98 protein-coding genes, 1 other RNA gene and 5 pseudogenes (2 of these 104 only partly in view) are annotated in these 115,343 nt (G+C 49.6%); 43 read left to right on the top strand and 61 right to left on the bottom strand.

All coding sequences use genetic code 11. The features are described from left to right. Nucleotides 1-294, bottom strand: the 5' portion of a protein-coding gene (locus ACJJID_RS14270) for a host attachment protein (RefSeq protein ID WP_444920048.1). The gene continues 144 nt to the left of window position 1, outside the view; 294 of the gene's 438 nt are visible here — the first part of the coding sequence; it begins with the start codon at nucleotides 292-294; its stop codon lies beyond the left edge, outside the window. Nucleotides 295-677: 383 nt separating this feature from the next. Between ACJJID_RS14270 and ACJJID_RS14265 the strand changes: the two genes are divergently transcribed. The 8 genes from ACJJID_RS14265 to ACJJID_RS14230 all read left to right on the top strand — a co-directional run bounded on the left by ACJJID_RS14265 (nucleotide 678) and on the right by ACJJID_RS14230 (nucleotide 7,789). After that, nucleotides 678-1,106, top strand: coding sequence for an Hsp20/alpha crystallin family protein (locus ACJJID_RS14265; RefSeq protein ID WP_152454880.1), 429 nt, complete (start codon nucleotides 678-680; stop codon nucleotides 1,104-1,106). 69 nt (nucleotides 1,107-1,175) lie between these two features. Continuing rightward, the gene (locus ACJJID_RS14260; RefSeq protein WP_299579694.1) at nucleotides 1,176-1,592 is read left to right on the top strand and encodes a CBS domain-containing protein; all 417 of its coding nucleotides are present in this window, start codon (nucleotides 1,176-1,178) and stop codon (nucleotides 1,590-1,592) included. Nucleotides 1,593-1,774: 182 nt separating this feature from the next. After that, nucleotides 1,775-2,350 carry a PhnA domain-containing protein gene (locus ACJJID_RS14255; RefSeq protein ID WP_444920047.1) on the top strand — a complete coding sequence of 192 codons (576 nt, stop codon included), beginning with the start codon at nucleotides 1,775-1,777 and terminating at the stop codon, nucleotides 2,348-2,350. Nucleotides 2,351-2,537: 187 nt separating this feature from the next. Beyond that, entirely contained in the window at nucleotides 2,538-3,584 is a 1,047-nt protein-coding gene (locus ACJJID_RS14250) for an AraC family transcriptional regulator (protein WP_444920046.1), read from the top strand. Between the two features lie 153 nt (nucleotides 3,585-3,737). Beyond that, a complete protein-coding gene (locus ACJJID_RS14245) occupies nucleotides 3,738-4,871 on the top strand; it encodes an S-(hydroxymethyl)glutathione dehydrogenase/class III alcohol dehydrogenase (RefSeq protein ID WP_152454876.1) in 1,134 nt (377 codons plus the stop codon). 12 nt (nucleotides 4,872-4,883) lie between these two features. Further along, nucleotides 4,884-5,738, top strand: a complete 855-nt coding sequence (fghA, locus tag ACJJID_RS14240) for an S-formylglutathione hydrolase (RefSeq protein ID WP_444920045.1) — start codon at nucleotides 4,884-4,886, stop codon at nucleotides 5,736-5,738. Between the two features lie 436 nt (nucleotides 5,739-6,174). Next, entirely contained in the window at nucleotides 6,175-7,071 is an 897-nt protein-coding gene (locus ACJJID_RS14235; RefSeq protein ID WP_444920044.1) for an IS630 family transposase, read from the top strand. Between the two features lie 442 nt (nucleotides 7,072-7,513). Beyond that, the gene (locus ACJJID_RS14230; RefSeq protein ID WP_444920043.1) at nucleotides 7,514-7,789 is read left to right on the top strand and encodes a hypothetical protein; all 276 of its coding nucleotides are present in this window, start codon (nucleotides 7,514-7,516) and stop codon (nucleotides 7,787-7,789) included. A 131-nt stretch (nucleotides 7,790-7,920) separates the two neighbouring features. Here ACJJID_RS14230 and ACJJID_RS14225 read toward each other — a convergent pair. After that, nucleotides 7,921-8,452, bottom strand: a pseudogene (locus tag ACJJID_RS14225) (transposase); the annotation flags it as partial. A 372-nt stretch (nucleotides 8,453-8,824) separates the two neighbouring features. Between ACJJID_RS14225 and ACJJID_RS14220 the strand changes: the two are divergent. Both ACJJID_RS14220 and ACJJID_RS14215 read left to right on the top strand, forming a co-directional pair. Continuing rightward, complete coding sequence (locus ACJJID_RS14220) at nucleotides 8,825-9,232, top strand: hypothetical protein (RefSeq protein WP_444920042.1); 408 nt, start codon at nucleotides 8,825-8,827, stop codon at nucleotides 9,230-9,232. Between the two features lie 153 nt (nucleotides 9,233-9,385). Beyond that, nucleotides 9,386-9,888: pseudogene (locus ACJJID_RS14215) on the top strand (IS1595 family transposase); the annotation flags it as partial. A gap of 966 nt (nucleotides 9,889-10,854) precedes the next feature. Here the strand turns inward: ACJJID_RS14215 and tnpA are convergent. Continuing rightward, a pseudogene (gene tnpA / locus ACJJID_RS14210) lies at nucleotides 10,855-11,070 on the bottom strand (IS200/IS605 family transposase); the annotation flags it as partial. Between the two features lie 156 nt (nucleotides 11,071-11,226). Then, nucleotides 11,227-11,643, bottom strand: coding sequence for a hypothetical protein (locus ACJJID_RS14205; RefSeq protein WP_444920041.1), 417 nt, complete (start codon nucleotides 11,641-11,643; stop codon nucleotides 11,227-11,229). A gap of 275 nt (nucleotides 11,644-11,918) precedes the next feature. Between ACJJID_RS14205 and ACJJID_RS14200 the strand changes: the two genes are divergently transcribed. The 4 genes and pseudogenes from ACJJID_RS14200 to ACJJID_RS14185 all read left to right on the top strand — a co-directional run. Next, nucleotides 11,919-14,126: a DPP IV N-terminal domain-containing protein gene (locus tag ACJJID_RS14200; RefSeq protein WP_444920040.1), complete on the top strand. Its 2,208-nt coding sequence runs from the start codon at nucleotides 11,919-11,921 to the stop codon at nucleotides 14,124-14,126. Nucleotides 14,127-14,533: 407 nt separating this feature from the next. Beyond that, entirely contained in the window at nucleotides 14,534-14,854 is a 321-nt protein-coding gene (locus ACJJID_RS14195; RefSeq protein ID WP_444920039.1) for a rhodanese-like domain-containing protein, read from the top strand. A 158-nt stretch (nucleotides 14,855-15,012) separates the two neighbouring features. Next, a complete protein-coding gene (locus tag ACJJID_RS14190) occupies nucleotides 15,013-15,462 on the top strand; it encodes a transposase (RefSeq protein WP_444922596.1) in 450 nt (149 codons plus the stop codon). Continuing rightward, nucleotides 15,363-15,791: pseudogene (locus ACJJID_RS14185) on the top strand (IS5 family transposase); the annotation flags it as partial. The gene ACJJID_RS14190 and the pseudogene ACJJID_RS14185, both read left to right, overlap by 100 nt. A gap of 12 nt (nucleotides 15,792-15,803) precedes the next feature. On the opposite strand, the gene katG reads toward ACJJID_RS14185, so the two are convergent. Then, the gene (katG, locus tag ACJJID_RS14180; RefSeq protein WP_444922638.1) at nucleotides 15,804-18,065 is read right to left on the bottom strand and encodes a catalase/peroxidase HPI; all 2,262 of its coding nucleotides are present in this window, start codon (nucleotides 18,063-18,065) and stop codon (nucleotides 15,804-15,806) included. A gap of 437 nt (nucleotides 18,066-18,502) precedes the next feature. Between katG and ACJJID_RS14175 the strand changes: the two genes are divergently transcribed. After that, nucleotides 18,503-20,491: an alkyl/aryl-sulfatase gene (locus ACJJID_RS14175; RefSeq protein ID WP_444920038.1), complete on the top strand. Its 1,989-nt coding sequence runs from the start codon at nucleotides 18,503-18,505 to the stop codon at nucleotides 20,489-20,491. Here the strand turns inward: ACJJID_RS14175 and ACJJID_RS14170 are convergent. From ACJJID_RS14170 to ACJJID_RS14130, 9 genes are all read right to left on the bottom strand, one after another. Next, nucleotides 20,402-22,450, bottom strand: coding sequence for a DNRLRE domain-containing protein (locus tag ACJJID_RS14170; protein WP_444920037.1), 2,049 nt, complete (start codon nucleotides 22,448-22,450; stop codon nucleotides 20,402-20,404). The two genes, ACJJID_RS14175 and ACJJID_RS14170, sit on opposite strands and share 90 nt — an antisense overlap. A gap of 90 nt (nucleotides 22,451-22,540) precedes the next feature. Further along, a complete protein-coding gene (locus ACJJID_RS14165) occupies nucleotides 22,541-23,182 on the bottom strand; it encodes an Lcl C-terminal domain-containing protein (RefSeq protein WP_444920036.1) in 642 nt (213 codons plus the stop codon). Continuing rightward, nucleotides 23,179-24,663, bottom strand: coding sequence for an ethylbenzene dehydrogenase-related protein (locus ACJJID_RS14160; protein ID WP_444920035.1), 1,485 nt, complete (start codon nucleotides 24,661-24,663; stop codon nucleotides 23,179-23,181). The genes ACJJID_RS14165 and ACJJID_RS14160 overlap by 4 nt, the downstream gene beginning before the upstream one ends. 979 nt (nucleotides 24,664-25,642) lie before the next feature. Further along, nucleotides 25,643-25,894: a YdcH family protein gene (locus ACJJID_RS14155; RefSeq protein WP_253869132.1), complete on the bottom strand. Its 252-nt coding sequence runs from the start codon at nucleotides 25,892-25,894 to the stop codon at nucleotides 25,643-25,645. Nucleotides 25,895-26,434: 540 nt separating this feature from the next. Continuing rightward, nucleotides 26,435-27,127, bottom strand: a complete 693-nt coding sequence (locus tag ACJJID_RS14150) for a TetR/AcrR family transcriptional regulator (protein WP_152454866.1) — start codon at nucleotides 27,125-27,127, stop codon at nucleotides 26,435-26,437. Between the two features lie 205 nt (nucleotides 27,128-27,332). Continuing rightward, nucleotides 27,333-28,352, bottom strand: coding sequence for a cytochrome d ubiquinol oxidase subunit II (locus tag ACJJID_RS14145; protein ID WP_444920034.1), 1,020 nt, complete (start codon nucleotides 28,350-28,352; stop codon nucleotides 27,333-27,335). Continuing rightward, nucleotides 28,345-29,739, bottom strand: coding sequence for a cytochrome ubiquinol oxidase subunit I (locus tag ACJJID_RS14140; protein WP_444920033.1), 1,395 nt, complete (start codon nucleotides 29,737-29,739; stop codon nucleotides 28,345-28,347). Before ACJJID_RS14140 ends, ACJJID_RS14145 begins: the two co-directional genes overlap by 8 nt. Nucleotides 29,740-29,938: 199 nt before the next feature. Further along, a complete protein-coding gene (locus ACJJID_RS14135; RefSeq protein ID WP_152454863.1) occupies nucleotides 29,939-30,493 on the bottom strand; it encodes a GbsR/MarR family transcriptional regulator in 555 nt (184 codons plus the stop codon). Nucleotides 30,494-30,676: 183 nt separating this feature from the next. Beyond that, on the bottom strand, nucleotides 30,677-31,621 hold the full coding sequence (locus tag ACJJID_RS14130) for a DUF1853 family protein (protein WP_444920032.1): 945 nt from the start codon (nucleotides 31,619-31,621) through the stop codon (nucleotides 30,677-30,679). A gap of 218 nt (nucleotides 31,622-31,839) precedes the next feature. On the opposite strand from ACJJID_RS14130, the gene ACJJID_RS14125 reads away from it, so the two are divergent. Continuing rightward, on the top strand, nucleotides 31,840-32,733 hold the full coding sequence (locus tag ACJJID_RS14125) for a bile acid:sodium symporter family protein (RefSeq protein WP_444920031.1): 894 nt from the start codon (nucleotides 31,840-31,842) through the stop codon (nucleotides 32,731-32,733). A gap of 30 nt (nucleotides 32,734-32,763) precedes the next feature. On the opposite strand, the gene ACJJID_RS14120 is transcribed toward ACJJID_RS14125, so the two are convergent. Further along, nucleotides 32,764-33,453, bottom strand: coding sequence for a Crp/Fnr family transcriptional regulator (locus ACJJID_RS14120; protein WP_444920030.1), 690 nt, complete (start codon nucleotides 33,451-33,453; stop codon nucleotides 32,764-32,766). An 81-nt stretch (nucleotides 33,454-33,534) separates the two neighbouring features. Here ACJJID_RS14120 and ACJJID_RS14115 point away from each other — a divergent pair, with 81 nt between their 5' ends. Beyond that, on the top strand, nucleotides 33,535-34,302 hold the full coding sequence (locus tag ACJJID_RS14115) for a class II aldolase/adducin family protein (protein ID WP_444920029.1): 768 nt from the start codon (nucleotides 33,535-33,537) through the stop codon (nucleotides 34,300-34,302). A gap of 238 nt (nucleotides 34,303-34,540) precedes the next feature. After that, nucleotides 34,541-35,452, top strand: a complete 912-nt coding sequence (locus tag ACJJID_RS14110; protein ID WP_444920028.1) for a glycosyltransferase — start codon at nucleotides 34,541-34,543, stop codon at nucleotides 35,450-35,452. A gap of 141 nt (nucleotides 35,453-35,593) precedes the next feature. On the opposite strand, the gene ACJJID_RS14105 is transcribed toward ACJJID_RS14110, so the two are convergent. The 3 genes from ACJJID_RS14105 to ACJJID_RS14095 form a co-directional block, all read right to left on the bottom strand. Next, nucleotides 35,594-37,957 carry an autotransporter family protein gene (locus ACJJID_RS14105; RefSeq protein ID WP_444920027.1) on the bottom strand — a complete coding sequence of 788 codons (2,364 nt, stop codon included), beginning with the start codon at nucleotides 37,955-37,957 and terminating at the stop codon, nucleotides 35,594-35,596. A 41-nt stretch (nucleotides 37,958-37,998) separates the two neighbouring features. Next, on the bottom strand, nucleotides 37,999-38,766 hold the full coding sequence (locus ACJJID_RS14100; protein WP_444920026.1) for an OmpW/AlkL family protein: 768 nt from the start codon (nucleotides 38,764-38,766) through the stop codon (nucleotides 37,999-38,001). A gap of 300 nt (nucleotides 38,767-39,066) precedes the next feature. Continuing rightward, a complete protein-coding gene (locus ACJJID_RS14095) occupies nucleotides 39,067-40,020 on the bottom strand; it encodes a LysR family transcriptional regulator (RefSeq protein ID WP_444920025.1) in 954 nt (317 codons plus the stop codon). Nucleotides 40,021-40,141: 121 nt separating this feature from the next. Here ACJJID_RS14095 and ACJJID_RS14090 point away from each other — a divergent pair, with 121 nt between their 5' ends. The 4 genes from ACJJID_RS14090 to ACJJID_RS14075 are packed head-to-tail and all read left to right on the top strand — an operon-like array spanning nucleotide 40,142 to nucleotide 42,899. Further along, nucleotides 40,142-40,363, top strand: a complete 222-nt coding sequence (locus ACJJID_RS14090; RefSeq protein ID WP_444920024.1) for a hypothetical protein — start codon at nucleotides 40,142-40,144, stop codon at nucleotides 40,361-40,363. A 2-nt stretch (nucleotides 40,364-40,365) separates the two neighbouring features. Next, a complete protein-coding gene (locus ACJJID_RS14085; protein ID WP_444920023.1) occupies nucleotides 40,366-41,295 on the top strand; it encodes a sodium-dependent bicarbonate transport family permease in 930 nt (309 codons plus the stop codon). Nucleotides 41,296-41,301: 6 nt separating this feature from the next. After that, nucleotides 41,302-41,793, top strand: a complete 492-nt coding sequence (gene purE, locus ACJJID_RS14080; protein WP_444920022.1) for a 5-(carboxyamino)imidazole ribonucleotide mutase — start codon at nucleotides 41,302-41,304, stop codon at nucleotides 41,791-41,793. 5 nt (nucleotides 41,794-41,798) lie between these two features. After that, complete coding sequence (locus ACJJID_RS14075) at nucleotides 41,799-42,899, top strand: 5-(carboxyamino)imidazole ribonucleotide synthase (RefSeq protein ID WP_444920021.1); 1,101 nt, start codon at nucleotides 41,799-41,801, stop codon at nucleotides 42,897-42,899. 20 nt (nucleotides 42,900-42,919) lie between these two features. On the opposite strand, the gene mnhG is transcribed toward ACJJID_RS14075, so the two are convergent. The 7 genes from mnhG to mbhE are packed head-to-tail and all read right to left on the bottom strand — an operon-like array spanning nucleotide 42,920 to nucleotide 48,656. After that, complete coding sequence (gene mnhG / locus ACJJID_RS14070) at nucleotides 42,920-43,264, bottom strand: monovalent cation/H(+) antiporter subunit G (RefSeq protein ID WP_152454851.1); 345 nt, start codon at nucleotides 43,262-43,264, stop codon at nucleotides 42,920-42,922. Beyond that, the gene (locus ACJJID_RS14065) at nucleotides 43,251-43,586 is read right to left on the bottom strand and encodes a cation:proton antiporter (RefSeq protein ID WP_152454850.1); all 336 of its coding nucleotides are present in this window, start codon (nucleotides 43,584-43,586) and stop codon (nucleotides 43,251-43,253) included. The genes mnhG and ACJJID_RS14065 overlap by 14 nt, the downstream gene beginning before the upstream one ends. Further along, nucleotides 43,586-44,059, bottom strand: a complete 474-nt coding sequence (locus ACJJID_RS14060; RefSeq protein ID WP_444920020.1) for a Na+/H+ antiporter subunit E — start codon at nucleotides 44,057-44,059, stop codon at nucleotides 43,586-43,588. Before ACJJID_RS14060 ends, ACJJID_RS14065 begins: the two co-directional genes overlap by 1 nt. Before the next feature lie 2 nt (nucleotides 44,060-44,061). Beyond that, nucleotides 44,062-45,582 (bottom strand): Na+/H+ antiporter subunit D, encoded by a 1,521-nt coding sequence (locus ACJJID_RS14055; RefSeq protein WP_444920019.1) that lies wholly within the window; start codon nucleotides 45,580-45,582, stop codon nucleotides 44,062-44,064. After that, nucleotides 45,579-45,953, bottom strand: a complete 375-nt coding sequence (locus tag ACJJID_RS14050; RefSeq protein ID WP_152454847.1) for a Na+/H+ antiporter subunit C — start codon at nucleotides 45,951-45,953, stop codon at nucleotides 45,579-45,581. The genes ACJJID_RS14055 and ACJJID_RS14050 overlap by 4 nt, the downstream gene beginning before the upstream one ends. A 1-nt stretch (nucleotide 45,954) precedes the next feature. Further along, nucleotides 45,955-46,374 carry a Na+/H+ antiporter subunit B gene (locus ACJJID_RS14045; protein ID WP_152454846.1) on the bottom strand — a complete coding sequence of 140 codons (420 nt, stop codon included), beginning with the start codon at nucleotides 46,372-46,374 and terminating at the stop codon, nucleotides 45,955-45,957. Beyond that, nucleotides 46,371-48,656 (bottom strand): hydrogen gas-evolving membrane-bound hydrogenase subunit E, encoded by a 2,286-nt coding sequence (gene mbhE / locus ACJJID_RS14040; RefSeq protein ID WP_444920018.1) that lies wholly within the window; start codon nucleotides 48,654-48,656, stop codon nucleotides 46,371-46,373. Before mbhE ends, ACJJID_RS14045 begins: the two co-directional genes overlap by 4 nt. A 604-nt stretch (nucleotides 48,657-49,260) precedes the next feature. On the opposite strand from mbhE, the gene ACJJID_RS14035 reads away from it, so the two are divergent. From ACJJID_RS14035 to ACJJID_RS14025, 3 genes are all read left to right on the top strand, one after another. Continuing rightward, nucleotides 49,261-50,712 carry a RimK family protein gene (locus ACJJID_RS14035; protein ID WP_444920017.1) on the top strand — a complete coding sequence of 484 codons (1,452 nt, stop codon included), beginning with the start codon at nucleotides 49,261-49,263 and terminating at the stop codon, nucleotides 50,710-50,712. Then, nucleotides 50,713-51,186, top strand: a complete 474-nt coding sequence (locus tag ACJJID_RS14030) for a GNAT family N-acetyltransferase (RefSeq protein ID WP_444920016.1) — start codon at nucleotides 50,713-50,715, stop codon at nucleotides 51,184-51,186. Nucleotides 51,187-51,352: 166 nt separating this feature from the next. Next, nucleotides 51,353-52,495, top strand: coding sequence for a flavohemoglobin expression-modulating QEGLA motif protein (locus tag ACJJID_RS14025; protein WP_152454842.1), 1,143 nt, complete (start codon nucleotides 51,353-51,355; stop codon nucleotides 52,493-52,495). 150 nt (nucleotides 52,496-52,645) lie between these two features. Here the strand turns inward: ACJJID_RS14025 and ACJJID_RS14020 are convergent, their stop codons facing one another. The 8 genes from ACJJID_RS14020 to ACJJID_RS13985 form a co-directional block, all read right to left on the bottom strand. Next, nucleotides 52,646-53,341 carry a pirin family protein gene (locus ACJJID_RS14020; protein WP_444920015.1) on the bottom strand — a complete coding sequence of 232 codons (696 nt, stop codon included), beginning with the start codon at nucleotides 53,339-53,341 and terminating at the stop codon, nucleotides 52,646-52,648. A 232-nt stretch (nucleotides 53,342-53,573) separates the two neighbouring features. After that, nucleotides 53,574-54,473, bottom strand: a complete 900-nt coding sequence (locus tag ACJJID_RS14015; protein ID WP_444920014.1) for a LysR family transcriptional regulator — start codon at nucleotides 54,471-54,473, stop codon at nucleotides 53,574-53,576. 262 nt (nucleotides 54,474-54,735) lie between these two features. After that, a complete protein-coding gene (locus ACJJID_RS14010) occupies nucleotides 54,736-55,425 on the bottom strand; it encodes a YopT-type cysteine protease domain-containing protein (protein WP_444920013.1) in 690 nt (229 codons plus the stop codon). Nucleotides 55,426-55,585: 160 nt separating this feature from the next. Continuing rightward, the gene (locus ACJJID_RS14005) at nucleotides 55,586-56,563 is read right to left on the bottom strand and encodes a glutathione S-transferase family protein (protein ID WP_444920012.1); all 978 of its coding nucleotides are present in this window, start codon (nucleotides 56,561-56,563) and stop codon (nucleotides 55,586-55,588) included. Nucleotides 56,564-56,657: 94 nt separating this feature from the next. After that, a complete protein-coding gene (locus ACJJID_RS14000; RefSeq protein WP_444920011.1) occupies nucleotides 56,658-57,092 on the bottom strand; it encodes a DoxX family protein in 435 nt (144 codons plus the stop codon). Between the two features lie 964 nt (nucleotides 57,093-58,056). Further along, entirely contained in the window at nucleotides 58,057-61,089 is a 3,033-nt protein-coding gene (locus ACJJID_RS13995; RefSeq protein ID WP_444920010.1) for a DUF2339 domain-containing protein, read from the bottom strand. Nucleotides 61,090-61,164: 75 nt separating this feature from the next. Next, nucleotides 61,165-61,629, bottom strand: coding sequence for a DUF4166 domain-containing protein (locus ACJJID_RS13990; RefSeq protein WP_444920009.1), 465 nt, complete (start codon nucleotides 61,627-61,629; stop codon nucleotides 61,165-61,167). Between the two features lie 148 nt (nucleotides 61,630-61,777). Then, nucleotides 61,778-62,137, bottom strand: a complete 360-nt coding sequence (locus ACJJID_RS13985) for a hypothetical protein (RefSeq protein WP_444920008.1) — start codon at nucleotides 62,135-62,137, stop codon at nucleotides 61,778-61,780. A gap of 379 nt (nucleotides 62,138-62,516) precedes the next feature. Between ACJJID_RS13985 and ACJJID_RS13980 the strand changes: the two genes are divergently transcribed. After that, nucleotides 62,517-65,381, top strand: coding sequence for an Ig-like domain-containing protein (locus tag ACJJID_RS13980; RefSeq protein WP_444920007.1), 2,865 nt, complete (start codon nucleotides 62,517-62,519; stop codon nucleotides 65,379-65,381). A 146-nt stretch (nucleotides 65,382-65,527) separates the two neighbouring features. Here the strand turns inward: ACJJID_RS13980 and ACJJID_RS13975 are convergent, their stop codons facing one another. The 10 genes from ACJJID_RS13975 to ACJJID_RS13930 form a co-directional block, all read right to left on the bottom strand. Further along, entirely contained in the window at nucleotides 65,528-65,842 is a 315-nt protein-coding gene (locus ACJJID_RS13975) for a transposase (protein ID WP_444920006.1), read from the bottom strand. Nucleotides 65,843-65,848: 6 nt separating this feature from the next. Continuing rightward, nucleotides 65,849-66,250 carry an IS3 family transposase gene (locus ACJJID_RS13970; protein WP_444920005.1) on the bottom strand — a complete coding sequence of 134 codons (402 nt, stop codon included), beginning with the start codon at nucleotides 66,248-66,250 and terminating at the stop codon, nucleotides 65,849-65,851. A 44-nt stretch (nucleotides 66,251-66,294) separates the two neighbouring features. Then, nucleotides 66,295-66,648 (bottom strand): transposase, encoded by a 354-nt coding sequence (locus tag ACJJID_RS13965; protein WP_444920004.1) that lies wholly within the window; start codon nucleotides 66,646-66,648, stop codon nucleotides 66,295-66,297. 923 nt (nucleotides 66,649-67,571) lie between these two features. Next, nucleotides 67,572-67,880, bottom strand: coding sequence for a hypothetical protein (locus ACJJID_RS13960; RefSeq protein ID WP_444920003.1), 309 nt, complete (start codon nucleotides 67,878-67,880; stop codon nucleotides 67,572-67,574). Nucleotides 67,881-67,894: 14 nt separating this feature from the next. Then, on the bottom strand, nucleotides 67,895-71,578 hold the full coding sequence (locus ACJJID_RS13955; RefSeq protein ID WP_444920002.1) for a S8 family peptidase: 3,684 nt from the start codon (nucleotides 71,576-71,578) through the stop codon (nucleotides 67,895-67,897). Nucleotides 71,579-73,201: 1,623 nt separating this feature from the next. Next, a complete protein-coding gene (locus tag ACJJID_RS13950; RefSeq protein ID WP_444920001.1) occupies nucleotides 73,202-73,456 on the bottom strand; it encodes a hypothetical protein in 255 nt (84 codons plus the stop codon). Nucleotides 73,457-73,481: 25 nt separating this feature from the next. Beyond that, nucleotides 73,482-74,273 (bottom strand): hypothetical protein, encoded by a 792-nt coding sequence (locus tag ACJJID_RS13945; RefSeq protein ID WP_444920000.1) that lies wholly within the window; start codon nucleotides 74,271-74,273, stop codon nucleotides 73,482-73,484. Nucleotides 74,274-74,665: 392 nt separating this feature from the next. Continuing rightward, nucleotides 74,666-74,917, bottom strand: a complete 252-nt coding sequence (locus ACJJID_RS13940; protein WP_444919999.1) for a hypothetical protein — start codon at nucleotides 74,915-74,917, stop codon at nucleotides 74,666-74,668. 1,002 nt (nucleotides 74,918-75,919) lie between these two features. Next, nucleotides 75,920-76,498: a hypothetical protein gene (locus tag ACJJID_RS13935; RefSeq protein ID WP_444919998.1), complete on the bottom strand. Its 579-nt coding sequence runs from the start codon at nucleotides 76,496-76,498 to the stop codon at nucleotides 75,920-75,922. Nucleotides 76,499-76,602: 104 nt separating this feature from the next. Beyond that, a complete protein-coding gene (locus tag ACJJID_RS13930) occupies nucleotides 76,603-76,770 on the bottom strand; it encodes a hypothetical protein (RefSeq protein ID WP_444919997.1) in 168 nt (55 codons plus the stop codon). A 986-nt stretch (nucleotides 76,771-77,756) separates the two neighbouring features. Between ACJJID_RS13930 and ACJJID_RS13925 the strand changes: the two genes are divergently transcribed. Then, nucleotides 77,757-78,689, top strand: coding sequence for a hypothetical protein (locus ACJJID_RS13925; protein WP_444919996.1), 933 nt, complete (start codon nucleotides 77,757-77,759; stop codon nucleotides 78,687-78,689). 190 nt (nucleotides 78,690-78,879) lie between these two features. On the opposite strand, the gene ACJJID_RS13920 is transcribed toward ACJJID_RS13925, so the two are convergent. Continuing rightward, on the bottom strand, nucleotides 78,880-79,422 hold the full coding sequence (locus tag ACJJID_RS13920; RefSeq protein WP_444919995.1) for a hypothetical protein: 543 nt from the start codon (nucleotides 79,420-79,422) through the stop codon (nucleotides 78,880-78,882). Nucleotide 79,423: 1 nt separating this feature from the next. Then, nucleotides 79,424-80,038 carry an AHH domain-containing protein gene (locus ACJJID_RS13915; RefSeq protein ID WP_444919994.1) on the bottom strand — a complete coding sequence of 205 codons (615 nt, stop codon included), beginning with the start codon at nucleotides 80,036-80,038 and terminating at the stop codon, nucleotides 79,424-79,426. Nucleotides 80,039-80,269: 231 nt separating this feature from the next. On the opposite strand from ACJJID_RS13915, the gene ACJJID_RS13910 reads away from it, so the two are divergent. The 3 genes from ACJJID_RS13910 to ACJJID_RS13900 all read left to right on the top strand — a co-directional run bounded on the left by ACJJID_RS13910 (nucleotide 80,270) and on the right by ACJJID_RS13900 (nucleotide 85,486). Further along, nucleotides 80,270-81,109 carry a putative phage abortive infection protein gene (locus ACJJID_RS13910; RefSeq protein WP_444919993.1) on the top strand — a complete coding sequence of 280 codons (840 nt, stop codon included), beginning with the start codon at nucleotides 80,270-80,272 and terminating at the stop codon, nucleotides 81,107-81,109. A 2,457-nt stretch (nucleotides 81,110-83,566) separates the two neighbouring features. Then, entirely contained in the window at nucleotides 83,567-83,857 is a 291-nt protein-coding gene (locus ACJJID_RS13905) for a hypothetical protein (protein WP_444919992.1), read from the top strand. Nucleotides 83,858-84,583: 726 nt separating this feature from the next. Then, nucleotides 84,584-85,486, top strand: a complete 903-nt coding sequence (locus ACJJID_RS13900; RefSeq protein ID WP_444919991.1) for a putative phage abortive infection protein — start codon at nucleotides 84,584-84,586, stop codon at nucleotides 85,484-85,486. 237 nt (nucleotides 85,487-85,723) lie between these two features. Here ACJJID_RS13900 and ACJJID_RS13895 read toward each other — a convergent pair whose 3' ends face one another. The 9 genes from ACJJID_RS13895 to ACJJID_RS13855 form a co-directional block, all read right to left on the bottom strand. Beyond that, nucleotides 85,724-85,975, bottom strand: coding sequence for a hypothetical protein (locus ACJJID_RS13895; RefSeq protein ID WP_444919990.1), 252 nt, complete (start codon nucleotides 85,973-85,975; stop codon nucleotides 85,724-85,726). A 365-nt stretch (nucleotides 85,976-86,340) separates the two neighbouring features. Continuing rightward, a complete protein-coding gene (locus ACJJID_RS13890) occupies nucleotides 86,341-87,141 on the bottom strand; it encodes a hypothetical protein (RefSeq protein WP_444919989.1) in 801 nt (266 codons plus the stop codon). Further along, on the bottom strand, nucleotides 87,141-87,509 hold the full coding sequence (locus tag ACJJID_RS13885) for a hypothetical protein (protein ID WP_444919988.1): 369 nt from the start codon (nucleotides 87,507-87,509) through the stop codon (nucleotides 87,141-87,143). The genes ACJJID_RS13890 and ACJJID_RS13885 overlap by 1 nt, the downstream gene beginning before the upstream one ends. Before the next feature lie 384 nt (nucleotides 87,510-87,893). Beyond that, a complete protein-coding gene (locus tag ACJJID_RS13880; protein ID WP_444919987.1) occupies nucleotides 87,894-88,766 on the bottom strand; it encodes a hypothetical protein in 873 nt (290 codons plus the stop codon). A gap of 109 nt (nucleotides 88,767-88,875) precedes the next feature. Further along, on the bottom strand, nucleotides 88,876-90,105 hold the full coding sequence (locus tag ACJJID_RS13875; protein ID WP_444919986.1) for a tyrosine-type recombinase/integrase: 1,230 nt from the start codon (nucleotides 90,103-90,105) through the stop codon (nucleotides 88,876-88,878). A 185-nt stretch (nucleotides 90,106-90,290) separates the two neighbouring features. Further along, nucleotides 90,291-90,680: a transfer-messenger RNA gene (gene ssrA, locus ACJJID_RS13870) on the bottom strand. Between the two features lie 158 nt (nucleotides 90,681-90,838). Then, nucleotides 90,839-92,185, bottom strand: a complete 1,347-nt coding sequence (locus ACJJID_RS13865) for a sodium-dependent transporter (RefSeq protein ID WP_444919985.1) — start codon at nucleotides 92,183-92,185, stop codon at nucleotides 90,839-90,841. A 39-nt stretch (nucleotides 92,186-92,224) separates the two neighbouring features. Continuing rightward, a complete protein-coding gene (smpB, locus tag ACJJID_RS13860; RefSeq protein ID WP_152454820.1) occupies nucleotides 92,225-92,704 on the bottom strand; it encodes an SsrA-binding protein SmpB in 480 nt (159 codons plus the stop codon). Nucleotides 92,705-92,719: 15 nt separating this feature from the next. Next, nucleotides 92,720-94,138 (bottom strand): sodium-dependent transporter, encoded by a 1,419-nt coding sequence (locus tag ACJJID_RS13855; RefSeq protein ID WP_444919984.1) that lies wholly within the window; start codon nucleotides 94,136-94,138, stop codon nucleotides 92,720-92,722. A 194-nt stretch (nucleotides 94,139-94,332) separates the two neighbouring features. Between ACJJID_RS13855 and ACJJID_RS13850 the strand changes: the two genes are divergently transcribed. Beyond that, nucleotides 94,333-94,773: a type II toxin-antitoxin system RatA family toxin gene (locus ACJJID_RS13850; RefSeq protein WP_444919983.1), complete on the top strand. Its 441-nt coding sequence runs from the start codon at nucleotides 94,333-94,335 to the stop codon at nucleotides 94,771-94,773. Further along, entirely contained in the window at nucleotides 94,770-95,123 is a 354-nt protein-coding gene (locus ACJJID_RS13845; protein ID WP_444919982.1) for an RnfH family protein, read from the top strand. The genes ACJJID_RS13850 and ACJJID_RS13845 overlap by 4 nt, the downstream gene beginning before the upstream one ends. Here ACJJID_RS13845 and ACJJID_RS13840 read toward each other — a convergent pair. Continuing rightward, a complete protein-coding gene (locus tag ACJJID_RS13840; protein WP_152454816.1) occupies nucleotides 95,120-95,464 on the bottom strand; it encodes an outer membrane protein assembly factor BamE in 345 nt (114 codons plus the stop codon). The genes ACJJID_RS13845 and ACJJID_RS13840 overlap by 4 nt on opposite strands. 276 nt (nucleotides 95,465-95,740) lie before the next feature. On the opposite strand from ACJJID_RS13840, the gene fur reads away from it, so the two are divergent. After that, nucleotides 95,741-96,151, top strand: a complete 411-nt coding sequence (fur, locus tag ACJJID_RS13835; RefSeq protein WP_020414626.1) for a ferric iron uptake transcriptional regulator — start codon at nucleotides 95,741-95,743, stop codon at nucleotides 96,149-96,151. A gap of 42 nt (nucleotides 96,152-96,193) precedes the next feature. Here the strand turns inward: fur and ACJJID_RS13830 are convergent, their stop codons facing one another. Together ACJJID_RS13830 and recN are read right to left on the bottom strand one after the other, a co-directional pair. Continuing rightward, the gene (locus tag ACJJID_RS13830) at nucleotides 96,194-96,799 is read right to left on the bottom strand and encodes a 1-acyl-sn-glycerol-3-phosphate acyltransferase (protein WP_444919981.1); all 606 of its coding nucleotides are present in this window, start codon (nucleotides 96,797-96,799) and stop codon (nucleotides 96,194-96,196) included. A gap of 287 nt (nucleotides 96,800-97,086) precedes the next feature. Next, entirely contained in the window at nucleotides 97,087-98,757 is a 1,671-nt protein-coding gene (gene recN, locus ACJJID_RS13825; protein WP_444919980.1) for a DNA repair protein RecN, read from the bottom strand. Nucleotides 98,758-98,989: 232 nt separating this feature from the next. On the opposite strand from recN, the gene grpE reads away from it, so the two are divergent. The 3 genes from grpE (at nucleotide 98,990) to dnaJ (ending at nucleotide 103,059) form a co-directional block, all read left to right on the top strand. Continuing rightward, entirely contained in the window at nucleotides 98,990-99,631 is a 642-nt protein-coding gene (gene grpE / locus ACJJID_RS13820) for a nucleotide exchange factor GrpE (RefSeq protein WP_444919979.1), read from the top strand. A 125-nt stretch (nucleotides 99,632-99,756) separates the two neighbouring features. Next, the gene (dnaK, locus tag ACJJID_RS13815) at nucleotides 99,757-101,709 is read left to right on the top strand and encodes a molecular chaperone DnaK (RefSeq protein WP_444919978.1); all 1,953 of its coding nucleotides are present in this window, start codon (nucleotides 99,757-99,759) and stop codon (nucleotides 101,707-101,709) included. Nucleotides 101,710-101,934: 225 nt separating this feature from the next. Further along, the gene (gene dnaJ / locus ACJJID_RS13810) at nucleotides 101,935-103,059 is read left to right on the top strand and encodes a molecular chaperone DnaJ (RefSeq protein WP_152454811.1); all 1,125 of its coding nucleotides are present in this window, start codon (nucleotides 101,935-101,937) and stop codon (nucleotides 103,057-103,059) included. Nucleotides 103,060-103,200: 141 nt separating this feature from the next. On the opposite strand, the gene ACJJID_RS13805 is transcribed toward dnaJ, so the two are convergent. Next, nucleotides 103,201-103,656 carry a hypothetical protein gene (locus ACJJID_RS13805; protein WP_444919977.1) on the bottom strand — a complete coding sequence of 152 codons (456 nt, stop codon included), beginning with the start codon at nucleotides 103,654-103,656 and terminating at the stop codon, nucleotides 103,201-103,203. Between the two features lie 237 nt (nucleotides 103,657-103,893). Between ACJJID_RS13805 and dapB the strand changes: the two genes are divergently transcribed. The 7 genes and pseudogenes from dapB (at nucleotide 103,894) to greA (ending at nucleotide 112,742) form a co-directional block, all read left to right on the top strand. Further along, entirely contained in the window at nucleotides 103,894-104,709 is an 816-nt protein-coding gene (dapB, locus tag ACJJID_RS13800) for a 4-hydroxy-tetrahydrodipicolinate reductase (RefSeq protein WP_444919976.1), read from the top strand. Nucleotides 104,710-104,901: 192 nt separating this feature from the next. Beyond that, nucleotides 104,902-105,303 (top strand): annotated as a pseudogene (locus ACJJID_RS13795) (ATP-dependent zinc protease family protein); the annotation flags it as partial. A gap of 84 nt (nucleotides 105,304-105,387) precedes the next feature. Further along, nucleotides 105,388-106,326 (top strand): 30S ribosomal protein S6--L-glutamate ligase, encoded by a 939-nt coding sequence (gene rimK / locus ACJJID_RS13790; protein WP_444922637.1) that lies wholly within the window; start codon nucleotides 105,388-105,390, stop codon nucleotides 106,324-106,326. Between the two features lie 187 nt (nucleotides 106,327-106,513). Beyond that, complete coding sequence (locus ACJJID_RS13785; protein ID WP_444919975.1) at nucleotides 106,514-107,092, top strand: YfiR family protein; 579 nt, start codon at nucleotides 106,514-106,516, stop codon at nucleotides 107,090-107,092. A 330-nt stretch (nucleotides 107,093-107,422) separates the two neighbouring features. Beyond that, nucleotides 107,423-108,571 carry a glutamine-hydrolyzing carbamoyl-phosphate synthase small subunit gene (gene carA / locus ACJJID_RS13780; RefSeq protein ID WP_444919974.1) on the top strand — a complete coding sequence of 383 codons (1,149 nt, stop codon included), beginning with the start codon at nucleotides 107,423-107,425 and terminating at the stop codon, nucleotides 108,569-108,571. A 380-nt stretch (nucleotides 108,572-108,951) separates the two neighbouring features. Further along, nucleotides 108,952-112,179, top strand: a complete 3,228-nt coding sequence (carB, locus tag ACJJID_RS13775) for a carbamoyl-phosphate synthase large subunit (RefSeq protein ID WP_444919973.1) — start codon at nucleotides 108,952-108,954, stop codon at nucleotides 112,177-112,179. 86 nt (nucleotides 112,180-112,265) lie between these two features. Continuing rightward, nucleotides 112,266-112,742, top strand: a complete 477-nt coding sequence (gene greA, locus ACJJID_RS13770; protein ID WP_152454806.1) for a transcription elongation factor GreA — start codon at nucleotides 112,266-112,268, stop codon at nucleotides 112,740-112,742. Nucleotides 112,743-112,806: 64 nt separating this feature from the next. Here greA and ACJJID_RS13765 read toward each other — a convergent pair whose 3' ends face one another. From ACJJID_RS13765 to ACJJID_RS13755, 3 genes are all read right to left on the bottom strand, one after another. Continuing rightward, complete coding sequence (locus ACJJID_RS13765) at nucleotides 112,807-113,685, bottom strand: hypothetical protein (protein WP_444919972.1); 879 nt, start codon at nucleotides 113,683-113,685, stop codon at nucleotides 112,807-112,809. 432 nt (nucleotides 113,686-114,117) lie between these two features. After that, complete coding sequence (locus ACJJID_RS13760) at nucleotides 114,118-114,999, bottom strand: hypothetical protein (RefSeq protein ID WP_444919971.1); 882 nt, start codon at nucleotides 114,997-114,999, stop codon at nucleotides 114,118-114,120. 268 nt (nucleotides 115,000-115,267) lie between these two features. Beyond that, nucleotides 115,268-115,343: the end of a hypothetical protein gene (locus ACJJID_RS13755; RefSeq protein ID WP_444919970.1), read on the bottom strand. The gene runs 815 nt beyond the window's last position; the window shows 76 of its 891 coding nt (coding positions 816-891); the start codon falls outside the window, past its right edge; its stop codon occupies nucleotides 115,268-115,270.

Here is a 115,343-nt window from a genome sequence, read left to right as displayed (position 1 = left end):
ATATAACTTCTCAAAGCGACCCTCCTGACGGCCTCGCTCCAGTGTATGTGCGATTTCTCTGGCGAAATCTTCGCCACTTCGGCGATGCAAATTTGCAAAATTTCCCATCGCGTGGCGGCCTTGGCCATAACTATCGAAACTGCGCCCAGGAGCATCGCTATCGACTTCTCGGCCTGACAGCCTGGACTGAGGATGGAGAAGGGCTTGGATTTCATGGAGATTGCCGGCGCGCTTTTGTGCTTCAAAAATTCTGGCCTGTGATTGATTGGCCACAAGAACCCATGCTAAAGCCATGAGCGTATCCTCATTTTTTTACTTCCTCCTTATGCTAGTTAAATTTGGCGCCATCGACTAACGGCATAGCCTGGAATAAGAAGCTCAGATTTGTTCACTATTTTCAGGAAATAAGGGGTAAACACCGGTAAAAACAGAGATTTGATCATTACCTTAGCTGATAGTCTTCAAGGTCCTTTAGGTCATATTGGGCTATTTGCCCTAGATAAAATCTAAATACTCGCTGTTTTCTTTATGTCTTTTGTGATGGTTGTACTCGTCACATATTCCTACCGACTGGCGCTAAATTACCTAGAATGAAGTCAAGATGTGAGAGGCGTAAGCCGGATCTAGGGATCTAGCTTGCGCCTCTTGCGACATAGCCGTAGATGGAGGTTGTTAGTATGAGTCTGATACCCAGAGGTTCTCTGCTCGATCTAGATAATATGTTTGAGCAGATGCTGTCGCCCGGTCGTGCTATTGGCAATGAAAGGGAGGGTTTTTTCTCACCGCGAATTGATGTGAGTGAGCGAAAAAACAGATATGAAATTAGTGCTGAGCTACCGGGTGTCGGCAAGAATGATATCAATATCACCTTAGAGAATGGTGTTTTAACCCTTGAGGCTGAAGTGCACCGTGAGATTAAGGAAGAGAAAGAGGGCCGGGTGCTGCGACAAGAGCGTCGCTATGGCAAGTTCCTACGCAGTTTCAATTTAGGTGAAGATGTTCGCGAAGATGAAATCGACGCAAACTTCAAAGATGGCATTTTGACCTTGACCGTTCCCAGACATGAAGGGCATCCGCCACAGAGAAAGCGTATCGAAGTGCATTAATTCTTTTTCCTAACGGTAGGTTAGGTCGCTTTGAATATAGCTTTTTAGAATTTTCGTAGAGGTAACACGATGAAAGTAAAACAAGCTATGCACCAGGGAGCAACTTGGTGTACACCAGATACCTCGCTGCAGGAATTGGCTAAAATCCTGCGGGATGAGGATATTGGTGCGGTTCCCATCGGTGAGAATGATCGTTTGGTGGGCATGGTAACCGACCGGGATATCGTATGCCGCGGTGTCGTGCAGGGGGGTAACCTCTCCTCACTGACCGCTCGCGATGTGATGACCGAGGGCATTGAGTGGTGCTGGGAGGAAGATGACCTCCTCTCTGCAGTGCACAAAATGGAGCAGCAGCTGCTGCGGCGAATGCCGGTGCTGAATAGTGAGAAACGTATGGTTGGTATACTCAGCCTGGGGGATATTACCTCGGCTATTGCCAGCAAGCAGGGTGGTCACTTCGCTTCAGCGGTCTCGGCGCATCACTAGCCTCTCCCCTTTAGCCCCAATACTCGGGGCTTAAACTGTCTTCTGGGCCCTGTGAGAGGTATTCTCTGATAGGGTCCTTACCTTTATTCGTCCTCATAACAGTACTTAGAGAAGTGCAGCCCCCAGAGAAGTACGCGAAATAGCGAGTGAGGGCGTATACTCCGCACTTTTTGAGGTAAACCATGGCGGTCAGTCGGGAACAGCTGCTTCAGCGCAGTGGTGGTCAGTGTGAGCTTTGCAAATCACAGAATAATCTGGAAGCTTATGAATTGCCGGAATCCTCGGCACGGGCCGAGGCCCAGGTGCTTCTGTGTCAGACCTGTCGCAACCAGTTGAATAATCCAACTCAACTCGATAGTACCCATTGGCACTGCCTCTCTGACAGTATGTGGAGCCAGGAGCCGGCGGTACAAGTACTGGCTTGGCGTCTTCTCAAGCGGCTGTCTTCGGAGACCTGGGCGCAGGACTTGTTCGATATGTTGTACCTGGATGACGATTTGCTCAGCTGGGCACAAGCCGGAGCCCTACCCGAAGCGGGCGATATCCTGGTTCACCGCGACAGCAACGGCGTTCAACTCCAGGCTGGTGATAATGTGACCATTATTAAGGATCTGGATGTTAAAGGTTCCAGTCTGGTAGCCAAACGCGGTACTGCAGTTCGTGGAATTAGCCTGACGGATAATCCAGAGCATATCGAAGGGCGTGTCGAGGGGCAGCGAATCGTAATCCTGACTAAGTTCGTTAAGAAAACTGGCTGAAGTTCTTTTTATCTAGAGTTTCGCTTTGGGGTTGTTGGCGGCGGAGGCTTAGCACTCCGTCACAATCTCGCCCTGTGTACATTACTCGAATAGATTCGTCCTGCTATCATACCCCCGTTTAATTTCCCTAAGATATTCGCGGTCTGACACTGGCCAACTGCTCCAGTTCTAGCTGGTGTGTACAATCATGATGGCCGATGCAGCTCTGACGGGCAGTGGAGATGAATTGATGAATCTCACTTATGAAATCCGCAGTGGTACTCTCGCGGGTTTCAATACTCTGGTTCCCCAGTTGGGCGGAGTGCCTTCGCGTTTACTCGCTGAAGTTGGTCTGCCCGTGGATTGCACACGTCGCCCGGATATTTTGATCCCGATCACTACGCTGATCGACCTGCTGAATTTGTGTGTGCGTGATCTGCACTGTAGTGACTTTGGCTTGCGGCTCGCACAGCGGCAGGGTCTGCGTATGCTCGGGGTGCTGGGCAAGCTGCTACTAAAAGAGCGGAATCTGGATGCCGCATTGAGTGCGAGTCACCGTTATATGGTTTTGCACAACCAAGCCGACCACTGGCGATTAACGGAGCGAGATGGCAGCCTGTTTGCTTATCGCATCAACCATTGCCATAGCCTTGAAAACGTTGAACAGTACAGTGAATTGGCCTTAGGGGCCGCCTGCCAATTATTTAGGGAGTTGGCAGGGGGTGATATTCGCCCACGCCAAGTGCATTTTTGCCATGCCCCTGTTTCCCCGCCTCAGCGCTATCGTGAATATTTTGACGCTGAGGTGTTTTTTGGCCAAGAATGTGACTGTCTTATATTCGACTCCCAACTATTGCTGAGGCCTCTCAACGCACCGAATGCTAGTCTGGTGAAATATTTTGAGGAGTTCACCCAGCTACTGATTCAGGGAAAAAGGGGTGATATTGCCAGCCAGGTACGTACATTAATTTTGCAGACACTGGGGGCTAAGCAGCATAACCTGGCGCAGGTTGCCCAGTTGATGAACACCCCGGTACGGACTTTACAAAGGCACTTGAGCACCGCTGGAACCTCTTTTAAGCTGCTTCTGCAGGAGGCGCGCATGGAAACAGCCCGATGGCATTTGCGTTCATCAAATATAGAAATTGGGCTACTTTCTGCGAGTCTTGGCTATACAGATATCAGTGCTTTCTCCAAGGCCTTCCGTGTAGTGCATGGCTACTCCCCTCTGCAGTGGCGCAAACAGCAACACTGATTTTTATTTCAGCGCTTCTTAAAAATTATTTGCTCTGTAGAGCCTTGCCTACTTCCATTTCCTTTTTTGATTTTTGTTTTTTTGCCACGTAAATACTGGCAGGATATGCTGGGCATCTGTTGAATTGAGTAAATATCGATAAGGAACAACACCATGGGTGCAGAGACGATTCGCTGTAAAGCCGCTGTGGCCTGGAAAGCGGGTGAGCCGCTTTCTATCGAGGAAGTTGAAGTGATGCCGCCGCAGAAAGGCGAAGTACGTATCAAGTTAATGGCAACAGGTGTCTGCCATACCGATGCTTTCACATTATCGGGAGAGGACCCAGAAGGTGTATTCCCTGCGATCCTCGGCCATGAAGGCGCGGGTGTTGTGGAGTCTGTGGGGGAGGGCGTTACCAGTTTGGCGGTTGGGGACCACGTTATCCCGCTCTATACCCCTGAGTGTGGAGAGTGCAAATTTTGTTTGTCTGGTAAGACGAATCTTTGCCAGAAAATTCGGGCGACCCAAGGTAAAGGCCTGATGCCGGATGGAACCACGCGTTTTTCTATCAATGGCAAGCCCATCTATCACTATATGGGAACCTCCACCTTTTCCGAGTATACCGTATTGCCGGAAATTTCCTTGGCGAAGATTAATCCCGAGGCGCCGCTTGAGGAAGTCTGTCTCCTAGGTTGTGGTGTGACCACGGGTATGGGAGCGGTGATGAATACGGCAAAGGTAGAGGCGGGCTCCACCGTAGCTATCTTCGGATTGGGCGGTATTGGTCTGTCAGCCATTATTGGGGCCAAGATGGCTGGCGCAGAGCGTATTATTGGTATTGATATTAATGAAGATAAATTTGCGCTGGCAAAAAAACTCGGCGCAACAGAGTGTATTAATCCAAAGAATTATGAGCAACCCATCCAAGACGTTATTGTGGAACTTACCGACGGCGGAGTGGATTATTCCTTCGAGTGCATAGGAAATGTAAATACTATGCGATCGGCGCTGGAGTGCTGTCATAAGGGCTGGGGGGAGTCCGTAATTATTGGAGTTGCCGGTGCTGGGCAGGAAATTAGCACGCGCCCATTCCAATTGGTAACTGGCAGGGTCTGGCGCGGTACCGCATTTGGTGGGGTGAAAGGCCGCTCGGAACTGCCGGATTATGTGAATCGCTATCTGGCTGGGGAATTTAAACTAGATGACTTTATTACCCATACGATGCCACTGGATAAAATTAATGAAGCCTTTGATTTGATGCATAAAGGCAAGAGTATTCGCAGCGTTATCCACTACGAAAACGTCTAAGCGGGATAGTCTATGTCTATTGAGCTTACCAGCAGTACAAGATCTTTTGATGGGCTACAGCAACAATACCGGCACCATTCCACCGTATTGAACTGCACTATGCATTTTTCGGTCTTCCTGCCCCGGGGTGCAGATAGTAAAGAGGGAGGCCAGTATCCGGTACTTTATTGGCTGTCGGGCCTAACTTGTACCGATGCAAATTTTAGCCAGAAAGCAGGTGCGCAACGTGTGGCTGCGGAGCTGGGTATTGTACTAGTGATACCGGATACCAGTCCCCGTGGAGAGGGGGTTGCTGATGATCCCTCCTACGACCTGGGTCAGGGGGCGGGGTTTTATGTGAATGCTACCCAAGATCCCTGGAAGCAGCACTATCGCATGTATGATTACATTGTGGATGAACTACCGACGTTAATTGAAGAGCATTTTCCTGTGAATCAGCGTCGAGCCATCAGTGGCCATTCCATGGGGGGGCATGGTGCCCTGGTCATCGGTTTGAGAAACCCTGAGCGCTATACCTCAATCTCCGCGTTTAGCCCGATCTGTAATCCGATTGCTTGTCCCTGGGGAGAGAAAGCTTTCGCCGCTTATTTGGGCGCGGATACCACACTCTGGGAGGAGTACGATGCATCTGTATTGGTGGGACGTGCCATAAATCATCGACCGATATTGGTATCTCAGGGAGATGAGGATGAATTTTTAGAGCAGCAATTGCGACCTGGAGCTTTACAAATGGCTGCTGAAGCTTGTGGCTATCCATTACGATTTGAACAACATGGCGGCTACGATCACAGCTATTTCTTTATTGCCTCTTTTATCGAAGAGCATTTACGTTTCCACGGGGATTTCCTATTGAGGCAGGATCATTAAAAGATCTGATTTCCTTATCCTTTTCTAGAGATGCTGTGAAGAGATAAGTAAGTGTTTAAGCTTTTATAAGCTTACAGCATCTTACTTATCTCTATTTTTTTAGAGGAAGTTTGGGTAAATACCATTTCTCTCTTAGGGAGCCTCAGTGTAACCTGGCAAAGTTATGATCAGCCCTCATGCCTTTTATACTTTCAATTAGGTTGCATGCTGCTCTCTTTTCTAGATCAATAAGTTAATGTCAAACTTACTATTTGAAATAAAGTCTTATTAATCGAGTTTCTATTTTATGTGTTCGATGGAAATAAAAGCGGTATGTTTGTCATGATTATAGGATGGCAGCGTTTCACTTATACGAGCCAGTAACTATTATTAGCGCCTATGATTGCTATTACTAGCGAGACAGAAATAATCAGTACACTCTGGTAATATGATCCGCATGAAATATGATGCCAGAAAACTTAGTACTGAGGAGCAGCACCTCATACGAAAAATTGCTGTTCAGCGAGTGTTTGATGGGGAATCTGCGGCGGAGGTTGGCCGTAGCTTAGGATTGGGGAGCAGAACTATTTTCCCATGGTTAAGGATTGCTCGAGAGAAAGGTATTGATGCGTTATCTCCAAAAGCTAGACCTGGACGCGGTAGAAAGCTGTCAGCTATTGAAGAAGAGGAAGTCAAGCGCTGGATTATTGGTGGTGATCCAAGGCAGTATGGTTTTGACTACGGGTTGTGGACACGCCAGATCGTATCGGATTTGATTTGTGAGAGATTCAAGGTTGACCTCAGTGTTTCCAGTGTCGGTACACTTCTACATCGGCTGGGTCTGACGCCACAAAAGCCTCTACGAAGAGCTTACGAGAGAGATGAGAAAGCGGCGAATAAATGGGTAAAGGAAGTCTACCCAAAGATTAAGTCTTATGCGAAAAAAAACGGAGCAGAAATATTTTGGCTATATGAGGCTAGTGTCAGATCAGACGATCCACTCCAAAGAACATGGGGAGAAAAAGGAAAAACTCCAGTGGTGAAAACTAGTGGTCAAAGCCAGTCAATTAACGCGATCTCGGCTTTATCGAACAGAGGTGGCTTCTGGTATAATATTTACAGTGGGAAATTCACGGCAGAAAAGTGTGTAGAATGCTTTAAAAATTTTCAGAGAAGTCAGAATAGACCTGTAATTCTCATTGTTGATGGGCATCCAGTACACAAATCGAAGAAGGCGTTGGAGTATGTCAGCTCACAGGATGGAAACCTTGAAATGGTGTCCTTGCCTCCATATGCACCAGACTTAAACCCGGATGAATTAGTCTGGAATCATATGAGAAATATAGGGACCTGAAAGAAACCGTTGAAAAAAGGTGAGACATTGTTGAGTCGCACAAATGCAGATTTACAGAGCATCAAGAAAAATAGAAAACTTGTGAAATCATTTTTTTCAAGAACCGACAGTATTCTTTGCTGTTGCCTAGGTAGTAAATGGCAACAAAGAATGTGAATACGTATAAAGAACGGCATATGACCAGCTTTCTGTATGGAAAGCCAAGTATGCAGTCAACATATCTCCGTTCTACCCTCGGTTGAGGGCCTCAATCAAAGAAGCGGCATTAATCGATAATGAAATTTGGGTTTTCGGTATTAATGGAACAAATGCCAACCATATCATTGATGCAGTAACCATTGCCTCACAGTTTTATCAGGTTCAGCCCAGAGACATACTGAGTAATATTTATATCAAAAACTTAAATACCGAATGACGGCATGAAGGAAATTTACCCCTGCTAGTGAAATTGAATATGTCGTTATATGAAAAAACGACAGAAGCTATTATGAAGGCTTGCAGACACTTTGGTATTCAATCCAGCATAAACATTCACGTATATAGCTCAAATATAAACCCCAAAATATCTAAATCAGAATTGCATGAAGCGTTGAAGGATGGTGGAGCAAAATCCGTAGAAACGGATAATAGGAAAATCCGCCATAAGGTCGGCAGCAATAATGGTCTCGATTCTGTTCCACTTGTTAGCAACTTGCATGTGGCAACGCTAGACATATAGGGGTCTGATAGGGTTATCAGAGGACATTGGCAAAGCAACTGAGCGCGACATCATGCTGATTCGGATTGAAACCGGAGAGCTTATAGAGTTTCCCGAGAGGGTGCTCAAAACTCTGTGTCAGCCAAATATCCTCATAGGCTGATGTATTTCTCCAGACGATCTGGGAAGTGGATCGTCAGCTGCGACAGTGTCAGATTCCAATTTTGAATCGGGTGCGTCAGGCGTTCGGAGGTTTTTAGTATACCGGCATAGAGAAGCTTCAGTAAGCTATTCTCATTGGCGAAGCCTCCCTTGGTCTTGGTCAGCTTGCAGAACTGCCGGTGTACAGCCTCCACCGCATTAGTGATGTAGACCTGGGTGCGGACGTATTCCGGATATTTAAAAATGCTGAATCTCGGTCTTGGGGTAGACCATCTCTATGGCCTCAGGGAACCCCTGCAGGCCATCAACACATGCAATTAGGATATCTTCCACGGTTGTGGAGGTCGGTCAGAACACTCAGCCAGTGAAGTGCGCCTTCTTGGTCGGACAGGTAGAGCCCCAGCAACTCCTTCTTGCCTTCGATATTGAGGCCAAGAATCGTGTTAATGGCCTTGCTGGTATAACGTCCTTTTCCTTGATTTTGTAGTGGATAGTATCGATCCAGACAATTGGGTAAACAGGGCTGTGATCCAGAGGGGTCAGGATGCCATTTTTACCATTGAGGTCTTTGCCCACACGCGAGGCTTTGACGGCGACATCCATATCGAAAGTGAGTTTGGTCAAAGGTCATCACCTTTTTGTTAATGGTAAAGAAATGACACAGAACTCAGGACACTACCGTGGTTTGCGAATCCCTCTCTTCTATCAATCTCCATAGGACTAACAGGATTCGTAGTCCTCTCCTATTGCTCAAACCCATCCCACCCAAGCTACATTGTTTGTTCAGACCTCTAGCGGACACTAGCATTGGTCCAACTTCTTCAGTAGTTACAGTATCTATCCACCGGTTGCCGGATAAGAGCAACGTGGACTTCAGATTGAGTGGGTGACTCAATGGGCATCAAACTGATTTCCTACCTCCTGATAGCCGGAGGCTTGTCGTTCGCCAGCGCCTCAACCCTGGCCTCTAACTTGGATATGGAGCTAAAGTCGCGAATGGATAGCCTTAAAACGGCATTCATGGAACATAATGGGGAAACCGTTAAGGAAATAATGACAAAAGATGGTCTGGTAGTTACACCCTATTACAAGAAACCCTTAACCTCAGAGCAAATTGTTGCGACATTCAAGGCCTTGAATATCAAAAAGTACCCCTCTTTCAAGATCTCAGTAATGCCATTGGGACCTGAAACCGCCTTGATGACTATGTATACCTCTTTTGAAGGCAGCTTTGAAGGTAACCCAGATACTGGCTGTTCACATCCAGTATCTGGGTTAAGGAGCAGGATATATGGCGCCTGAAACTATTACAGGAAACCATGACTGATGCCCCATGACCGATTATACATTTCAAGGCACTTTGGCAGATTAATGAACCCCAGATTACCAACATAAGTGACACACGCCTACCCAGCATAAATTCCAGTGGGCTCAAGTAATTTGATACCTTCCTTGATCGGTGCCGAACGTTCAGGATGCAAGCCAGAGCGTGGAGCCCATGGCAGGACCCCCTTTGTAGCTGCCGTTGAAACCACCAAGGAGGGGCGCCCTACTCGAATCAAGCTCTCCATCATCAAGGGCTTCAAGAGTGCCGAGATCTCGACCTGGAGTAAAATGCACCTTTGTAGCGGTAGCACAGTGATCTTCGATGGTCTTGCGTGTTTCAACGCGTCACAAATGCTGGCTGTGCGCATGGCAGGATTGTTTGTGGTAGCGGTCGGGCTTCTGTTGAAGATTCTAAATTTGTTTGGGTGATTACAGTGCTCGGTAATTTAAAGAGTGCTCTACGTAGTACCTAACATTCCATTCGACCTAAATATGCGCAGCGTTATTTGACTGAGCTTCAATACCGATTGAATCGAAGATTTGGCTAGTCGGCACTCATTCCTCGACTTGTTTTTGTCTCACTCCAGACGCCACTGATGTCGGAAAGACTGCTGAAAATTGGCTTAGCATAGATGGTAATTAGGAAAGAATAAAACCTATCAAGAAAGATAATACTGAGGTTGCATAGCGAAAGCGACTAATGAAGGTGGGAAAATTTGACAACCTAGACTTGACCTGACAGCGCAGACTCTAAAACCAGCAACTGCCAAATCAAAACTAAACTACAACATATAATTGCTTAGATATTAAGATATATTTTATACTGTATCATTGCCATGGGATGGCGGAAGAGGGTCAACGCCAGTTTCTGGTCCAGCCAAAATATTAGTTTCTGATTTCATTTTTCTTCTCCTCAAAATTTCACTTAGAAAATATAAACAATTAATTTTTTTACTTTAACGACTAATAGTTTTCTAGTCAAGCCTTGCTTAATTTTGGTACGAAAGTGCTATTACAAATATAGAAAAATTTAACTCGAAAAAAAAGCACAAAATTAATAGCTGCCTATTCATTTTTTAGAAGGTTAGCTAGCCTATAGGGCTGCAACTAAATAGATAATACAGCAAAAACACCAACCAAAAATAAATAATCACATTGTGACCTCATACAATTTATACATTCAAACAACCCAATATACACTTAACTTTGAGAGCGTCCTTTGAAAGTAGGTATCAACCAAAAAACCTATTTAAGAATTAAACAAGAATCTACAACACCACCCGATCCTCGTGGCTAGGTGGTGTAGAAGTAACGCTAAAAACTAAGTCTACAGAGGACTTATAGTGCAACTAAGGATGACGGCTAGATTAGTCTGGGATGTTCTAAAAATGACTTTATGACGACGTAAAAAGCCTAGGAGGGTTATCGTGCATACTGACTGGGGAAACCAATAGTGCTCCAGAGATTATCAATCTTTAAATCAGCAACCCCCACAGCGGGTGGCATGGTGAAAGCCCCCCAGAGGGGCTAGTTACAACCCCGCCAGTTGCATCTTTTTTTTCTATCTCTTGATTCTTGATGTACTCTCGAATCATCTACTCATCAAGCCCCACTGTACTCACGCAGTAACCCCGAGCCCAAAAGTGTCTTCCTGTGAAATTTCTTTGTACATGCTTGTACTTCCGAAATATCTGGATCGCAGATTTCCCTTTCAGAAATCCAACCGTATTGGAAACACTGAACTTCGGAGAAATCATTAACAACATATGGATGTGGTCCCTCATTGCGTACCCCTCGACCAACTCAATGCTCTTTTGACGACATACTAATGGGTCGGAAGCAAAGAATACACTTCTCTCAAGATGCGCTGTGAATGCATCCCTGTATGCTCGTAAGCGGCATCCATGCCTTATAGGGTCCCGAGTGCAGCGTATTCTTTTCTTCCGCCTTTTTAGTAAGTAACTTTATAATTATTGAGGTACTACTGCCCGACACTCTCCAATAATTTCTGCGCGTCGCTGATCGATTGTCTGTTCAATCAGAAACCACCCGTTGTTACAGAAGCCGCTCTCATCCAGCAAAACTTCCATTCGCTCAAGAGCAATTTTTTTGATATCACCGGAGTTGGCCTTGCTCCCTCCAGGTTTTCCAGCACCGGGCTTCCCTCCTCTCGGTTTATCACCACTAGGCCCTCCTGCGGAGGGTGCTCGGCGAGGTCTTTCTCCTGAAGGTCGGTCAGGACCTAGAGTGGCCTTGTAAGTAAAGCGTTTATGACCAAGTTCGGTGATATGTGTAATAAAAGATTCTGTAGTGGGAGTGTTCGGCGTTGAGCTGCAGCTGCTAGCAATTAGAGAGACCGCAATAGGGACAATTAGGGAATACTTCATTGTTTTTATCCTGTGAGAATTGCAATCTCAGTATGACCTTATCCTGGTACAAACGTCGGTAAAGCAGAGTAAACATTTGTAAAGCCTTGATTTTCTAGAGGATTAGTTTGCTTAACCGGGTAATCCAAGTGCTATTCCTACAGATTACGTGAGGGGGCGATTACATTGTAAAATCCGTGTTTGTTAATCAATCTATACGGAAAAATAACCTCCTCCCGCCTCAAGTCTTCCTTTTTTGAATACAAGGCAGGGAATCAGAGACATAAGGGCCTACTATGAAGAAAACACTCCTTGCCCTACTTGGCACCACTTTTGTGGGAATATGCTCCGCAGAGCCTCTTACCATTGAGAGAATATTCTCAGCCCCCGCTCTGGATGGCTCTACGCCCCGGGCACTGGAATACTCCCCTGATGGTAGGCGGGTTACCTATCTGAAAGGGCGTGACGAAGACTACAACCGCTATGACCTATGGGAATATCATATTGCCGATGGGCAATCCCGTATCCTGGTGAATTCAGATAGTTTGCATAGTGGCGATGAAACCCTTTCGGATGAAGAGAAGGCCCGGCGGGAGCGTCAGCGCATCTATGGCAGTGGCATTATGGAGTACAGCTGGTCTGAGGATGGCAAATCTCTATTATTCCCCCTGGCAGGGGATGTTTATTACTACGATTTGGCTAAAAAATCAGTACAAAGGCTTACGAAGACAGAGGCATTTGAAACCGATGTGCGGGTTTCCCCAAAGGGGCGTTATGTCTCTTTTATCCGTGAGCAAAATATCTATCTTGTGGATTTGAAAAGTGGCAAAGAAACCCAGTTAACGCAAGATGGCCAGGGGCCTATCAAGAATGGAATGGCCGAGTTTGTTGCTCAGGAAGAAATGGGGCGTATGAGCGGCTACTGGTGGTCGCCGGATGACCGCCAAATTGCCTTTTTGCAAGTAGATGAGTCTCCGGTAGATGAGGTAACCCGCAGTGAGATCTATGCTGATCGTATTGACCTGATTCAGCAACGCTACCCAGCAGCAGGGAGAGCGAATGTAAAAATTCGGTTAGGTATTTTGAATGTTGAATCGGGTAAAACCCGCTGGGTGAATCTTGGTGATGAACAAGATATTTATATTCCTCGTGTGCAATGGGCGCGGAACAATCTATTAACTTACCAGTGGCAATCCCGCAATCAGCAAAAGTTGCAGCTGCGTTCTTTTGATTTGAAAAAAGGAACCGGAAAAACCCTATTGAGTGAATCCAGTGATACCTGGGTCAATTTGAGTGACGACCTTTATTTTCTTGAAGATAAAGATCAGTTTATCTGGTCCTCGGAGAGAGATGGTTACAAGCATCTTTATCTGTATGACCTCAATGGCAAGCTGTTAAATCAGATAACCCGTGGTAACTGGGTTGTAGATGAAGTCGAAGCGGTCGATGAAAATAAGGGCTTGTTGTATTTTACTGGGCGTAAAGATATCGCCATAGAGCGGCATTTATACCGGGTGCCATTTAATGTTGATGGAGAAATACAACGTATTTCCAACAAAAAGGGTATGCATGATATCGAGTTTGCCCAAGATGCTTCGGGTTACATCGATAAATTCTCCAATGTAAATACCCCACCGCAGGTTAGCCTGCACAATGCGAATGGCGACCTAACGACCTGGCTGGAGGAAAATGCAGTAACTAAAGGGCATCCTCTGTACCCTTACAAAGCTGACTGGATTACTCCAGAGTTTGGTACCCTTGCGGCCCCTCACGGGCATCAACTTAATTATCGCCTATATAAGCCGTCCAATTTTGATACATCCAAGCGTTACCCGGTGATGGTTTATGTCTATGGAGGCCCCCATGCCCAGGTAGTTACCAATAGCTGGGATAAAGCCTTCAACCAGTTTATGGCTCAGCAGGGATATGTCGTTTTTTCTCTGGATAACCGCGGTTCTGCAAACCGGGGGACGGCTTTTGAAAACCCTATCTTTAAAAATATGGGTAGCCCCGAAGTCGAAGATCAGGTTGTTGGGGTAGAATTTCTGCGCTCGCTACCTTATGTCGATAGCGATAATATTGGTATCTATGGGCATAGTTATGGGGGCTATATGGCCCTGATGAGTATGTTCAAGGCGGGTGACTATTTCAAGGCGGGAGTCTCTGGTGCACCGGTTACAGATTGGACTCTTTACGATACTCATTACACAGAGCGTTATATGGGTAACCCCAATACCGATGCGGATGCCTATCAAGCCTCATCTGTTTTTCCCTATAGTAAGGGGCTCAAGGGGGCTCTATTGATTTATCACGGTATGGCAGATGACAACGTGTTATTTACCAATACGACTCGCCTCATCAAGCAATTACAGGATAACGGTCAGCAGTTTGAATTAATGACTTATCCGGGTAAAAAGCACAGTTTACGCGGTAAACAAACCCGTATTCATCAATACACCATGATCAAAGATTTCTTTGATCGACACTTACGTAAAGACAGGTAATTATAAATATATAAATTGCAGCATATCAGGCCTCCCGGTAAATAATACCTGGGGGCTTGATGATAGGGCCGCGTATATCACCCCGATGTTTTTCATTTCTTAGTACCAATCTGTCAATCACCCCAAGAATAATTATGTTTGACTCATTCAGCGTTTTATTTTTTCTAATGTTTGGTTAATTTTGTTACCCTTTCTTTCTAGTAGATTATCTTGAAGATAAAGTTTTGATTTTAAATAAGCTACCAAGAAACTTCTGGGCTGATCACTAACATATTGGATTAGGGTGAATAATATTAAACAGACTTGGCGGTAGATTAATTTTGTTGGCTGCGTTGATAGGTTTCGTTGGTTGTACTGTAGTAGGTACTGAGGAGGGGACGCTATCTCAGGAAGAAGATCGAGGATCTATGGAAATTGAAGTAGAACTTTTATCTGCCTATATACAAGATCAATCTCAATTTGTGTTAGTGGATGCGCGCACAGTGGAGGAGTTTGAGGCTGGACACATAGATGGTGCGATTAATATCCCTCTGGGCGACTTCGATGAAATGAGCGAGCACTTAACACTAAAACGTGATGAGGTGGTGTTGGTCTACTGCAAAAGTGGTACGCGGGTGAAAAAACTGGCGAACAAATTATCTGCAGCCGATTATAAGCGAGTTAGTGTTATCCCATCACACCAGCTGAAATTTATTGATGGAGAAATAATCTTTGCAAGCCTGGAATAGCGTACGGTGAAAATATAGCGTTCGGTGTAGATAAAGGTACTAGGCAAGCCGACGGGTATGTCGGTTTGCCTAGTGAAAATTCTTGTAAAAACTAGAAGCTGTTTCATAACTTGAAATCGGTTATTCTCACGCAATTACTTAAAAAAAGTCCAGCAATAGTGAGCCGATTCCAGTCAGAGTTAACCAATGATCAATGGAAATTGATCGAACCTTGTCTTCCTGAGTTAAAACGAGGAAAGGGAGGCCCAAAACCCATTGATAATCGAGCTTGTTTTGAAGGCATCCTGTGGGTTTTGCGTTCTGGAGCTCGATGGAAAGATCTTCCTTCACACTATCCATCACCGAGTACATGCTGGAGAAGGCTTCAGTTTTGGGAAGAGCAAGGAGCTTGGCTACATGCATGGAGAAGATTCCTGGAGCTATTGGATCAACAGTCTTTGCTTAACTGGGAGGAAGTCTTTTCTGATGGTAGCTTTGCACCAGCAAAAAAGGGGGCTTCGAAGTCGGGAAAACCAAGCGGGGCAAGGGTTCAAAGTGGATGGTGGTGGTCGATGGCGAAGGTATTCCACTGGGAGGCACCATTACTTCGGCCTCACCAGCAGAAGTAAAGTTATTACATCCATTGCTTGATGTTACGTATAAAAATACAAAGATTCATCGCTTAGTTTATGATAAAGCGGCGGACTCTGATCCTCTTAGAGATAGTCTGTTGAGTCGTGGAATCGACCTTATCTGTCCACACAGGATAAATAGGAAAAAAGCCTCAAGGCAGGATGGTAGAAAGCTCAGAAGGTATACTCGCCGTTGGAAAGTTGAGCGGACTTTTGCGTGGTTGGGAAATTACCGCCGTTTGGTTGTTAGATGGGAGCGATATTTGTCCACTTATCGTGCTTTTTTCTATATTGCATGCATGTTAATTACGTTAAAGAAGTTATGAAACAGCTTCTAATCACTGATTAGGTGAGTCGAAACGATCTAGATTCATTACCTTGGTCCAGGCCTTAACAAAATCCTGCACAAATTTCTGCTGAGAGTTATTAAATGCATAGACCTCAGCGACAGCTCTAAGCTCAGAGTTAGAGCCAAAAATCAGATCTACCGGAGTGGCCGTCCACTTTACCTTGTCGGTATTGCGGTCACTACCTTCATAGACACCTTCGGCTTTATCGGATTTTTTCCACACCGTGGACATATCCAGGAGGTTGACAAAAAAGTCGTTAGTGAGAGTCCCCGGCTTATCGGTGAATACGCCATTCTTTGATCCATCGGTATTGGCGTTAAGTGTGCGCATACCTCCAACTAAAACAGTCATTTCCGGTACGCTGAGTGTTAATAGACTTGCGCGGTCCACCAGCATCTCGGTGGGTGTGCGGCTGTTGTTTTTACTGAAGTAATTGCGGAAACCGTCAGCGGTGGGTTCTAGCATGGCAATAGAATTAACATCGGTCTGTTGCTGGGTCGCGTCTGTACGGCCGGGCTTGAAAGGCACCTTGATTTTTTGTCCGCCGTCTGCAGCTGCTTTTTCAACTGCTGCAGAGCCGCCGAGAACGATCAGGTCGGCAAGGGATACTTTCTTACCGTCGGATTGTGCATTGTTAAATTCCTGCTGGATTTTTTCTAGCTGCGTCAAAACCTTGGCCAGTTCTTCTGGATCATTCACAGGCCACTCTTTCTGTGGCTCCAAGCGTATGCGTGCACCATTAGCTCCGCCGCGGTTGTCTGATCCACGAAAAGTTGATGCCGAGCCCCAGGCGGTTCTTACTAACTCTGGCACGGTGAGTCCTGAGGAGAGGATTTTTGATTTTAGCTGACTGATATCACCGTCATTAATTAGAGGATGATCTATTTTGGGCACAGGATCTTGCCAGAGCAGGTCATCTTTAGGGACTTCTTTACCGAGATAGCGAGCTCGAGGGCCCATATCGCGGTGAGTCAGTTTGTACCATGCCTTGGCGAAAGCCCGTTTAAAATCCTCCGGATTTTCCTGAAAGCGTTTGGCTATTTCCCGGTAGCTGGGGTCAAATTTTAGGGAAAGGTCTGTAGTAAACATGATAGGCGCATGCCGCTTGTTTTTATCGAAAGCATCGGGAACTAGGTTTGCAGCAGCCTGATCATCGGGAATCCACTGTACTGCACCAGCAGGGCTCTTGGTTTTTACCCAGTTAAATTTGAACAGGTTATCCAGGTATTGTTGGCTCCAGGTAATGGGGGCAGCCGACCAAGCCCCTTCGAGCCCGGAGGTCATAGTGTCGTCGGCATTGCCTTTGCCACACTTGTTTTTCCAGCCCAAGCCCTGTTGTTCAATAGGGGCGCCAGCGGGCTCGGGGCCTAAACAGTCGGCTTTTACCGCACCATGGGCCTTGCCGAAAGTGTGGCCACCGGCAATCAGCGCAACCGTTTCCTCGTCGTTCATAGCCATACGTGCAAAGGTTTCGCGAATATCGATGGCTGCAGCTTTGGGATCAGGATTGCCGTTAGGACCTTCGGGGTTCACATAAATCAGGCCCATTTGCACGGCTGCCAATGGCCTTTCCAATTGGCGATTGCCGGTATAGCGCTCATCGGCCAGCATCTTTGTTTCTGGGCCCCAATAAACTAGATCCGGTTCCCAGTCGTCTATGCGGCCGCCGGCAAAGCCATATGTCTCAAATCCCATGGATTCAAGGGCGACATTGCCCGTGAGCACCATGAGGTCGGCCCAAGATAGCTTGGCACCATATTTTTGTTTGATGGGCCACAGCAGGCGCCGGGCTTTATCCAGGTTGGCATTATCGGGCCAGCTATTCAGTGGATCGAAACGCTGCTGACCGCCACCTGCACCTCCGCGGCCATCGTTTATACGGTAGGTACCGGCGCTATGCCAGGCCATGCGGATCATAAAGGGGCCATAGTGACCGAAATCTGCTGGCCACCAATCCTGGGAGGTTTTTAGCAGAGTCTCTATATCACTTTTTACCGCTTTGAGATCGAGAGTTTTAAATTCCTCGGCATAATTAAAGTTTTCTCCCATTGGGTTAGATCTGGGGGAATGTTGCCGTAGAGGGCGCAGGTCCAGTTGATTGGGCCACCAGAATTGGTTTGACTTTGGTTGAAAGTCCTTAGGGCCTTGGTGGGTAACTGGATCAGTCACTACCTCTTCGTCGTCGGCAAAGGCATTTGATGCCAGCAGGGACAGAGTGATGATTAGAGCGGTACCGAGAGAGAATCTCATTAATTGCATTGCAATCATCTCCATACGATAAGAAATGCGGGCCGAGGCTCTTTTAAATTGGGCTTTTATGCCGAGGCCAAAGGATTATATAGACTATATTGGCGACTTTATTATTGCGAGTTTTGTAAGTCACTAGTTTGACGGTAAATATTTTTTATATTGACTGTATGTAAATAAAATCGATTAGGTTTGACTGTTTTGCGTTGTAACATTTACTGCTGATTGTTGAATAAAACGAAAATAATAGGCTCAGCTTTTTATATGTTCTCGTAATAGTGGTATTTACGCTGTATGAACGGTAGTTTCTTTGGGTTTATTGAAAATAAAAATCACTTAAAACGTAGTTATTGTTTGTTGCGTTGCTAGTACGCCAGCCTATGGCTCTATCGCTTTGCCGTGAGTTAAGCCCATAGCTAAGCAACATAAGGAGATCCTTTATGCGCAAATATTTATTTTGGGGGATGTTTTTTCTTTTATTAACTGCTTGTGGTGATAGCCAGCAAAAAGTTACCCAGCATCCAGAGGAACTGAATGCCAATATCAAGCCAGCGAGCCAATCGACCAGAGCCCACAATAAGGCTGTAGCGAAGCAGTTACCCTTCTCTGACAACCTGGATTTTCATCTGGCCAAGCGCGGATTTATTGCCACGATTCCCGATGCGCAGATTAAAAATGCTATGGGAAGGGAGGTCTATGGCCTGGCGCAGTTGCAATTTCTCGAGGGGGCTTCGGAGGATACGGTAAACCCCAGCCTATGGCGGCAAGCTCAGCTTAACGCCTTGAATAATGGTTTATTTGAAGTGGTCGAGGGTATTTACCAGGTGCGCTCTCTGGACCTGGCCAATATGACTCTGATTAAAGGGGAAACGGGTTGGATCGTTGTCGATCCCCTGACTTCCAAGGAAACGGCCGCCGCAGCTTTGGCTTTGGCAAATAGGGCGTTGGGGGAGAGACCCGTAAGCGCAGTAATCTTTACCCATAGCCATGCGGATCACTTTGCCGGTGTATCGGGAGTTGTCTCCATGCAGCAGCTGGCTGAAGGATCTGTAGATATTATTGCACCGGATGGATTTTCCGAGGAGGCGATTAGTGAGAATGTGCGCTCGGGCAATGTGATGCAGCGGCGTGCGCTCTATCAGTTTGGGGATTTATTGCCTTCAAGCCCGGAGGGGTTTGTATCCTCGGGGCTCGGTAATCGGGTTTCCGATGGAGAACATGGAATCGCCACACCCACCCGCCTGATCCCTGAAAAGGGGGCGGAAATGACAATTGATGGGGTGGACATTGTTTTTATGAGCACCCCAGGGGCTGAAGCTCCCACTGAAATGGTCTTTTTCTTTCCCCAGTTCGATGCCCTGTGTATGAGCGAGATTGCCAACCACACTCTGCATAACCTCTATACCTTGCGCGGCGCTAAAACCCGCGATGCACTGGCATGGAGTCGTTATATAGAGCGTGCTATGGAAAAGTTTGGCGGACGTACCCAGGTGGTTTTCAGCAGCCATCACTGGCCGACCTGGGGTAATAGAGAGGCGATGGACTACCTGGCCAAGCAGCGCGATCTCTACAAGTATATTCACGACCAGACCTTGCGTCTGGCCAACCATGGCCACGACATGGTTGAAATTGCCGAACAACTGCAACTGCCGGAGACGCTCTCCAACGCCTGGGCTAATCGTGGTTATTACGGCACCATCAATGTGGGCGCAAAAGCGGTGTACAACCGCTATCTGGGATATTTCGACGGCAATCCAGCCAACCTCTACCCCCTGCCACAGGAAGAAGCGGCACTTCGTTATGTGGAATATATGGGAGGAGGAGAAAAAATTATAAAGCGGGCGCGAGAGGATTACTCCCAAGGTAATTACCGCTGGGTGGCGATGGTGCTAAAACATCTGGTTTTTGCTGAGCCAAAAAATCAAGAGGCCCGTTACCTATTGGCAGATGCTTTCGAGCAACTGGGTTATCAGGCGGAATCCGGCATCTGGCGAAATTTTTATTTGAGCGGCGCTAGGGAGTTGCGCCACGGGGTTGAACTTCGTGAGGAAATGCGACCGCCGGAAGAAATTGTTGCGCGAGTGCCTTTACAGCTTTTATTTGATGCCATGGCAGTGCGTCTCAATGGGGAAAAGGCGGCGGATGCGGATATCCGCCTGAATATAGAGATGACTGACAACAATAATAAATACCTGGTGGTTGTTAAAAACGGCGTTTTACACGGTTATCCCGATCGCCACAGCGAAGACCCCTCGGCTAGCCTGGCCTTGAGCAGCACCGACCTACGGCTGATGTTCAGCGGTCTGGTCGGTGCGCCCACCATGATTAAGGAAGGTCGCTTAAAGGTGCGCGGTAACCCCCTGGCTTTGATTCAGTTTGGCAGACTCTTCGATAAGTTTGATCGGAACTTCAACCTGGTGACCCCTTAATTGCGTGATGCTGGGAAGGGTTGGCATCAGGATCGATGGCTTCATCTCCGCTGGCAGTCTGCGGGGTATGAAGCCTTTTCTCTGACCAGTTTGATTTACCGGTAAAGCCAGTTTGGTAAAGCTGTTGCAATTGGCCTCGATTTTTAGCGCCGATGACATGCCGGTTTCCTTGGAGGTGAAGTCCACCCCATTGCTGCCACTGCGTGCAGCAATTACAAGGCCAGTATTGGTACCGCCAAGCCAGCTATCAATCAGCCCGGAAGAAAGCAGGTCGATGGTTTCTATTCCCGTGTAAAAAGGTACAAAGCTCTCTGCCAAATTGCCGCGTACCGATGAGCCACCTACAGAATTCCAGGTGGCGCTCTCCTCGCTCCAGTCATTAGCAGCCTGGTAAATACCAAAGGTATTTCCCGAGCGATTAGTAATATTCAGCTCCAGGGTGGCAGAGCTGATGGAGGAACAGCCGGAAAGGTTTGTGAGGTCAAATTTAATCAGTGTGTAGAGCGTGCCATAGGTGGAGTCACTGCCATCTGCAAGTAGTCCATCGGAATCGCCATCAAAATTACTGGATGAATGGCGAGAGGAAATAAATACATCATCACTCACTGGTAAGGAAAAGCTGCCACCGTTGTCCGCGTTCTCCTCGATTACACTGCGGCCCGCACTATTGGTCACCAGATTCATGGCTTCACCCAGACGGTTGGCAGTCCACCAGTTCACATTGTCTGGCAGGACCAATGGATCTGCGGCGCGCTCTTCCCAAGTCAAAGTTTCGGCGGTGTCATCGAATTGTGCGGTACGCACTGCCAGCCCCTCTTCGCTCACTTGGATGACTTTGAACTGCTGAATACTGGCCATATCAATGGTCCAGGATTTGGCATCGTTGGCCGATCGAGCCGGTGCTCCCCAGCTTCCTTCACCCACATAAACGGTGCCGCCGTTGGTGGTTGTGGAAAAGTTGCTACCACTGGGTATTACAGCTTCAGTCATCTTGGTGAGGTGGGTATCGGATTCCACCACCAGGTTCATGGCGTAGTCATAAAATGACTGCGCCCACCAGTTAAACAGCGTGGGGTTGTCGGATTTTCCGCTGTAGTGGGGGAACATGGGTTTGTGGTATTGGGCGAAACGCCAGTTGGCGGAGCTTCCATAGGTGGACAAATCGCTCGATAACCAGTTGTTCATCGCGCTGGCGTAAGATGACCAGCCACCGTTTTGGAACTGGCTGTTCAAGGTGTAAACACGCAGCAGTGGCGATATTTGTACGGCGCCATAAGTGTCACTGGGTGTACAGTTGCCATCACTATTGAAATCCACCCCGAAGACTTCGCAGATGGTCGAGTAATTGTCGTCCTCGTGATTGCCGTGGGTGGGGATCAGTGGATAGATGCGCTTGTAGCTATAGCCATGGATATAATCGCTGGAATAGGTGAGCTCCCAGTCGTCGAGAAACTCACGCATTTCAGAAGCGCTATTGGCATTGGTGAAGTCACCGCCGTGCATCACTGCGAGCGGGCGTATTTTAGCCAGGAGTTCATTGCCCTTGCGGCGTGTGGTATGGCCTGTACGGGTATCGCCGCCGGCAACAACAACAAAAGGTGCGTTTTGCGCAGGAGCCGTTTTAAACCAAAATCTCTCCCCGCAGCCGTTTTGGTCGCATACACGAAAATAAATGGGTGAGTCGGCATTCAGATTTTGCAGTCGCACAAAGTGGCTGGTTATTCCACCATCGAACGTTTCGCTATTATTGACAAATGCGCTATTCCAGCTGTTCTCATTGGTGGAGTAACCGTAGCTGACATAGGGATTACTACTGCTGCCATCGGGGGAAAAACCGATGACGGCACTATTGGAAGCATCGCCATCCCAGGCAAGGCGGTAGTGTTTGGTAGCGGCACTGGCGTCGACTGCCAGCAACAGTGCCGAAATGGTAAGAGCGCGGCCAATGTGTTGTCTCATTGCGGGAATTCCTCTGCAAAGTTGGGACCTTTTCTTGTGAGAGCGCTACCGCCCGGAGGGGGATGATTGCAGGTTGGTGGCGCGCGGGAATTATTGGGGAGCGATGTGACAGCTGCTTGAACGATTGGTTACCAAGCGTGTGAAAGCGGCATTGCGATAGGGAATTGTGATGGTTTCCCCATTTATAAAGTTAACCGCTGCTCCACCGACTTTTAGATAAGAGTACACGCCCTTCAGGGGCAGATTGCCATCACTGGTCCAGTAATCACCCCGCTGGGTTTTGGGAAAGTATCCGGTTTCGATACTGGGGCTTCCGGGTTTTACTTCTGTCACCACAAGGGTACGCAGTTCACTGGCCGTGGGCAGGCGCCAGTGTTTTGAGCCACAGAGTTGTTCCCGGTTAATGTGGCGGATTAAATCTTCAGTATCGCAGCGCTCTGCCTCAAAATAACAATCTCCGTTATTAGCAACGCCCTGATTTTGTAAAAGTCGGGAATAAGTCCATTTCCCATCGTGAATATCTTCACTATCTGTCTTAACTTCCCACAATAGGCCGCTGCGTCTATCGCAGACACAAGACCAGGGACCATCCCAGGCATGGATCATTTCCCCTTCGGCAGTCACTTTAGATAAATAGTATTGCGATGGTTGTGGAGCTTGCGGCGTGTGGATAACTGCGGCGCCGATTAAGCAAGCGGGTAGAAAAAAAATAAGAAAAAGCCGTGTGATCATAGCGCTTTACTCAGATTCAGTTGAATGGCCCTGGTGTGCCGGGTGTGGGCAACTTGAGCACGATCAAATGCTGAGACCCATAGGCAGGTGCCGTCTTCGATAGGAATATCCTGGGGAGAGGCCGTATTTAATTTACGCACTAATTCGAGGGACCAAAAACCATCATGCCAAACCCCTTTGGCCCTAACATCAGCGCGGTCCCCTTCAAAACGGTTTGAGGTATAGAGTACCGAAGGCATTAGGGTACCCGTCGCTAGCTGATCACTTTCAGTTGAGTAGGGCTGGTAATCAAACCAGGAGATAGTCCAGTCCAGTGCTCGCTCTTGATCAAAACTTTGGAAGGGGGCCAAGGCATTTGTATCTCTGGGTAGGCGTTTGGGAGTGATGCTATCGGGGGAATACCATTTCCAGTTCATCAGGTAGGCACCGGACTCCTTACCATCCTGTTGGTAACCAGCGGTATAACGCCGTATGCCTGCACGTACTTTATCTGGTGCACCGATAAAATTATCATCCGCTAAATACATTTTGTTGGTTCGCACCGCCTTCCAGTGCCAGAGATCGTGCAATTGGCCCGACTGGCTGTAGTGGTAGCCCTTGCCATGCCAATTTGCGGGCTTACCTGGCAGTGGTGAACGGCCCAAGTGTGCGGTACCGGCACCGGCAAAATCGCAGTGACCGGAGAGTAACAGGGCAAACTTATCTTCGTAGTAGCGGCTTTCATCAAACTTTTCAAAACCTTGCTGCTGGATTTTCCAGCCTTGGTCGGTTTTTATCAGGGGTAGGTGAGCCAGGCTTTCCGTGGGGTCTTGCCAGGAGATATGGAAATAAATTTCCTCACCATTTTGCAAAGCTTTGAGGCGGACATCGGTACGGCCTTGATAAAAATTGGCTCCGCCATCGGTACTGACCTCTAGTACATCAGCATCCGCCCACTGGGACTCATTGGCATGGCCATCAATATCGATAATCGTATCTGCAGCGATTGTGGAAACCGGTAGTTGGTAATAAGTGAACTTGGCTAGAAGTAGCCAGCCGCCCATTAGAAAAATAGTTAGGAAGCTACAGAGCAAAACCAGCTGGGCTCTCTTTGTTGCGGCGGGCTTCAGGATATATTTCAGAGCGTTTTGCCCAAACTGAACCAGATACACCCCTGCATGCAGGAAAATGTAGGCTGTGAGCCCAAGTGCAGCGTAAAAATGTAGCGTTCTGGTTAGTGGTAGTTTGCTAATTCCGCTAAAGAGTAACCAGCCACTGGCCAGCGAGACTCCAATCAGGCTAATGCCCCCCCAGGTCACTACCCTGTGGTAATTCAATGGCTTGCGTCCAAATTTCTGCTCGGCCTGATAACGGCGTGAAATTCTTGAACATAAATAGGCCAATGCAACCAGTGAAAGCAGGACTGCAGAGAGGAAGTGCACACTGTGAACTTCCCCCTGGGGCAGCAGCTCTTCAATAGAGGCGATGGCAGGTTTACTCAATGTGGCAATTCTCAACCCACTAAACAGGCTGCAAGTCACCGCTATGACTAGCGCTGTGTGTAGCAGGACCCACGCGGGACCTTTTGATCTGTTAGGCATGGCTAGGCTCTAAAAAGCGCTCAGGCTATCGGCGGGATATGACAGTTTAGAGAAGCCTGTGAAAGGCTGAGAACTACTAAGAATTTATTCACCCGCCAAAGGAACACATTTAGCGGCGAATGGTGCGGATTTTCGCCATCATCGATGTCGACTCCGGTTCAGGGCTAGCTAAAGATTGGTATAGCGGCGCCAATTTTAGCTTGAGGTCATTGAGGTAATAAGGGTGTTATTCATTTAACGGAGTTACTCAAAAGGGGGAAGGAAAGAATACACTGTGCTCGGGACCGTATGAGGCATGGATGCCGATTACGAGTTTACAGGGATGTATTCACAGCGCGTCGTGAGCGCAGTGTATTCTTTCCTTCTGACCCAGTAGTACTTCGACGCTTTCCTGGGGTTAGAGGAGCTCGAGCGGATGAATTGGCAGCTGGAGCCAGGGCTCTTAATTGAAACCTTGCTCCTCTTCAATTGAGGTCTTTGGTCTAAAGCCGAGATGAGAAAAGGGCGTAACAAGGGTGATATTTAAAAAGTTGAATGTATAGGGTTTATGCCGACTTTGGCTTCAAAATAACCCAAATGTTGACAAGCCACATGATTGTGACGCTACTAGTGAAATTCCGACAGAATACCTTCACGCCTGCGGTTTTTCTACCTGTCTGCGAACCTACGTCATTTATGTCCTGGTGGGGCGTTTTTAGATCCCAATTATTTTTAGTGGTGTTAGGTCGCCAGCATCTTTAACAAGATGCGATCTGTACAGACTAAGGATGAAGAATAGGTGAGATAGAGTTGCATGGCGGCACTGGATCACTTTGGCGTTTTATTGAGAAGACGTTCGTGATCTAGCACCGCTAATTACGATGGGCACATCTCTCAAATGCTAATGATGAGGAACGACATCGGTAATGCGATTGTAGAGATGTTGCTTGAGGTAGGCTCGCTGTTTTTTCAGGCTTGAATAATGATCGTCATCGGTGCCGATGCCACTGTCCTGGAGTCCTCGTATCTGTTTGTCCAGTCTTCGGTAGAGGTCATTGTCCAGCTTGAATTCGACGTCGTCCCTGATCAATTGTTTGATGGTTTCGGCATGCTCGGGAAAATCCAGCTCCAGTTCATGTGCGGCAATGGACATATACAGTCTCCCCTCAATTGAGTTAGAGCACTTGGCATAATTTTAGTTTGTGAGTCACTGGTCACAAACTTTGGTAAACAAAAAGCAGTTTGTGGCTGCTAGTTGTTTGGCCATTTTATGGCCCGAATAGTTCAAAAAGCGGTTCTAACTGGCGGCTAGGCATTTTTTTGAGGAAGATCCATCGCTACCAACTGAGGGCTAACGGATAAGAGCTAACAGATGGCCGAGATTTTTATAACAAAATAGTCTAGCAAAATAGATTTTTAGAATGCCCGGGTTTTTTTAAAGAACGTCTATGGAGGTGTTTGGTTTTGAGTATAAAAAACTGTTTTTTTATACGTACAGGTTCGGCGCATGGTAAAAAAACAACGGTTTTCGGTATTGCAGCAGTCGTTATTTTTACACTGAAAAACGATTGAATTTAAATAGTTGAATGTAAAATTTGCATCGCAAATAAAAAGGCCTGGCAGAAAAGTCTGCCAGGCCTTTGTTACAGAAGTGCTATTTAAATTCTAATTAGTAAAATTTAAATTTTCAGGCTCAGGCTGAGGCCTCCAATGGAGCAAAGCGCAGCTGACGGCGCTGCAAAAGCTCCCCGAGATACAGTTTCAAGTAAGCAGCGGCTGCCCGCTTACCCTCAGCGGCTGCCTCCTCGGTAATTCTGCCGAAGCGCGAGTAGGCCTGGGAGCAGAATGAATCATTGATATTGATGGCGCACATAAAGCGGTCGCGCCAATCTTGCGATGGAGGTAGCTCAAACTCGCGAGACAGATTCTTAATTAAGGTATCTGCCAAACGCCAGTTGTTTTCCATCTGTAATTGACGCAAAGCCCAGCTGGATTGTGGACCATAGTGCACCTTGAGCGCAGAGATATTATCCTCGTAATAACTACGCACTAAATCGCACAAATGGTAGAGCATATCTTGCCAGCTATCTGCCGGTGAGAAGTCAGAGTGCCCCAGTACCACGTCGCCAAACGACTTGTAATGGCGCTCCGCCAGGGCGGTCAGGCTGGCATCTACACTCGGGAAAAAGTGGTACACAGATGCAGCGGGAACCCCGGCCACTTGGCTGAGATTAGCGAGGCTGATATCCGTGGAATCCTGCTCGGAAATGAGAGTTTCCAGCGCATCAAGAAGCTTTTCATACTTCTCGCGGCCGTTTTTGCGTTGTGGTTTGCGCGGACTTGCAGTGTCGCGCCGGCTAATAGCCCGTCGATCGATTTGGTTCAAATTTCCCTCCCCTTAGACAAGCGCAGTTGGCAAGCGCCAGAAGTGCGCTTTACTTCCTTGTAAAAAATTGTCTTCTGGAATTGATGATTATTATCGTACCAATTTCGGGGAGCAAGGGGATTTTGTTCGAATTGTGGGATAGTTCCGCGCTGGCAGATTGAATTTGATTAAGTGTTACTATCCCACACAATTCGAAGAAGTTGCGTTAATGATAGTGAAGTTCGGTAGCTTTGCCGCGAAATACCCGGTAGGAAAAGGCCGTATAGATAAGAATGACCGGCACAACAATTAGTGCGCCCACAAGAATAAACTTCAAAGAAGCAGTGGCACTGGCTGCCTGCCAGATATTCAATTGCCCAGGCACTATATCGGGGAAGAAGCTAAAGGCCAGGCCGGTAAAGCACATGAGGAAAATGGTCACTACCAGGACAAAGGGCAGTGCACTGTGTCTGTCATTGGCTTTGGGTAATCTAGCGAGCAGAAGGTCATTAAAAATAAAGGCCAGAAAACACAGGGTGGGTATCAGGAGTACAAACATCACTAAGGGGTAACTAAACCAGCGATCAAAAACGGTGGGGTTAACCAGTGGATTGATTGCAGAGACCGAGACCACTCCGAGAAGCGTCGCTCTTCCAGCCCGGCGCGCCCAGCGCACAGCACGTTCTTGTAATTGAGACTCAGTTTTCAAAACAAGCCAGGCCGAGCCCATATAGCTATATGCGGCGGTCACCCCTAATGCGCTTACCCCAGAAAAAAGCTGTGCCTGCCAGCCCGCCTGGAAACCCATCACATACTGTCCCAGCATATAACCCTGGGCCAAAGTGGTGATGATCGATCCAGCCTTGAAAGTCCGATCCCAGGCGAGTTTGTGCCCCACAGCCGCTTTAGCGCGGAAGTCAAAAGCCACGCCACGTAAAATCAGGCCCACCAACATAATGGCCGCTGGGATATAGAGGTGCATCAGTATGAGGTTGTGGGCAATTGGAAAGGCGATGAGTAGCAGGCCTATAGCGAGCACCAGCCAGGTCTCATTCGCATCCCAGAAGGGACCGATCGAGGCGATCATGGTATCTCGCTGGGTTTCATCCTCCTCAGCCAAGGGGAGGAGAATACCCACCCCCAGATCGTAACCGTCCAAAATGGCATAAACCAGAACTGCGAAACCCATCAGGCCGATAAAGATAACGGGTAGCCAATAGGCTGTGGAAGTGGCGGCCTCACTCATGGGATTCCCCCTTAGATTGCTTTTGGGTGGATTCTGGCAAGTTGGTTAGGCTGCCTCCGGCGAGAGGTTCCTCGGTTTCAAATTCCTCCACTTTGACAGACTTGAGTGCCATCACTTTAAGTGTGTGAATGTAGGCATAAAGTAGGACGACATAGACAACAAGATAGAGCGTGAGGGAAAAGCCCACATGGGATGGTGGGATCTGTGTTACGGCATCCGCCGTTCTCAACACTCCGGTCACCAACCAGGGCTGTCGACCAATTTCAGTCACGTACCAGCCCGCCAATGTAGCGACCCATCCGGCGAATGTCATAGCGACAAGGGTTTTGAGCGCCCAACGGGGTAGCTCTTTGCGCCGCCATAGGAGGTAGCAGCCGCCCCAGGCCACAGCCAGCATTAAAAGTCCCATGCCGACCATAATTCTAAAGGCGAAAAACACTGGAGCCACCGGCGGGTGATCATCGGGAAATTCTTCAATTCCCTTAACCTCCCCGTTTAAGTCATGGGTCAGGATAAGGCTGGCCATTTTAGGTATGGCAATTTCGTAGTGATTGGTTTTTGCTTCGCCATCAGGGATTGCAAACAGCAGCAGTGGTGCGCCCCTTTCTGTTTCCCATACCCCTTCCATAGCCGCCACTTTTTGTGGCTGGTATTTAAAGGTATTGAGACCATGCAGGTCGCCGACAAAAATCTGAATGGGAATAAAAACAGCCGCCAGGATAAGTCCGGTTTTAAGTGCCAGACGCGGCGCTCGCTTGGGGTCGCCTTTGAGAATTCGGTAAGCGGAGATGCCCGCCACAAAGAAGGCCGCCGTGAGCCCCGAGGCCAGCAGCATGTGGGTGAGCCGGTAAGGGAAAGAGGCGTTAAAAATAATAGCCAGCCAGCTCTCGGGGTAGGCGACACCATCGCGCAGTTCAAAGCCGGATGGGGTCTGCATCCAGGAATTTAAGGCAATGATCCAAAAGGCGGAGAGGGTGGTGCCAACAGCGACTACAAAGGCCGAGAAGGTGTGCACTTTACTGGGGACGCGCTTAATCCCGAACAACATAATGCCCAAAAAAGTGGCCTCCAGGAAAAAGGCGGTCAGTACCTCATAGCCCAGGAGAGGCCCGGCGATATTGCCAACTCGCGCCATGTAGCCTGGCCAGTTGGTGCCAAACTGGAAAGACATGGTGATGCCACTTACGACCCCGAGAGCAAAGGTTAGGGCGAAGATCTTTACCCAAAAGCGATAGGCACGCATCCAAACGGGGTTATCTGTTTGGTCATAGCGAAGCTTGAAAAAAACGATAATCCAGGCGAGGGCGATAGTGATGGTGGGAAAGAGAATATGAAAACTAATATTGGCGGCAAACTGTATTCGGGAGAGGATCAGAGTATCTAGCATGGGAGCCTCTGCTGGTCGGACTAATTTATTAACCAGATAATCGGGCGACGCTTCCTAAGCGGCCCGGCGGTGCCCGTCAAACACCATTGCAGGAGTATGGACCCGCGGTATTTTTTGAGCGACTGCCGACGCGGGGTCGGCGGCGGTATATCCCTATACCATCGATTTTTGCTGCCTAAGGGGCAATTCAGGCAGGTGCTTATTCGGAAGTTTTCCCCCCTGTCATTTTGCTTTTCAACTCCAGCAGCTTGACGATGCCAGAGCCCAGTTTCATTAGCCGGAGTAAATCATCGTGATCCAGCTTGCTCAGGGTGTTGGCAAACTCATCCAGCAACTCCAGCAGGCTGTAAACCTCCTGAATTTTTTCCTGTGCTTGAACCTCTTGTTCATCCTGGGGCTCATTGAGGAGAAGTTGGCGCAACAAGCTTAGAGTAGGGTCCAGTTCGCGCTTGCGTCGCTCCTCAAATACGGTGCGGGCAAGCTCCCAAATCGAACCAGCTGCGGTGAAATAGTCTTTGCGGTCACCGGGTTGGTGCTGCAGCTCAATAAGGCGCCAGGCCTGCAGTTCCTTGAGGCCCATACTCACATTGCCTCGGCTGATCTTCAGTGCCTGGGCTAATTGTTCGGCGTTGAGCGGGGAGGGGTGGATAGTCAGCAGGGCAAACATCTGGCCTACCGTGCGGTTGAAGCCCCACCGGCTACCCATTTCTCCAAAGTGCAAGACAAAGGCTTGGGCTTGACTAGAAAGTTTCATCAGATTCTTAACTTTCAGAAATTTCTGAAAATTGTAAAGGCAAATTGACCTAAGTCAATCAATAATTGAGAAAGTTTTGTATAGCGGGCTTTTGGGATAGTTGCTCGAAGAGCAGTCATTGGCCAGAGGGAGGAAGTGAATGGGGGATGTTGTTGATAGAGGTTGCATACTTTCTTAGGAAGTCTAAGTAGGAAGGGTTTCCAGCGCCCGTTGCAGCCAGTTACTGGGGACAATAAAGCCGCGGCTAATTTCACCCCTCTCCCCCACTAGCGCAAAGCATAGGGGCTTATTCATGGTTGAATTCTCCAACCCTGCAGTGAGTTGCTTAAAAGAGTTACCGCGAGCTTCATCCGATTCAATCGGTGCTAGCCATGCTTTCTTCGGGAGGTGGAGCCAGCGTAGATCTGCTGTGTCACTTCCTTGAAAAAGACCCTTGAAGGTTTCTAGATCTGCCCACCAGTTTTTGTCTTGCAGGTGGGTCGGCTTCTTATAGAAAAACGGATTGCTATGAATTGGCAGGGGGCTGAAGAGGCGGCCGGGCATCAGTGTCCACTGTTGCTCAATGTGAAGCCCCAATGCGTTTAAAAGAGGTTGCACCGCCTGCTGCTGAATAAGAGGTAATTGATGTTCCGCCATGCGTTTTATCTTGATATCCAAGCGGTCCTTGAGACCTGGGCCAACCCAGTAGCGGCGGGGTAGTGCGAGGTAGAACTTAACTGCAATTTCCCAGTGCTCACAGCGGTTAGTGGGTAAATGGTGGACCACAAAATCCAATTCACCGAGGGTTCTACCCTCGATACGTAAAGGCAGGTTCTGATGTAGCAATTGGTAATCGGGGTGGTACTGAAAAGCAAATGACCAGAGGCGTTCAAAGTAAACGCCGAGGCGGTTGGTAGGTTTATGTTGGTCGCTATCTATTAGGTGTATTTCAAGCTGATTGACAAGCTGTTGTTTGACTTCTTCGCGGGAAAAATAACTGTGCAGTTGACTGTGACGTACCATAGGCAGCCATGGCAGTTTGACAGTGTTTTTTGAATCACTGGCAGTACTGGCGATATCGTTACTGCCCAGTGACCAGAGCAGGTTGGACCAGTTATTGACTATCGGGGAGGGAAATCTATCGTTCATAAAAACCCAATCAGCTTCACAAAAGGCTTTCAGATTTTACCAGAGGCGGCATCTGTCTGTTGGTTGTGCTAGGGTTCATCTTCGAGAAACGCTGTAAATAATAAAAACAAGCAACCCCTTTTTTCTCTTATGCTGTGGATTACTGGTGTCCGCCAAAGCGTAATCTGTGTTGGAACTAGGGGCCTATAGCCAGACAATAATAAAAAGAGGAGGCGAGTGTGGAATCAGGGCCTATGATCTCGATCGGTCTGCCGATAGCGCTGTTTATCATTATGGTGGGTATTGGAATGACCCTGACTGCCAGGGATTTCCACCAGGTGACAGTAAAACCTGGTGGGCTGGTGGTCGGTACACTTGCCCAGATCATACTCATGCCACTTGTGGCTTTTGTTCTGTGTTGGGCGCTTAGTTTGCCCGCTCCGATCGCTGTGGGCCTAGTGATTATTGCAGCCTGTCCAGGTGGGACAACTTCGAACCTGTTTACACTGCTTGCTCGCGGCAATGTGGCGCTCTCCATCGTGCTAACAGTTTCCGCAAGCTTAATTACAATTTTAACCCTACCTTTTTTCACTAACTTTGCCTTGCGCCAGTACTTTGGTGCAGAGCAGGAAATTGTCCTACCCTTTGCCAGGACAGTGGCTATGTTATCGGTCATTGTCCTGTTGCCTGTGGTAATCGGTATGATAGTACGGGCCTGGAACCCTCACTTAGCGAGCCGTGCCGAGGGCATTGTGAGTATTTTCGGTGCACTGGTACTGCTTATTCTGGTAGTAGGGTTGGTGTGGGGAATGAGAGACCGAATAGGGGAGCTTATGCTGTTGGCTGGCCCCTCTACAATTCTGCTGAATTTATTGGGGGTGTTGGCTGGGTTAATCATCAGCCACTTCTGCGGGCTTTCCCGGCGAGATGGATTAGCGGTAGCTACTGAGTTGGGTATTAAGAACGGCACCATTGGCCTTATGGTGACCCTCACTTTAATGCATTCCAGTGAAATGTCGATACCCTCTGCAGTATATGGAGTGCTGATGTTTCCATCTGGGATGTTACTCGCGTACTACGGCCGCAAGAAAGCGCGGGAAGCTGGAGAGGAGGGTGCTGCGGAAGTTGGCTGAGCTGGTTGAAACCCTTTCAGTCCAATTGCTTTAATCTAACTTCTCAATATAGGCACCCAGGCGTGAGAGATCTGGCACGCTGATACGACCGTAGGAGCATTCTATCAGCCCCTGAGACTCAATATTTTTTAGTACCCGGTGTACCCCTTGCCGGGTCATTCCCATGGTGTTGGCGAGCAGCTCTTTGGTGAGACGAAAACTGCTATGACTATTTTTATGTCCACCACTATGCATCTGTGCCATAAAGAATAGGCGCCGAGCAATTCGAGCCTCAGTACCGCGTAGTACATCGTCCTGGATAATGGACATCACTGTCCAAAGCCTTCTGCTGATTTGTTCCAGTGCTATTGGATAGGCTTCGGGGTATTGTTTCATTTTTTCCCTCAGCAATTCACCGGGTATATCGACAATTACACAATCACTATGGGCGCGGGCTCCAAATACCCGCGGAGTTCCTGGGCAAAAAACGGTATCACCAAACCAGGCTCCATTACCTAAAATCGCAAGGGTTGCCTCGCGCCCAGAAAAATTACTGGAGCAGATTCGCACCTGCCCCTTGGCAATAATAGAAAGGCGTTCCAGGCGGGAACCTGAGGGATAGATAGTGTCGCCCTGGGAGAAGTGCTGGCAATGTGCCTTCTGGGCTAGTAATTCCCGAGCCTCACCGGGTAGGCCGGCTAGCAATGGGCATTTATCAATAAAGCTGATTTTATTATTCATTCGTCAAGTGTAAACAATTTGACAGTGTTTTTAGCGGGGCTGATTCAGAATTTGGATTCCAATAACATCAAGGAGTGCAACATGTACCTGGAAACTATGCCTTCACTGAAGGGGCGCGTCAGCGATGAAGAGTGGCAATTGCGTGTCGATTTAGCGGCGGCTTACCGTTTGATAGCCCACTATGGTTGGGACGATACCATCTTTACCCATCTCTCTGTGCGTATTCCCGGACCGGAATCCCACTTTCTAATTAACCCTTTTGGCATGTTTTTTGATGAAATTACAGCTTCAAGCTTGGTTAAAATCGATTTGCAGGGAGAAAAGGTGGATGAAAGTACGGCGATGGTGAATCCTGCAGGATTTACTATCCACAGTGCTATCCATGAGGCGCGGGAAGATGCCCACTGTGTTATGCACACCCATACTACTGCAGGCGTAGCGGTTTCTGCCCATGCTGAAGGCCTGCTGCCAATTTCTCAGCAATCATTATTTCCCCTGTCGAGTATTGCTTATCACGATTATGAGGGGATTGCTGTGCGTGAGGATGAAAAAGAACGCTTGGTGGCTGACCTGGGCTCAGCCAACTATATGATCCTTCGCAATCATGGGTTACTGACCTGTGCTTCCACCGTTGCTGATACCTTTCTGGCAATGTTTATATTGCAACGCGCCTGTGAAATTCAGGTTGCAGCGCTTACTGGCAATCCACCCCTCACCCCGGTTCCTCAAAATATTGTGGATAAGATCGTTAGCGAGGGAGATATGGTTACCGGTAATCAGGGAGGGCTTTTGGTTTGGCCAGGATTGTTGAGGAAGTTGGATCGCCTTGATTCTAGTTTCCGTGACTAAATGCTAATGGAATTTTTTAGGCTGAAGGTGGGAAACGTTTTCTCCCTCCTTCATGAGAACTATCTCTCATATTCTCGCAATTTAGATTTTCTGTTATAAATAAGGCACTTGTTACAGAGCAAAGTGAATATAACAGACAAACTAATAAAATTTCTATTGCTGATTTTTTGATCAGGGCGTGATAGGAGCACCTGAATTAGCTGTAGGCAGATAAATAAATTGGCGGGAGTGTCAGGTCATGCTTAATTATTTCTTAAAAAAACAACTAAAACGCCATGATCTTGGTAATAACATGAAGTTAGAGGCTCTGGTACGCTCTCACTTGCTCAGTCAACAGGCCATGATGGGAAATGATCAAGGGGTTGGCAACACAAAGAAAGATAAAATTGTTGTCTCCTTAACTTCCTTTGATAAGCGTATTCACGATGTCTATTTGTGTATAGAGAGTCTGTTCCAGCAATCACTAAAGGCAGATGCAGTCGTATTATGGTTATCGTTGATGGATTTTCCAGATCGGAAGCTCCCAGAAATGCTACAAAAGCAACAAGGGCGAGGGTTGGAGGTTTTCTTTGTTAAGGAGGATTTTGGCCCATACAATAAGTACTTTTATACTTTTAATCAGTTTCCTAACAGTTTAATTATCACTGTGGATGATGATGTATTATATCCACCGGATATGATTGATATGCTTTATCAGGCCTACCTACGCGATCCTTCCAATATTTACTGTCATCGTGCTCATCGTATTGAAGTGGATAAGAAAGGCAATATCCTTCCCTACGAAAAATGGCGTACTGAGAGGGATAAATGGAGTGGGGAATCTAATATCGAACCTTGCCATCGGGTATTTCCCACAGGTGTTGGTGGAGTCCTTTATCATCCTAATGCTTTGCATAAGGATGCCTTTGATAGTGAGAAGTTTTTAAAGTTGTGTCCTAAGGCAGATGATATTTGGCTTAAAGCGATGAGTATTAGACAGGGCACAAGAGCTGCGCGAGTACCGGACTTTCGCCCTTGGAGGGATAGATTTCTGACAATAGAAGGAGCTAAAGTTCAACGCTTACAAAGTGAAAATCTAAAGGGTAAGTATGGTAACGATTATAAAATCAGAAGAGTATTTTCTGAATATAAAGTTTTAGAATACTTGTGATTTATGATTATCTAAATATATTGTCAGTCTTCATTTTGGGCCCTTTTTTCAAAAGGTTTAGCGATTTTTTATTTTAGTGAAATTGGAATGTTCAAGTGTTGAGGTATGGGGTTTGAGGCATGGGGGATAGACTTAGACTAACTACCATTTATATCGAAACCCAAGCTCCAGTCCTCCAACAAAGCTATCCCCAATGTTCTTCAGGCCGCTGCTGAAAAAGACTTCGGTGTAGATAGAACAGTGGTCACCACACTCTTCATAACTGGCCCCCATACGTAAATCCGCATACCAGGTATCTGGTTTCTGATAAAGTCTTGTTCCAGAAACAACCAGGTCGGTTTCCTGGTCAAGATTCAAGATCAGCCCTGGAGTGACATAGTATCCAAAGCGCTCCAGAGGTAGGGAGCCGTACATTTTTCTGCTGGATTTACGTTGACTTTTGCGCTTTTCAAAAGTGGCCCCTAGGCGCAATAAAAGGCCATTGTTATTAATATCGCCTACTTTAACATCATAGGTATCTTCAAAGTTTTCAGCCTCCTCAGACGTGTAAATCAGTTGTGCTTGGGGGGTAATCGAATAGTAATCATAGAGTTTGAAGCTCCACCCCCCCTCCAGAGACAGACCGTAACCGTAGCCTTCACTGCTGTTGCGGAGTGTGCGTAAATCTTTTGCGTCAAAGTCAAAGTCGAACCAACTTAGCTTGAATTGAGCATCAACATAGAGACCCTGGTAGCCATACCATGTTAGGTAGCTACTGACGCCGTATGTTTTGGCATTAATGGAACCGTCCCCAAAAAAAGACTCTACGGAATTTTTCGAGTTGCCATAATGCAGTGCCAAACTGGCAATAGGAGTAGTACCGAGAACCAACAAGTCGATGGGGAGATCAGCACCAATTTGGAGCTGATAGTATGTTTGATCCCAGCTCGCCCAAGTGGTGGACTCACTGGGTGTCGTGCTTATATAGCGTGCGCCACTGCGTATCCATATTCCCTTTCGATCAATGCCTGTTTCCAGTGAGCTAGTATAATCGGTGCTATTGACGTCGAGATAACTACTACCAACCCAGTAGCGGTTACCCACACGACTACGCAATGTGGTGGGAATATTCAAGGATCGCAGTATTTGTGGAAGGGTTTCATACATTACTGCAGCGGGTTGCCAGCGAGCCATACCGCCTTCGGGGAAATGGCTTGAATTACTTATCGTAGAGCGCAGATACCATTCTCCATCATTGTTTCCCGATAAATCATTCTGGTGTAGTGTATAGGCGTATGCTCCACCAATTGTCGCGGGTTGCTCATCTTTGGTTATATAGTCACCACTTAAAATAAAGGCATTGTCAGTGGAGTCCCCCTCAATAGATATCAGTTTGATACCGTTATCCTGAGTGCGTGCGCCAGTACCATTGAGGTTGTAAACCGTTACGTGAGTAGTGCCACTGGTATCTCCCCGGATCTTTAGTTGATCACTGTTAGCAGTGCTATCACTAAGTACCACATCCATCCACAAGCGTCCGTTATCGCCAATATAGTGACCGTAATTATTGTCACTATCTTTTTGAATGATTAAAGTGTTAAATTTCTTATTGACTAAGTCGATAGTGCCATCATTAGCCACGTTGCCAGTAATTCTATATTCCTCGGTATCAATAAATGCCTGGCCACCCCATTTAATGTGTAAGCCCAGTGGGTTGTTGTCAGTATCCAGGCCACCACCCACATTCAAATTCCCAGAAAAAATAATTTTTGAACTACCCCAAATAACGACTCGTTCCCAGTTAATAAGCTGGTTACCATCCACTCGATAATCGAGTTTGAATATCAGTGTATCGATGTCTCCGTCTTCTGCGCTGAGATCATCGCCGCCATCTAATACTACATCTCCTTCAAAGGAATAAGAGTCGATGACTAGTTTATCTGAGCCGGGACCACCGCGTATTTCATTACTGATGCCTTCATCCCAGTGGATATAATCATCTCCTTCACCGGCATCTAAATAGTTGAAAATAAAACCGCCATCCAGGGTGATTTGATCATTACCCGCGCCACCCCAAACATGAAATGTGAGGCCGTCTAGAACTTGGATGTCATCATCACCGGCCCCCCCATGAATACCGCCTCCATTAATGTAATCGCCTACATCACTACTGCGCTCATCCAACACAATAAGATCGTTACCATCCCCTCCATATACAGAGTCGTTGATTACTGCTCCCTTAATATAAATGGCATCGTCACCACTCCCGCCAAATGCGCTATTGATAGTGCCACCGTTTAACTCCAAAGTGTCATTACCACCTAATCCATCGACATCGGCCTCTTCTGCGTCATTCTCTTCGTCGCAGATAATTTGATCCGGCCCGTCGGAGCCCAGATTGTCTGGTGTACACTGTGCCGTTGCCTTGACTGGAGAAAGCGCGATGATTCCCAATGCAGCCATTGTTATCAGCAGTTGGTTATTAAAGATGTCTGTATATCGGGTTTTTGAATTTATTTTTTTCACAGTGACTCCGGCGCATAGTTTCATATACGAAATCCTGTGTTTCAAAACTTAGTACCAATCCCAATATTGATAATCCAGGGATCGTAATCGAAGTGCGCATATAGGCGGTCTGACCCCAGCTCTGTAGGGAAATTTATCGTGGTATCGGTATCTGACAGGTAGTAAAGAGCCGCCAGATTAATTAATAAAGGATAACGAAATTGGCGGAAGTCAAAATTGAAGTCGACGCCACCCTGAAGGGCCCAGTCCCAGGAGTGCCCCATATTGAATGAACCGGGAGCCACTGACATATCAGAGTCCATCAGATACTCATCAAATTGGCGGCTTATAGATACCGTATGGTAATCCGTATAATTAATTCCCGCACCGAGATAGGGGCGGGCAATATAAGATGGGTCAAGAAAATACCAGTTTGCAAAGGCGAGAGTGCTTGTTGTCTTAAAATCACCCAATTTAATCTGGCTGTTGCCTGGGTTGCCGGTAAAGTTATCTAGGACTACATCGTATGAAGCACCGTTAATATGCATCAACTCGATTCCCCAGCGATCCGAAGGGCGCCATACTCCGGAGATTTGCCAGGTTTGGGCAGTGTCTATTTCCCAGGTTGAATTGTATAAATCCCAATGTTGTAGAACCCGGTATTTTAGGGAGGTTCCAGCATCATTGGGCGTAATATAGCTGAGACCGAAGCGCACCATAAATTCGCCCCAGTCGATGTTGCGCCAATCCTCCTGGGCTTTGGCGTTAATTGCACTGGTCGCAAAAAGAAATATTAAAAATCTGAAAACTATTCCCTGGATTTTCATCATTATACCCTTCTGTGAAAATCGATGACGGATGGTGTCTTTGATTGTTACCTACAGTCCCTTTTGGCTATAGCCCTATGGATGATTTTTGGACTCATCAATAGGTATCCAAAAAGTAGCAGGATTCGGCAGGTACGCCGAAAATTTGACGAGTATTCAGTCGGGATTTTTCTCAGGGGGATCTAGGCTACCGTCGCCTGACATTTTATTTGGGTGTGTAAATTGAATGTGCAATTTGAATGTGCAATTTGAGCAAGTGGTAGCCGGACCAATATAAGTTTTGGTGTGTTTTTTTATCCAAGGCTATTGATTCGGAGGCAAAGGCCAGGCAATACCGCTCTCTTCCGGTACTGTCTCCAGATTGCGGGCATACTCAAGGAATTCTGCGGCTGCTGGAGATAATGGTCTGGATTTACGCCTGGCTAGATACCAGTGCGTAATAATCGGCAGAGACTCTACTTCTAAAATGGCGAGCCCTGAATGTCCGCCAAATGCGAGAGTGTGCTCGGAGAGAATAGATACCCCAAGCCCTGACATTACGGCGTGCTTTATGGCTTCATTGCTTTCGATGGTCATGCGGATATTGAGATCGATATGTCTCTCCTGCAGAAAACGCTCTATAGCGTGGCGGGTGCCGGATCCCTCCTCGCGCCGCAGGAAGGGGCCGCTGGCAAACTCCTTTAGGGGAATCTTTTTTCTGCCTGCTAGCGGGTGCTTCTCCGGCGCTATAGCCAACAGCCGATTGGGCAGGAATTCCACCAATTCCAGATCGGGGTTCTTGGGAGGGTGGCTGAACACATAAAAATCATCCTCATCCTCACCGGTGTAGTCGATGATCTGCTGACGGTTACCCACGCGAAAGAGAATATCCAGCTTGGGATGCTGTTCGTAAAACTCGCCAATCAAATGGGGAATAAAGTACTTGGCGGTAGTGACAACTGCCAGTTGTAAGCGCCCCGTCTCTAGACCGCGCAGTCTGGCTAGCTTTAGCTCCAGATACTCATAGCTTTTGAGGATTTCTCGAGCACTGTCTACCAGGGTCTGTCCGGCCTCGGTGAATTGCAACTGCTTACCCACGGCGTAGTAGAGGGGTAAGCCCACGGCACTAGACAGCTTGGCCAGCTGCATGGATACGCTGGGCTGGGTCAGGTGCAGGGTTTTGGCGGCGCCACTGATGCTGCGTTGTTCATATACCGTAAGTAAAATCTCCAACTGCCTGACGGTGCCGATGCGGGAGTGGGCTCTGCTGGCTAGCATGACTTTTCTCAATCATAGATAAAAGGTGATATATAACATAATAATTATCTATTTTTATCTATCAATCTACCTAGTGATAATGCACCCACTTCAATCTATGGGAATGGGAGGGGGACCCTGTATGCACAAGTCACAACTTTACTTTGGTACCTTGGTAGGTCTGTTAGTCATGTCCATTGGATGGGTATTGGCGCTGGTTGGTATCGATGCCGCTGCACTAATACTGGTCGGGCTGGTGGTACTGCTTGCCAATGTGGGGTACGGGCTAATGAAGCGGGTTCCCAAGAAAATTCGCCTCCCGCTCTCTGAACGCCGCGAAAGCTCTAAGCGCGGGAAGCACTGATCATGCAGCTGGATGTTGTAGTTGGTTTCTTTATCCTTGGGGCCCTGGCGCAGCTGGTACGTAGTGACTTGCGCCTGCCCACAGGTCTCTACCAAAGCTGTGTGATCTTTCTACTGTTGGCTATAGGCCTCAAGGGTGGGGCGGCGCTCAGTGCCTATTCCGCTTCGACCCTGATTCCTCAATCTCTTGCGGTTTTGGCCTTTGGCACACTACTCCCTTTGTTGGCCTTCCCACTTCTCTATTGGATAGGCAAATGGAGTCGGCTGGATGCAGCGGCTACTGCTGCCCACTACGGGTCGGTCAGTGTCGCCACCTATGCTGTGGCGGTAGCCCTGTTGGAGACGAAGGGCATCGATTACGAAGCCTATTTCCCCTTATTCGTGGCTCTACTGGAAGTTCCGGCTATTGTGGTGGGAATTCTACTGGCGCGGAAGTCGATGCAGAACAGCAATAAGGGGCGCCTGGCCCATGAGTTGACTTGCAATCAGGGGGTTCTTCTCCTGCTTGGCGGGATCGCCATCGGCGCCTGGGCGGGTGAGCGTACTGCAGCAGTCATGCCTTTTTTTGGTCAGTTATTTCACGGTGTGCTGGCTCTTTTTCTGCTGGAGATGGGGAGAGTCGCGGCGGCGCGACTGGCAGATGTGCGCGGGCAGGGTGCGTTCTTGCTGAGTTTTGGTATATTTATGCCCCTGCTAGGCGGTGCAGCCGGGGGTGCCCTGGGAGCATTACTGGGGTTGTCGGCGGGAGGAATTTTCCTGTTGGCGGTACTCGGTAGCAGCGCCTCCTATATCGCGGTGCCTGCAGCTATGTCTGTGGCTCTGCCGCAGGCCAATGCCAGCGTGTCCATCACACTGTCCCTGGCGATTACGTTCCCTTTCAATGTCCTGGTGGCGATTCCCGTCTACCTGGCGTTTGTTCAACATTGGAGTTAGCCGCAAGTGAAATCACTGCCCTTTGAAAAAGTCACCATCGTTATGGGGTCGCGATCGGATTGGCCCACCATGGCCAATGCCACCAAACCCCTGAACGAGCTGGAGGTTCCTTTTGCCACTGCGGTTGTGTCCGCCCACAGAACCCCCCAGCGCCTGGTGGAATTCGCCAGTGAAGCCCACAAAAACGGCACCCAGGTGATCATCGCCGGAGCTGGTGGCTCTGCCCACCTGCCGGGAATGATTGCCGCTATGAGCCCGCTGCCAGTGATTGCCGTGCCTGTTGAAAGCCGTTTTATGACCGGAATGGACAGCCTTCTTTCCATCGTACAGATGCCGAAAGGTATTGCCGTGGCTACCCAGGCAGTAGGTGCCTCTGGGGCTTATAACGCGGGCCTGATAGCGGCACAGATGCTCTCCCTGGGCGATACTGAATTGCAGGAGCGATTGATCGCCTGGCGCGAGCGTCAAACTGACCAGGTTCCGCTAACGGTGGAGTGAAGTTAGTGAGTGAAGTAACCAGACATATCGCTATTGTCGGCTGTGGGCAGCTGGCACAGATGATGGCACAAGAGGGTAAGCCCCTCGGTATTACATTTAGTTTCCTGGCGGAGAAGGGCGAGGACGCGGGTTGTGTCGAAGGGCTCGGCACCGTCATCAGGTTGGACGAGGCGGGCAGTGGTGAGGATTTATTTCAGGCACTCGGCTGCCCTGAGGTGATTACCGCCGAGCGTGAACAGGTGGATGTAGCACTGCTAAGAGAGCTGCAGCGCTTTTGTCCAGTTTACCCAGATCCCCATGTTTTTGAGAAAGCCCAACATCGCTTGAGGGAGAAGCGGGCTCTCACTGAGAGTGGTCTTCCGGTTGCGCCTTTTATGCCGGCAAGGGGGCGCGGTGAATTACTGAATGCCTTGGATAAGCTCGGTTATCCGGCATTTATCAAGAGCTGTGAAAATGGCTATGACGGTAAGAACCAGTGGCGGGTGAAAGATGCGGCAGAGCTGCAGGAAGCTATCAAGGAGGCTCAAGATCTGCCCTGTGTGGTAGAAGCCTCGGTAGATTTTTCCTGTGAGGTTTCCCTGATCGGTGCCCGCTCTGTTTCCGGGGAAGTAAAGACCTACCCTCTGACTGAGAACCTACACCGCCAAGGAACGCTGTTACTCTCCAAGGCGCCCTATCAGGATGAACAATTATTAGCCAGTGCCCGTGCCTATCTGCAAAAGCTGATGGATGACTGGGACTATGTGGGCGTACTCTCAGTGGAGTGCTTTGTCACCAGTGAAGGCTTGCTGGTGAATGAAATTGCCCCGCGGGTCCACAACAGCGGTCACTGGACTTTAGTGGGTGCGGACACCAGCCAATTTGCCAATCACCTGCGTGCGATATTGGATATGCCACTGGGTGACACCGAGTGCCCACGGCCCGCTGCCATGGTCAATATGCTTGGTGTGGATCGAGCGCCAACAGGCAAGAATGAGGGTGTTTGGCTCTACGGCAAGACGCTCCGTCCCGGGCGTAAGATGGGCCATGTGATCCTGGTGGATGACAGTTCAGAAGAGCTTTCTCAGCGCTGTGAGGCTATGATTGCCGATCTCTATCAGCAGTAACTGACTCACCTGGGCAGGATCTACTTTAAGTCCCTCTTCGGGTTTTTGAAGCGGGGGCTGGCGGTCCTGCCACGCCACATAGGGGTGCCTACCCGATAGGCAGCCCGCGCAATCATATGCACCCCGATGGGCACGGTGAAGAGCAAAAATAGCAGCGCCGCCACTGCGCGTGCGGTTACCTGGGTATCGTGGAACATTGCGGCCACACCTCCCAGTAAAAGCCCGCAGCAAAGAGTGGCGGCCTTGCCTGACGTGCTCATGCGAGTGTAGAAATCCGGCATCCGCAATAGGCCCAAGGCCGCACTAAAACCGAACAGGCTGCCCACCAGCAATAGGGTGGCGATAAAAATCTCATCGAAAACCACTGCCGCCTCCCTCATGTAAAACAGTTTTTTTTCCACTTTTTTCAATAAAGCGGGCGAAAGCCACACTCACCAGAAAAGCCACCAGTGCCAGGGCAATAGCCGCACTCAGATAGGCCGGCTCTCCAGAGGCAATGGCTAATAATGCGCAGTAGGCCACTGCAAGAATATTGAGTACGTCGAGGGCCACAACTCGATCCGCCAGGGTCGGCCCGAGAAAGATGCGCATAAAACACATGGCCAATGCCAGCAGTAAAATGAGTGATGAGATATTAATGGCAGCCACAATTAATGGCGCGTTGATATCAACGATAGTACTGTGCATCAGGAAAAAGCCTCCCGCACCCGCTTTTCAAAACCTTGGTGGATTTCCTCGCGGAAAATATCTGGATCATCCACGAACATGGTGTGTACCAACAGTTCAGAGTTATCCTGGGTAATTTCCAGCACTACGGTCCCCGGTGTGAGTGATATCAGATTGGCCAGTATAAAAATCTGCGTCTGATCAGTAACTTCTAAGGGAATTCGCACCACTAGCGGGCGGCTCTGTAGTTTTGGTGAAAGGACCTCATAGGCAGCGCGCAAGCTTGAGACCACCAACTCCTGTAGAAAAAAACTGGCTAGGCGGATTAAACGTGGCAGGCGCTGAAAGTATTTGGTGCCCTCAGGAATTTTGGGGGAAACCCGCAATGCGAGGTAACCAAGGAAAAAACCAAAACAGAAATTTACCAGCGTTGCATTGCCGGTTAAGGCTGACCAGCTGATGGCTAAGATTAGGTTAAGTAAAAATACGCGCATGATCAGCGGTTTCCGACATATTGAATTTTCAGCCCCAGTACCGCCTCAATATATTCCCCCGGCTTTAATAGCTCCCTGGCGGCCGCCAGGGAGTAATCGATCAAGGGGCCAGGTATTAAACCGAGTACCAGGGTGATCAAAGCCAAAAACGCTACAGGTAGCAGGCGCTCATAGCGTTCATACCGGGGGATATCTGTCAGGCGCTGGCAATAATCCTTCGGATGGTCCTTTAAAAACGCCTCTGCCCAGATTTTGCTCATAGAGAACAACGTAAGGATGCCGGTGATCAGGGCCACAGCAACTACGAAATAAGCGGCCTGGTCCAGACTCGCCTTGACTAACAACAATTTGGCCCAGAAGCCCGATAGTGGTGGAAATCCTGCCAGGCTGAAGGCGGCGATAAAGAAAAAGAAAGAAAGCAGTGGGCTCGCCCGGTAAAGACCACCGATTTCACTTAATTCGAAACTACCGGTAAGCCGCTTGGCAGTACCACTAATAAGAAATAAGTTAGTCTTGGCAACGATGTTGTGAATCATATAAAAGACTGCCCCGGCCAGGGCCAGAGGGGAATTAAGTGCAAGGCCCAGCACCAGAAAGCCGATTTGGCTAATGATATGAAAGGCGAGAATCTTGCGAAATTCATAGTGGGCCGCCGCACCTAATACCCCGGTAAGCATGGTCAGTAATGCCGTACCCAGCAAAATGGTATGGGGGAATTGCAGTTCACTGGGAAAAATCAGGGTGAAGGTGCGTATCAGAGCATAAACTCCTACCTTCGTCAGCAGGCCGGCAAAGACCGCGGTTACCGTTACGGGCGGGGCGTGATAAGAAGCGGGTAACCAAAAAAATAACGGAAAAATTGCGGCCTTAATACCAAATGCGCAAATAAATAAAACCGCCAGGGCAGAAACTGCCGAGGGGTTATCCACAGCGGCTAGAGAGATATGCAGCTGGGCCATATTTAATGTGCCGGTCAACCCATAAGTCATTCCAATAGAGGTCAACATCAGCAATGTGGATACCAGATTTAATGCGACATATTTAATGCCACCATCCAATTGGATACGGTCGCCGCCAATCACCAGTAGTGCGAAGGAGGCGATTAACATCACCTCAAACCAGACATAGAGATTGAATAAATCCCCTGTAATAAAACTCCCACAAACCCCGGCCAGTAAAAGCTGAAAGAAACTGTGAAAACCCAGTTTAACTCGGTATTTCCTGATATCGGATAAGGAAAACAGGGAAACACAGAAGCCAACGATGCCAGTGATCAGAAGCATAATGGCACTTAATCGATCGGCCACTAGAGTGATACCAAACGGCGCAGCCCAATCGCCCATTTGCGCGGCACGGGTACCGCCGGTTTCCACCAGAACCAATATGGCGATGGTCGCGGCCAGTAACAGGGCACAACCGCCAACTGAAATAAAGCCACAAAGAAGTTTTCTGCCGCGTGCCGGGAAAGTGGCGAGGGCGGTGAGAATCGGTATCAAAAAAGGCAGGGCCAGTAACCAACTCAAGGAGATTTTTCTCCCTTGGGAGGTATCGGCTCGGCGATACGCATGGTATCCACATCCAGGGTACCGAGAACCTTATAGGCCTGGGCGATCAAGGCCAGGGCAAATGCCAGCAAACCAAAGCCAATCACAATCGCGGTGAGGATCAATGCCTGGGGCAGGGGGTTGGCGATTGGTCCCGGGGCAACCTCCATACCCTGCGGAATCAATGGTGGCGCGGCACGAGTGACTCTCCCTGCAACAAAAATAGCCAAGTTGGCAGCATTACTGATTAATATCAGCCCAAACAGGTAGTGCAGTAAATTCCTGGCCAGCATCAGATAGACACCGGTGGCGATTAATATGCCGACAACGAGAGCGAGTGGACCTTCCATATTATCTGGAATCCTCCAGGGCAAAAATCAGAGTCAGTACTGCACCGAGTACCGCCAAATAAACACCAATATCGAAAATCAGCACATTGCTGAGGGAGAGACCGCCGGAATTTTTATTGCCGGTAACTTGTAGCCATTGTCCTGAAAATGGCGCCTCGCCGGAAAATAGAGAGAGCATACCTGAGAGCAGTGCGATCAATACGCCAGTTGCGGCGAGATTGCTCGGCGGAATTTTTAGGGCGCTTTGTGCGGCCTCCACGCCCCAAGCCATGGCAAAGAGAACAAATGCCGAGGCGGCAATTAAGCCGGCAATAAACCCCCCGCCGGGATAGTTATGCCCGCGCAGTAACATATAAATGGAGAACACCAGTATCAGTGCCACCAGCACTCGGGTTGCGGTCTGCAGTATCAGCGAGTTCACTGTTTACCCCGTCGTAATTGGTGACCGAGTAGAGTGACAGCCGCTACGGCTGCAGTAAAAACAACGATAATTTCGCCGAAGGTATCCAGCGCGCGAAAGTCGACCAAGATCACATTGACGATATTGCGGCCATGGGCCTCGGGCACAGAGGCTTTTTCAAAAAATTCAGTCGTAGGGCTATCGAGCGGCGTTTGTAGTACCGCCAACAGGCTAAAGGTTACCAGCAAGCCCAATATAGCCCCGAGTGTGGCATCCCGTGGGCGGAACAGTACCTTGCGGCCAGGATTGAACACCGGCAGCCGCGGCAGGATTGCTGCCACCAGCACCAGGTACAGGGTTTCCACAAGAAGTTGGGTAATGGCCACATCCGGTGCGCCAAGAAACAAATAAATCAGGGCGATGCCCACACCGAGGGCGCCAAGGGCGCAGATAGCGATCAGCGGCTTGCGCGCGGAACCCGCCATATAGGCTCCCCCCACGGTCAACAGCAAAGCCGCCCATTCCTTCAAATTCAGGCGTGGCCAAGCGTACTCCAGGGGAAATTGTCCACCGCGAATCAGGGCATAGGCGAGAACTAGGGAGATGGTAGTGAAAATCACCGTCAGGTAGCGTCGCATGATGCCGTTTTGCAGAATACGGGTCTGCCACGCCGCAAAGGCTTTGAGTAAATCCAGGGACTTATCCCACATTTCGTCGGCGCTGGTGGGTGCATGTTTGAAATCCCAAGCCAACCAGGCGCGCATACGACGCAGCCCCAGATACATGATGACTCCCAAAACAAAAGTGAGAATACTCATCAGCAGGGGGATATTAATACCGTGCCACAACTTCAGCTTGATCGTCTCAGGAATACCCAAAATGGCACTTAGCGCTGGTTCCACCAAGCCGCCACCAACGAGATCTGGTGCCATACCGAAAGTTAGCCCCAGGCCACTCAAAATTAACGGGCTAATCCACATGCCCGGTGGCGCCTCTTGAACATGGGTTATATGTTGCGGCTTCTTCTTCCAAAAGGGTTTGATTGCCACCATTCCCGCCACGGTTACCGTGACGGCATTGACAAAAACCGCCACTGTGGCAACCAGGGCCGGTTCTGAGGCCACCGCTAAAGCGCCTTCGTATTTAAGCTCTTTGCCAATAAAGCCTAGAAAAGGCGGAAAGCCGGCCATGGAAAGTGCAGCCGCTGAAGCCGCAATCACCGTGATATGCATGGAGTGGCCGAGTCCGCCTAATTTATTAAGGCTGCGCGTGCCAGTCTGTTTATCGATGATGCCCACCACCATAAACAGGGCAGCTTTGTAAAAGGAATGCACAATAAGAAACGTGATGGCGGCGGCCACAGCGGCCGAGGCATCTGAGCCCAGGAACATGGTCAGGGTACCCAGTGCAATCAGAGTAGTGTACGCCAGGGCCAGCTTTAGATCGGTTTGGCGCAGTGCCGCCAAGGCTGCCACCGCCGCCGTGGCGGCGCCGGTACAGGTTAAAATCCACTCCCAATACTCGGTGTGTGCCAATACCGGGTGCATACGCGCAAGTAAGTAAATTCCGGCTTTTACCATGGTGGCGGAGTGCAGATAGGCGCTCACCGGTGTGGGTGCGGCCATGGCATTGGGCAGCCAGAAATGAAAGGGCAACTGTGCAGACTTACAGAAGGCGCCGATTAATATCAGAATCAGGATCGGTAAATAAAGTGGGCTAGCCCGCACCGTCTTACCGGCAGCTAATACCTGCAGTAGATCGAAGCTACCCGCCACGTACGCAAGTAATAGCAACCCCACAAGTAAGCAAAGTCCCCCCAGTGTGGTGACCAGTAAAGCCTGTAGAGCGGAGCGGCGGGCAATGGCGCTGGTATTGTTATAACTAATCAGCAGATAGCTGGAAATGGTGGTGATTTCCCAGAAGACAAATAGGGTAATCAAATCGCCCGCCAGCACCAAACCTAGCATCCCAACCATAAAAAGATATAGGTAACTGTAAAAACGGCGCAAGTCGGGATCACCGCGCATATAGGCGGCGGCATAGATAGCAACAAAAACACCAATGCCACTAATCAACAGCGCAAAAAGGAAGCTCAGGCCATCGACATAAAATCGCAGGGAAACACCCAGTGCCTCAACCCAGGTAACACCAAAGGAAAATTCCTTCCCAGCGGAGATGTCTGGCATATGCGCCATCAAAAAAATGGTGACAATAGCCGGAGCTACGGGTGAGAGTAGCGAAATCCATCTCCCCGGTGTGGCCTGTTCACTCCCGCGACCTTCCCTGTCGCTCACTGCACCCATTTTTCCATCCTTAATTGCCTCGACCTATTTTAGGTGGGAATTGGCAGTAGGGCAGGCGTAGAAATCTAGTGCTGGGATTATTAGAACTCTATTCAGTGCGTGCCTAATGAACTTGAACCTTTCAATGGGTTTTGATTGCTTGGTGTTCTTAGGGGTACCCAATGCCACAAGGCCACAGAACCAGGGGATTATGAACTTGGCAGCAAATTCTGGGAGTCAGGGAGCTTTACTAATGGAGAGGTTCACTAAAAAGTTGCTCCAGGGTAAAGCCACTGGACTTGCTGCTACTGGCTATGAACACCTATTCCAGCTTTCTGATAGCTGGTCTTCTGGCATGCTTTTTTTAGTACTGTAAACACTATTCCGCCCTTAAATATGTTCTCATCTTTGCCCTAAACCAATCGGCTGCTCAACAATAAATAGGGCTAGCAAGGCCCATGGTAGAGGGCCTTAAAAAAAGCTTGGTTCTCAGCTATTGCTGCAGGTATTCTTCGCCCAAATCGACCCGGGGTTCAAAGGGTCGAAGGCCTTTACTAGTGTTTACGCTGGTGCCCACCCCGTCAGTTCCTGATGTGCTCAAGCATCGCTTTGATAAGTTCTGACTATGTATACTACTCTGCTTGTGGTCGATGACGATCTGGATGTCGCCGACCTGCCAGCCAATACCCTGTCGTTTGAAGATTACCTCCGCGATTATCCCAAACTACATGAGAAGCGGATACGCATAATTAACTTGTGCGATACCCGCCGTTATCTGAGCCAGGGCTACTACTGCTCTCTCTTGGCGGAGGCGCGCCGACACGATGTTCTCCCCTCTGTGCGGGTCATCAATACCTTGCGCAATGGCGATGAACAGGGCATCTGGATCAAGGCTGAGCGCGTAGATCAAGAGATTTTTCGCGATGAGAAACCCGTTCGCGCATTGATCTGTATGGGAGAGGTGCAAGACTTCCGCCTGAAGACCTTAGCCGCCACAGTATTTCAACAATATCCTGTGCCCTTGCTGGAAGTTACCTTAAGTGCCGACCAAGGGAATGTCCTGATCCTGGTTCAGCGTATTGGCTTGGCTCAGCTAAACGCAGAGGAGCGCCATTTTTGTTGGCAAGTGCTGGGGGAATACGCACGTATCCGCTGGAGAAAGCAGAGCAGCCGGAAGAAATACCGCTGGGAATTGGCGATGCTGGTGAATCCGCAGGAGGCTTCCCGGCCGAGCAACCAAGCCGCAGTCTCGCGCTTTATTCGGGCTGGCAGAAGGCTGGGGATGCAGGTGGATGTGGTTACAGCGGATGAAATTTCCCAAATTAACCAGTACGACGGGTTGTTTATACGGGAAACCACCGCGATCGATCACCATACCTACCGTCTGGCATGTGAGGCGGAGCAGAACGGTCTTGTAGTGCTCGATGATCCCGACTCCATTCTGCGCTGCTGTAATAAGGTTTTTTTACACGATGCCTTCCATTATCAAAAAGTGCCTTCTCTGAAGACTCTGGTAGTCAATCGAGCAGATCCCGGTACTTTGGATCAACTGGAGCGAGAGCTGGGTTATCCGATGGTTTTAAAATTGCCCGAAGGATCTTTTTCCAGAGGGGTTTTTAAGGTCGATAATCGTGAGGCGCTTATCGACAAACTGAGGAGTCTCTTTAAAAACTCGGCGCTTGTTTTGGCGCAGGAATATCTTTATACCGATTATGATTGGCGTATCGGTGTATTAAATGGTCGCGCGCTTTATGCCTGCCGATATTATATGGCACGTAATCACTGGCAGATTTACAACCATGGGGTTAAGCGGCACACGAGTGGAAACTTTGACACCTTGCCCACCTTTGAAACCCCTCGTAGTGTATTGAACGCTGCACTGAAAGCCGCAGCCGTGGTAGGAAAAGGGCTGTATGGTATAGATATTAAATTGAAGGATAATCACGCCTACGTGATCGAAGTAAATGACAACCCCAATATTGATCAAGGTATTGAAGATAAATATTTGGGGGAAGAGCTTTACATGCAAATTATGTCGGAGTTTCTTCGTCGCTTGGAATTGCGTGGGGCGCACTAGATGCCTGCGGAACAATGCTCTATTCGCCCAGCACAGATCGGTGATCTAAATCATCTGCTCTCTATTGAGCATGACAGTTTTACTACAGATCTATTGAATAGAAGGCAAATGCGCTACTTGCTGATAAAGGCAAAAGCCTGCTGTCTGTTACTAGAAGTTCAGGGTGTTATCGTTGGTTACGGAATTTGTTTAACGCCCAAGTTACCTCGCCCGGCGCGTCTTTATTCTCTTGCGGTACGGCTGGAGTACCGCGGTAAGGGGTTCGCCAGGGCATTGATCGAAGCATTTAAACATTACTTAAACTGTAATAACTATAAATACTGGCAACTCGAAGTGGCTATCAATAATTACTCTGCGCAAAAGCTTTACAAGGAGAGCGGATTTGAAATCAAAGCCCAGCTTCCAGGTTACTATGAGAACGGATGCGATGCTTTACGCATGGTATGTGTGTTGGTAGTTACTGAGGAAGTCTGAGTCTGTAAGACGAGTGAGGACAAGCTTAAGTCGGTATGGCGCCTGGCTATGCCGGGTGGACAATGGCTATATAAGCATGAGAGGGTTGGGTGTCTGAAATCCTGATAGTAACAATTGGTAAAGGCCCCATTTTCGACCATAAAACTTAACGATAAAGGCTGAAAACGTGCATCAATCTCCCAGTGAACATCCTGAATTAAAAGCCCTTGATCAAAAATTATTTGAATTGGTGCGCGGAGTAGAAATCCTCTCTGCTATTGAACCAAAAAATTTTCGGGAACAAAAACAGGATTTTTTCTCTACAAATTTTTCCACTAACCCACAGTTTGTTTATGCCGAACACGAAGTAGAAATATTCCAACGTAAGCGAGCACTCTATGCCCTTCCAGTCGAGACTCTGCCAGATGAGGATTTAACCCAGCTTTACAGCGATATCGTCGAGTCATATGTCGACAAACTGGACCAGTTTCGCTCCGTAGGCACAGCGGACTTCGTCTATGATTCCCTGCGTTACTTTGGTGAGCCAACGGATAAGGATATTAACAACGCAGATTTTATCTTGCATTTGCCCGATGATCTTGAACCTAGTGCTGATCGTTTTTTCAATGCCGATGAGATGATGCGCTTTCTCAGTGACTTTGCCAATCGACAGGGCTACACCTACGATATCCGCACCGATGATCGCATGATCGCCAATGCCTTGGTCGCTGGCAGTACGGTAAAAATCAATTCCCATGCCAGTGTCTCAGAAACAGAGGTATCCGCCCTAGCGCACCACGAATTAGGGGTTCACCTGGTGACGACCCTAAACGCCCGCAGCCAACCGCTGAGAGTGCTTGAACTTGGCTGTCCGGTCAATACAACCTCCCAGGAAGGGTTGGCGATCCTGTGTGAATACCTGGCCGGTTATCTCACTTTACCAAGATTAAAAGTGTTGGCACTGCGGGTGGTCGCGGTACAATCCATGTTGCAGGATAGAGACTTTAAGCGCACTTTTATCCTGCTTAAAGAGCAATATCAGGTGGAAGAAAACCTGGCCTTTACGATTACTACCCGGGTTTATCGAGGCGGTGGCTTTACCAAGGATTATCTTTACCTACAAGGTTTTCATCAGATGTTAAATGCCATGGAAACCCGCGAAGACTTCAATAACCTTATGGCCGGTAAGGTCTCGATAGAATGTCTGCCTCTTATTTCTCGATTGATCGATAAAGGTTATCTGCGCGCACCGCAATTTATTAGCCCGGCAATAAAGGAGCCGCAGCCTATTGATGAGGTCAAGCGTTTTATCGCTCATGCGATTAAATAACTTTTTTAGGAACTCAGCGGAGTAAGAAATACATGGGGCTGGTAAACACAAAGGGCGATTAAAAAAGAGATACCTCGTCTATTGAGAGTTAAACAACGAGGTATCAATAACGATCTGTAGTGCGCTTATTGTTGGAATCTAGAGCCAAATTCAGTTGGCAGGCAGATCAAACCACAGTGCGGTAACACCATCCCTTGCAGCTTGAAGTTGTATCTCTTCTTTGAATAGACCCAGACCATCTCCCGATGCCAGTATCGATTTATCATTTACACTGGCTTCGCCATCAATGACATGTAAGTAGCCGGGTCGCTCACGGGTGTCTAATGTAATGGTTTCCCCGGTTTTTAAATGTAGGCGGTATAAACTGGCATCCTGATGTATGGAAAGGGTGTTATCTCTTCCATCGGAGGTCACCAAAGCGGTCAGTTTGCCGTGCTGTGTGATCGACTTCTGTTCGTAGCTGGGTTTTACACCCCGGCGGTTTGGCTCAATCCAGATTTGCAGGAACTTCAGCTGATCTGACTTTGAGTAATTGTATTCCGAGTGGGTAATACCGGTACCGGCGCTCATCCTCTGGATCTCACCAGCTGGTACTACATAGCGGTTACCCTCGCTGTCCTTATGCTCGATCGCACCTTGAAGGATATAGGAAATAATTTCCATATCCCGATGTCCGTGAGTATCAAATCCGGCTCCAGGCATCACCGTATCATCATTGATTACGCGTAGCGCGGAAAATCCCATATGCTTGGGGTCGTAATAGTGTCCAAAAGAAAAGGTATGTTTGCTGTTTAGCCAGCCAAAACGGGCTTGCCCACGTTCCTGTGAAGGTCTGAAGTAGTACATAGCCTAATCCTCATCTGTGAGGTAATAAATAGTGTTAGGGCCATGATAGCTGGCTGAGGATAGAATCAATATTAGTTAAAGATGGACTGTAAATTCGCTCTTTTAGAATGAATGGGGTTTAGTGAAAAGTTTATCTTATGCGCCTTCTCCCGCTAAAAGAGGTGAGACAAAAAGGAAGAATGGAAAAGGAAAGAATAGAGGGAAGAATGGGTTGAGGAAAAATGCACCGACATCATTGTTCAGACGTCGGCATTTCCAGGGTGAGCAGGCGGAGCTCTCCAATAAACTCACGAGCCACAGGTCCCAACTTATCCTGATCTTTGAAGTTTAAATAAAAACTGGTCGAGCGCGCTCCGCCTTTTTTCAATGGTAATAGTTTCAGGGTGCCGTCATTCAGTAAGTCCGCCACCAGTGGCATAGGTAGCCAAGCATATCCCATACCCTGTGCAATTAAATCCAGAGAGGCACGCAAACTGCCCACTTTCCAGCGTTGTTCCGCCCCTAGCCAGCCGGAATCCCGGTTTGTTTGCAGCGCTGAATCTCGCACAATAATTTGCCGGTAGGACTTAAGATCTTCAAATGTCAGATCACGCTCAAACCTGAGTAGTGGGTGCGCCTTGTGAGCAACTGCCACAAACTCAATGCGGCAGATTTCATCATTGAGGCTATCGTCCATGGTAAAGGCAGAAAGGCCCAGATCGACAAGGCCCTCCTGGATTAATTCGTTAGTGCCGGATAAAACTGTGTCGATAATATCAATATTGACTTGAGGATAGATTCCCGACACTTTTTCCAAAGCCTGGAAGACCACTTTCTGCGGAAAGGCTCCATCTACGGCGATGCGTAACTCCGACTCCACTCCATCACTGAGGGAGTCTGCAATGGCCTCAATACGGGAGACCTCTTCCAGCAGGAACTTGCCACGGCGCAGCATCAGGTGGCCTGCCTCAGTGAGTACTACCTTACGTCCCGTCACTTCAAACAGCTTGATACCCAGTGCAGTTTCCAGGTTTGTGACCGCATGGTGAATACTGGATTGGCTCTTATGAACTACGGAGGCTGCCTGGTTAAAGCCGCCGGCATCTACAACGGCCTTAAACATTCTCCATTGTTCCAGGGTGGTTTTTTGCATGGGTCTTTCTCTCGCTGATAGATGCGCTCTTAAAGGGTATCTTATTATTCGACCAAACCGAATAATAGCGAAAATATCAAGCGATAACGCTCGAATACCTTAAAGGAATCTTTGTTTCAGGGAAGGAAGCCAGTGATAGAGAGAAATCTTTTATAGGAGAGAAGGTGTAGGAAACTGCAAGACGATGGCACGTCCCTGTGCCGTATCAAACTGTGAACTAGCTCAGTTGAAGGCTAGTAAATACTGGTGGTTGGTTCTTTATTTACCGGTCCTTATGCTTAAACACGTCAAATCCAATTGCGCGCGATGTGCGATAAATACTGGATTGGCGATGATATTGCTCATACCACTTCCGAAATTGGGTATAACGCAAAAACTTGAACTCGCCTTTATTGGGGTCGAAAAAGTAAGTGATTTTATCGGTAGTTGCAGTAATACGGAATGCCATGGCGTGGCCCCACCCGGTACCTGCCGTTCTCAGCATACAAAAAAGAGTCTGAGATTGTTGGGTAAAGTAATCTTTGGACTCAAAGCCGCCAAATGCCGTGGTAAATTGCTCATCTAAAGAGGGGCTCACTTTCTTTGTCGCGATCCCATTTCCCACTTGTCGTAAATGTTCAAAACCCTGAGATACTAAATATTGCGTTGTCTCCCGCATCATTTCATGGGCATTACTGGGGCGACCCTCGGTACCATTCATAAACTTGAATCGATACATGGAAGCAAAGCGCTGTGCCACAACGGCCATCTTTGTGCTATCGATACTACCCCCGGTGGACAGCGCATCTTGAAGGCCGGACTGTAGTGCTTTGCTAATCCAACTTACTGCTAATGCCTCACAGATTCCGCCCTTGGTGTGAGGATGCTTCTTTGTGATTTTGCCGTAATCACCTTGACTAAATTTCCATGTCTGCTGGCCACCGAATTGAGAGGCTCCGGAGTCTTTTGGCATGTTGTTCTCTTTATTTGTGACTGCTTATTCTAAAAACCAGTTTACTGGGCAATTGTGCAGGCAATGTGCAAGCAGCTGTTGATCGATACCAGTGAATTACCAGACTGTCATCAATCAACAAAAAGAGAGTCAGTGTTTGGGGCCATTGCAAAAGAGCAGGTTAGCCAGTGGTGCGGTTAAAAGGACCGCTATAGTCGATATCTGGCCCCACCGGGACCACCTGGGTTGGGTTGATCATGGTATGGCTGAAATAGTAATGCCTTTTGATATGGTGAAAGTCGACAGTATCGGCAACACCAGGCCACTGGTATAACTCTCGCACATAGTTGCGCAGATTGGGGAAGTCTTCTAGACGCTGGCGATTGCACTTAAAGTGGCCGTGATAGACCGAATCAAAGCGAATTAGGGTGGTGAATAGTCGCCAATCCGCTTCGGTAATTTCCTCACCAACGAGGTAGCGCTGCTTGGCTAAAATGTTTTCTACCTGATCCAGGGCATTAAACAAATTAGTGTAGGCTTGTTCATAGGCTTCCTGGGTGGTGGCAAAACCACTGCGGTATACGCCGTTGTTGATATTCTCGTATACCAGTTGATTAATATTCTCAATTTCCTCTTGTTTGTTTTCTGGGAAAAAGTCCTGAGTATCCCCACTAATTTCATTAAATGCGCTGTTAAACATACGAATGATTTCTGAGGACTCATTGCTGACAATACAGTTCTGATGTTTATCCCAGAGCACCGGTACAGTCACGCGCCCGCTGTAGTCGGCCTTATTGCGGGTATATAGCTGGTGTAAGAATTGGTGGCCAAACAACGCATCGCCGCTGCTGCCTTCATCGGTATTAAAACTCCAGCCCTGTTCGAGCATATCCGGGCTTACCACAGAAATACTGATATGTTCCTCCAGTTTTTTCAACTTGCGGAAAATCAACGTGCGATGGGCCCAGGGGCAGGCCAGGGAAACGTACAAATGGTAGCGCCCGGATTCCGCCTTAAAGCCCCCTCTACCACTGGGTCCGGCGCTGCCATCACTGGTAATCCAATTGCGCAGTTGGGCCGCCTCTCTCTTAAAGGCACCACCAGAATCTTTGGTGTCGTACCACTGGTCTTGCCATTGGCCGTTTACTAAAAGTCCCATGTTTTTCTCCTGAATCAGTATCGCTGGTAACCGGCCCTGGGGCGCCAGGGTAAGGTAGTAGAAGGCAATAGAAGATAATTGTATGTTTGGCAAATTACTGAACGGTACTTCTGCGTCTGTCCAGGCTAAAGCGTCCGGCACCATGAGCAGTCAATACCAGAAAGCCGCCGGTCATAGCCAGATTCTTAAAGAACATCAAAAACTGCATCTGATCGGCCAGGTTATTGTGAAACATAACCGCAGTCAGCAGGCTGAAGCCGGCAAAGGCAAGTGCGGTAAGGCGTACCTGAAAACCCACAATCAACGCCAGGGCGCCGCCAATCTCAAACAAAATCACCAGTGGCAGCAGAAACTCTGGTAGGCCGCCCATGGCTAAGTACTGGGCACTGCTCTCATAGTTCTGAATCTTGTTTACACCAGCCAGTAAGAATATCGCCGCCAGGCCGATACGCCCACTTAGATCTGCGATGCCCGCAAATAGCTTGTGGTTAGCGCTGGGCTGGGCTGTGGATAAAGTAGAAGTGGTCATTTTAATGCTCCTTAAACTGTGAAAAGGCCGATAGAGCCGCGCTCTAAGTGGGTTATCGCTGTCGTTAGGGAGTAGTTTATTTATATTTAACAGAATGAAAATTAGTCTATTTAGGCTTGTTCATTCTGTTTAGTAGAATGAAAGGGGTGAAACTGGGTGGCTAGGGTCTCAGAAGTGGTATTCAGCCCCCAAGGAGAAAACAAAGGGATCAATATCCAGGCACTTAATAGCCCCATTGAATAGCCAATGGCTGTCCGTCCAAAGGCAACGTCAATACCAACTTCCCCTAGCCAGCCCCCAGGAACTAATAAGCTTCCATCTAGCCCGTGACCCAGCCCCGAGTACCATCTAAAAGTAGTTCTGCGCCGTATGGTTGATATGCTCGCTGAAAAAATGAGTGTAATGCACTGCCGTTTAAATACAGAGTATCGGAGTCGTCATTGGGGACGACCACCGCAGCGTCGGCACGAATGATAAATTCTCCTTTTTGGCAATCTGATACCGCCCGGTAGGTCACTAAAAGTGCGAAGCAAAAAAATATTGTCAGCTTGAATTTTTCTTATCCCAGCTTCCAGAGATTCGATGGAAAAATAGGGTTTTAAGCAGACAATTCAATACAAGCAAAGACTCATTATTTGAATGCTAGATTGATAGTGTTGTTGTCTTGCTAGTACGGATTTTCTATACGTTTCAATCTGTGAGACAACATTTTTTGCTGTAATTTATCAATTTTATAGAAAAAATTTCAGTTTATAATTTTGTGGCGTAATTAGTGATAGATGTTATCAATTTATGGGGTGAATGTTGAACAGGTTAACTGATTGGATAAATTGGTCCTGTTTTCTCTAGATTTTTTTAAATAGATGCATAAATTTCTAGGTGGTTTTTTTATTTATTTCGTTGTTTAAATGAAAAAACATAAATGGGCCTAGGAGACCCATTTATATTTTTGTAAAAAGTTATGTCAATAAGTGCTTTCTTTTTTGGTCGATAAAAATCTCTGATACTGGAAGGCCGCACCCAGCATACATAGCCCTACCAACATACAGACCACAATCTTCTGTATCAGAGAAAAGTCCTGCATATCCCAAAGCACAATTTTAAGTGCGGCAATGCCGTACAAAATAAGTGAAAGTTTTAGTAACCGCTGGGTACCTGGTTTCAGGGTCTGGAATAGTAGCAGTGTTGCATGTACCACCAGGGCAAAAGATATTGCTGGCAGCCACATGGTTTCCAGTATTTGTGCCAGCAGAGCGATATAAAGTGGAATTGCTGTGAGGTGCAATGCCCACAGGTTAAACAACCTACGGCCTGGCCATACGGCCCGATTGGCGAAGAAGCGCTGATAAACCAGCAACGAAGCAACTCCCAAGGCCACCAGATTATAAATCCCTATCATTGGTGCTTTATTGGAATTGAGGATTACTGCTGCAACTTGTAACAAGGTAATAAACTCAAACAGACGCAGACTCAACATATAAAGTGGAGTCAACTGATTGCGCAGTGGGGCTAATTTGGATTTAAAAACATACAGACTGGCGAAGTACAGTTGGCAAAGTAAGAGGGCCAGTGCAAAGTCCCGGCTTAGCGCATAGCTAATAATAAACAGTGTTGCCGCGAGATAGTAAAAAGCCAGAGGAAAGAGTGGCTTGAGTGCACCGTGCAGGGCCAACTGCCAATCCTTGCCAACGGGCTTTCGCCGCAACCCTTGACCGATCCACAACAACGCAGTCAGTGATACTAACCCCAACAGCAGCCCACTCATAGCAAGGCCTTGCCAGTTGGCAAATTCCCGCAGGGCACAGCCGCTCACTGCTACAAAGCTTGCGCCTACAATTAAGATCCGTAGTTCCTGTTTTAATACTTCCAGCTTTAGGCATATATAAAGCCCTAGGGTGATAGCGCAAGATAACCAAACGGCCATGGGGAAGTAGTCGCTGGCTTTATAAATCACCGTCGGTAGGAAAAATATCGGCAACAGAGCGTAAAACAGCTTGCGCAAATTGAGTGCCAGGGAGAAGCCTGTAGATTCCATATCCAGGTGTTTATACAGAGCTGCAATCATCCACAGGCTGAGAAAGGCCTCCACGCTGGCAATCTTTCCATAAGGTATTTGATCGTAGAAATGTAAATTACCCACAATCGATGCACTCGCCAGCAATGGGACAAACAGCAGTAAGTAATGGCTGAGTCCCAACCATTCACAAAATGCTGAGCCAGTGCGCTGGCCTCGACAGATCAAAAAGCCCATTGGTAACAGGGCAAGTAGCCACATGCCTTGGGGCCAGAGGATTCCCACTGATAGCAGGAAGCTTGCAGATAAAAATACCGCAAAAGCATTATCTGCAATAGTGGCTAAACGGTGTTCTGCAGGAGTGATTCGGTCTGCACAGTGCCGTAATAGCTGGGTTAATGCGAAGGCAGCAGCACAGAGTGCCAGCCAGTTACCCCAGCCAGCGTCTGCGCTTAATGAAAGCAACATCGGTGCGGGAACAACACTTCCAGCTACCCAGGCCAGAGCTTGCCACAGCATGGTAAGGCCTGCGGCAGTAAGGGCGATATAACCCTCGCTTCTTACACTGATAAAGCCAAAACGGGCACCGAGAAAAATCAGCAATAATCCTTCAAGGCACCAGACAACTCCCAGTAAAGCGGGGCTGCATAACGCTAGGATTGCCAAACCCGCCAACAATCCACCGTGTAGTAGAGCCATATTCTGTACAACACGGGCGGAAACACTGGTGGCGCTGTAGCCAAACAGCCAGCGTGAATAAATGGCCAGCGCCATCCAGGGTAGAAGGTTAAGCAGCCACACTATGCCCAGCGCATGGCTGCTGGGGGCCAACGACCAGCTGATGTGAATAAATAACAGCAGGTTTGCGGCAATAATAAACAGGCGCTTTCGCTCCAGCTCTTTGGTTTCTATCAGTTCGGTACGCAGTCCTCGCAAGGCGTAATGGGCAAATCCATAAAAGAAGCCGTGCAATATCAGCAGTGGCCCCAAGGTTGAGGCGGTTTCATCCAGGTTTGAGATCGAAAACTCAAACATGCCGGCACTCAGCGCCATAGTTACCATTGCAAGCTGTGGCCAGCGTATTTGCCTGGATAAATGCAGCATGGCAAGGGCGAGTGCCAATAAGTAGCTGAGATAAACAAGCGCCGATGGATCAAAATGATTCGCCACCAAAGGCATGCTGGCGCCGCCCAGCAGGGTCACCATGGACACCACTCGTGTCTCAAATAATAGGGCGAGTAAGTAGGAGAGGCCTGTTGTCACTACCAACAGGCCGACTCCTATGGGGATAGGTACCAACTGGTAGTAGGGCCCGGCAAAGTACCCACATAGATAGAGAAGAATCACCCCGAGTGCTATTAGTCCGGAGCCGTAGTCGGCCATATGAGGCATTCGCCGGCTGAATGTGACACCGCCAAAGGTTGTTACTGCTGCGACTAGAAAGCCCAGAGTAACCTTACCAATTGGGCCCAAATAGTTGTTGAAAGAGAACTGCAGCAAATAAGCGAAGCCAAACACCAGCGCCAATATGCCGGCTGCGGTCATAAAGAATACCGGAGCCTTACCCTGAAGCTGGTAGTGGCGATAAAAGCCCATAAGGGGCTCCCACACGCGGTTGAGTGGTTCCAGGGCTGGCTCTACTAGGCTGGCGAACCCTTCCTGTAACCATGGTGTGGTCGTTGATGCTTTTCTGTCTTTTTGAGACGGTGATTTGGGTTCAGCAGGTGCCTTAGTGGGGGTTAAGATTGCTGGCTTAGCTTGCTCAATGACCCTGCGGGGCTCGGTAGGTGTGCCCATAAGCAGGGCTAAATCATCCTCTAACTCAGCGGTGCTTTCTGCTAAGACTTCTTTATTTTCAGTATTGCCCCGCCTGAGTTGTGCTTCAAGGGCAGAGAGCCGCCGTTCGAAGGTCTCTAGTCGGCGCCGATTGTCCCTCTCTAGCAGGGCTAGCTCTGCTCGGAGTGATAGCAGTTCACTTTCCATAACTTGCTCTTATCGTTTTGATCGAGACTATCCTGTGCCTTTTCCTACGGCAAGTGCATAGTTAACCGCACGGATCTACCCGATCGTTTCTTCAACATCTTCCTTTAGCGTGCCTGAGTAACCGAAGAGAAAACCCAGCACCGGTAAGGAGATTTTCACCTCAAACTGGTAGAGCTCATTCACAATTGCTTTTCCAGCAGAAACCTTTGGCCGGAATATTGTTGGAATTGGGAGCCGAAAAATTGACACAGAACGTTGCAACCATTGCCAGTTGCCACCCTCAGTGGAAACCCCAAGCTGTATTTTGATTGGGCCAGTGGACTCAACCCAGTAACCACCTTGTTGATAAGTTTTTACTGGGTGAAATTCTGAGGTAAAGGTATGGCTGTTGGCAAAGGTGCGGGACCAGATCAGTGTTTTGGTGGAATGGTGGATTTCCACAGAGAAAGGCACCTTGCCAGCCTTTGCGGGGCCCCCCAATTTGCGAGCCATTCGCCGGCCAATCCAGCCAGCAACGCCGGAACCAAAGCGAATATCCACCTCACCTTGAGCCTGGCACCCTTTGTATGCAGCTCTTGCAAAAGTGGATTCAGCTGGTCGAAATCCGGTCCGAACCAATCGAGCACCGCATTTTTCATAGGGCTCACTCTCAAGAAATCACAGGGGGTTCTTTAGTCTGCAGCCGTGCTTAAGCCTTAGGGCGCACCACCACCTGCATTGAGCAGTGGATGGTTTTATCGCCGTCTTTAACCAATACTTCTGAAGACTCAGAAATCACCTGGGATACAACCAGGTCTGAAATACTAACGACCTCCAACAGCTCTTCCTTACAGCCAGCAATATTGGCTGCATTAGAAATGGCAGAATCGTAACTGGTCTTGTGGGAGAAGCCTCTCTCCTCCTCGCCACGGCGACTGCGTTGAATGCTTTGGTAGGCATCTTTGCCTGCATCCACGGTATCTCCAATAACCCGGCCCGGTTTGACTTCGAGTTTCATGCAGGAGCTGGTGGCGAGGGCAATGATGAGAATAGTGATGATTTTTTTCATTTAACGACCTGAATTTATTTGAAATAACAACTGTTGCGGGGGGGGGGGATATCGTTGCTCCGCAAAATATCCCGCGGGATCTTATAGAGATATACGAAGTAATCAAGTGGGTAATAGAGTATGCCGAGTGGCAATTTCTCAAGGGATATGTTAACGAGCGATAGCTTATTTATAAGTTTAGCTACTGTTCTATGATGAGAATAAATCACCTTGCAGAATCCTATTTCATCGTACCTGAGTATAAATCAATCAAAATAGTACACATTGTGAAGGAGTAAAACTAAAAATTTCTCAAAATTCCAGATTGTTTGTTAAAGTCGCCGCCCTGGCGTTACGCTCATAAAAAATCTTTAAAATCTATTCTTGGGGGCACTAATTAATGAGCAGTTTTAAGAGAGCTCTTTGTCTTAGTTCTATTATCGTAATTTCCGCCTGTAGCGGAGGGGGCGGAGGTGGTGGTTCAAACGATGACAATTCGGATAGTTCATCCAATAGTTCATCCAATAGTTCATCCAATAGTTCATCCAATAGTGCGCCCGAGTTCGTCTCTACAACAGAAGTCACCTTCGAGGAAAATAGTTCCGGCATCCTACTTACACTATCTGCTAGTGACGCCGATGGAGACAGCATAAGTTACAGCATTAGCGGTGGCGAAGATCAGTCCCGCTTTTTAATTGATAATGGTAACCAGCTACGTTTCGGTTTTGCACCGGATTTTGAGAATCCTGCAGACGCAGATGGAGACAACGACTACCGGGTAACGGTCGAGGCTAGCGATGGCAACGGCGGCCAATCAAGCCAGGAAATTGTAATAACCGTTGTTGATGTTAACGATGGCGCTCCAGAGTTTTCTTCCACAACTGAAATCACAGTTGAGGAAGGTGTGAGCGATATTTTTTATACCGCTACGGCCGAGGACCCAGATAGAGACGATGTCACCTACTCATTGAGCGGCGGCATCGATGCTGCGCTGTTCTCTATTGGCTCCGCCAGCGGAGAACTCCGCTTTAACACTGCCCCAGATTTTGAGTCGCCTGCGGATAGTGATAAGGATAACAATTATCAGCTGTCAATTAGTGCCGCCGACAGCGAAGGGCTCGCGAACCAGCTTTCGTTGCAGGTCACTGTAACTAATCTACCGACACCTTCGGCTCGCATCATTTTCCCGACCGGTGGTGCCAATATGGGAGGGCAGCTTTCCAGCATAGCACTCTCTGCCCGAGTCCTTGATTTGGAAAGTGCCTCCAGGCAACTGGCTAGCATCACTATCGGTGGCCAATCACCGACTGAGGACGCCAATAGCCCATCAGTCTGGTATCTCGATAGTGCGATTAACGAAGGTAGCGATGCCTACACCCTCTCCGCCCAGTTCGTTACTGGCGAAACAATTGAGGATTCACTCTCACTAAAGAACGAGCAGTTAATAGCGCGACCAGTGAGTGTGTCCTACGACAACTTGCTTGGAAGCAGTTATTTTGCTGACAGTGGTGCGGAAACGATATTTGAGGTAGGCACAGACGGTTCTCGTCGGGTGATTTCAGGACCATCGGTTGGCTCTGGTCCAGCACTGGGGCTGGTTGATATGGAACAAAACTTTCCAGAAGTACGCAGCAATTCTGCCGATGACAACTTTGTCGTATTAAATAGGGACGGGAGTATCTACTCCGTCCAGCGCAGCACCGGTGACCGTACGCAATTGACCACCTGGCCTCAGCCAATTCCTGAGATTTCCACTGGCTTTAAAAGGCTGACTCTAACAAGCTCTGGAGGTGAAGCTTACGCAGCAAGAACAGTTGAAATTTTTGGAAGTATTGATACTTATGGTGAGATTATTAAATTTGACTTGTCGAGCGGTGATCACTCTGTAATATCCAGCTCTAGTTCAGCATCCCCGGTGGGTACTGGGCCAGATATGCTATCTTCGTTTGGTATCGCATTAGATGAGGCGAATGGACAGCTATATGTGGGTGATCTAGTTTCTGGCTCTATTTTCAAGGTAGACATTGCCAGTGGCGATAGAGCAATTATAAGCGGCAATAGTGTTGGCAGTGGCGAATCCGCATTTCCTTCAGATTTGATCGTCGATCTTGACAGTGATCAAATATATGTCACTGGTGGCGAAAATGTTCTGCAAGTGGATATTGCAACCGGTAATCGATCAGTTGTAACCAGCAAAACTAAGGGCGAAGGGTTACAGCTTGAATACGCAGCAGCAATTGGCCGGGGTGCTGATAGCGATCACCTAGTGGTGTCTGGAAGGTCTGCTGATCCGGTAATCATGTCCGTCGAGATCAGTACAGGCAATAGATCTATAGTTTCCTCCAACAAAGTTGGTATGGGGCCCAGTTACACATGGCACGATGTAAATTATATCTTCTCGACAGATCAGCTACTGGTGATATCCCAAGACGGTGGTTCAGCTCCGGGAGAAGGTGGCAGCGTAGCCGCAGAAATTGATTTGCAGAATGGCAACCGTGCGATCGTATCTCACTTTGCCCCTAATGATTCTCCCCGCATAGTAGCGTCCACAATTGTCCCTGGCGAGTCAGATGGTCATGCCTATATATTTGATGAGTACTCAGATCGACTGCTCAAGATTGATCTAGTAGACAGTGGCGTTGAGGTAATCTCTGCGGCCAATATTGGTGAGGGACCAGAGTTCTACGGACTTGTAGGGGCTATGGAGTTTGATGCCGACAACAATCGTATGATTTTGTTACAGCGCTCTGGGTTGATGAGCGTCAAGCTTGAAAATGGTGACAGAGAAATTATCTTCGATAATCATACCGGTTCCGCTCCTTACTTTGACTCTGTTGAGGGCTTAGCGTTGGATCTCGCTAATAATCGAGTGTTCGTCAGTGATTCTGGTATCGGTGGTATCTGGAAAGTGGATCTGACTACTGGTGACAGGAGTACTTTCGCCTCGTCAGTACATGGCGGCAGTAATAATAAGATCCCTACAGACATTGTCCTGGACACAATCGGCAATCAGCTTCTAGTGGGTACTGAAAGTGGAGATTTGGTAGCTATCGACTTGGATGACTTTTCACAATCAACCCTGACTAGCGGTAAGGGCTGTGATACCGACTGTCGTGGCGGTGGTATTGCGGTAGCGAGCCTAGATTCCCTTGCTGTTGACGCAGAAGGCCGTCGACTCTTTGCCTACGACAATGGGATGTTTGGTATTAAAGGTGTCGTTGTTATCGACTTACGTTCTGGTCAACGCGCATTAGCTTCTAAGTAACGACTAACAGGGTCCCTGCTCTAAGGGGCCCTAGAAGCCTCCTCCCTTAAAGTAGACGCTACCTTATATTCATCTTATGCGGCCATTCTTTCATATTCATATGGGCTTTTGAACCCAAGTGAATTGTGTCTTCTCTTCAAATTATATTATCTATCAAGGTACCAAGATAAGTTAGCCCTAAGATCCTCAACCGACTCAAAGTAAAACCCTTTGATATTCTCAGTTTTCAGTGTCTGAAAAAAAGACTCTACATACACATTATCATTCATAAATCCTGGTCGATTCATGCTCGACTCAATACCTAGTTCTTTGAGTCGGTTTTGGTATGCATAAGCACCGTACTCAGACCCACGGTCACTGTGAAACATTAGATCTGATTCTATCCTTCTACGACGGACAGCTTTATTTAGCGCTGACAGCGTTAATTCAACGGTTCGAGTATTTGATAATTCCCAACCCACCACTTTTCAAGAGTAAAGATCAATAATTACAGCTAAATATTGCCACTGACCATTGATCTTCAGATAGGTCACATCACCTACCCAATGAGAGTCTGGTTTAGTCGGCATACCATGTTCTCGTTGTAAATTTTCAACCTTAATACAAGGATTTCCAGGTAATGGGCGTCGACGATAGATCCTTCCTGCTTTCCCCACGATTCCAGCCTCTCGCATAAGGCGTTCAACGCGTTTGTGATTTATTCGCTCACCAATAGCTTTCAGTTCTGCGCAAATTCTTGGACTTCCATAATTACCATTATGCTGTGTGTAGATAGTCTCTATACACCCTAGAATTCTTTTATTTTCTATGTCTCGAGCACTTTCAATACGGTTAAGCCATTTATAAAATCCCTGAAGTGAAACATCCAAATATCTACACAAGTACTTGACACCAAAGTCCCACCGATTGTGGGCTATGAACGCGAATCTTTCAGCTTTTGATCTTTCAGGTACACTTCCCACTTTTTTAGGAGGTCATTCTCCTTCTGTAATTTCTCAACCTGCTTTCTTAGGCGTTTTATTTCTTTATCATCAGTTTGAGACTGAGGGTTCGCTGTCTTCGTCATACTTATTCTACGGCTAGGCCTCTCAACCAACTTGCCTTCTCTACTTTCTTGTAGCGATCTATACACCATTACTGGATGTAGGCCAATGATGTTGGCGATAGTAGTCGTATCTACTTTCAGCTGATTAGTGAGTGCGACCACTCTAACTTTAAACTCTGTTGAGTATTCAACAACATGTTCTTCGCTCAATATTTTCGGCATTTTCTCCTACCCTATTCAAAAGGTAGGCGTCTACTCTATGAGAGAAGGTTTCCATTGGATCTCGATGGTGAATAAACCTTAAACGCCGTTTATCCTGTTGGGCTCTTCAATCCACTGTTGGTGAAAGTCCATATTTTTGTATAGCCAATGAATATATTTATTAGCTTCTCCATACGGCTGTCAAGGTCTACTTCAGGCTTTATCTCCTTATCAGCCGAAGAAGTATCACTGTTTCTGATTACAATATTTTCAGTCGGTCAATTTGCTGGGTTTTGAGTGTAATGAATAGCTACATCTTAAGCGATGAGTTCGTATGCGTTCCTTTTTATTAACATTTTAAGGGTCAATATTTTTTCTATAAAATTATTCAGACTAAAGGAGATTTTGGGGCTTGTCTTTAGTGCTTAAAGGAGGTGATTTGAGCAGTTTTTTGTCAGTTACTGTAGCTACCACAAAGACTATAAAAGTAGCCGCATATTGTAAGGTGGTCACGTAATCAGGTTTTAGGCATTATCAATTTTATTATCCCACTGTTTTTAAGGGCCTGCCTCTTCCAGATTGATTGATCTCACACATAAAAACTAGGACAAGCTCCTTCTTTGATAAGACTTTTACTCGAGTTTGATGAAATAATAATCTTTTGGTTGTGGGGTACTATCTTCTGGTGAGGAGGGGGAATATCAGCGGAAGACCGCTAACTAGAAAGGGGGAAGGGAGTTTAATAGCTGAGGGTTGCCCCACCTATGAGGAAAAGATTGTGAAACTCTAAGCAACTGAAGATATTTTTGTGCAAAGCCCATTAGGGTGATTATTGTTGGGTTCTGTCGCAAAGTTTGCGAAAGAACCCAAAGTGGACCGTTAAGGTTGGTGTTTACTTGTGGATGACAAAAAAGGCTTTTAGGTTTCCTATACCCAAAAGCAATTTATTGGCTCAGCGTAATTTCACCGCCCTCAGCAGGCAATCCGGATACCGGCAGCGAATCACCGCTGTCTTTTCGGCGAACATCCACGACGGTAACACTGCTGGAGAAGGTTTTGGATACGGAGCCGCCAGTGCTGCCAGAACCACCGGTGCTGCCGGAACCGCCAGTGCTGCCAGAACCACCGGTGCTACCGGAACCGTCGGTGCTGTTGGAACTATCCGAACCGCCGCCCCCGCCGCTACAAGCACTGAGAGCTATTAACAGCAGAGCAGAGACGGCAGATTTAAGAATGAAGTTTTTCCCGTTCATTAGTTTGTGCTCCTTCATTGCACAAAATCGTAAGTGACGATGAAATGGCTCTCGCCGGGCTCCAGCGCCATCGGTCCCGGCATGTCGAGTTGGAAAGTCAGTTCACCGTCATCTGCTTGAAACTCACTGCTGGCAAGTATGGTGTCGCCCTCATCCAGGTTTCCATCGCTGTTATTGTCCAGGTAGAGTTTTGCCTGGGCGATATCCAGTCCGTCGTCCCCGCTGCCGGATGCCTGCAAGGTCAGGGTGTTGAGTTCCGAACCCACGTCCATCTCCAGGCTAAATAACTGCACCACCACATCTTTCTCACCAGGACTTGCCTCGCGATCGTCTCCAGTACTCGAATTGAACTTCACTCCTGAGCTCGATGCCTGCTGGAAGCGGGGGTTAAAGGGCTGGGCATCTTCGCTGTCTACAGCGCCATCATTATCGGTATCCACTACCGTTGCCGCATCCAAGCCCAGCACGAAGGCGCCGCGAATCGTGTTTTGCACACTGTTGCCGGCACTGTCTGTGGCGACAATGCGCAGGTCGGCAACGGCGGATTCCGACACTTCGGGCAGCAGGGTAAGGTAGCGACCGTCTTCTGGTGCGGTTTCCAGCGGCAACCAGTCACCCCCGTCCAGCGCCAGCTCGGTGGTCACAGAGTCGAGTGGCAACTGGCTTTCGAGCGACAAATACAGTTTGGCGTTGCGGCGCGCATAGTGCGAAATCACGCCGTCGTCCAGGAGTTCCAGCATGGCGATGCGCGGCGCGGTGGCACCGTCCAGATTGTTGAGTTGCACCCGGGCACTGGAGGTATATTCATCTTCACCGAGAGTGGTTGTGTACTCGACATCCATCTGCACCGAGGTGCACTCGCTGTCGGCGAAGAACAAGTACTCTGGAATAAAGTCGTCGCTGCTCAACTCACTAGCATCGGGCAGGCACAAGGCACGGTATCTGGACTCCGGTCTGTAGCCGTTGCCCCAGCTGTCCATTATCCAGCTCGAAGAAATGTTGCCATTATTGCTGGGGAGCAAGCGGTGATTACCGCCGTCGTTGCGCAGACCCCCGGTAAAATATCTGGGCCCCTGGCCCATGACCATGATTCCACTGGGCCGTTCAAGTATTACTTCGGGGGTAGTAAAGTCCTCATTGCTACGCCGTAGCTTGCGGTAGGCAGTACGGCCAATGGAAATATCGTTGCTATGGGTCTCCGTGGCCCAATCTTCCCCTAGGGGTACATGCAAATTCAAAAATGTGGGCCAAGCTGAGATACTCTCCTCATTTCCGTGCAGGGTGACTAGTGATGATTTGTGGGTTAACTCGCTCGGTATAGTCCACCAGTTTGTAATGACCTTATACCTAGGGAGCCCATAACCTACGGCATAGCCCTCCTGATTCCAGAGCGGGTTGCCGATCAGCAACTGCACGCTGCCGGGGTTTCTGAGATCGAAGTGCAGATCTTCGGACATGCCCTGTTGTCCGTGCTTAACCGTATACAGCTTGCGGTCCTGCGGGTGCGCGCTCCCTTCTTCCGCCAGGCCCATATAGTTAACATGGAAGTTGTCAGATAGATTGCGTAGGGTTCTCATCGGTACATCCCCACTGTAATTCAGGCTCAAGCCCGACCCGGGCATTTCGGGATGGGTCAGCTCAAGTGCCTGATCCATAAATAGGAGCGCCTCGCCGCTTTCTGTTTGCAGAGGGGGAATACCAGCCCCCCGAACTCTTGCAGGCACCACCAATTCACCATCGGACGTACGTCGATTCTCGAACGCGTGCCAGACGTCATAATGCTCTCCATCAGCAGAGACATCCGTACTGAACAGAATATTGATAGGTTCGTCACGCACTGCCATGTGTAGGACAGGCTCAGTACTTTCGAAATTGGAGAGCTGCTCCCAGGCATACCAGCTCTCATTGAATAGAAATGCTGAATAGGACCAGAATTCCCTCGGCGCCTCGGATTCACGCATGGCCAGCACCTCCGCGCGGTGGAAGGCCACAGGCAGGCGCACCCGCTCATCGCCGGAGAAATATTCAAGCGTTGAATCGTAGGCGACTTCCAGCGGTTCGTGGTAGGGCACCTGACCGTGATCGACATTCAGTTCAACGAGCTCGGCTTTGCTCGCACCCGCTTCCAAATCGAATTGGTCGGCGGAAAGATCCAAGTCGGCGCCGGCGGGGAAATTACCCCCGTTCGCAACTGTGAATTCGGCAGGAGCGCTCAGGTTTTTAACCGTCACCTGCAGGGTTCTCTGACTGTGAGCGCCCTGTCCGAAGTGACCCGCATAGAGAGTTGGCGGGCTGACTAGAAAACGAGCGCTCGCAGCCGCGAAGGCATCTAGCTGCCCGTTGCCTACCTCAGCGAGTTTGCCGTCTACTTGCGCTGCCCGGTTGACCAGCAGCGCCTTGATCTCGGTGCTGGTCAGTTCTGGGTGTAACTGGCGCAGTAGTGCCGAGGCGCCTGCCACATGGGGCGCGGCAAAAGAAGTGCCGGATTCAGTGCGGAGGCCGCCGCCCAGGTTGGCACTAGAGACAGCCACACCAGGCGCGACTATCTCCGGCTTGACGCTGTTGCTGCTCAGGTCCAGGCTGGTACCGAACATGCCCCGGGAACTGAAGTCTGCCAGGTGGCCCGCCCCATCCACCGCGCCCACGGTGACTATTTCCTCCGCGGAACCGGGACTGCCAATGGAATTGAGAGAGGGGCCGTCATTGCCGGCGGCGGCGACCACTACGACACCGGCGCGCATGGCATTGTTGGCGGCGACCGATAGAACTGAGTTGTTTCCACCCTCACTGCCCAGGCTCAAATTAATCACGTCCACCGCATCGTCCGTTTGCGGATTTCCGTCCGGGTCCAACGCGGACTCGATGGCGGCGATGATGTCGCTCTCGCTGCCAAAGCCATAGCTGTTCAGCGCCTTGTAGGCGTAGAGCTTGGCAGCGGGCGCTACCGCCGCGGCCACGCCAGCCACCATGGTGCCGTGGAAGTGGTCGTCCATGGGGTCACTATCATCGTTCACGAAATCGTAGCCACCGACCACGCGGCAGCCGCTGCCCAAGCAGCCGCCCAGGTCTTCGTGGGTGTAATCGATACCGGAATCGATAATGGCGATGCTGGTCCCTTGTCCTTTGATGGCCCTGTCCTGCGCATCGCGCATTGCCCACACCTCGGGTGCGCGTACCTGCTGTGGACTGCCGGCCTGAAAAGCGCGCACCTGCCGGTCCCGGGTTACCGCGCGCACCTCCGGCATGGCGGCGATAGCGGGCAGCTGATCCACTCTGGCGGTTGCGCTGATGGCGTTGACTGCACGAGTAAAGCGGTGGCTGTGGCTCGCGATTAGTTTGCGCTGTTGAAGTTTGGCGACCATTTGCCGTTGGCGCAGGCTCAACTCCTGCTGTCGGGCGACGAAAGCGCGCATATCCCGCCGTGTACCGATAGCGCCGGATGCACGCAAGCCAGCCTGCTCCGCAGCAGAAGGCCCGTGCAGTTCGATGATAATGCGCACTTCTTCATCCGGATGATATCTGATCACCTCCGGCCAGACTTGCCTGTTGCGCTCGGACTGAGACGCGTCTTCGCGGGACACGCTCAACTGCAGAGAACGAGACCCTGAAGCTTGTTCCCCCGGGTCTGCTGCCGCGGGTTGCAGTAATGTAACCAAGGCGGTCGCTGTCAGATACTGCAGAATCGGTTTTACACGCATATAGTAAACCTCCTATTTAAGTAGTCGACCCTGACAAAAAACAAATACCCATTTCCACTACCGGGTAGCGTGGGCTTATGAGATAACTCTTGCCAACTTCAGCTTTTAGGTGTATGTAAAAAGCATATTGTTAGCATGTGTGAATTAGAGGGCTAAAAAAATTGGTGGAAGTGCCTTTTTAGAGCGAAATAAAAAGCTTCCAGTACCTTAATATTCATTTTCTTACATTCCAGGCGTATGCGGCCATGAAAAGGTTGATCGCATCACCTGCGGTGCCTTTAAAGAAGTTCTTTGACAGTAGAAATCAAATTTTAGGTGCTCGCTTAACGGTTTAATTACCGCTCGAAGCCAACACTTTTACTTTTTCTCTTCTTTTCTCACTAACAGGAATTATCTCTTTTTTACGCAGGCTTGGGTAAAATTATTTTCGTACCTTCTGCCAGCCTCTTTTCCTGATTGCCCCGATCACATATGGTCTCTTCAATCTTGGGTCCTTAACTTCGCTATCCATGTCAATCACTTCATCTGAGGTTTTACTATTGTAAAAGTTTTCTGGTGATTAAAATAATACTGCCTTTCGCTATAAAGACAAAAGGGACTTAGCTGCCATACTTATGCGGCTTATGATCCTTACCCCAGGCAGCACAATACACTTGTGGTTCGAGTTAGCTGTAGATCTTGTTTCTATCATTTTTCTGTTGTTTCAATACATGCTCATACAGCGTAAAATTATCTTGACATGTGTCTAAAAGATCCTCAGGTAATCTTCTTCTCGCTTTCCGCAAAAGAGTGCCTGCTATTTTACGCAGATATCTTACCGCTTTTTATGCTTGAACCATTCTTGATAGAGCGAAAGAATCACAAATTAAGTCGTATTTCTATTAATCTCTTGGTATAGATTCAGCGCTGCTAAATACCATTATGTTGAGTGATTTTATTAAAGTGGTTGGAAATTTGATCGCGAGCTTACCACCCGTTGGGTAAGTAATAAATAGATTTATCTTGCACGATAGTGTCGATATTTACGGCTTTGGCTTCAATAGGGTTGGTATGGAATTGCATCGATACTTCGAAAATTTTTTCAACACCGGGCTAACCAATATAGGTGCGAAAATACACCAATTCTATGGGGTGGCAGGAAACTTTATTCTGGGAAAATTTTAAACCACAGAAGTCTTGATGGTAGGGAGCGTTTCTATTGAAATGCAACATTTCCATCACTCAAATTTTCCAGTTATTTGAGTCTTGGTAGGCCGAAGAAAAGACGAGGGAGGATGCGGTGGCGACCGATCCTGTCAGAATAGCAGCGTCCAAAAGTGCGCTTAAAACCTGTCCAGGGAATTTCTTTTGAGAGCAGTAACAGTGAATTTGAGAAATCAAGTTGATCACGGAGGTTGGTGCCAACAAAGCTGGTTTGTTGGTGCTGATCGGTGTCCGTAAGAATAATCATGATTGAACATTATTCCAACGGTGATTGTAATCCATAGGCCGCAATTGCCTAGAGTCAGCTGTCCATTCTTGCGTTATTCTATCCATTCTCACTAGGTAAAGTCCCGAGCTTCGATCTGTGTTATCTAAGGTGTTGTTACTGGTGACAGCGAGAAAGTGAATGCGAACATCACCTTACGGAATAATCGGGTAATTAATTTTTGCTCCGTCTATATCTAAGTTTTTAGTACTTAGACTTCTACCTCCGGAGGTTGTTGCTAAACTATAGATAGCTCTTATTAAATTGGTTTTATAGTAGTTGCCAATATGCTCATTCTTTATTGTCATCCAAGTGTCGTACAATTGTGAAGATACGAATACATTGCGGTTAATATTGGAATTTTCACCGCTGTTGACAAAGGCAATCCAACGAAGTGTATTGTTTTTCATAGCTTGTCCTTGCTTAATATAAAAATTAATCCAGCCAGGCTGGCGGTGGGCTACCAGGCTTGGTAATAATTATATCTTCATCAAACTCACCACCTCTGTGCCACTCTGGATAAATCCAGGGCTCAAGTTTACGTTTAGTGCTAGCTTTGTCATTGGGTCGGTGTCGTTGTACTTCAGCAAGTTGTTTTTTTATGTCTATACCAAGCTGTAAGCTAACGCTATTACAAACTGCATCGCGAATACTATTCATAGCAACTAAGCAGTATTTAACTGGGGCATAGCCTAGATACCTAAAATTGAGTGTTAGATAGTGGGCTCTATCCAGGGGAATAAAGAAACTACTGGTAAAGTAGGTTTCATGATGGGGATTTTTTGTCAGAATTTCTGGAGGATTAAGGCGATGCCTCTCAAGAAAGATTGCTGTAGCCTCACCGAATTTATAGAGTTTCCAATTAACAGGAGCTTTTTGTACATGATCGTTAGGGTTACCTGGGCCCCAGTAATATAGGCAGCGCATAACAACCTGTTCAAAGTGCTTAGAATTTAAACAGCTCATACTGTAGGGAAGGGTGTCGTGACGATTTAAGATTAGTTTAAAATCAATAGTTCCAATGGGACGGCTGCGCCAGATAGGTCCAAAAATTTCCCAGCTTCGTTCCATTAAGCACTGTCTGGCAACACCTTCACGCTCCATGTCTTCGCAATAACTATCATCATTATAATCACTACCGTCAAAAATATTGATTTTTTCGGGGTAGTTCAATTTGAATTCTGCAAAGCTATCGTGACAAGTGTGAGGAGGGAGAAAAAATTCCACGCGGTTTCCTGAGAGATCAATGGAAATCTTCTCCCGTTCATTGCGATGTGGTATATAGGGGTGTCGGCGGGAAGCAAACAGACGCTCTAGCATTTTGGAATAAATCCTTTGAGTACTTGCTAAGCATTATTCTAATCGACAAATATTTTTATGCATTAAAAATTCATCATTAAATTGAGGTGTTAGTCATATGGAAGTGCCGGTAAAGAGAAATTTTTTGTACGATCGTTTTAATAATCACTAATTGCCACTTTTATAAAGTCATAATTAGCTGTATATAAATGTGGTTGCCTCATTGAGGTGGGCCAACTTTTCTATATTGTTGCTCAGTCTACCGGCTCCCGATTTGACCTAAAATTGCTTAATATTTTGGACCTGAGTAGCCCTCGCGCTTACTGCTTGTGTTCCAGCTTCTCCAGGTCTTCTCGTTCGCAGTCGATTAGGTTTGCCCTCTCATCGGCAAGGTGGGCGCCGATAACTGCTGGCTTTTGGCTGGTGGTGTTGCTCTCGGATATCAGGCTAATGCTTTGGAAAAGGGTGCGAAGCTTGTTTATTGACTCTAGGCTGAGGTTTGCGATATCGATTGAACGACCAAGGAAGTTATCGGCTTGAGGGGGTGAAACAGTTGGGGCGTGGTTTGCCATGGCTTAGGCTCCTTGTATGAGTGAGCCGTTACCCATGAAGTGCTAATCTCGATTGGGCGGCGGGTACAAGGCCCCCCAGGCAGCCCACCATAAAAAGGTGAGAATAGGTGAGGTCCGGGCACAAAAAAACGCACACAGAGGTAGGCGGCTTCCGGTCGCCTTGTAGTTTCGGGGTGCTAATCACGGTTACGGATTTTGCCGCAACGCTTCCAGTATGCTTTCCCAGTGTAAAGCCTTTCAATGTTGGGCATCGAATGGTCTGTCAATATTTTACTTTGGTGTTTGGCTGTCCAATTTTGGGTGGAGTGAATGCATAATTAATGTCAACGAGACATTACTTCTTTTAGGACCCAGTCATCCGCCTGTTGCTGGTGTATAAACAGCACAATATGGTAGTAATTGCTCATTACTGCATAGGCACAAACGTCCAAGGCGAATATTTCCGCGAGTTCCAGAATACGATTTTCTATCCAATGCTGGCGATGCTCAAAGCCCTGGCCGGTACGCTCGTCGCGTCCACACAGGAAAGTGCGGCGTACACAACGGGAAACCCAGTGGTAGTAGGGCGTTGTGCATAGATCGATCAGGCTTGATCTTGGTTTAGTAATATTTGCGTCGTTACTGTATATATAATCAGCATTCTGTATAGGGTGATAAGATATGCAAGTGTGTGGCGTAGAATACTTTAGCTTCTGTGGGTGTCCCGTTACGCCTTTTATGTGCGTTACTTCAATCGGGAGTATCGGTGCTCGGGAATTCTGTGGTGGGGGCGATACAAATCCTGTTTGGTCCAATCTATCGAGAAACAGTTTGCCCGGCGGGTGACGAAAATGCTGCTGGGCCGCCCGCGTATAGCTTAACCATAAATGTGGGTATTCCTAACACAATGTTGATCTGCCCCCACTTATTTAGAGGGCTCCGACAGGCATTGAGCCTGTCGGATGAAAAACGTCCGGTGCCTAGTGAACTGCTAAATGGGAAATCGAGACTATCTATTGCTAGTCACTTTTTAGAACCGACGTACATCGCAAATAACCGAAGGCCGATGGAAATTAAGACAAGCATACTTGGCGCTGTATGAGCGGGCATTGCCTTTAATTGAGTGATTTCTCTTTGAAGGGTCATCGTTTGATGTGGATTGGACTGGTGCTTTGGAACCTGAATGACGTTTTTCTTAAGTAATTTATCGAACGACTCGATTTCTCCCGCAAGCATATCCAGGAGTTCCAATTCGGTCTTGCCATCCCATGGTAGCTGTTTCCTATATGCGTCAACTGCTTTACCAAGCTTTTTCCATTCTTCTGCGAGGAAGGCTTCAAGTGATGAGAGGGTCCTAAGCTTCGAGTTCATGGATTGATTGGCTCGGTAGGCGTTTTGTCCATGAGCGCCGCTCGCCATTATTCCACCAAAGTGCTGCACGTTATGCTTGGCGGTATTTAGGTTGCGGCTAATTAAGTTGAGTTGATCCAAGGTGTGAGCCAGAGTCTGATCAAATCTTGGATCTTTATTCTTAATCGCTACCAGCGCGGTGTTAACCAGTCGACTTACCTGTACCTTGGTTGCATGTTCGTTGATAGACATATCCTTTTATCCTCGTTAATCCATTGAAGAATGTGTTCTACCTCTCTGATTTGAGATGCATGTGCCACATTCAATTTTTCCTTGATGAATACGCGAATTCTAAATCAAATCTGCCGAGTGTCGTGGTCGAATAGAGTACGGGCCATTGCACGGAAGTCGCGGGCGGTCATGGTTTCGCTGTCATAGATCAGTGACCTGAGCGCAGTCCTCACACCGGTATCAGACAGTGGACGGCTCTGGCCATCGAGCTGCTGGGAAAATATATTTGCCATGACCAGTTAGCGGCTCCAGTTTTTGCAGTAAGGCTAGAGCCTGTTCAGCAAGAGGAATAGTGTGGCTGGCCCATTTTCATTTTTTCGATGGGCAGTTTTATGTGCTTGGCACTCCAATTGATTTCCGTCCGTTCAAGTTTTCGCAATTCTGCAGGGCGGCAGAATAGGAGAGGGGATAGTTTTAGGGCTGCTCTTACTACTGGTGTGGCCTGGTATCCGTCTATGGCAGTTAGTAGGCGCCCAACTTCAGCAGGGTCTGTAATTGCTGCCAGGTGCTTTTCCTTGGTGGCGGTGAGTGCGCCGGGTCAACCCTGCGTACTTACTTGCACTCCGGCAATTTGATGGGGGCAGTGGCGCAAACCTGCTCGACCTCATAATTGAGCCCAGCAAAAATGGCTGGATTTGGTGGGTTTGGGTTAGATTGACCGGGATGGTCCAGATAAGCAAAAACCCCGGAAACTCTAGGTTTGCGGGGCTTTCGTGGGCTGTCTGAGACAGCGATTTGGTGATGGCGGGAGTCGAAAAATAGCTATAACCCATTGATAAATAAAGATTAAATATTTCCTGTTTTTCAAAACCCGTCAATAAACCCGTCCACTAGAGCAAAGTAACCCCCAGTTTGGCGCGTTAGTTACCTGGCTCTGCTGTGCCTCTGGTTGGCCCAATGTGGCATGCGCCGGCAGGCTTCCCGGAGCCCCGTACTGACGCGAACAAAACCTTCGCTGATGTCAACATTTGTCAACAGGTGGAGGGTTCCCTTGATTGTGGATAAACCTTCCTCTTGAGGGCCCCTAGCAGGCGAGTGTCTGCAAGTGCCAATCCGGCAGAGGGGCTGTTCTTTTATTACTTCGGCAATACTTACGACGTCGCTATTAGCTGTGCGTGGTTTCCCATAAAACATTTGGCTATCTCTCAATTGAGGGTAGAGGGCTTGGCACTACATACGCTAACCTCCCTTCAAAATCCAATGTATTAGGGGGGGGAGAATGGTTCATAGTATTTCAAGGCCGCAAAATTGTGTGGTTTGTAGGAAGGAGCTCGCTAAGGAGCTGGCTAGAGATTCTGATGGAATTCACCAAGAATGTCCTCGATGCGGAGAGTTTAAGGTTGTTGATGCCGCTCTGCATAGCTTGGAGGATGGGCTTAGAGAGGAGCTAAGAACCAAGGTGTCGGGCTGGGTATTTGAACAATTTCGAGCAGGCGGGATTCCAGTAATTACGAAGAGCAACCTGAAGCAAATATTTACTCGCCCTATACCATCTGTGGAAGAAAGAGCTATGCGGCTGCTCGTAGAAGCTAGTCGAAACCTGGAGCATTTAGGTGCTTATATCAATTTACAAGCGTCGCGTTTTGAGGTGAGCACCTACTCATCGAAGAGAGAGGACGTTGACTATCTCTTGGTTGTTCTTGAAGAACAAAACTTGGTGAACTGTACCACTTCGCGGGGTGACTATGAGATTACCCCGGCTGGTTACAGAAAGCTTGATGAGTTAAGTACTCCAAGCCCTGCTTCTTCCCGAGGGTTTGTAGCTATGTGGTTCGCTGAAGAGTTGAACAGCGTATACAGCGATGGGTTTGAGGCTGGCATTTTGAGAGCGGGATATGACTCCTTGCGAATAGATAAAGCAGAGCATATCAACCGCATCGACGATGAAATTATTAGACAAATAAAGGCTTCTAGATTCGTTGTTGCAGATTTTACTGGGCATCGAGGTGGAGTCTACTTCGAAGCCGGTTATGCATTGGGGTTAAACCTGCCAGTAATATGGACATGCAAGAAAGACCATATGCAAGACCTTCACTTTGATATTCGGCAGTTTAATTGCATTGATTGGGAATCACCTGGAGAGCTTGCTGAGCGTCTGACGATGAGGATAGAGGCCGTGCTAGGCCCTGGTCCCAATAAAAGTTTGGTGTGATAGCGCTGTTCGTTGGGGCCTACCCATGAAGAGCCTAACTACCCCGGTTGGTAGTTTTTTGAGTCCATAAAAAGGGCTGAGATTTCGTGCTTGGCCGGTTGTGGACCTCAGGTATTCTCAGGCTAAGGCCCATATCTGGTAGCTGTTGCAGCCTTCACCGATTGGGCCCACTTGGCAGTTGTCAGGCTGACTAGTAGTGTGTCAGGTTCGTGCTGAATAGTAGGCCGTCGAGCTTCTCAGCCTCAACCACGTCTTTGAATGCGTCGGTGCAGTAGATGGTTATATAGGATTCCTTACTCCTAAATACCGGAACACCCTTCAGCTTGACTTTATCGAACTCAATACCCGAAAGCAGATTCCCATTCTTACTTACTGAGCCGGGCACTACTGCGTTAAGGTCTTCAGCAATTGTCAGGGGGTTGAATAGGTAAAACTTGGCTTGCTGATGGGTGCAAGGGAGAAACTCGCCAAAGGGGCCGAGAACACCCTCTAAGGCCTGATAAGCCGATTCATGCAATACAAGGTAGTTCCGCCACTTTGAAAGTGTAGGAATAGCAGGAACGGCATCATCAATGCTGAATTGAATCTCCAGGGGCTCCCAGTCGTCAGCGTATTTGATAGGTCTAGTATCGATTACAAAATCATCATCCCCACGCTTATCTTCGACTTCATCAATATCGAAGTTCGGGCTCATGTAATCACTGTAGTTTGGGGAGAGCTGGTAAAATTCCACATTAAACTCCGGCTTGTTTGCGGACTTCATCGGCAGGCAACATAACATAGTGAGGGAAACTGGAGAATTTAAGGTCGTACTCAATGGCTTTGAGAACCTTCTCGACCTCGGCTTCGTTCAAGTTTTCAATATCTATTGCGGCGAACTCCAACTCTAGCCACTTGTAATAACCAACTCTATGAATGCGAGAATGGGGAATAGCGGCGGGCATTTTGGGGTGTGGGGTATCGGCGGTTCTACTGGGAAGCCAGGTTCCGTTCCTTATGTCGTCTATCCTGATTTTGACGCGGGCTAAGATAGCTCTGAGCGGTGTGGCCATCGAGTGGCCCCCTGAGACTATTGCGTGAGCATCACAGTTCCCGCCAGGGTGAGGCTTCCCGTTTTTTTCCATGAATCTACCAAGCCGGGAAGAGTCATGCTCTTCATTTCTCACCTCTTTTCTCGACATGGTGACAGACTCTTGGCGGTACTTGTCGAGAGTTGCCTCTACTTGGTCGACCACTTTCAGCGCTAAGTAGTCGGCCTTGCTCAGATTTTCTTTTGAAACAAACCTATCAATAGCCACTTCACGGCGGTCTTTCAAATAGTACGGTTTTGGCTGTTCGTAGTGTCCCATTTGTATCTTTCCTCCCCGGTAATACTGACATCGAAGAATACATAAGTCTGCCAGGGGAATAAAGGTGCTTAGACCTGTCAGAAGCAGATACTCTCAGAGTCAAACTTTTTCTAATTAAATATGTAGATTAATCTAATATGACTAGAGTTAATCTATCAGGATAGATTTTTGAAGTGGGCAAACGAGAGGGGTAATGAAGTGGTCAGCAATTTAAAGAGATTCGTTTGAAATATGAGAGACTCTAATATCCAAGTAGAAACTTCAGAGAATTCGGGGAAAATTATAGTAGGATTTGCGATATTAGTTGCAATGTCTTTTGTTTTTGCTCTTGTTATTTTTAGCATATATCTTTGGCATTTTGATGCTGGATTTTCTAATGAACATGGAAATTGGGGGGCTTTTGGAGATTACGTAGGCGGGATTCTCAACCCTGTTTTTGCTTTTTTGGCACTTCTTGCCCTGCTATCGACGATTTATATTCAAAGTAAGGAGATGAAAAAGTCAGCCCGTGAGTTGTCAATATCTGCGACAGCCTTAAGGGAGCAGTCTCAGCTGCTTAAAGTTCAAACTTTTGAGAGCTCTTTTTTTCAAATGATTAAACTTCATAGCCATATAGTTGAAGACTTGAAGAAATTTTTTACTGGGCAGGATATTAAATTTATAAAAGGAAGGGCGTATTTTTACTTATTTTTTCAGTCTCTTAAGCAGACGTATGACGATAAGAATAGTGATGGTCGGGACGCTGTAGATACTATGAGAGAGGCTTATGAGCGGGAATATGCTTTACATGAAAATGATGTGGGACATGTTTTCAGGGGAGTTTACCTTGTCTTGGACTTTGTTGGTGGGTCTGATATCGATAATAAGTTGCGATATATGAAAATTATACAGTCTCAATTGTCGCTGTATGAGCAAGTAATGTTATTTTACCATTGTTTATTTGGTCCGTGCCCATCAGAATTTAAACTATTAATGGAGGAGTGGGGAATGTTCAGTAACTTGAATTTTGATATTTTGATAGAGGGGGAGGTAATTAAAGAAATGTATCATAGTGCTGCATTCTCTGAATAGTTTTTAGTTTTCTGGCTTCGTTTGCCGTTTAATTTATTTCAGGTAAGTTAAGAGCCGAAGTGATATGCCACACTTAGGGATTGGCTTTAGAATCTGGGCAAGATGACTAGCCCTGAAACCTTCTTGAGAACGGGAAAATTTGCTCAGTTTCTCTTCAATCGAGGCCCTTGTGTCAGAGGTATCTCTATTGTTTCATGTATATAATCATTATTTCCAATTCCGAATATTTACTCGCTTTACCTGTTGAGCTAATGACCGACAGTTGTGAATAAGCCTTCGCTCCAGAGCTAAGCCAGAATTCTAGCGTAGGTCAAAAAGTAGTCAGTTTGGCTGGGTATGGTGATACGGCAGGCTAAGCTCCCAAGGGGTATTCGGAACCCCGAATAGGTGTTCGGAAAAAGCGAAGAACCCTATTCAGGATACTGAAGGGGGGGTATTTAGAAAATCTAAACGACCCCTTTAGGAATCCTAAAGAGGGGTATTTAGGTTTCCTAAATGAGAGTAATACATTACTGAGTAATACATTAGAGAATAATAATACTGGAACAAATCCGGAAGTTGACCCTGTTGAATCTGGGCTGAGGATATTGTGAATAATCCAACATGCGCTAGCGCACTCTCAGACTGGTTACCTAGTCCAGTATTTACTTTGTTATATTCTTTACTTTGTTGTGTCGGATTTACCGTATCCGGTTTTTCAGGAAGTGGATTGGGGAAAGCGGGTCAGCATTTGGATAGCGTTGAAAATGCCCAATTTCAGCTTCGCTTGAATTGTTTCTGAGCTTTTGCCTTTCTCGGTCGCCTCCAAGGCAGTTTTAAGCGCTCCTGCCGGGATTTATTTCTTTCTTGGCGTGATTGGCGGCCTGTAGTTACAGGTCGCGAAAGAGCCTCTCAAGTGGCTTCGGCGCGATTTCGCTAAATTCATCCTTTTGTGCTGGTTTGTAGTGTCCATAATCCCGGGTGGGGCTTTTTGGATTTGAAACGACGCACGTAAAAATTGACTTAGGGCGGCGGTTTCGGATTTTTCCTCTTTTAGAGATTCGACCCTACCCCCCTCTTGCTCAATCCTTGTCGCTGAGGTTGCGAGTCTTTCTGGCCCAGAGCATGAAGTCCTCGCTGTAGGCTCCATTCCGCTGAAGATTTTTTCGGGGAAGTATTAGGTTCATTGACTGGTTCAGAAGAGTGACTGGTTCTGGTGCTATCTCTTACCCCACCCCCTATGCCAGGAGCTGCTATAGGTGTGCTATCTCCTGCTACACCCCCAGAGCGGGAGATTGTTTATCAGGGGCTCGCATGTATGATGAGAAAACATGCAAATCTGCACAGTTCTAATTCGAACGAATTTCAGTTTTACATCTGCGAGGTGAGTCCAGATTCAAAGTGTAAATTTACACTTTGGTACATCGATTAAGCATGCCTGCGCCTTGTTTCGTGCCTGCTGGTTAATTACTGGTTCTTACTGGTTGAATAGAGAAAGGCGTGTAGTCATTTTCACCGGTTGGGTGCTCAGATTTCACCGGTTTATGTTTTGTTTTCACCGGTGCATTTTTTTCACTGGTGAGCTCATTGCACCGGTTGAGGGGCTGCATTCAATGCTCTTGCTATACCAAGATGTGAGTTTACATCTTGCCTAACCCATATCATCCCGGGCGATTTAGTGCAGTGCATTTTTGCATGATGCTTGCCGAAGGGGCCCCGTTTCAGGGCTCCCATGGCGCAGACAGCAGGGTTAAAGCCAGCCCCTGAAACTCTTCGACTTCATCTCGTGATTTACCATAAGTATCAATGGCATATCAGACATGACCCCCATGCTTTGGAAGCGGTCGATAAGTGCAACCAACCCCCACAAACGACTTTCAAAAAACCTTCACTTTAGCCATCACGCAACGCCATTCAGGTGTTTTGGCCAAGGCGTTGAGGGTTGAGGCTCTTAGATATGAAATCCAGAAGGGTAAGCACTAGGCGCACACCCCGGGCACATTGGTTCCAATCCCGCCATTTCGGCGGGTTAGGGCTTCGACCGTGCAAACCTTGCGCGCACTGAGACAGCCTTAAAGGGTTGCGTTTGAAATGTGACTCCTGACTCTGCTAGCGCGCTTACTGGTCGCAAAACTCCTAAGGACTTGAGAGCCCTGCACTCAAAAGCTTGTAGCTACTAAGGGGAGCTCATCACTCTGGTTTTAATCGCTCAGAGTTTCATGGTAAGTTTGATTGTTTCTTGATTTATCTTTGTTAGAGTTAATCCAGGCGCCACATGTTTAACTGGTGGTTGCATTGCTGTTGAAAGAAATGCATATCGTTTGGAATAAAAAACTCTCAGAGGAACTGAATGATTCGGAATATAGATAACTCTAAAAAAACGTACCATTACCTGTCATTGTATGTATCGTTTTAGGCATTCTGTTGATAATTATACTTAATTCAATTGAGCTTGAACTGCCTGAAAGTGAACGGGGAATGAAAAAAATTGATGGGGTAATTGCTAAATGTGATTTCAACTTCAATAGAAAGAGCTCAGGGATTCACTTTGATGTTTACTTTCATAAAGCTAAAAATAAAAGGCTTCAAATGAATATTTCCAAGCTTTCTTACTCAAAGGAAAGCTTGAGTGCTTTAGCTAACATATGTCAAAAGGGTAAGTATGCATATGCTGATTATATTGCAAAAAGAATGGTTTATGACCCTAATAACATTCGTTATGTGATACATACTTTTAGAGTGGGGGATTTAACGTTTGTCAATGAGTAGAGCTTAGACATTTTGGTATTAGTGGGGGGTAGCTTGGTTATACTCCCTAGAACTCTGATGGAAAGGCAGGGCAGTCCGACTAAGCAAATTTTGAAGGGTGAGCAATTCTTTTGCATCCACCTATTTTTTAGTCCTAAAAAAGGGCTGAGATTTCACGCCGCGGCTGGCGGTGCATCTTAGCTATTCTCAGGGGGCACTCCGTACGATAGTGCAATGTATGGAGGTGACTCCCGGTCGACCCACTGGAAACCTTTATTTTCCCCAAGGCATAGGTATTTTGGTCTGCGTACCCCTATAAATTTTGCTTGTCAGCTCTCAGCAGCTCTCCCGCGCGTACTGGTCGCAAAACTCTGTTGGGGCTTGGGATTCGGTGCCCGTCGATAAGTAGGCCCAGGATGGCAGAGAGACACCTCTATGATTATTTATTTTTTCTGTCCTATAAAGGGGCGGATTTCTGAGCCCTGGCCTTAGCAAAGCCTGAGTATTTGGGCTTATAGGTTGTACCTTGGTGCTAGTTCTACCGGCGGCACGCTATCAAATTGTAAAGCCTCTCCCCTATTTATCGTTGGCAGGCAGAGAAATCGACACGGCTCTTTATCCGCATTATTCTCTCGGATTCTGGCTAATGAGCCACATAGCCATTCTTTTGTAGTAAGTAATGGACGCAAGCGGAGACCCTGAATAGGGTGCGAGGCGATATAGCTGAGTAGTAACGGAGTTTTCAGGATGAAAGTACATGCTAATCAAATAGATACCTCTCCTAAATGGAGGTCACTAATAAGAGATTTCAAGAGACTAATTGCTATATCACTCATAATTGCCGTTTGTGCAGGCTTGATGTACGCCTTTACTTTCAGAGGGGGGCTTTCTACTGATAATGGGGATTGGGGCACCTTTGGTGATTTTATGGGCGGGGTTTTAAACCCTATTTTCGGCTTTGCGGGGCTTATGGCTCTTTTACTGACTATCTCCATGCAGAGTGAAGAGCTCAACAACTCCACCAGGGAGCTCAGGAATTCAGCCGAGGCTCTTAAAGAGCAGGGTGAATCATTAAAAAAACAGAATTTTGAGAATACCTTTTTTCAGTTAATCAAACTGCACAATGATATCGTCAATGATATTGACCTAGTGGGCTTAAATAATAAGCAGACAAGAGGTAGAGATTGCTTCAGGGTTTTTTATGAGCGTTTACGGGCAGTGTATAATAACAAGTGGGACATGGGTATTAGTGAGCGAGATAAGATTAGGATATCTTTTGAAAGGGTTTACCATAAGTCAGAAGGGGATTTAGGCCACTATTTCAGGAACCTATACTCTTTACTGAGATTTGTTGATGAAAGAGGAAAAAGCAAAGAAGATAAGCAGTTCTATGCCAGAATTATTCGTTCGCAATTGTCCGTTTATGAAACAGGCATGCTCTTTTACAGCGGTCTTTATGGAAAAGGCAAGGATAAATTTAAACCGCTAGCTGAACAGCACGCTCTTTTCGACAATCTAGATTCGAGCATACTGCTTAATGGAGATAATCATAGGGACATCTATGCCGCAGGTGCTTTCAGCAATAGGGAAGCAGGCACAACCAACAGTTCATCGTCTTCAGTAAATGCAGCCTGCGACACCGCCCAATAACTCCATGAGAGTACCTATAGCTGGAAGGGCCTCTGCGGCCCCCTGAGCTATTTTATTGGCCATGGGGTGTATTGGTGTTGACCCGCCTCAGCGGCGCTAATAGGCCACCTCAGTATTTCTCAGTAATTCTGTACGGCCAGGCAGGCACCTCATCTGTTCTGCACCCCTGTTGAGGCTGCCTGCTCCCGATTCCACCTTAATATTCCTTAATACATTGGGCCTGAGCAGTCCTCGCGCTTACTGCTTGCCCTCCAGGCGCTCCAGGTCTTCACGCTCACAGTCGATTAGGTTTGCCCATTCATCGGCAAGGTGGGCGCCGATAACAGCCAGTTCTTGGCTGGTGGTTTTATCCTCGGATATCTGGCTGATGCTCTGGAAGAGGGTGCGCAGCTTGTTCAGCGATTCCAGGCTGAGGTTTGCGATATCGATTGAACGACCAAGGAAGTTATCGGTTTGAGGGGTTGAAACAACTGGGGCTTGGTTTGCCATGGCTTGGGCTCCTGATATTGGGTGAGCCGCTGCCCTTGAGGTCTCAATCTCATCGGGTGGCGGGCTGTACACAGGTTGAGACTACCGCTATCAGGAACGGCGGGCACAAGGCCCCCTGTGCCAGCCCACCAAAAAAGGGCTACAGACCATAAGGTCCAGACACAAAAAAACCGCATACAGGGGTAGGCGGTTCCGGGTCGCCTGATATTTTCGGGGTCTCAATCCCGGTTACGGATTTTGCCGCAACGCCTCCAGTATGCTTGCCCAGTGTAAAACCTTTCAATGCCGGGCGTCGAATGTGCTGCCAATATTTAATCAAGCAGTTTGGCTGCTCAAATCTGGATAGGGCACCTAAAACTATTAAATCACCCCGCGCGCTCATAACAGGCTAACCATTCCTCATTGGTCTGTTCTTGGGGGGGAATAGGTGTTCCCTTATACCCGCGTTCCCTTATTACCGTATTACCGTGCTTTTTTTCACCCGTAGTTTGAATTGGCTGTATTCCCCGTGGTTGCTGGGTTTGCTGGATTTCCTTGTCCGGAAGTTTTGTCCGGGAGTTGTCCGGAAGTTGTCCGGCACTTGTCCGGGAGTTGTCCGGCAGATTCACCCCCATTAGCTCCAGTAAATCGGCGTTGCATAGTGAGAGTGGGCGGACATCACTCAGGCGCTCACCATCTGCCGCCGTACCGGTGAAAACCAAGCCGGCAAGTTTGCCCATGTAATCGTGAAAGGCACTTAGACGCCGCGGCACAGGTAAGCCCGTGGATAACCAGAACCCGTAGAACTTGAAGCGAGTTGTTATCCGGAATTGTCCTGCGGGCAGGGGGGAGCCTTTCTTGCCGTGCTTGGTGGTCCTGTTGCGTCGTGTCTCCACGTTGAATACGGAATAGCGCTCGCTGCCATCTGCCAGGCTGCGGAATTGCAGGGATACACCACCGCGCTTGCTGGGACCATAGTTCCCCACTGAATAGCTGACATATTCCAGGGGCTCCACACCAGCTAAACGGGCTGCTTCGGTGATAAGGGGCCGCTCATGTTCGGAAAGCCACTCAGCGGGCACAGGGTGGCCACTGGCAGGGGCTAAGGTAAGGCGGCCACCATCGACCGCCACACCATCACCACGCGCTAGAAGCCGTTGTAAAAGCTCTCTAGCAGATTCAGCCATTAGCCCCCCAGCAACTTAAGGGAGCCAATACGTTGACGCTCGCTATCAGGCAACCAGTAAACGCCGTGACGCCCTGCAATGCCATCGCGGTCTATATGCTCCTCCATCCGGCACTGAATGGTTATTCCGCGTCTTCTGAGCTGCATGATTACGTTGGGGCCGTTGCTGGCCCCTGTCACTCTGTCGAGCTTTTCCCGGCTGCATGGACCAGTGAGCAAAGTTTCCAGCGCTCGCACTTGTCTAGGTGATAAGGCGCGCCAAACCTTTCTGGTTGAGTGTTCTGCGGCTTGGGTGTTGTTGTTAATATGGCTTGGCTTATCTTGTGTATCGGGACCGCTCTGTGCCGGGGCGGTTTTGATTATCTCCATGGTTATCTCCCCCCTTAGCAGCATTCGGCTTCATTGATTAGCTTTTGCTTTAGCTCAAGCAGGTAGGCCCCTTCCCACACTGTGGTCTTTGGTCCTAACTTTGTCCCTCGCTTGGCTTTGCCTGTTTTGGTCCAATTCCACCAGGTGGATAAACCAATGGAGTAAAACCGGGCGCAATCTCGAGCCCGGTACATAGCGGAAGGGTTTATGGTTGGTTGGTGAATTAGATTGGTCTGCACTTGTCAGCTCTCCTATGGGTTTGTTGGGGCTGACACTTAAGATATGCAGGAAAGCTGGATAAAAAAACAGGTTTAAGGGTGTCACAGTGACACCCAAATAGTGACACTTTGGCGGAAAGCTAAGTGTGGTCTAGCTTTGGCGGTGTCACTCTATAATTAGCTTTTTTCTTGAAACAACCTTTCCCCAGTCAGGACGAATGGCTTTTGCGAGTTCTTTTGCTATTCGATTGTTAAAGCCTCTAGCTTCGAACTCTGCAATGACTTCTGTATTGAGCGGGAAAGTATCTTCATCTGAGGGGTCCACTGCATGCGGGCCCCACATGCGATTTGATAAATGAATGATAGTTCTGAGACCCTCCCCCCAGTGAGGGGCCATAGCGGCCCCATGTCCGGGGGTTGATTTAGATTTGGGAGGGTTGGGCTCGATATCGGAAGACGCCGAACCGTCGAACTTCTGGAGGTCTGCAAGCTGCACCATCAGGCCCCCAATAGATGGGTGTAATAAGGAGCTACTCTTTACGAAGAACCTCCCCCCTGGTGAATCAGGAAAATCCATTCTTCCCATATAGTGGTCAAATAAATCCTTAGGGATTCTGCTTCTATCCGGCCAGTCGGCAAACCACATTTTTTGTAGTGCGACTAGTTTCCCTGCCTTTTCACTATCTATCAGACTTATCCATTGTTCAGGTAATGCGGATTCTAAAGCGCTAAATTGCTCCTCGCTTGTCAGGCTAACCATGATGTGGTTGGCGATGCCTTTACTTGAAGGCTCATCTATTTGAAGCACTTCGGATTCATTGTTAAAGCCTGAGGCTCTCCATGTTTCCTTCTCGACAAAAACAAAGTCACCATTAGAGTCGGTACAGTAAATGCCATTGAGTTTACTTTCTGGTAGGTGCGTATAAATACGAACCTCCCCTTTATCAATGGCCAGCGCTAGAGAGTGCAGGTCGAGCTGGGAGTCTTCTTTGAATGCTTTATTTAATGAGGTTAGGCCGAGGTTGTACCAGTCTTTCATTATTTTATCTCTCCCTATCAGAGATTCCCTTTCATTTAGATTCAGCGCCAAGCCACTAAGGGTTGTGGCCTTTCGGGAGCTACCCTAGGCGCTGAAATTCGATTGTCCGTTATCGATTGCTAAAGTTCGCCGCGATGACATTCCCTGCTTTTTCGCTAGCTTTGAGGCTGTCGAGGTAATCTGCCCACTTCTGCATCATTGCCGCTCTCTGTTCTAAGTGCTTTGTGCGGTTGTAAGCGCGTCCCAGCGTGTCTTTCACTTCATGGGCCAGCTGGTGCTCTATGTAATCTACACGGAAGCCCAGAACCTCATCCAAGAGAGTGCGGGCCATAGCGCGGAAGCCGTGGGCAGTCATGGTTTCATTGTCATAGCCCAGTGACCTGAGTGCGGTTCTCACGCCGTTATCGGAGAGTGGACGGCTTTGCCCTCTGGCTGAGGGGAAGACATATTTGCAACGGCCGGTGAGTGGCTCCAGCTCCCGCAGTATTGCCAGCGACTGTTCTGCAAGAGGGATAATGTGCGGCTGGCCCATTTTCATTTTTTCGCTGGGCAGCTCTATTTGCTTGGCCTCCCAGTTAATTTCGGCCCACTCCAGTTTGCGCAGTTCTCCAGGGCGGCAGAATAGGAGAGGGGATAGTTTGAGGGCGGCTCTCACTACTGGGGTGCCTTGGTATTCCTCTATGGCGGTTAGCAGGCGCCCAACTTCAGTGGGGTCAGTAATAGCTGCCAGATGTTTCTTCTTGGTGGGGGTGAGTGCGCCGGTCAGGTCTGTGGTGGGGTCGCGGTCGGCCCTTCCGGTGGCCACGGCAAAGCGGAATACCTGGCTGGCTACTCGCTTTACCCGGTGGGCAGTCTCCAGGGTTCCCCGGCTCTCAATACGGCGCAGGCACCGCAGTACTTCCGGCGGGCTTATCTCGGAGATAGGACGCTTACCCAAATAGGGCTTTAGGTCACGCTCTAGTGCGAGGGTGGCGCGGTCCTTGGATGAGCTGGAGAGGTGCGCCATCTTGGCGGCGAACCACTCATCACTGACGGCGGCGAAGCTGTTGCGGTTGGCTTCCAGGGCGGACTCTTTGCGGACGCGTTTTATATCGCGAGGGTCGATACCTTCGGCAACATGCTGGCGGGCTTCATCACGGAGTTCGCGGGCGCGCTTTAGGCTTACATCGGGGTAGAGCCCAATTGCCATTTCTGGGCGTTTGCCATGCAGGCGGAAACGGAATACCCAACGCTTGGCCCCGGTCGGGGTCACTTCGATTGCCAGTCCTTTCTCATCGGACTCAATGTACTTCTTCTCGCGGGGCTTGAGGGCGCGGACCTTGGTGTCAGACAGCGGCATAGCTCACCTTCCATGGAATTTGGACGGGTTGGACGGTGGCACTACTATCAACCCGTCCAATAACCCGTCCACTTGAGGCTGGATTTGGACGGGTTAGCTTAGATTAACTGGGATGGTCCAGATAAGCAAAAACCCCGGAAACACTAGGTTTGCGGGGCTTTTGAGGGCTGTCTAAGACAGCGATTTGGTGGAGATGGCGGGAGTCGAACCCGCGTCCGTCAGCACTCTGCCAGAGGCTCTACATGCTTAGCTCCGTCAATTGATTTAACCCATTACAGCCCGGCGGTCAGGACGTATAGGGCGATCCCGTAAGTTGTTTAACCGCTTGCCCACGGACATGGCTTGCGGCGATCCAGTTCTATATAACAGTCTACAGCGCGATACTGGAACCTTGCTGAAGACTGCTAAGGGACGAACCCTTAGTTAGTGCTTCACAAGCTGCTTACGCAGCGAGTTGGGCACCGTAGTTGTCGTCGTTGGCAACTAATAAAATACAGCTTTGGATTTACGTGATTCGCTGCCATCACGGCATGCACCCAAGGTTTCGTCACCGGCGTCGAATCCAAGTCATCCCCGATAAGAAACACTCTCGTGTGTCATCTAAGTATACCCCAAACTTGGGCATTGCAATAAATTTTTATGCGCCAGGGAGTTTTTGGGAGCTTTGATGAGGGGGCAGGGGGCGAGTGGGGAGTCCCGGCAGCGGTGGCCGCCGGGACAGTTAGAAAAAGCGTTACAGTATCGATTGGGCGAAGGCTACCAGGATTAGCAGAGGGCATACGATGCGCACATACCAGGGCCAGATTTTCCAGAACAGGGTATGCTCAATGCCTTCGTGGCCTTTCTTCAGTTCGCTCAGCAGCTGGTCACGGCGCCAGATCCAGCCGGCAAAAATACAAAGGGCAATACCGAGTAGAGGCTGACCGTATTCGGTACTGATGCTGACTGCCAGTCCAAACAGGCTGTCGAAGTTGTAAATGATGGTGCTGCTAATGGCAAAGATCACCAGGCCCACCACCGGAGTGGCAATACGGCGGGGGATGCCCAGGTTCTCGATAGAGAAAGCCACCGGTACTTCCAACATAGAGATAGAGGAGGTGAGGGAGGCGATCACCATCAGGGCAAAGAAGGCAATGGCGACGAACACACCGGCTTCACCCATGGTATCGAATAGGGCTGGCAGCACCTGCAGGATCAGGTTGGGTCCTGCGATCAGGGCACCGTCGGCAGCGAAGATCTGGGTGCCGGCTTCCTGTGCCACATACATGGCGGGCAGGATCAGCAGGCCGGCGGTGAAGGCAATGCCCACGTCGATCAGGGTTACCAGGGCGCCCAGGCGCGGCAAGCTCTCTTGTTGGCTCAGGTAGGAGCCGTAGATCAGCATGGTGCCAACACCCAGAGACAGGGAGAAGAAGGCCTGGCCCATGGCAGAGATCAGCAACTTCGGGGTGAAGTGACTGAAGTCTGGCATCAGGTAAACCTCCAGGCCGGTAAAGGCGCCGGGCTGGGTGAGTACATAGGCGATCAAAAGCAGCAGCAGGATAATCAGCGAGGGCATCAACAGGGTGGACCAGCGCTCGATGCCCTTCTCTACACCACTGGCAATAATCAGCATGGTGAGACCACTGAAAATTGCGGTAAAGATCAGATTGCGTTGGGTACTGTTTTCCGTGAGCCATTGGACGGCTTCCTGGGCGCCAAAAAGGGCGGCGAAAGGCTCTGCCAGGTGGGCCACCATCCAGCCGGCCACAATGGCGTAAAAGCTCAGAATCAGGGAGGCTACCAAGATGCCGACAAAGCCGGTGAGGCCGCCGAAGAAGCGGCTGACTGGGCCAATGGAGATGGCGCGCAGTGCCTGTACCATATTGCGCCGTGCGTAGCGGCCAATGGTCAGTTCGGCCATCAACGCTGGGTAGGCGAGGGCGAAGGCCAAAAACAGATAGGCCACGACAAAGGCGGCGCCGCCGTTGCTGGCGGCTTTAGTGGGGAAGCCCCAAATGTTGCCGAGGCCTACGGCGGACCCGGCGGCGGCCATCAGAAAGCCAATATTCGAGCTGAATTGTCCTCGGGGTGCACTCATACTAAATCCCGTAATTATTCTTCTAATGGTTTTTGTGCACTACTTGTGCGTGGCGCGCATCAGGCGCTGCTTCTCGCGGTTCCAGTCACGTTTCTTCTCGGTTTCCCGTTTATCGTGCATGGCCTTACCCTTGGCCAGGCAGATTTCGCACTTAACCAGATGCCCTTTCCAATACAGCGCGGTGGCAACCACGGTGTGGCCTTTTTGCTCAACAGCGGCGATCAGCTTGGATAGCTCACGCTTGGTGAGCAGCAGGCGGCGGGTGCGGTCGGGCTCGGTCACATAGTGAGTGGAGGCGCTGGCGAGCGGCTGGATATTGGAACCCAGCAGCCAGGCTTCGCCATTTTTGAAAATGACATAGCTGTCGGTGAGCTGGGCTTTGCCCTCACGACAGCTTTTCACTTCCCAGCCCTGCATCTCAACGCCCGCCTCAAACTTCTCTTCGATGAAGTAGTCGTGACGCGCCTTCTTGTTGAGGGCGATGGTATTGGATGTTTGCGCTTTCTTTTTCTTGGCCATGAAAACTTCTAATGACTAGATAAAACTGTGTCCAAAAAACTTCAGGGCCACGGTGTTGATAAAGATCAACAGCAGTATCAATGGGATAAAGGTGCCCAGGGAGAAGTTTACGTATTTTTGTGAGAAAGAGCCGGCAAAGGCGGGGTCGCCTTCTTGTAGCTCCTTGTCAAAGTTGGCTTTCTTCCACTTGTAGATCACAAACAGACACACCAGCAGGCCGTTTAAGGGCAGGATGGTGTCGTAGAAAATAATCTCTACCAGATCGAAGAAGGACTTGTTAACGCCGGCCAACTGTACAAATTCAGTGAACCAGTTGACCATGCCAAAGGAGACGGCGCAAGCGATGGCCAGTACAAACTGTACTCCCGCAACCCAGTAAATGGCTGTTTTACGCTCCATATCGCGCTCGTCGCGCAGGGTGGCGATGGGTACTTCGATAATGGAAACCAGTGAGGTGATCGCGGCCACTAGTACCAAAAAGAAGAACACGGCGGCCACTGCGCTGGCTCCGGTATAACCGATGCTGTCCTGCAGGGCGAGGAAGATCTTCGGCAAAAACAGGAAGATCATACCGGCGGAGGATTCGCTCAGCTCGGAGGGATCAATCTGCGGGTTGAAGTGGAAAATACTGGGCAGAATCAACAGGCCCGCGGTAAATGCCACCAGAGTATCAGTGATGGCAACGGCGCGGGAGGAACCGGGGATAGAGTCCCGTTTCTTCATATAAGAGCCGTAGGTGATCATGATGCCCATACCCAGAGATAGCGAGAAGAAGGCCTGGGCCATGGCTTTGCTCACTACATTGCCATCAATCTTGCTGAAATCTGGTACCAGGTAGTACTTCACTCCCAGGAGGGCGTTGTCCAGGGTCAGAACAAAAATGACCAAGCCCAGCAGCATCACAAACAGCATCGGCATCAGGGTTTTTGCCGCGCGCTCAATACCGTCTTTTACGCCCATAGCGAGAATGGCATTAATAATCAGCATTAATACCACTAGGTAAATAAATACCTTGGGGGTGTTGATAAAGTGGATAAAGAAATCGGGCGTGGCGAGCAGGTTGAGGTTGCCAGTGACGGTTTCAACCAGGTACCCGAGTACCCATACGGTGACCACCAAATAAAATACGGCAATCATAAAAGGCGTGATCAGGGCAAACCAGCCAGGAATGCGCCACAGATGTGAACCGTTGGAGAGCTGGCGATAGGCGCCAACCGGGTCTTTATCAGTGCGTCGCCCCAGAGCTAGCTCTGCCATCATGACTGGCAGACAGATCAGAAAAACGAAGAGTGCATAGACCAGTAGGAAAGCACCGCCTCCGCTCTTGGTGGCCGCTACGGGGAATGCCACCAGATTACCAATGCCAACTGCGGAACCAGCTGCGGCTAGGATAAAGCCCAGCCTTGACCCAAAATGCTCTCTCACTGCGGTCATAGTACTCTCGCTATTATTTTTTATCAGATACAGCTTGTCATTTTTGTTATTCCGACGGGGTCGGGTTTGTCCCGCCGGCAAAAAATGCGATTGTTACAGGAATTGTCTTGCTTGAGTAGCGCCGACTGGCAAAATTAGCGGCCGAACGACAATCCCAGGCGATTTCGCCTGGCGGACTGGATTAGACAACAGGAATGACTGAAATAGAGCGCAGCGCGCTGGTGATGTACAGCGCGGAACAAATGTTTGATCTGGTCAATGATGTGGCCAGTTACCCGCAGTTTTTACCGGGGTGCCGCGGTGCCGAAATCCTCTACCGGGATGAAGAAACCCTGGAGGCGCGTCTGGATTTATCGCGCGCGGGTATTCGCCAGAGCTTCACCACACGCAACCAATTGATGCGTCCAACCAGTATGACTCTGACCCTGGTGGATGGGCCTTTCGAGAATTTTACCGGGCACTGGATATTTACTCCCTTGGCGGAAAGCGCCTGCAAGGTGACTTTCTCTCTGTCTTTTTCTATGAAAAGCCGCTTAATTGCCGCCGCTGCGGGCAAATTGTTTAGCGATCTGGCCAATCAAATGGTGGCGGTGATGTGTACGCGCGCTGAGGAAATTTACGGGAAGCCCCAATGATGGAAGAAAAAACGATTTCGGTGGAGGTGGTGTACGCGTTGCCCCACGAGCAGCGCTTGATGCGCTTGCTGGTAAAAGAGGGGACTACCGCAAGAGAGGCTCTGATTCGCTCGGGTATTCCCAAAGAGTACCCGGAAGTAGACCCGGACACTGCCAAAATGGGTATTTTTGGTCAGGTGTTGGGCAGTAAGGGGTTGGCGCCGGCGGAAAGCTATGAGCTGCAACCGGGCGACCGTGTTGAGGTGTATCGCCCGCTGATCGCTGACCCGAAGGAGGCGCGCAAGCAGCGCGCCGAGAAGGCCAAGCGATTGGCCGAGAAAAAGAAAGACGCTGAGGGCCCGGAGGCTTAAGGCCAGCCTGCCGGCTGCCAGTCGCCACTGGTGGCCACCAGGGAATCCTCTTCAAAATACACGCTAAAGCGTTTCTGAGTGATTTTGCCCTTCTTGTCGCGAACGCGGTTGATATAGTCCCAGCGGTTGGGATTATAAGTGTCTTCCAGCAGCGGAGTGCCGAGAACAAATTGTACCTGGCGGCGGGTCATACCGGGCTTCAGCTGGTCGACCATCTCCTGGGTAATGATATTGCCCTGCTGTACCTCAATGCGGTGCACACCGGGAAACTTAACCAGTGTGCAGGCTCCGAGAAGGGCGCACAGACTGGCAATGGCGATAAATTTCAGGCTAGGCGGCATTCATTGCTCCATTATGTTCTTTCATACGGCATCTCTGGCACCGATATTTAACGGCTAACCGGAATAGGCCCCTGTGTACAGGGAAAGTTCCCTCCCGCTGCGATTTCCCCTTGTCTGGATAGCTGGGGTTCCGCTGACTCCGTTCGGCATGGGATAATACCCGAAGAGTCGGCTCGCTGACAGGCGGGAATCTGTGGTCTTATTCGGGTATAGACCTCTTCAGTGGGCTGATGCAAGTAAAGACAATTCATAAATCCTGTCGGGAAATATCTATTCATGTCGAACGAAAACCAGGAATTGCGCAAGGCCGGTCTGAAGGTCACTCTGCCGCGGGTTAAGATTCTGCAGTTGCTTGAAAGCACCAGTGAGCAGCACCTGAGTGCTGAAGATGTGTATAAGCTACTGTTGGAAGCGGGGGAGGATGTCGGGCTGGCTACCGTCTACCGGGTGCTGACCCAGTTTGAGAGCGCGGGCCTGGTTGTTCGTCACAACTTCGATGGTGGCCATTCCGTATTCGAGCTGGATCGCGGAGATCACCACGATCATATGGTGTGCACTGATACCGGAAAGGTCATCGAGTTTCACAATGAGGAAATCGAAGAGTTACAGCGCCAGATCGCCGAAGAGCATGGCTATGAGCTGACAGGTCACAGCTTGGTGCTGTATGTGAAGGCGAAAGAGAAGTAAGCCTATCGGGTGCGGCGGCCGCCGCACCCATTACATGCCCGCTTACTGCTGAGGTTGGCAGGGCGGAGTATAGAGTTCCGGGAATTTCCCGACTTTATCCGCGTAGAACTCCCTGAGTTTATTCAGTTCCGCTTCCAGGTTTTCCCCCAGTTGCGCGATAGGGCCAATGCCCACTTCTTTTTTGGAGAAGTTGATAAAGCCCAATACCAGCGGCACCTTGGCGCTCCGTGCAATATGGTAAAAGCCGGATTTCCAGCGCTCGCTCAAGCCGCGAGTGCCTTCGGGTGGAATGGCAATGATCAGTTCCTTGCGCAGCTTGAACTGGCGGACGGTGGCATCCACCAGGTTGTTGGCCTTGCTGCGGTCCACGGCGATACCGCCAAACCAGCGCATGGGGCCTCCGAGGGGGAATTGGAACAGTTTGTCCTTACCCATCCACTGCGGAGTCATCTTCAGTTTAAGTGCGGCCAGAATGAAGTAATAGCCGTCCCAATTAGTGGTGTGAGGAGCCCCGATCAAGACATATTTTTTCAGCTTCAGGGATTGCTGATCGCCTTTGACGCGCCAACCGTGTAGCTTCAGCAGTAGCTTGGCTACTTGGCGCAGCATCGGTGTGACAATCGGGGTGTTAAAAATCGTTCTCTGCATAAACTCGGCCGATACTACTCAAACAAAGTCAAACAAGCGGCCCAGTATATGGTGACTTTCGCTGCCACACCCAGTCATATTTGGTCTATTTGTCCTAAAACGGCATTTATCACCGGCTGGCCGGCTATTTTGCCGGATTGTTGGCGGTTATTTATTGATCTACACGCAATGATTGCCCACCTCCTCAGTGGGAGAGGTGGGCTGTCTTGCTGGTCAGTTGGATAATGCGTTCGGCGGCTTGTCTCGGTGGTTTGTCTCGGTGGCTTGAAGCGGGCGTTAGGTTCAGCTCATAGCGCCCTGGTCAGCATCTCCTCCGCGTGAGCCAGTGACTGGGGGCTGGGTTGTCCGCCCAGCATGCGCGCGATTTCCTCACGGCGCCCCTCATTTTTTAGCTCGCGCAGGGCGACAAACGCCTGCTCCCCATCGCTGTGCTTCTCTACCAGATATTGGCGGTGGGCCCGCGCCGCCACCTGTGCCAGGTGGGTGACACAAATCACTTGGCCGCTACAGCCATTGCGGGTCTCACCAAGCTGGCGCAGCAGACGGCCAACCACATCACCGGTGGCACCACCAATGCCCACGTCTACTTCATCAAAAACCAGGGTGGGGGTGCGCGAGGTCTGTGCCGTCACCACCTGAATGGCGAGGCTTACCCGGGAAAGCTCACCACCGGAGGCAATTTTACCCAGGGGGCGCGGTGGCTGGCCGGGGTTGGTGGAAATCAGGATTTCCACCTCTTCCAAGCCGTGGCTGCAGGGTTTATCCAGAGCCTGTAGGGCAAGTTCGACCTTGGCGTGGGGCATAGCCAGATCCACCAGCTGTCGGTTAACCGACTCGGCGAGTGTTAACGCCGCCTGTTGCCGCAACTTGCTCAGCTTTGTGGCGACAGTGCGAAATTCCTTTTCTAACTTGCTGCAGGTGTCGGCGAGGCGTTCCAGGGTGTCCTCGGTGCCGATATCGTCCAGCTCCTCTTGCAATTGTCGCTGAAGAGCGGGCAGCTCATTGGGCTGCACGCGGTGCTTGCGCGCAGATTGATAAATTGCACTGAGGCGCTCTTCAACTTCGGCGAGCCGCTCAGGGTCCATTTCGAAACGGTCGATATGCCGGGATAGGGTGCCAGCTGCTTCATCGATCTGGATGCGCGCGCTATCGAGCATTTGCGCGACTTCAACTAAGGCCGGTGCCTGCTCGGGCATGGCGGAAAGCAGTTGCAGGGCGCGGTGCAGTTGTTCGGCAATATCCCCCTCACCACCGGACAAAAGCGCGGCGAGTTGATAGCTGCCATTAAGAATGTCGCCGGCATTAGCCAGCTGCCGTTGCTCACTCTCCAGCGCTTCTATCTCTCCTTCACTCAGATCCAACTGCTCCAGTTCACGCAGTTGGTACTGTAACAGGGTTCGTCGGGCCTCGGCCTCCTCGGCGCTGTCGGCCAGATTGCGGTAGCGGCGGTACTGGTCCTGCCAGGTCTTATAGCGGCTGCGGGTTTCGGCGGTCAGCTCTTGGGCTTGGGCGAACTCGTCCAGTAGGCGGCGGTGAGTTTCTTTTTTAAGTAGGGATTGGTGTTCGTGCTGGCTGTGGATATCAATCAACTGTTCGCCCAGGGCGCGCAGCTGCAGCAGGGTGACTGGCTGGCCGTTGATGTATGCCCGTGAGCGGCCATCGGCACCGAGAGTGCGCCGCAGTATGACTTCCTGCCCGCTATCCAGCTCCTGGGATTGGAGCCAGTCGCTCGCACTGGGGTAGCCGGAGATATCGAAGGTGGCACAGATATCGGCACGCCGGGCACCTGCGCGCACCAGTTCGGCGCTGCCGCGGCCGCCCAGGGCGAGCCCTAGAGCATCCAATGTGATGGATTTTCCCGCGCCGGTCTCGCCGGTGAGCGTGCTGGTTCCGGGACCGAACTCCAACTCCAGTTGGTCCACCAGGGTGAATTGGCTGATAGACAGGTGCAGCAACATAGGTATCGCTTTTATGTCCTTGTTGTATCGATAGGCTTTCGGCCCACTTTGTAGTGGTTATTTATACAGTATCCCCATCCGGTTAGCTATAGGGGCTGGGCCACATTACCCTGCCGGAATGCCTGGGCGCTAAAAACCACTTGAACTGTGCGGGGATGGCCCCATATAGCCCCCAGAGCCCGCGGGACGGGCCCAACTCATTACTGACAGAGTCGACGCGACGGAGAAAGCAGTGGCCAGAGAGCGCAGCGAAGAAGATCAGATTACCGAGGGGGTGCAGCCGGAAGCCCTGGCTGATGAGCACCTGACAAAGGCAGACGAGGCGGTTTCCGCGGAGATTGAAGACCCCTCCGCAGCCGAGCGAGAGCAGGCTGAAGAAGCCTTGCACGAAGAAGCCGAAAGTGCGGATGCGCTGCACGATGAAATTATCAAGCTTCAGGAGCAGTTAACGGTGCAGAAGGACCTCGCCCTGCGCGCCCAGGCCGAGGAGCAGAATGCTCGCCGTCGTGCTCAGCAAGATGTGGAGCGCGCACGCAAATTTGCAGTAGAAAAACTACTGCAAGATTTACTGCCGGTTGTAGACAACCTGGAGCGTGCCCTCGCCACTATCGATACCAAAGATGAAGCCAACAAAGCGCTGGTGGAAGGTATCGAGCTAACCCACAAATCTTTCGTCGATACCTTGACGAAAAATTCCGTGGAAGTTGTCGATCCGGCCGGCGAGCCCTTCGACCCGGAATTGCACCAGGCTATGACCCAGGTGCCGAACGGGGAGGTGGAGCCAAATACGGTGATGGATGTGTTTCAAAAAGGGTATCGCCTCAACGGTCGCCTGGTGCGCCCGGCCATGGTGGTGGTTAGCAAAGCGCCGTAACGGCAGGTGTGGAAAACGGCCTTGAATTTTATCGGCCGGCACCAATATAGCTGACAACAGAAGAATTATTCGCGCGTTGTAGACAGAACAAATCTGGCAGCGCGCATCAATCGAGGATTTTACAAATGGGAAAAATTATCGGCATCGACCTGGGTACTACCAACAGCTGTGTGGCAGTACTGGATGGTGACAAAGCGCGTGTAATCGAGAACGCCGAGGGCGATCGCACTACGCCTTCTATTGTTGCCTTCACTGACGACAACGAAATCCTGGTGGGCCAGTCCGCCAAGCGTCAGGCGGTGACCAATCCCCAGAATACCCTGTTTGCGGTTAAGCGTTTGATTGGCCGTAAATTCAAGGACGACGTTGTCCAGAAAGATATCAAGATGGTGCCTTACACCATCACTGAAGCCGACAACGGCGACGCTTGGGTAGAAGTGAAAGGCGATAAAAAAGCTCCGCCGCAGATCTCTGCCGAAGTCCTGAAAAAAATGAAGAAAACCGCGGAAGATTTCCTCGGCGAGAAAGTTGAAGCTGCAGTAATTACCGTACCGGCTTACTTTAATGACTCCCAGCGTCAGGCTACCAAAGACGCCGGCCGCATTGCTGGCCTGGATGTGAAGCGTATTATCAACGAGCCGACTGCCGCTGCACTGGCCTACGGCCTGGACAAGCAGGGTGGCGACCGCACCGTAGCGGTATACGACCTGGGCGGTGGTACTTTCGATATCTCCATTATCGAAATTGCGGACGTCGATGGTGAGAAGCAGTTTGAAGTACTGTCCACCAACGGTGACACTTTCCTCGGTGGTGAAGACTTCGACCTGCGCCTGATCGAATACCTCGCAGACGAGTTCAAGAAAGACCAGGGCATCGACCTGAAGGGCGACCCCCTGGCAATGCAGCGTCTGAAAGAAGCTGCAGAAAAAGCCAAGATCGAGCTGTCCTCCAGCCAGCAGACCGAAGTGAATCTGCCGTACATCACTGCAGACGCCACCGGTCCTAAGCACTTGGTGGTTAAGCTGACCCGCGCCAAGCTGGAAAGCCTGGTGGAAGAGCTGGTAACCCGCTCTCTGGAGCCGGTGAAAATTGCCCTGCAGGACGCCGACCTGTCCGCCTCTGGCGTAGACGAAGTGATCCTGGTTGGTGGTCAGACTCGTATGCCGCTGGTTCAGCAGAAAGTCACTGAGTTCTTCGGCAAAGAGCCGCGCAAAGATGTTAACCCCGACGAAGCCGTTGCCATGGGTGCTGCCATTCAGGGCGCGGTACTGTCCGGTGACGTGAAAGACGTACTGCTGCTGGACGTAACCCCGCTGACTCTGGGTATCGAAACCATGGGTGGCGTTGCGACTCCGCTGATCGACAAGAACACCACTATCCCGACCAAAAAGTCCCAGGTGTTCTCTACTGCGGAAGATAACCAGACTGCGGTAACCATTCACGTAGTACAGGGTGAGCGCAAGCAGGCTTCCCAGAACAAATCTCTGGGTCGTTTTGACCTGGCCGATATCCCGCCGTCCCCCCGCGGTGTACCTCAGATCGAAGTGACCTTTGATATCGATGCCAACGGCATCCTGCATGTACACGCGAAGGACAAGGCGACTGGCAAAGAACAGTCCATCGTGATCAAGGCCTCCTCCGGTCTGTCCGAGGACGAGATCGATAAGATGGTTCAGGACGCCGAGGCGAATGCCGAAGCGGACAAGCAGTTCGAGGAGCTGGTGCAGACCCGCAACACCCTTGACGGCCTGATCTCTGCCACTAAGAAGACCCTGGAAGAAGCTGGTGACAAAGCTACCGCTGAAGAGAAGTCTGCGATCGAAGCGGCCATCAAAGAAGCGGAAGAGGCGGTGAAAGGTAACGACAAGGCTGCTATGGAAGCCGCTACCAATAAGCTGACCGAAGCTTCCGGCCCGGTTGCGCAGAAGATGTACGCCGAACAGGCCCAGGCCGCTGGCGCCGAAGGTGCCGCTGGTGGTGCAGGCGCTCAAGGTGAACAGCAGCAGTCCTCCGCTGGCGACGATGCGGTTGACGCCGAGTTCGAAGAAGTAAAGGACGACAAGAAAGAAGGTAAGTAAGCGTTCGCTTGCATTTCCGGCGGCAGCTTTTACAGTAGCTGCCGGAGAACTTCAGGGGCGCGGCGCCTTACTTTCAGAGGCCCGCGCCCTGTGTTGTTTCAGGTATCCGTCAAAATTTACTGTGATTGTGCAGTTTGACGGTGCTCCGCACGCGGAGTTTAGTTAGAAACCGAGAAGTAGAAAGAGTTTGGCCGTTCTTGATGCCGGACCAGAGAACATAGTTTTATGTCGAAACGCGATTATTACGAAGTCCTCGGCGTCGAGCGTGGCGCCTCGGATGCAGAGCTGAAGAAAGCCTACCGCCGGGTGGCGATGAAGTTTCACCCGGACCGCAACCCCGATGACGCGGAAGCCGAAAACAAATTCAAGGAGGCCAACGAGGCCTACGAGATACTGTCCGACTCACAGAAGCGTGCGGCCTACGACCAGTTTGGCCACGCCGGTGTGGAAGGCCAAATGGGTGGTGGCGGCGCCGGTGGTTTTGGCGGCTTCTCCGACATCTTCGGCGACGTATTTGGCGATATTTTCGGTGGGGGCGGTGGCGGCCGTCGCGGCGGCCCTGCGCGCGGTTCCGACTTGCGCTATGACCTGGAACTAGACCTGGAAGACGCGGTGCGCGGCACCACGGTTAAGATTCGCGTACCGACTCTGGCTTCCTGTGATACCTGCCATGGCTCTGGTGCCAAGCCCGGTTCTTCACCGCAGACCTGCGGTACCTGTGGCGGTGCTGGCCAGGTGCGTATGCAGCAGGGTTTCTTCTCTGTTCAGCAGACCTGCCCGAATTGTCGTGGGCGCGGCTCTATTATTTCCGACCCCTGTGGCAGCTGTCACGGCCGCGGTCGAGTAGAGGAAACCAAAACTCTGTCGGTGAAAGTACCGCCCGGAGTGGACACTGGTGATCGTATTCGCCTGTCTGGTGAGGGTGAAGCCGGCCCCGATGGCGGCCCCGCTGGCGATCTGTATGTGCAGGTCGTGGTGAAGGAGCACGAGCTGTTCCAGCGCGATGGCAAGAACCTTTACTGCGAAGTGCCAATCAGCTTCTCCGCCGCTGCGCTCGGTGGTGAACTGGAAGTACCGACGCTCGATGGCAAGGTAAAACTGAAGATCCCCGCAGAGAGTCAGACCGGCAAGTTGTTCCGTCTGCGTGGCAAAGGAGTAACCCCTGTGCGCGGTGGCGCCACTGGCGATCTGCTGTGTCGGGTTGTTGTGGAAACACCAGTGAACCTCTCTAGCAAGCAAAAAGAGCTGCTGCAGGAGTTCGCCAATACCCTCAGTGAGAAGAAAAATGCGCCTCGTCAGACCGGTTGGTTCGAAGGGGTGAAGAACTTCTTTGGCGATATGAAGCTTTAATTCTAAGCGCGTATCCCGAATCGCTATTCGACCATCGGCAACCTAAAGCTTGTCGTTGCTTAACTGACGAGCACCTTTGAGAGGTTGTGAGAGGTTAAAAGTAGGAAGAATAGCGAAAGCTAGCCCGGTGTCCCTGCCGGGTTAGTTGCCTTGGCCAGATCGGGCCCTCAGGCGAGCAGCCAGCTCCATCAAAAGTTCGTGCTGAATCTTACCCAGTTCCTTCATCTGTTGTTGTTTTAGTATCCCTTCCAGCTCTTTGTTTGTTTGGCCGGTGATCGTGGCCAATTGCGCACCGATTTCCCCGCGCTGCTTAGGCGTCAAAGTCAGTTTAGGGTTGTTCAATACGCCATAGCGTTCTAGTACGGCCTTCTTTTCTGCAAGGCTCTTTTGCATGATGGGCAGCACTACTTTTTCCTGGCCAGGGGTGAGCTGCAGACGCAGCGTCACCCAATCTGTTATGTCGTCATACTTCTCCCAAAAGTCTGGGTTTGTGCTTTGCTGTTGTGCGGATACGGGCGCACTGCCAAAGGCCAGGGTTAAAGAGATAACCACCACCAATAAATGTGGCAGGTGGTTTGATCGAATCATAAGTCGCATGTTGGCGCTCCATTTACCCCTCTGGATTAAGCCTAGCATCGCGGTTTGTCATCGCTTTTACTGAGTTGCAGTTAGTTGGTAATAAAGTTGTGCCTTGTTATTTCCTCATGCAGCAATCTCATGGCCAGATTAAGATCAGGTATAAGTGATCACTTTTAAAGGCATTGTTTTTGTAGCTGCCCTCAGGAAGAGCGGGGTAAGATTCGCAACCTTATGGGCGTAGACAGGAGTGTTGTTGTGGCGGTAAAGATAGCGATCAGCGGATTTGGTGGGCGAATGGGCCGGGCTCTGGCGGAGGCACTGACGCTCACTGGGGAAGCGGAACTCAGTGCCGCTGTTGTCCGGCCTGGTTCCAGCTTGGTGGGGGCCGATGCCGGTGAAGTAGCGGGCTTGGGCCGTAATGGTGTCGCCATTGTGGATAACCTGGAAAAAGCCGAGTTTGATGTGTTGATCGATTTTTCCGCGCCTCTCGCGACCCTATCAAATACTGCTTATTGCGCCACTCACAGTCGCCCCATAGTGATAGGCACTACAGGATTTACCGCGGAACAGAAAAGCGAAGTACTCGCTCACGCTAAAAAAATCCCACTGTGCCTGGCCAGTAATTTTTCCACAGGCGTAAACCTGTGTTTTAAATTGCTGGAGACCGCTGCAAGGGTAATGGGTGAGGATGCGGATATTGAAATTGTCGAGGCCCATCACCGCCATAAAGTAGATGCCCCCTCGGGCACGGCTCTCAGTATGGGGGAAGTGCTGGCCGAGACCCTGGGGCGTGATCTCGACAAAGTGGCGATCTACGGTCGCGAGGGGCAGACTGGTGCTCGGGAGCGCGATACCATCGGCTTTGCCACTGTGCGAGGAGGAGATGTGGTTGGCGAGCATTCTGTGATGTTTCTCGCCGAAGGTGAGCGAGTTGAAATCAGTCATCGCGCCAGCAGCCGTCTTTCTTTTGCCCGCGGCGCGGTGCGTGCGGCACTGTGGCTGAACGGCGATGATTACTCGCAGCGCGCCCCTGGCCACTACGATATGCGCGATGTGCTGGGATTAAATTAATTTTCCCTCCGCAATAGTTTTATTCGTGGGTTAGCCTCGGGTCTACTTCGTAGACTCTACCCATAAGCGGTATCGGTAATATGGGTTAAATCAATGCTGTAAATTGGCGAGGCCTGGCCTCGCAATGGATGACAGTAATTCGGGTCGTTTACTCGCTCGATAAACCAAAAAATATTTTGAGGATTTTTTCGTTTGGAAAAAAAGCTGATTGTCGGTAGCGAAGAGTGGTGTGCTTTTCCCGGTCTGGGAATTCCTGCGATTAAGGCTCGGGTCGACTCCGGGGCTAAGACATCTTGCCTGCATGCCTACAATATTCAGACGTTTAAGCGCGACGGTGAGCCCTGGGTCAGCTTTGAGGCGCATCCATTGCAGCACCAGCGCCGCCCAACGGTGCGCTGCGAGGCCCGAATGCTGGATAAACGTGTGGTGCGCAGCTCCTCCGGTGAATCTGAGCGGCGCCCAGTGATTCGCACCGCACTTTCCATCGGCGGTAGCGTTTGGGATATCGAGCTGACCCTGACCAATCGTGACAGCATGGGTTATCGCATGTTGCTTGGGCGTGAAGCGATGCTTGGGCGCATGATGGTGGACCCTTCGGAGGGTTTCTGCCTGGGTGATTTGCCACAAAGCCAGCTGGATGAATTTTATCGGGACGAGCACCATATTGCCGGCACAGGCCTGCGTATCGGTTTGCTGGCTTCCAATCCGGACCTTTATAGCAACCGCCGCATCATGGAAGCGGGTGCCGAGCGCGGCCACCGCATGACCTTCCTGGATGTTCGCCAGTGTTATATGAAGCTGGATGCGGATGAGCCCGAGGTGCATTACCGCGATGGCAGAGTCCTTAACAATCTGGATGCCATTATCCCGCGAATTCGTCCGAGCCAGACCTTTTACGGTTGTGCCCTGACTCGCCACTTTGAGAGTCTGGAAGTGTTTGCCCTGAATGGTTCTGCGGCGATCAGTCAGTCGCGGGATAAGCTGTTTTCCCTGCAGCTCTTGCAGCAGAGCGGCTTGAGTATCCCCACCTCCGGTTTCGCCAACTCGCCGGTGGATACCAATGAGCTGATCGAGATGGTCGGTGGCGCGCCACTGATCGTGAAACTGTTGGAGGGGACCCAGGGACGCGGTGTCGTGCTGGCGGAAACCCGCAAAGCGGCGGAATCGGTCATTAACGCGTTTAAATCCCTGAAGGCCAACCTGTTGGTACAGGAGTTTATCCGCGAAGCTCAGGGCAAAGACCTGCGTCTGTTCGTGATCGATGGGCGTGTGGTGGCCTCTATTCAGCGGGAGGCGGCGCCGGGTGAATTCCGGGCCAATATCCATCAGGGTGGAACTGCTTCAGTGGTCAAGGTCACGGCAGATGAAAAGCGCATAGCGATTAAAGCGGCAAAAGCGCTGGGTTTGAAAGTGGCGGGTGTGGATATTATCCGCTCGCGCAAGGGGCCGCTGCTGCTCGAGGTGAACTCCTCCCCCGGCCTGGAGGGCATCGAGAGCGCAACCCGTAAAGATATTGCTGGGTCTATGATCATGTCGATTGAAAAGGCGCTCAAATGGCGTCCGGCGACAAAATCGAATGAGAGCAGTGTCGACCTGGAGAAGAGTACGTCTGATTAGTCGATGTTGATTGGGGCGCCGGCGGCACTAAGTCCAGTGGGCTAACCTTCAGAGGTGGCCGGGCTTTTCGCTGGCGCGCTCATCAAGCCTCGGCAAATAGTTTGCCCTGGTATCCGCCGATAGACACTCTCTGCCTGGGCCGCCCCTGCCCCCGGCAGCTGGTGTAAACCGCAGGGTTTTACTGACCGTGAAGACACACTGCCGCAGAGCTTCTGTTCCCAGCCTACCCCTGATTTTTACCCTATTACTGAGCTTGCTGATTGCGCCTTTGACTCAGGCCGCGGTACATCTCTCCGATACCCCCCTGGGACGGCGTGTGATGGTGGATTACATCGTGCATTTCGCCTATAACCTGCAGTGGCCGGTCAATGCGTTTGATAACTACACCGCCCCATTCAAGGTGTGCCTGATGGGAGGGGATTCCCTGGGGGAGACGCTGGCGGAGCGCTTCCGAAACCAGCGTATTGACGGTCGCAAGGTGGCGCTGGAGAAAATTGACTTCAAGGATATACTGCGCGCGCGCAAGTGCCAGATCGTAATTCTCGGCGCTATGGATCGCGCCAATCTACTCAAAGCGCTGGTTACTGTAGAATTCTTCCCGGTTCTTACGGTGAGCGATGCCAATCGCTTTGCCGCAACCGGCGGAATGATCGAGTTTGCCGATTCCGGCGGCGAAGTGGCGCTGCGCATGAATAAAACCATGCTGGAGAAGGCGGAGTTAAAAATGGGCAACAGCTTGTTCCGTCTTGGGCAGAAACCAGACTGAGGAAGATTTCCTGCCTGGTTTGGCGTATTTTTGCACTAGCGTTCAGAGGGGAATTCGCGTAGAATCTGCGCCCGAATTTGGGCTGGTGTCGCGAAGCTAAATCGCACAGCGCGAGCCCGCTAAAAGCCGGTGGCAAGCATCGGCCAATTTGTGAGAGCCGCGCGTGAATAGATTTTTAAAGCGAGATGAAGCTGCGATGTTTCATCTCGCTTTTTTATGCGCGCGCCAGTCAGGAGCCTGTATGCTCCAAAGCCCGAAAACCCCGCCCGGAAGCAGTTCTGAAGATTGGAGTTCAATTTGACTAAAGCTGTCCCTACGTCGGAGGCCTTCATGCCCCACAACTTTATGCAGAGTACAACTCCCGCCCTGCTGGTGCTCGCAGATGGTAGCGTCTTTGAAGGACGCGCGATCGGCGCCCACGGCAGTTCTGTTGGCGAGGTGGTGTTCAACACCTCAATGACCGGCTACCAGGAGATCCTTACCGACCCCTCCTACGCCCGCCAGATTGTGACTCTGACCTATCCGCACATCGGCAACACTGGCACCAACCAGGAAGACGAGGAGTGCGCCGATATCTGGGCTGCCGGCCTGGTGATCCGCGATCTGCCACTGATGGCCAGCAGCTTCCGCAGTGAGCAGTCTCTGGAAGACTACCTGCGCGATCGCAATATCGTCGGTATCGCCGATATCGACACTCGTCGCCTGACTCGCCTGCTGCGTGACAAAGGCGCCCAGAGTGGTTGCATCGTTGCCGGTGACAATATTGATCGCGAAGAAGCCCTGACCAAGGCCAAGGCATTTGCCGGCCTGAAAGGGATGGACCTGGCCAAGGTGGTGAGCACCAAGGAAGCCTACCCCTTTAGCGAAGGTACCTGGGAACTGGGCGAAGGCCACAAGGCCGCACCGGAACAGCCCTTCAAAGTGGTGGCTTACGACTTCGGTGTGAAGCGCAATATCCTGCGCATGCTGGTGGATCGCGGCTGCGACATCACGGTAGTACCGGCGGAAACCCCGGCTTCCGAAGTCCTGGCGATGAATCCCAACGGCGTATTCCTGTCCAATGGTCCCGGTGACCCCGAGCCCTGTGAGTACGCGATCACCGCTATTCGCGAAATCCTCGACGCCGGTATCCCCACCTACGGCATCTGCCTGGGCCACCAGTTGTTGGGCCTGGCGGTGGGCGGCAAAACTGCCAAGATGAAGTTCGGTCACCACGGTGGTAACCACCCGGTACAGGACCTGAACAGCACCAAGGTGATGATTACCGCGCAGAACCACGGTTTCGAAGTGGACGCCGGCAGCCTGCCGGACAATGTGGAAGTTACCCACAAGTCTCTGTTCGACGGCACCCTGCAGGGCATTCGCCTGACAGACAAGCCGGCCTTCAGCTTCCAGGGGCACCCGGAAGCGAGCCCGGGCCCACACGATGTGGCGCCGCTGTTCGACCACTTTATCGATTTGATGAAAGAGCGCGCCTAAGGGTGCAGCCGCCCAGGGTTGGGCAAATAACCGCCGCTTTTGCGGCGGTTATAAGGAGACTCTGAATAACGCCGTAATACCTCTGCGGGTCCTTGAAGGCTGCAGATGTTAGGCGCAGCTTGCCGCGAATGGCCGTAGCCCTTTGCAAGAGCTGCAACGCAGCAGCTGTGGCCTTCAAGGCCCGCCCTTCGGGGCTTGCAGAGCGATTCACACTCCGCGTTGCGACTTCTTGAAAGGTCTAGACATTCCTGCGAAGCCGCGCCTTGATTGTGAACCGCTCTGCAAGCCAGAGGCATCACGGAGTTGTTTAGAGTCTCCTTATCAAGACACGTATGAAATTTAGCGCAGCCGGCCTTAGCCGGTAGTAGAACGGAAGAAAGATGCCAAAACGCACAGATATCCAAAGCATTCTGATTATCGGCGCAGGCCCCATCGTGATCGGCCAGGCGTGCGAATTTGACTACTCCGGTGCCCAGGCCTGTAAGGCGCTGCGCGAAGAGGGCTACCGGGTGATCCTGGTGAACTCCAACCCGGCTACCATCATGACCGATCCGGCCATGGCCGATGCCACCTACATCGAGCCGGTGGAGTGGCGCACCGTTGCCAAAATTATCGAGAAGGAGCGCCCCGACGCCATCCTGCCCACCATGGGTGGCCAGACGGCACTCAACTGCGCCCTGGACCTGGACAAGCACGGTGTCCTGAAAGAGTTCAATGTCGAACTGATCGGTGCGGACAAAGACGCCATCGAAAAAGCGGAAGACCGCGACCTGTTCGACAAGGCGATGAAGGCCATCGGCCTGGAAACCCCGCGCGCCAAGATCGTGCATTCCATGGAAGAGGCGAAGAAGGTACCGGAAGAGTTCGGCTTCCCGGTGATTATCCGACCGTCCTTCACCATGGGTGGCTCCGGTGGCGGTGTGGCCTACAACTGGCCGGAATTTGAAGAGATTTGTAAGCGCGGTCTCGACCTCTCCCCCACCAACGAACTGCTGATTGACGAATCCCTGCTCGGCTGGAAAGAGTACGAGATGGAAGTGGTTCGCGATAAGAACGACAACTGCATCATCGTATGTTCCATCGAGAACTTCGACCCGATGGGTGTACACACCGGTGACTCCATCACTGTCGCTCCGGCGCAGACGCTGACCGATAAGGAATACCAGCTGATGCGCAACGCCTCTATCGCGGTACTGCGCGAGATCGGCGTTGAGACCGGGGGCTCCAACGTACAGTTCGGCGTTTGCCCGAAGACGGGCCGCGTGGTGGTGATCGAAATGAATCCCCGCGTATCCCGCTCCTCCGCACTGGCTTCAAAGGCCACCGGCTTCCCGATTGCCAAGGTCGCGGCCAAGCTGGCAGTGGGTTACACCCTGGATGAGCTGCAAAACGACATCACCGGCGGTGCTACTCCTGCCTCCTTCGAGCCATCCATCGATTACGTTGTCACCAAGATTCCGCGCTTTACCTTCGAGAAATTCGGTGAAGCCGATGCGCGTCTGACCACCCAGATGAAGTCTGTGGGTGAAGTGATGGCGATCGGCCGCACCTTCCAGGAGTCCATGCAGAAAGCCCTGCGCGGCCTGGAAGTGGGCAGCTTTGGCCTGGAAAGCAAGGTCAACCCGAAAAAAGATGGTGCCGAGAACCGTGTGCGCCGAGAGCTTTCCGTACCGGGTGCCGAGCGCATCTGGTACGTGGGCGATGCCTTCCGTATGGGTATGAGCGTCGGCGAAGTTTACGACCTGTCCGGTATCGATCCCTGGTTCCTGGTGCAGATCGAAGAGCTGATCAAAATCGAAGAGCCGCTCAAGTCCCTGCCCACCTCGGCGCTGACTGCGGAGCATATGCGCTTCCTCAAGCGCAAAGGCTTCTCTGATCGCCGCCTGGCGGACTTGTTGGGGGTGAGCCAGAAGACCGTGCGCGAATTCCGCCACAAGCTGGGCGTATTCCCTTCCTACAAACGCGTGGATACCTGTGCCGCTGAATTCAGCACCTCCACTGCCTACATGTACTCCACCTACGATGAGGAGTGCGAAGCGGAGCCGTCCGATAAGAAGAAAATCATGGTACTCGGCGGTGGCCCCAACCGTATCGGCCAGGGCATCGAGTTCGATTACTGCTGTGTACACGCCGCTCTGGCGATGCGCGAAGACGGTTACGAGACCATCATGGTCAACTGTAATCCGGAGACCGTTTCCACCGACTACGACACTTCCGACCGCCTCTACTTCGAGCCGGTAACCCTGGAAGACGTGCTGGAAATTGTTGCCAAAGAGAAGCCGGAGGGCGTGATCGTACAGTTCGGTGGCCAGACTCCGCTGAACCTGGCGCGCTACCTGGCCAACGAAGGTGTGCCGATTATCGGTACTACCCCAGAACAGATCGACCGCGCCGAAGACCGCGAGCGTTTCCAGCAGATGATTATGCGTCTCGGCCTCAAGCAGCCGAAGAACGCTATCGTGCGCTCTGTCTCCGAAGCCATCCAGGCGGCGAAAGACGTGGGCTATCCGCTGGTTGTGCGCCCGTCTTACGTACTGGGCGGCCGCGCGATGGAGATCGTCTACAAAGAAGACGAGCTGCTCACTTATATGAAAGAAGCGGTACAGGTTTCTGACGAAGCGCCGGTACTGCTGGACCACTTCCTCAACGCCGCCATTGAGGTGGATATCGACGCGGTCTCCGATGGCCAGGACGTTGTGATCGGCGCCATCATGCAGCACATTGAACAGTGTGGTGTTCACTCCGGTGACTCCGCCTGCTCCCTGCCGCCCTACAGCCTGCCGGCGGATGTGCAGGACCGTATGCGCGAAGAAGTGAAGGCCATGGCTCGCGAGCTGGGCGTAGTTGGCCTGATGAATACCCAGCTGGCCTACCAGGACGGCGAGATCTATGTGATCGAAGTGAACCCGCGCGCTTCCCGTACTGTACCGTTCGTCTCCAAGTGCATCGGTACCTCACTGGCGAAAGTGGCTGCGCGCTGTCAGGCCGGTATCAGCCTGCAGGAACAGGGCTTTACCGAAGAGATCGTACCGGACTACTACTCCGTTAAAGAGTCAGTATTCCCCTTCAATAAGTTCCCGAAAGTGGACCCGATTCTCGGCCCCGAGATGAAATCCACCGGCGAAGTGATGGGCGTGGGCGCGACCTTTGCAGAAGCCTTCGACAAAGGTTTGGTTGCCGCTGGTGACCGCCTGCCGGAATCCGGCCGCGTGTTTATCTCTGTGCGCGACTTCGACAAGGCCGATGCCGTGGGTGTAGCCCGGGATTTGGTGGAGCTTGGCTTCGAGGTGATTGCCAGCCGAGGCACCGCCAAGGTCTTGCAAGATAACGATATTCCCGTTACAACCGTCAACAAGATGAGTGAAGGTCGCCCGCATATCGTCGATATGATTAAGAACGACGAGATTGCGCTGGTGGTGAATACCACCGAAGGGCGCCAGGCGATTCGCGATTCCGCGGATATCCGTCGCAGTGCTGAGAACCACCAGGTGTGTTACACCACCACCCTGGCGGCGGCTCAGGCCATGGCGATGGCCATGCGCCAGGAGCAGCCGCTACAGGTGCGCCGCCTGCAGGACCTGCACCAGCGTGTGGTAAAGCTGTCTTAATCATCTAAAAACAATCCGTCATTTCCGACCGGGCCTTGTGGCAACACAGGGCCCGGTTGCGTAGTAACAATAATGGAGGTCCCACATTGAACCGGGTACCAATGACCGTCGAAGGCGCAGAAGCGCTGCGTTCAGAATTGGAAAATCTGAAAAAAGTCGAGCGCCCAGCGGTGGTGGAAGCCATTGCCGAGGCTCGCGAACACGGTGATTTGAAGGAAAATGCCGAATACCATGCGGCGCGGGAAAAACAGGGCTTTATTGAGGGGCGTATTCAAGAGATTGAAGCCAAGTTATCTCACGCCCAAGTAATCGATGTGAAGTCGATTGAGCCCAGCGATAAGGTAATTTTCGGCACCACGGTAACCATCATTCATCTGGATGACGATGCTGAAGTGACTTATAAAATCGTGGGTGACGATGAGGCGGATGTGAAAAAACAAAAAATCTCAGTGAATTCGCCGATTGCCCGCGCACTTATTGGTAAGGAAGTGGGGGAAGTCGTTGTTGTACACACGCCTTCCGGTGCAGTGGAATATGAAATCGATACTGTAGAGCATCTATAAAAGATCTCTTAGTAAGAAAAAGGGCGGCCAGAGGCCGCCTTTTTTCTTGGGGGCAGGAGCAGCTTTACTGGGAAACGAAACTTTGATTGTTTTCACCGTGTTGGTGAACCTTGGCGGTCTCATTGAAACCAAACTGGGCGACGAGGCTGTTGTTATTCGAACCATTCTGGATGGCTTCGGCGTGATGATTTTCACCGATTTGGCCCAGGTACACATCATTCCCGTGGCCAAACTGCATGGTTTTACCAAAGTGGTTGCTACCAGCCTGGGAAATATCCGCCTCGTTATACCAGCCTTCCTGATACATTTTGGCCTCATGACTGTGGCCCAGCTGGCGAATGTCGGCGTCGTTGTTACCGCCATCTCCCTGGGTCAGGTGGGCCTTGTGAAATTCACCAATTTGGAGAATATCACCCTGATTCATTTCACCACCTTGAGAGAGCATGGCTTCACTGCCATGGCTACCTACCTGAGTTACAGTCGCGTTACTGTAGTCACTGTTTTGTAGGATGGTTGCTTGGTTGCTACTACCTGATTGTTGGTAGGTCCAAGCGGTGTTACCAATGCCTTCCTGTATATGGTGAGAAAAGCTACTGTGCTCATCAAACTGGAAAGTTAAGGAGCTATTGTCGATACCAAATTGCTCACTCATCGCTGTATTTTCAGACCCACCTTTCTGGAAAGCATTTGCGTAGTTACTAGTCCCATCCTGGAATTGAAGAACCGTACTGTGGTGTTCATAGACCTGAATACTAACGGCAGTATTGAACCCCTGATGCTGTTCCTGACTAACGTAATTGTGGTGGCTGCCGGGTCCCGCCTGATCAACATAGGCGTTGTTACCAAAGCCATTTTGATCCTGGTAAGCAGTATTGTTATCGGCAAAAGCGGTACCGCTTAGAATTAAAACCATAGTGGCAGGAATTGGGGCTAAAATTTTCATGAGTATCTCCATTACTACTTAAAAAAAGAGCATCACGATAGAGGACAGTGTTAAGTTGCTAAGCCGGTATGCTGTGTAGTTAGCGTGAGCTTTTACAATTAGGCGCTAAATTTTTTTTGGCAGCGCCCCTGTAAACTGTTTAGGCAAACTTGCACGCAAAGTGCTTAAGTAAAAAGATCGAGTTGATACAAAGTCGAAGAGGGGGTAAAACTGGCGCATTTTGATTGGCATCCCTGATACTGCTTAGGAGTCCATAATTTCGTTCCGTCCCTTTTAGTGTTGCTTCAGTGATAAAAAAAAGCCATAGGAGAGAAGTACTATTTAGCTGGGAGGGAAGTCTTGGCCAAGAAAAAATCAAAGATTAAGAAATAATTAGAAAATGCCAGTAGAAACTGGCACTTGGTTTCAGAAAATAAGTGATATTGGTAACACCTATTGAACAATATGGCTTTGATTATTAAATCCTACTTGTAGAGTGTCACTGCTCTGATTAATACCGGATTGCGAAATTGAAACGTGATTAAAGCCGCCAAATTGCTCAGCGTTTACCTTGAGATTAATGCCAGATTGAAGCACATAAGCTTCATTGCTAATGCCTAACTGAGTGACTGATCCAATATTACTGTCACCTGATTGAGCAAGATCAATCAGGTTATCCACTCCGGTTTGCATCGTCGTTGCACATTGACTGCTGCCTAGCTGAATAGCATCGGTCTTATTGAATCCTCCGCTCTGAACTATAGAGGCCTCATGAGAAAAACCTTGCTGGTGACTTTCAACGCTATTTAATAGGCCTGCCTGCATAATATTGATGTCACCATTAAAGTTTGTTATCTGGCTGGCCGTTGCTATATTCAGGCGGTCACTTTGCTGAATTTGAATACTGTTGTTGGACCCTAGTTTTTGAATGGTTAAAGCAAAGTGACTTTGTCCATCCTGGGTGTGTAAAGAGAAGCCTTGAACCTGATTGATCTGAAAGGTTGCTGACTGACTATTGGAGCCAATCTGCACGCTTTGACCAGCATTACCACTCCCGAAAGCCTGGCTGACCTCAGATGAATGTTGTTGTCCCGTCTGATATTGCGCAGCGGTACTACCGACTTCGACTGCTTGATTTGCTATTGCGTCATTATAGAAACCAATCTGCTCCTGAATGATTAAGTTACTCTGGTTGAGGGGGAACTGTTGAATGGCTGTTGCATTGTTCCCAATTCCGACTTGAACTTGACGAACAGTTTGGTCATCAGCTTGAGCTGAAAGAGAGTAGCCGGTTAATAGGGTGGTTGCTAAAAGTAGCTTGCTAAAATGCGTCATAGGTTTCTCCACAACTGCATAAATGGGAGGCTCGGGTACTTGTTAATTCTTGATGCAAAAAATAAGTGCCACCATGAGAGAAATGTGGGTAACTTTTGAGACTTAATTCTCAGTAAATGGTTCTATAAGTAAGTTTTTAAAATATGGTAGGTACTTAAAGATAAGTGCTAAAAGGTAAGCATAAAAGGGCTGTACCTACGGTGGGGTAAATAGTTATAGAAGCCAAAGACCAACTTTAATCTTTAGCTTCTACTAGGATAGGAGATATTTATTGATTCACTATGGCAGTATTACCGTAGCCGGTTTGGGTGATATTTGCCGACTCAGAAAAACCACTTTGTATC

This window comes from Microbulbifer sp. CnH-101-G (genome assembly GCF_052466775.1).
Note: the sequence above shows the minus strand (reverse complement) of the source record. Positions and strands in the feature narration are given on the sequence as shown.

What these genes read in the sequence shown, in the direction of transcription:
- ACJJID_RS13890 (WP_444919989.1), bottom strand. Translation starts at nt 87,141, where the DNA reads ATGGCTGAATCTGCTAGAGAGCTTTTACAACGGCTTCTAGCGCGTGGT.
- ACJJID_RS14220 (WP_444920042.1), top strand. Translation starts at nt 8,825, where the DNA reads ATGGGCATCAAACTGATTTCCTACCTCCTGATAGCCGGAGGCTTGTCG.
- ACJJID_RS14015 (WP_444920014.1), bottom strand. Translation starts at nt 54,473, where the DNA reads ATGCAAAAAACCACCCTGGAACAATGGAGAATGTTTAAGGCCGTTGTA.
- ACJJID_RS14250 (WP_444920046.1), top strand. Translation starts at nt 2,538, where the DNA reads ATGATGGCCGATGCAGCTCTGACGGGCAGTGGAGATGAATTGATGAAT.
- ACJJID_RS14090 (WP_444920024.1), top strand. Translation starts at nt 40,142, where the DNA reads ATGCACAAGTCACAACTTTACTTTGGTACCTTGGTAGGTCTGTTAGTC.
- ACJJID_RS14030 (WP_444920016.1), top strand. Translation starts at nt 50,713, where the DNA reads ATGCCTGCGGAACAATGCTCTATTCGCCCAGCACAGATCGGTGATCTA.
- ACJJID_RS14010 (WP_444920013.1), bottom strand. Translation starts at nt 55,425, where the DNA reads ATGCCAAAAGACTCCGGAGCCTCTCAATTCGGTGGCCAGCAGACATGG.
- ACJJID_RS14095 (WP_444920025.1), bottom strand. Translation starts at nt 40,020, where the DNA reads ATGCTAGCCAGCAGAGCCCACTCCCGCATCGGCACCGTCAGGCAGTTG.
- ACJJID_RS14205 (WP_444920041.1), bottom strand. Translation starts at nt 11,643, where the DNA reads ATGAAGTATTCCCTAATTGTCCCTATTGCGGTCTCTCTAATTGCTAGC.
- ACJJID_RS13935 (WP_444919998.1), bottom strand. Translation starts at nt 76,498, where the DNA reads ATGTCTATCAACGAACATGCAACCAAGGTACAGGTAAGTCGACTGGTT.
- ACJJID_RS13940 (WP_444919999.1), bottom strand. Translation starts at nt 74,917, where the DNA reads ATGGCAAACCACGCCCCAACTGTTTCACCCCCTCAAGCCGATAACTTC.
- katG (WP_444922638.1), bottom strand. Translation starts at nt 18,065, where the DNA reads ATGAGATTCTCTCTCGGTACCGCTCTAATCATCACTCTGTCCCTGCTG.
- ACJJID_RS14175 (WP_444920038.1), top strand. Translation starts at nt 18,503, where the DNA reads ATGCGCAAATATTTATTTTGGGGGATGTTTTTTCTTTTATTAACTGCT.
- ACJJID_RS14120 (WP_444920030.1), bottom strand. Translation starts at nt 33,453, where the DNA reads ATGAATAATAAAATCAGCTTTATTGATAAATGCCCATTGCTAGCCGGC.
- ACJJID_RS13925 (WP_444919996.1), top strand. Translation starts at nt 77,757, where the DNA reads ATGGTTCATAGTATTTCAAGGCCGCAAAATTGTGTGGTTTGTAGGAAG.
- ACJJID_RS14005 (WP_444920012.1), bottom strand. Translation starts at nt 56,563, where the DNA reads ATGGGACTTTTAGTAAACGGCCAATGGCAAGACCAGTGGTACGACACC.
- ACJJID_RS13960 (WP_444920003.1), bottom strand. Translation starts at nt 67,880, where the DNA reads ATGAACGGGAAAAACTTCATTCTTAAATCTGCCGTCTCTGCTCTGCTG.
- ACJJID_RS13995 (WP_444920010.1), bottom strand. Translation starts at nt 61,089, where the DNA reads ATGGAAAGTGAACTGCTATCACTCCGAGCAGAGCTAGCCCTGCTAGAG.
- ACJJID_RS14110 (WP_444920028.1), top strand. Translation starts at nt 34,541, where the DNA reads ATGCTTAATTATTTCTTAAAAAAACAACTAAAACGCCATGATCTTGGT.
- ACJJID_RS14155 (WP_253869132.1), bottom strand. Translation starts at nt 25,894, where the DNA reads ATGTCCATTGCCGCACATGAACTGGAGCTGGATTTTCCCGAGCATGCC.
- ACJJID_RS13840 (WP_152454816.1), bottom strand. Translation starts at nt 95,464, where the DNA reads ATGCCGCCTAGCCTGAAATTTATCGCCATTGCCAGTCTGTGCGCCCTT.
- ACJJID_RS13965 (WP_444920004.1), bottom strand. Translation starts at nt 66,648, where the DNA reads ATGCCGAAAATATTGAGCGAAGAACATGTTGTTGAATACTCAACAGAG.
- ACJJID_RS14020 (WP_444920015.1), bottom strand. Translation starts at nt 53,341, where the DNA reads ATGTACTACTTCAGACCTTCACAGGAACGTGGGCAAGCCCGTTTTGGC.
- ACJJID_RS13895 (WP_444919990.1), bottom strand. Translation starts at nt 85,975, where the DNA reads ATGGCAAACCAAGCCCCAGTTGTTTCAACCCCTCAAACCGATAACTTC.
- ACJJID_RS13765 (WP_444919972.1), bottom strand. Translation starts at nt 113,685, where the DNA reads ATGAAAATTTTAGCCCCAATTCCTGCCACTATGGTTTTAATTCTAAGC.
- dnaJ (WP_152454811.1), top strand. Translation starts at nt 101,935, where the DNA reads ATGTCGAAACGCGATTATTACGAAGTCCTCGGCGTCGAGCGTGGCGCC.
- ACJJID_RS14170 (WP_444920037.1), bottom strand. Translation starts at nt 22,450, where the DNA reads ATGAGACAACACATTGGCCGCGCTCTTACCATTTCGGCACTGTTGCTG.
- ACJJID_RS14060 (WP_444920020.1), bottom strand. Translation starts at nt 44,059, where the DNA reads ATGCGCGTATTTTTACTTAACCTAATCTTAGCCATCAGCTGGTCAGCC.
- ACJJID_RS14265 (WP_152454880.1), top strand. Translation starts at nt 678, where the DNA reads ATGAGTCTGATACCCAGAGGTTCTCTGCTCGATCTAGATAATATGTTT.
- carB (WP_444919973.1), top strand. Translation starts at nt 108,952, where the DNA reads ATGCCAAAACGCACAGATATCCAAAGCATTCTGATTATCGGCGCAGGC.
- ACJJID_RS13805 (WP_444919977.1), bottom strand. Translation starts at nt 103,656, where the DNA reads ATGCGACTTATGATTCGATCAAACCACCTGCCACATTTATTGGTGGTG.
- ACJJID_RS13915 (WP_444919994.1), bottom strand. Translation starts at nt 80,038, where the DNA reads ATGGGACACTACGAACAGCCAAAACCGTACTATTTGAAAGACCGCCGT.
- ACJJID_RS14065 (WP_152454850.1), bottom strand. Translation starts at nt 43,586, where the DNA reads ATGCACAGTACTATCGTTGATATCAACGCGCCATTAATTGTGGCTGCC.
- smpB (WP_152454820.1), bottom strand. Translation starts at nt 92,704, where the DNA reads ATGGCCAAGAAAAAGAAAGCGCAAACATCCAATACCATCGCCCTCAAC.
- dnaK (WP_444919978.1), top strand. Translation starts at nt 99,757, where the DNA reads ATGGGAAAAATTATCGGCATCGACCTGGGTACTACCAACAGCTGTGTG.
- ACJJID_RS14000 (WP_444920011.1), bottom strand. Translation starts at nt 57,092, where the DNA reads ATGACCACTTCTACTTTATCCACAGCCCAGCCCAGCGCTAACCACAAG.
- ACJJID_RS14145 (WP_444920034.1), bottom strand. Translation starts at nt 28,352, where the DNA reads ATGAGTGAGGCCGCCACTTCCACAGCCTATTGGCTACCCGTTATCTTT.
- ACJJID_RS14115 (WP_444920029.1), top strand. Translation starts at nt 33,535, where the DNA reads ATGTACCTGGAAACTATGCCTTCACTGAAGGGGCGCGTCAGCGATGAA.
- ACJJID_RS14260 (WP_299579694.1), top strand. Translation starts at nt 1,176, where the DNA reads ATGAAAGTAAAACAAGCTATGCACCAGGGAGCAACTTGGTGTACACCA.
- ACJJID_RS13865 (WP_444919985.1), bottom strand. Translation starts at nt 92,185, where the DNA reads ATGAGTGCACCCCGAGGACAATTCAGCTCGAATATTGGCTTTCTGATG.
- ACJJID_RS13885 (WP_444919988.1), bottom strand. Translation starts at nt 87,509, where the DNA reads ATGGAGATAATCAAAACCGCCCCGGCACAGAGCGGTCCCGATACACAA.
- ACJJID_RS13955 (WP_444920002.1), bottom strand. Translation starts at nt 71,578, where the DNA reads ATGCGTGTAAAACCGATTCTGCAGTATCTGACAGCGACCGCCTTGGTT.
- ACJJID_RS14200 (WP_444920040.1), top strand. Translation starts at nt 11,919, where the DNA reads ATGAAGAAAACACTCCTTGCCCTACTTGGCACCACTTTTGTGGGAATA.
- ACJJID_RS14245 (WP_152454876.1), top strand. Translation starts at nt 3,738, where the DNA reads ATGGGTGCAGAGACGATTCGCTGTAAAGCCGCTGTGGCCTGGAAAGCG.
- ACJJID_RS14085 (WP_444920023.1), top strand. Translation starts at nt 40,366, where the DNA reads ATGCAGCTGGATGTTGTAGTTGGTTTCTTTATCCTTGGGGCCCTGGCG.
- ACJJID_RS13900 (WP_444919991.1), top strand. Translation starts at nt 84,584, where the DNA reads ATGAAAGTACATGCTAATCAAATAGATACCTCTCCTAAATGGAGGTCA.
- ACJJID_RS14235 (WP_444920044.1), top strand. Translation starts at nt 6,175, where the DNA reads ATGAAATATGATGCCAGAAAACTTAGTACTGAGGAGCAGCACCTCATA.
- ACJJID_RS14130 (WP_444920032.1), bottom strand. Translation starts at nt 31,621, where the DNA reads ATGAACGATAGATTTCCCTCCCCGATAGTCAATAACTGGTCCAACCTG.
- fghA (WP_444920045.1), top strand. Translation starts at nt 4,884, where the DNA reads ATGTCTATTGAGCTTACCAGCAGTACAAGATCTTTTGATGGGCTACAG.
- ACJJID_RS14035 (WP_444920017.1), top strand. Translation starts at nt 49,261, where the DNA reads ATGTATACTACTCTGCTTGTGGTCGATGACGATCTGGATGTCGCCGAC.
- ACJJID_RS13830 (WP_444919981.1), bottom strand. Translation starts at nt 96,799, where the DNA reads ATGCAGAGAACGATTTTTAACACCCCGATTGTCACACCGATGCTGCGC.
- ACJJID_RS14050 (WP_152454847.1), bottom strand. Translation starts at nt 45,953, where the DNA reads ATGGAAGGTCCACTCGCTCTCGTTGTCGGCATATTAATCGCCACCGGT.
- ACJJID_RS13760 (WP_444919971.1), bottom strand. Translation starts at nt 114,999, where the DNA reads ATGACGCATTTTAGCAAGCTACTTTTAGCAACCACCCTATTAACCGGC.
- ACJJID_RS13880 (WP_444919987.1), bottom strand. Translation starts at nt 88,766, where the DNA reads ATGAAAGACTGGTACAACCTCGGCCTAACCTCATTAAATAAAGCATTC.
- ACJJID_RS14140 (WP_444920033.1), bottom strand. Translation starts at nt 29,739, where the DNA reads ATGCTAGATACTCTGATCCTCTCCCGAATACAGTTTGCCGCCAATATT.
- ACJJID_RS13910 (WP_444919993.1), top strand. Translation starts at nt 80,270, where the DNA reads ATGAGAGACTCTAATATCCAAGTAGAAACTTCAGAGAATTCGGGGAAA.
- ACJJID_RS14165 (WP_444920036.1), bottom strand. Translation starts at nt 23,182, where the DNA reads ATGATCACACGGCTTTTTCTTATTTTTTTTCTACCCGCTTGCTTAATC.
- ACJJID_RS13875 (WP_444919986.1), bottom strand. Translation starts at nt 90,105, where the DNA reads ATGCCGCTGTCTGACACCAAGGTCCGCGCCCTCAAGCCCCGCGAGAAG.
- ACJJID_RS13845 (WP_444919982.1), top strand. Translation starts at nt 94,770, where the DNA reads ATGATGGAAGAAAAAACGATTTCGGTGGAGGTGGTGTACGCGTTGCCC.
- ACJJID_RS13855 (WP_444919984.1), bottom strand. Translation starts at nt 94,138, where the DNA reads ATGACCGCAGTGAGAGAGCATTTTGGGTCAAGGCTGGGCTTTATCCTA.
- carA (WP_444919974.1), top strand. Translation starts at nt 107,423, where the DNA reads ATGCCCCACAACTTTATGCAGAGTACAACTCCCGCCCTGCTGGTGCTC.
- ACJJID_RS13980 (WP_444920007.1), top strand. Translation starts at nt 62,517, where the DNA reads ATGAGCAGTTTTAAGAGAGCTCTTTGTCTTAGTTCTATTATCGTAATT.
- ACJJID_RS14255 (WP_444920047.1), top strand. Translation starts at nt 1,775, where the DNA reads ATGGCGGTCAGTCGGGAACAGCTGCTTCAGCGCAGTGGTGGTCAGTGT.
- mbhE (WP_444920018.1), bottom strand. Translation starts at nt 48,656, where the DNA reads ATGGGTGCAGTGAGCGACAGGGAAGGTCGCGGGAGTGAACAGGCCACA.
- ACJJID_RS14135 (WP_152454863.1), bottom strand. Translation starts at nt 30,493, where the DNA reads ATGAAACTTTCTAGTCAAGCCCAAGCCTTTGTCTTGCACTTTGGAGAA.
- ACJJID_RS14100 (WP_444920026.1), bottom strand. Translation starts at nt 38,766, where the DNA reads ATGATGAAAATCCAGGGAATAGTTTTCAGATTTTTAATATTTCTTTTT.
- ACJJID_RS13850 (WP_444919983.1), top strand. Translation starts at nt 94,333, where the DNA reads ATGACTGAAATAGAGCGCAGCGCGCTGGTGATGTACAGCGCGGAACAA.
- fur (WP_020414626.1), top strand. Translation starts at nt 95,741, where the DNA reads ATGTCGAACGAAAACCAGGAATTGCGCAAGGCCGGTCTGAAGGTCACT.
- ACJJID_RS14195 (WP_444920039.1), top strand. Translation starts at nt 14,534, where the DNA reads ATGGAAATTGAAGTAGAACTTTTATCTGCCTATATACAAGATCAATCT.
- ACJJID_RS13930 (WP_444919997.1), bottom strand. Translation starts at nt 76,770, where the DNA reads ATGGCAAATATATTTTCCCAGCAGCTCGATGGCCAGAGCCGTCCACTG.
- ACJJID_RS13905 (WP_444919992.1), top strand. Translation starts at nt 83,567, where the DNA reads ATGAAAAAAATTGATGGGGTAATTGCTAAATGTGATTTCAACTTCAAT.
- ACJJID_RS13950 (WP_444920001.1), bottom strand. Translation starts at nt 73,456, where the DNA reads ATGAAAAACAATACACTTCGTTGGATTGCCTTTGTCAACAGCGGTGAA.
- ACJJID_RS13985 (WP_444920008.1), bottom strand. Translation starts at nt 62,137, where the DNA reads ATGAAAAAAATCATCACTATTCTCATCATTGCCCTCGCCACCAGCTCC.
- recN (WP_444919980.1), bottom strand. Translation starts at nt 98,757, where the DNA reads ATGTTGCTGCACCTGTCTATCAGCCAATTCACCCTGGTGGACCAACTG.